This window comes from Billgrantia sulfidoxydans, assembly GCF_017868775.1.
GTDB lineage: Bacteria > Pseudomonadota > Gammaproteobacteria > Pseudomonadales > Halomonadaceae > Halomonas > Halomonas sulfidoxydans.
Window position 1 is genome coordinate 1 of record NZ_CP053381.1, and the last position, 112,312, is coordinate 112,312.

General features: G+C 68.2%; 103 protein-coding genes and 1 other RNA gene (1 of these 104 cut by a window edge). 69 read left to right on the forward strand and 35 right to left on the reverse strand.

All coding sequences use genetic code 11. The annotated features are described in order from the left end of the window. Positions 1-100 precede the first annotated feature (100 nt). From dnaA to gyrB, 4 genes are all read left to right on the forward strand, one after another. Positions 101-1,573 carry a chromosomal replication initiator protein DnaA gene (dnaA, locus tag HNO51_RS00005; protein WP_197449037.1) on the forward strand — a complete coding sequence of 491 codons (1,473 nt, stop codon included), beginning with the start codon at positions 101-103 and terminating at the stop codon, positions 1,571-1,573. A gap of 64 nt (positions 1,574-1,637) precedes the next feature. After that, on the forward strand, positions 1,638-2,741 hold the full coding sequence (gene dnaN, locus HNO51_RS00010) for a DNA polymerase III subunit beta (protein WP_197449038.1): 1,104 nt from the start codon (positions 1,638-1,640) through the stop codon (positions 2,739-2,741). A 75-nt stretch (positions 2,742-2,816) separates the two neighbouring features. Continuing rightward, positions 2,817-3,941, forward strand: coding sequence for a DNA replication/repair protein RecF (gene recF / locus HNO51_RS00015; protein WP_197449039.1), 1,125 nt, complete (start codon positions 2,817-2,819; stop codon positions 3,939-3,941). Between the two features lie 3 nt (positions 3,942-3,944). Continuing rightward, complete coding sequence (gene gyrB / locus HNO51_RS00020) at positions 3,945-6,365, forward strand: DNA topoisomerase (ATP-hydrolyzing) subunit B (protein WP_197449040.1); 2,421 nt, start codon at positions 3,945-3,947, stop codon at positions 6,363-6,365. A gap of 123 nt (positions 6,366-6,488) precedes the next feature. Here the strand turns inward: gyrB and gmhB are convergent, their stop codons facing one another. From gmhB to glyQ, 3 genes are all read right to left on the reverse strand, one after another. Beyond that, a complete protein-coding gene (gmhB, locus tag HNO51_RS00025; RefSeq protein ID WP_197449041.1) occupies positions 6,489-7,043 on the reverse strand; it encodes a D-glycero-beta-D-manno-heptose 1,7-bisphosphate 7-phosphatase in 555 nt (184 codons plus the stop codon). A gap of 159 nt (positions 7,044-7,202) precedes the next feature. Continuing rightward, positions 7,203-9,269: a glycine--tRNA ligase subunit beta gene (gene glyS / locus HNO51_RS00030; RefSeq protein ID WP_197449042.1), complete on the reverse strand. Its 2,067-nt coding sequence runs from the start codon at positions 9,267-9,269 to the stop codon at positions 7,203-7,205. Beyond that, positions 9,269-10,285, reverse strand: a complete 1,017-nt coding sequence (gene glyQ / locus HNO51_RS00035; RefSeq protein ID WP_267956609.1) for a glycine--tRNA ligase subunit alpha — start codon at positions 10,283-10,285, stop codon at positions 9,269-9,271. Before glyQ ends, glyS begins: the two co-directional genes overlap by 1 nt. Positions 10,286-10,384: 99 nt before the next feature. Between glyQ and rfaD the strand changes: the two genes are divergently transcribed. Next, a complete protein-coding gene (gene rfaD, locus HNO51_RS00040; RefSeq protein ID WP_209538215.1) occupies positions 10,385-11,350 on the forward strand; it encodes an ADP-glyceromanno-heptose 6-epimerase in 966 nt (321 codons plus the stop codon). Further along, the gene (gene waaF, locus HNO51_RS00045; RefSeq protein ID WP_209538216.1) at positions 11,347-12,393 is read left to right on the forward strand and encodes a lipopolysaccharide heptosyltransferase II; all 1,047 of its coding nucleotides are present in this window, start codon (positions 11,347-11,349) and stop codon (positions 12,391-12,393) included. The genes rfaD and waaF overlap by 4 nt, the downstream gene beginning before the upstream one ends. 18 nt (positions 12,394-12,411) lie before the next feature. Here the strand turns inward: waaF and HNO51_RS00050 are convergent, their stop codons facing one another. Beyond that, positions 12,412-14,094: a sulfatase-like hydrolase/transferase gene (locus HNO51_RS00050; RefSeq protein WP_197449045.1), complete on the reverse strand. Its 1,683-nt coding sequence runs from the start codon at positions 14,092-14,094 to the stop codon at positions 12,412-12,414. A 154-nt stretch (positions 14,095-14,248) separates the two neighbouring features. On the opposite strand from HNO51_RS00050, the gene HNO51_RS00055 reads away from it, so the two are divergent. Beyond that, positions 14,249-15,028 (forward strand): glycosyltransferase family 2 protein, encoded by a 780-nt coding sequence (locus HNO51_RS00055; protein ID WP_197449046.1) that lies wholly within the window; start codon positions 14,249-14,251, stop codon positions 15,026-15,028. Here HNO51_RS00055 and HNO51_RS00060 read toward each other — a convergent pair. Next, a complete protein-coding gene (locus tag HNO51_RS00060) occupies positions 14,982-16,091 on the reverse strand; it encodes a glycosyltransferase family 9 protein (RefSeq protein ID WP_209538217.1) in 1,110 nt (369 codons plus the stop codon). The two genes, HNO51_RS00055 and HNO51_RS00060, sit on opposite strands and share 47 nt — an antisense overlap. 43 nt (positions 16,092-16,134) lie before the next feature. Here HNO51_RS00060 and HNO51_RS00065 point away from each other — a divergent pair, with 43 nt between their 5' ends. Beyond that, entirely contained in the window at positions 16,135-17,259 is a 1,125-nt protein-coding gene (locus HNO51_RS00065) for a glycosyltransferase family 4 protein (RefSeq protein WP_234283673.1), read from the forward strand. Positions 17,260-17,285: 26 nt separating this feature from the next. Here HNO51_RS00065 and HNO51_RS00070 read toward each other — a convergent pair whose 3' ends face one another. Further along, on the reverse strand, positions 17,286-17,990 hold the full coding sequence (locus HNO51_RS00070) for a 3-deoxy-D-manno-octulosonic acid kinase (RefSeq protein WP_197449048.1): 705 nt from the start codon (positions 17,988-17,990) through the stop codon (positions 17,286-17,288). Between HNO51_RS00070 and HNO51_RS00075 the strand changes: the two genes are divergently transcribed. From HNO51_RS00075 to waaA, 3 genes are read left to right on the forward strand one after another with little or no spacing between them, the layout of a single operon-like run. Continuing rightward, positions 17,989-19,086, forward strand: coding sequence for a glycosyltransferase family 9 protein (locus HNO51_RS00075; RefSeq protein WP_197449049.1), 1,098 nt, complete (start codon positions 17,989-17,991; stop codon positions 19,084-19,086). The genes HNO51_RS00070 and HNO51_RS00075 overlap by 2 nt on opposite strands. Beyond that, positions 19,076-20,506 carry a bifunctional D-glycero-beta-D-manno-heptose-7-phosphate kinase/D-glycero-beta-D-manno-heptose 1-phosphate adenylyltransferase HldE gene (hldE, locus tag HNO51_RS00080; protein ID WP_197449050.1) on the forward strand — a complete coding sequence of 477 codons (1,431 nt, stop codon included), beginning with the start codon at positions 19,076-19,078 and terminating at the stop codon, positions 20,504-20,506. The genes HNO51_RS00075 and hldE overlap by 11 nt, the downstream gene beginning before the upstream one ends. Then, positions 20,506-21,810, forward strand: coding sequence for a lipid IV(A) 3-deoxy-D-manno-octulosonic acid transferase (waaA, locus tag HNO51_RS00085; protein WP_197449051.1), 1,305 nt, complete (start codon positions 20,506-20,508; stop codon positions 21,808-21,810). Before hldE ends, waaA begins: the two co-directional genes overlap by 1 nt. 15 nt (positions 21,811-21,825) lie before the next feature. Here waaA and rpiA read toward each other — a convergent pair whose 3' ends face one another. Then, complete coding sequence (rpiA, locus tag HNO51_RS00090; RefSeq protein ID WP_197449052.1) at positions 21,826-22,500, reverse strand: ribose-5-phosphate isomerase RpiA; 675 nt, start codon at positions 22,498-22,500, stop codon at positions 21,826-21,828. 172 nt (positions 22,501-22,672) lie between these two features. Here rpiA and ilvA point away from each other — a divergent pair, with 172 nt between their 5' ends. Further along, positions 22,673-24,187 carry a threonine ammonia-lyase, biosynthetic gene (gene ilvA / locus HNO51_RS00095; RefSeq protein ID WP_197449053.1) on the forward strand — a complete coding sequence of 505 codons (1,515 nt, stop codon included), beginning with the start codon at positions 22,673-22,675 and terminating at the stop codon, positions 24,185-24,187. Positions 24,188-24,551: 364 nt separating this feature from the next. On the opposite strand, the gene HNO51_RS00100 is transcribed toward ilvA, so the two are convergent. The 3 genes from HNO51_RS00100 to HNO51_RS00110 all read right to left on the reverse strand — a co-directional run bounded on the left by HNO51_RS00100 (position 24,552) and on the right by HNO51_RS00110 (position 25,732). Beyond that, positions 24,552-25,181, reverse strand: coding sequence for a 5-formyltetrahydrofolate cyclo-ligase (locus HNO51_RS00100; protein ID WP_197449054.1), 630 nt, complete (start codon positions 25,179-25,181; stop codon positions 24,552-24,554). Between the two features lie 9 nt (positions 25,182-25,190). Continuing rightward, positions 25,191-25,375: non-coding RNA, 6S RNA (gene ssrS, locus HNO51_RS00105), on the reverse strand. A gap of 36 nt (positions 25,376-25,411) precedes the next feature. After that, positions 25,412-25,732, reverse strand: a complete 321-nt coding sequence (locus tag HNO51_RS00110) for a cell division protein ZapA (RefSeq protein ID WP_197449055.1) — start codon at positions 25,730-25,732, stop codon at positions 25,412-25,414. Between the two features lie 150 nt (positions 25,733-25,882). On the opposite strand from HNO51_RS00110, the gene HNO51_RS00115 reads away from it, so the two are divergent. The 4 genes from HNO51_RS00115 (at position 25,883) to HNO51_RS00130 (ending at position 30,444) form a co-directional block, all read left to right on the forward strand. Further along, the gene (locus HNO51_RS00115; RefSeq protein WP_197449056.1) at positions 25,883-26,458 is read left to right on the forward strand and encodes a UPF0149 family protein; all 576 of its coding nucleotides are present in this window, start codon (positions 25,883-25,885) and stop codon (positions 26,456-26,458) included. 51 nt (positions 26,459-26,509) lie between these two features. Continuing rightward, positions 26,510-27,847, forward strand: a complete 1,338-nt coding sequence (gene pepP, locus HNO51_RS00120; RefSeq protein WP_197449057.1) for a Xaa-Pro aminopeptidase — start codon at positions 26,510-26,512, stop codon at positions 27,845-27,847. A gap of 77 nt (positions 27,848-27,924) precedes the next feature. Beyond that, positions 27,925-29,136 carry a 2-octaprenyl-6-methoxyphenyl hydroxylase gene (gene ubiH, locus HNO51_RS00125; protein ID WP_209538218.1) on the forward strand — a complete coding sequence of 404 codons (1,212 nt, stop codon included), beginning with the start codon at positions 27,925-27,927 and terminating at the stop codon, positions 29,134-29,136. A gap of 63 nt (positions 29,137-29,199) precedes the next feature. Next, positions 29,200-30,444, forward strand: a complete 1,245-nt coding sequence (locus HNO51_RS00130; RefSeq protein WP_209538219.1) for a UbiH/UbiF/VisC/COQ6 family ubiquinone biosynthesis hydroxylase — start codon at positions 29,200-29,202, stop codon at positions 30,442-30,444. Between the two features lie 42 nt (positions 30,445-30,486). On the opposite strand, the gene HNO51_RS00135 is transcribed toward HNO51_RS00130, so the two are convergent. From HNO51_RS00135 to gpmI, 3 genes are all read right to left on the reverse strand, one after another. Beyond that, a complete protein-coding gene (locus tag HNO51_RS00135) occupies positions 30,487-31,788 on the reverse strand; it encodes a S41 family peptidase (RefSeq protein WP_197449060.1) in 1,302 nt (433 codons plus the stop codon). A gap of 71 nt (positions 31,789-31,859) precedes the next feature. Next, positions 31,860-33,023, reverse strand: coding sequence for a murein hydrolase activator EnvC family protein (locus tag HNO51_RS00140; RefSeq protein ID WP_209538220.1), 1,164 nt, complete (start codon positions 33,021-33,023; stop codon positions 31,860-31,862). A gap of 25 nt (positions 33,024-33,048) precedes the next feature. Beyond that, complete coding sequence (gene gpmI, locus HNO51_RS00145) at positions 33,049-34,617, reverse strand: 2,3-bisphosphoglycerate-independent phosphoglycerate mutase (RefSeq protein ID WP_197449062.1); 1,569 nt, start codon at positions 34,615-34,617, stop codon at positions 33,049-33,051. A gap of 323 nt (positions 34,618-34,940) precedes the next feature. On the opposite strand from gpmI, the gene HNO51_RS00150 reads away from it, so the two are divergent. The 13 genes from HNO51_RS00150 to HNO51_RS00210 all read left to right on the forward strand — a co-directional run bounded on the left by HNO51_RS00150 (position 34,941) and on the right by HNO51_RS00210 (position 46,869). Further along, complete coding sequence (locus HNO51_RS00150) at positions 34,941-35,363, forward strand: rhodanese-like domain-containing protein (protein ID WP_197449063.1); 423 nt, start codon at positions 34,941-34,943, stop codon at positions 35,361-35,363. Positions 35,364-35,403: 40 nt separating this feature from the next. Beyond that, positions 35,404-35,931: a protein-export chaperone SecB gene (gene secB, locus HNO51_RS00155; RefSeq protein ID WP_197449064.1), complete on the forward strand. Its 528-nt coding sequence runs from the start codon at positions 35,404-35,406 to the stop codon at positions 35,929-35,931. Positions 35,932-35,942: 11 nt separating this feature from the next. Continuing rightward, on the forward strand, positions 35,943-36,698 hold the full coding sequence (locus tag HNO51_RS00160; protein ID WP_209538221.1) for a 16S rRNA (uracil(1498)-N(3))-methyltransferase: 756 nt from the start codon (positions 35,943-35,945) through the stop codon (positions 36,696-36,698). Between the two features lie 148 nt (positions 36,699-36,846). Then, on the forward strand, positions 36,847-37,764 hold the full coding sequence (gene kdgD / locus HNO51_RS00165) for a 5-dehydro-4-deoxyglucarate dehydratase (protein ID WP_197449066.1): 918 nt from the start codon (positions 36,847-36,849) through the stop codon (positions 37,762-37,764). Positions 37,765-37,814: 50 nt separating this feature from the next. After that, the gene (locus tag HNO51_RS00170; protein ID WP_197449067.1) at positions 37,815-38,807 is read left to right on the forward strand and encodes a TRAP transporter substrate-binding protein; all 993 of its coding nucleotides are present in this window, start codon (positions 37,815-37,817) and stop codon (positions 38,805-38,807) included. Between the two features lie 58 nt (positions 38,808-38,865). Next, entirely contained in the window at positions 38,866-39,405 is a 540-nt protein-coding gene (locus HNO51_RS00175; protein ID WP_197449068.1) for a TRAP transporter small permease, read from the forward strand. Between the two features lies 1 nt (position 39,406). Further along, positions 39,407-40,687, forward strand: coding sequence for a TRAP transporter large permease (locus tag HNO51_RS00180; protein ID WP_197449069.1), 1,281 nt, complete (start codon positions 39,407-39,409; stop codon positions 40,685-40,687). Between the two features lie 34 nt (positions 40,688-40,721). Next, complete coding sequence (locus HNO51_RS00185; protein ID WP_197449070.1) at positions 40,722-41,858, forward strand: mandelate racemase/muconate lactonizing enzyme family protein; 1,137 nt, start codon at positions 40,722-40,724, stop codon at positions 41,856-41,858. 5 nt (positions 41,859-41,863) lie between these two features. Next, on the forward strand, positions 41,864-42,727 hold the full coding sequence (locus HNO51_RS00190) for an amidohydrolase family protein (RefSeq protein WP_209539141.1): 864 nt from the start codon (positions 41,864-41,866) through the stop codon (positions 42,725-42,727). Positions 42,728-42,752: 25 nt separating this feature from the next. Then, positions 42,753-43,550 (forward strand): NAD-dependent epimerase/dehydratase family protein, encoded by a 798-nt coding sequence (locus HNO51_RS00195; protein WP_209538222.1) that lies wholly within the window; start codon positions 42,753-42,755, stop codon positions 43,548-43,550. Between the two features lie 45 nt (positions 43,551-43,595). After that, complete coding sequence (locus HNO51_RS00200) at positions 43,596-44,351, forward strand: FadR/GntR family transcriptional regulator (protein ID WP_242597170.1); 756 nt, start codon at positions 43,596-43,598, stop codon at positions 44,349-44,351. Between the two features lie 95 nt (positions 44,352-44,446). Beyond that, positions 44,447-46,024, forward strand: coding sequence for an aldehyde dehydrogenase (NADP(+)) (locus HNO51_RS00205; protein ID WP_209538224.1), 1,578 nt, complete (start codon positions 44,447-44,449; stop codon positions 46,022-46,024). Between the two features lie 98 nt (positions 46,025-46,122). Beyond that, positions 46,123-46,869 carry a CvfB family protein gene (locus tag HNO51_RS00210; protein WP_242597171.1) on the forward strand — a complete coding sequence of 249 codons (747 nt, stop codon included), beginning with the start codon at positions 46,123-46,125 and terminating at the stop codon, positions 46,867-46,869. 20 nt (positions 46,870-46,889) lie between these two features. On the opposite strand, the gene HNO51_RS00215 is transcribed toward HNO51_RS00210, so the two are convergent. Next, positions 46,890-47,435, reverse strand: a complete 546-nt coding sequence (locus tag HNO51_RS00215) for a VOC family protein (protein WP_209538225.1) — start codon at positions 47,433-47,435, stop codon at positions 46,890-46,892. Between the two features lie 184 nt (positions 47,436-47,619). Here HNO51_RS00215 and gshB point away from each other — a divergent pair, with 184 nt between their 5' ends. From gshB to ruvX, 4 genes are read left to right on the forward strand one after another with little or no spacing between them, the layout of a single operon-like run. Next, positions 47,620-48,597, forward strand: a complete 978-nt coding sequence (gene gshB, locus HNO51_RS00220) for a glutathione synthase (protein WP_197449075.1) — start codon at positions 47,620-47,622, stop codon at positions 48,595-48,597. Positions 48,598-48,631: 34 nt separating this feature from the next. After that, positions 48,632-49,537 (forward strand): energy transducer TonB, encoded by a 906-nt coding sequence (locus HNO51_RS00225; RefSeq protein WP_209538226.1) that lies wholly within the window; start codon positions 48,632-48,634, stop codon positions 49,535-49,537. A gap of 54 nt (positions 49,538-49,591) precedes the next feature. Then, positions 49,592-50,164: a YqgE/AlgH family protein gene (locus HNO51_RS00230; RefSeq protein ID WP_197449077.1), complete on the forward strand. Its 573-nt coding sequence runs from the start codon at positions 49,592-49,594 to the stop codon at positions 50,162-50,164. Next, the gene (gene ruvX / locus HNO51_RS00235) at positions 50,164-50,619 is read left to right on the forward strand and encodes a Holliday junction resolvase RuvX (RefSeq protein ID WP_209538227.1); all 456 of its coding nucleotides are present in this window, start codon (positions 50,164-50,166) and stop codon (positions 50,617-50,619) included. The genes HNO51_RS00230 and ruvX overlap by 1 nt, the downstream gene beginning before the upstream one ends. A gap of 19 nt (positions 50,620-50,638) precedes the next feature. Here ruvX and HNO51_RS00240 read toward each other — a convergent pair whose 3' ends face one another. From HNO51_RS00240 to HNO51_RS00250, 3 genes are all read right to left on the reverse strand, one after another. Then, the gene (locus tag HNO51_RS00240) at positions 50,639-51,286 is read right to left on the reverse strand and encodes a hypothetical protein (RefSeq protein WP_197449079.1); all 648 of its coding nucleotides are present in this window, start codon (positions 51,284-51,286) and stop codon (positions 50,639-50,641) included. 122 nt (positions 51,287-51,408) lie between these two features. Further along, a complete protein-coding gene (locus HNO51_RS00245; RefSeq protein WP_197449080.1) occupies positions 51,409-52,437 on the reverse strand; it encodes an aspartate carbamoyltransferase in 1,029 nt (342 codons plus the stop codon). Positions 52,438-52,522: 85 nt separating this feature from the next. After that, entirely contained in the window at positions 52,523-53,200 is a 678-nt protein-coding gene (locus tag HNO51_RS00250; protein WP_197449081.1) for an IclR family transcriptional regulator, read from the reverse strand. Positions 53,201-53,371: 171 nt separating this feature from the next. Between HNO51_RS00250 and HNO51_RS00255 the strand changes: the two genes are divergently transcribed. The 3 genes from HNO51_RS00255 (at position 53,372) to HNO51_RS00265 (ending at position 57,463) form a co-directional block, all read left to right on the forward strand. Beyond that, positions 53,372-55,723: a cytochrome P450/oxidoreductase gene (locus HNO51_RS00255; protein WP_209538228.1), complete on the forward strand. Its 2,352-nt coding sequence runs from the start codon at positions 53,372-53,374 to the stop codon at positions 55,721-55,723. A gap of 86 nt (positions 55,724-55,809) precedes the next feature. Beyond that, positions 55,810-56,865 (forward strand): TRAP transporter substrate-binding protein, encoded by a 1,056-nt coding sequence (locus HNO51_RS00260; RefSeq protein WP_209539142.1) that lies wholly within the window; start codon positions 55,810-55,812, stop codon positions 56,863-56,865. A gap of 172 nt (positions 56,866-57,037) precedes the next feature. Next, the gene (locus HNO51_RS00265) at positions 57,038-57,463 is read left to right on the forward strand and encodes a hypothetical protein (protein ID WP_209538229.1); all 426 of its coding nucleotides are present in this window, start codon (positions 57,038-57,040) and stop codon (positions 57,461-57,463) included. A gap of 16 nt (positions 57,464-57,479) precedes the next feature. Here the strand turns inward: HNO51_RS00265 and chrA are convergent, their stop codons facing one another. Together chrA and HNO51_RS00275 are read right to left on the reverse strand one after the other, a co-directional pair. Further along, the gene (gene chrA / locus HNO51_RS00270) at positions 57,480-58,844 is read right to left on the reverse strand and encodes a chromate efflux transporter (RefSeq protein ID WP_209538230.1); all 1,365 of its coding nucleotides are present in this window, start codon (positions 58,842-58,844) and stop codon (positions 57,480-57,482) included. A gap of 83 nt (positions 58,845-58,927) precedes the next feature. Continuing rightward, complete coding sequence (locus tag HNO51_RS00275) at positions 58,928-59,710, reverse strand: helix-turn-helix transcriptional regulator (RefSeq protein WP_197449110.1); 783 nt, start codon at positions 59,708-59,710, stop codon at positions 58,928-58,930. A 104-nt stretch (positions 59,711-59,814) separates the two neighbouring features. Between HNO51_RS00275 and HNO51_RS00280 the strand changes: the two genes are divergently transcribed. From HNO51_RS00280 to HNO51_RS00290, 3 genes are all read left to right on the forward strand, one after another. Beyond that, positions 59,815-61,494 (forward strand): FAD-dependent monooxygenase, encoded by a 1,680-nt coding sequence (locus HNO51_RS00280; RefSeq protein ID WP_209538231.1) that lies wholly within the window; start codon positions 59,815-59,817, stop codon positions 61,492-61,494. A 1-nt stretch (position 61,495) separates the two neighbouring features. Further along, positions 61,496-61,702 carry a DUF2783 domain-containing protein gene (locus tag HNO51_RS00285; RefSeq protein WP_197449112.1) on the forward strand — a complete coding sequence of 69 codons (207 nt, stop codon included), beginning with the start codon at positions 61,496-61,498 and terminating at the stop codon, positions 61,700-61,702. A gap of 101 nt (positions 61,703-61,803) precedes the next feature. Further along, positions 61,804-62,259, forward strand: a complete 456-nt coding sequence (locus HNO51_RS00290; RefSeq protein ID WP_209538232.1) for a hypothetical protein — start codon at positions 61,804-61,806, stop codon at positions 62,257-62,259. Between the two features lie 11 nt (positions 62,260-62,270). On the opposite strand, the gene HNO51_RS00295 is transcribed toward HNO51_RS00290, so the two are convergent. After that, entirely contained in the window at positions 62,271-62,624 is a 354-nt protein-coding gene (locus tag HNO51_RS00295) for a MerR family transcriptional regulator (protein WP_197449114.1), read from the reverse strand. A 98-nt stretch (positions 62,625-62,722) separates the two neighbouring features. On the opposite strand from HNO51_RS00295, the gene HNO51_RS00300 reads away from it, so the two are divergent. Further along, positions 62,723-63,619, forward strand: a complete 897-nt coding sequence (locus HNO51_RS00300) for an alpha/beta hydrolase family protein (protein WP_209538233.1) — start codon at positions 62,723-62,725, stop codon at positions 63,617-63,619. A gap of 1 nt (position 63,620) precedes the next feature. On the opposite strand, the gene HNO51_RS00305 is transcribed toward HNO51_RS00300, so the two are convergent. Next, positions 63,621-65,051 carry an aminotransferase-like domain-containing protein gene (locus tag HNO51_RS00305; RefSeq protein WP_209538234.1) on the reverse strand — a complete coding sequence of 477 codons (1,431 nt, stop codon included), beginning with the start codon at positions 65,049-65,051 and terminating at the stop codon, positions 63,621-63,623. A gap of 166 nt (positions 65,052-65,217) precedes the next feature. Between HNO51_RS00305 and HNO51_RS00310 the strand changes: the two genes are divergently transcribed. Next, the gene (locus tag HNO51_RS00310) at positions 65,218-65,382 is read left to right on the forward strand and encodes a DUF1127 domain-containing protein (protein ID WP_197449117.1); all 165 of its coding nucleotides are present in this window, start codon (positions 65,218-65,220) and stop codon (positions 65,380-65,382) included. An 88-nt stretch (positions 65,383-65,470) separates the two neighbouring features. Continuing rightward, complete coding sequence (locus HNO51_RS00315; RefSeq protein WP_197449118.1) at positions 65,471-65,866, forward strand: SpoIIAA family protein; 396 nt, start codon at positions 65,471-65,473, stop codon at positions 65,864-65,866. Here HNO51_RS00315 and HNO51_RS00320 read toward each other — a convergent pair. The 3 genes from HNO51_RS00320 to HNO51_RS00330 form a co-directional block, all read right to left on the reverse strand. After that, the gene (locus HNO51_RS00320) at positions 65,861-67,069 is read right to left on the reverse strand and encodes an MFS transporter (protein WP_197449119.1); all 1,209 of its coding nucleotides are present in this window, start codon (positions 67,067-67,069) and stop codon (positions 65,861-65,863) included. The genes HNO51_RS00315 and HNO51_RS00320 overlap by 6 nt on opposite strands. Beyond that, positions 67,066-68,286 (reverse strand): multidrug effflux MFS transporter, encoded by a 1,221-nt coding sequence (locus HNO51_RS00325; protein ID WP_197449120.1) that lies wholly within the window; start codon positions 68,284-68,286, stop codon positions 67,066-67,068. The genes HNO51_RS00320 and HNO51_RS00325 overlap by 4 nt, the downstream gene beginning before the upstream one ends. A gap of 223 nt (positions 68,287-68,509) precedes the next feature. Beyond that, complete coding sequence (locus HNO51_RS00330) at positions 68,510-69,430, reverse strand: LysR family transcriptional regulator (protein WP_197449121.1); 921 nt, start codon at positions 69,428-69,430, stop codon at positions 68,510-68,512. A gap of 161 nt (positions 69,431-69,591) precedes the next feature. On the opposite strand from HNO51_RS00330, the gene HNO51_RS00335 reads away from it, so the two are divergent. The 3 genes from HNO51_RS00335 (at position 69,592) to HNO51_RS00345 (ending at position 71,954) form a co-directional block, all read left to right on the forward strand. After that, complete coding sequence (locus tag HNO51_RS00335; RefSeq protein ID WP_197449122.1) at positions 69,592-70,068, forward strand: DoxX family protein; 477 nt, start codon at positions 69,592-69,594, stop codon at positions 70,066-70,068. 80 nt (positions 70,069-70,148) lie between these two features. After that, entirely contained in the window at positions 70,149-71,096 is a 948-nt protein-coding gene (locus tag HNO51_RS00340) for a glutathione S-transferase family protein (protein ID WP_197449123.1), read from the forward strand. Between the two features lie 48 nt (positions 71,097-71,144). After that, positions 71,145-71,954 (forward strand): DODA-type extradiol aromatic ring-opening family dioxygenase, encoded by an 810-nt coding sequence (locus HNO51_RS00345; RefSeq protein WP_234283669.1) that lies wholly within the window; start codon positions 71,145-71,147, stop codon positions 71,952-71,954. 81 nt (positions 71,955-72,035) lie between these two features. Here the strand turns inward: HNO51_RS00345 and maiA are convergent, their stop codons facing one another. The 6 genes from maiA to HNO51_RS00375 form a co-directional block, all read right to left on the reverse strand. Continuing rightward, positions 72,036-72,680 (reverse strand): maleylacetoacetate isomerase, encoded by a 645-nt coding sequence (maiA, locus tag HNO51_RS00350; RefSeq protein ID WP_209538235.1) that lies wholly within the window; start codon positions 72,678-72,680, stop codon positions 72,036-72,038. A 20-nt stretch (positions 72,681-72,700) separates the two neighbouring features. After that, the gene (locus tag HNO51_RS00355; RefSeq protein ID WP_209538236.1) at positions 72,701-73,720 is read right to left on the reverse strand and encodes a fumarylacetoacetate hydrolase family protein; all 1,020 of its coding nucleotides are present in this window, start codon (positions 73,718-73,720) and stop codon (positions 72,701-72,703) included. Between the two features lie 92 nt (positions 73,721-73,812). Beyond that, positions 73,813-75,120, reverse strand: coding sequence for a homogentisate 1,2-dioxygenase (gene hmgA / locus HNO51_RS00360; RefSeq protein ID WP_209538237.1), 1,308 nt, complete (start codon positions 75,118-75,120; stop codon positions 73,813-73,815). A 16-nt stretch (positions 75,121-75,136) separates the two neighbouring features. Continuing rightward, positions 75,137-75,358 (reverse strand): DUF2783 domain-containing protein, encoded by a 222-nt coding sequence (locus HNO51_RS00365; protein WP_197449127.1) that lies wholly within the window; start codon positions 75,356-75,358, stop codon positions 75,137-75,139. Further along, complete coding sequence (locus HNO51_RS00370) at positions 75,345-77,057, reverse strand: FAD-dependent oxidoreductase (protein ID WP_209538238.1); 1,713 nt, start codon at positions 77,055-77,057, stop codon at positions 75,345-75,347. The genes HNO51_RS00365 and HNO51_RS00370 overlap by 14 nt, the downstream gene beginning before the upstream one ends. Positions 77,058-77,152: 95 nt before the next feature. After that, a complete protein-coding gene (locus tag HNO51_RS00375; protein WP_197449129.1) occupies positions 77,153-78,121 on the reverse strand; it encodes an MBL fold metallo-hydrolase in 969 nt (322 codons plus the stop codon). Positions 78,122-78,506: 385 nt separating this feature from the next. Here HNO51_RS00375 and HNO51_RS00380 point away from each other — a divergent pair, with 385 nt between their 5' ends. Genes HNO51_RS00380 through HNO51_RS00395 form a run of 4 tightly spaced genes read left to right on the forward strand, consistent with a single transcriptional unit; the run spans position 78,507 to position 81,985 of the window. Then, positions 78,507-79,562, forward strand: a complete 1,056-nt coding sequence (locus HNO51_RS00380) for a TRAP transporter substrate-binding protein (protein ID WP_197449130.1) — start codon at positions 78,507-78,509, stop codon at positions 79,560-79,562. Positions 79,563-79,589: 27 nt separating this feature from the next. Then, on the forward strand, positions 79,590-80,144 hold the full coding sequence (locus tag HNO51_RS00385) for a TRAP transporter small permease (protein WP_197449131.1): 555 nt from the start codon (positions 79,590-79,592) through the stop codon (positions 80,142-80,144). Beyond that, a complete protein-coding gene (locus HNO51_RS00390) occupies positions 80,137-81,432 on the forward strand; it encodes a TRAP transporter large permease (protein ID WP_209538239.1) in 1,296 nt (431 codons plus the stop codon). The genes HNO51_RS00385 and HNO51_RS00390 overlap by 8 nt, the downstream gene beginning before the upstream one ends. 34 nt (positions 81,433-81,466) lie before the next feature. Further along, a complete protein-coding gene (locus tag HNO51_RS00395) occupies positions 81,467-81,985 on the forward strand; it encodes a MarR family winged helix-turn-helix transcriptional regulator (protein WP_234283668.1) in 519 nt (172 codons plus the stop codon). Here the strand turns inward: HNO51_RS00395 and HNO51_RS00400 are convergent. From HNO51_RS00400 to HNO51_RS00410, 3 genes are all read right to left on the reverse strand, one after another. After that, positions 81,982-82,494 (reverse strand): Lcl C-terminal domain-containing protein, encoded by a 513-nt coding sequence (locus tag HNO51_RS00400; protein ID WP_197449132.1) that lies wholly within the window; start codon positions 82,492-82,494, stop codon positions 81,982-81,984. The genes HNO51_RS00395 and HNO51_RS00400 overlap by 4 nt on opposite strands. Next, positions 82,491-83,336, reverse strand: a complete 846-nt coding sequence (locus HNO51_RS00405; protein WP_197449133.1) for an IclR family transcriptional regulator domain-containing protein — start codon at positions 83,334-83,336, stop codon at positions 82,491-82,493. The genes HNO51_RS00400 and HNO51_RS00405 overlap by 4 nt, the downstream gene beginning before the upstream one ends. Before the next feature lie 123 nt (positions 83,337-83,459). Then, entirely contained in the window at positions 83,460-84,251 is a 792-nt protein-coding gene (locus HNO51_RS00410; RefSeq protein WP_197449134.1) for an enoyl-CoA hydratase, read from the reverse strand. Positions 84,252-84,370: 119 nt separating this feature from the next. On the opposite strand from HNO51_RS00410, the gene HNO51_RS00415 reads away from it, so the two are divergent. Further along, positions 84,371-85,609: an amino acid deaminase gene (locus tag HNO51_RS00415; RefSeq protein WP_209538240.1), complete on the forward strand. Its 1,239-nt coding sequence runs from the start codon at positions 84,371-84,373 to the stop codon at positions 85,607-85,609. Here HNO51_RS00415 and HNO51_RS00420 read toward each other — a convergent pair. Next, the gene (locus HNO51_RS00420) at positions 85,606-86,514 is read right to left on the reverse strand and encodes a DMT family transporter (protein WP_209538241.1); all 909 of its coding nucleotides are present in this window, start codon (positions 86,512-86,514) and stop codon (positions 85,606-85,608) included. The genes HNO51_RS00415 and HNO51_RS00420 overlap by 4 nt on opposite strands. 296 nt (positions 86,515-86,810) lie before the next feature. Between HNO51_RS00420 and HNO51_RS00425 the strand changes: the two genes are divergently transcribed. Beyond that, entirely contained in the window at positions 86,811-87,566 is a 756-nt protein-coding gene (locus tag HNO51_RS00425; RefSeq protein ID WP_197449137.1) for an aspartate racemase/maleate isomerase family protein, read from the forward strand. A 122-nt stretch (positions 87,567-87,688) separates the two neighbouring features. Next, on the forward strand, positions 87,689-88,048 hold the full coding sequence (locus HNO51_RS00430; protein ID WP_209538242.1) for a hypothetical protein: 360 nt from the start codon (positions 87,689-87,691) through the stop codon (positions 88,046-88,048). 99 nt (positions 88,049-88,147) lie between these two features. On the opposite strand, the gene serA is transcribed toward HNO51_RS00430, so the two are convergent. Further along, positions 88,148-89,398, reverse strand: a complete 1,251-nt coding sequence (serA, locus tag HNO51_RS00435; RefSeq protein WP_197449139.1) for a phosphoglycerate dehydrogenase — start codon at positions 89,396-89,398, stop codon at positions 88,148-88,150. A gap of 210 nt (positions 89,399-89,608) precedes the next feature. On the opposite strand from serA, the gene HNO51_RS00440 reads away from it, so the two are divergent. The 17 genes from HNO51_RS00440 to tssM form a co-directional block, all read left to right on the forward strand. Beyond that, positions 89,609-89,905: an exodeoxyribonuclease VII small subunit gene (locus HNO51_RS00440; RefSeq protein WP_197449140.1), complete on the forward strand. Its 297-nt coding sequence runs from the start codon at positions 89,609-89,611 to the stop codon at positions 89,903-89,905. Further along, complete coding sequence (ispA, locus tag HNO51_RS00445) at positions 89,895-90,779, forward strand: (2E,6E)-farnesyl diphosphate synthase (RefSeq protein WP_209538243.1); 885 nt, start codon at positions 89,895-89,897, stop codon at positions 90,777-90,779. The genes HNO51_RS00440 and ispA overlap by 11 nt, the downstream gene beginning before the upstream one ends. 36 nt (positions 90,780-90,815) lie before the next feature. Next, positions 90,816-92,741 carry a 1-deoxy-D-xylulose-5-phosphate synthase gene (gene dxs, locus HNO51_RS00450; RefSeq protein WP_197449142.1) on the forward strand — a complete coding sequence of 642 codons (1,926 nt, stop codon included), beginning with the start codon at positions 90,816-90,818 and terminating at the stop codon, positions 92,739-92,741. A gap of 498 nt (positions 92,742-93,239) precedes the next feature. Then, complete coding sequence (gene tssB, locus HNO51_RS00455; protein ID WP_197449143.1) at positions 93,240-93,749, forward strand: type VI secretion system contractile sheath small subunit; 510 nt, start codon at positions 93,240-93,242, stop codon at positions 93,747-93,749. 81 nt (positions 93,750-93,830) lie between these two features. After that, positions 93,831-95,312, forward strand: a complete 1,482-nt coding sequence (gene tssC, locus HNO51_RS00460; RefSeq protein ID WP_197449144.1) for a type VI secretion system contractile sheath large subunit — start codon at positions 93,831-93,833, stop codon at positions 95,310-95,312. Between the two features lie 15 nt (positions 95,313-95,327). Then, positions 95,328-95,759 (forward strand): type VI secretion system baseplate subunit TssE, encoded by a 432-nt coding sequence (tssE, locus tag HNO51_RS00465; RefSeq protein ID WP_197449145.1) that lies wholly within the window; start codon positions 95,328-95,330, stop codon positions 95,757-95,759. 59 nt (positions 95,760-95,818) lie between these two features. Next, on the forward strand, positions 95,819-97,579 hold the full coding sequence (gene tssF / locus HNO51_RS00470; protein WP_197449146.1) for a type VI secretion system baseplate subunit TssF: 1,761 nt from the start codon (positions 95,819-95,821) through the stop codon (positions 97,577-97,579). Continuing rightward, on the forward strand, positions 97,543-98,562 hold the full coding sequence (tssG, locus tag HNO51_RS00475) for a type VI secretion system baseplate subunit TssG (protein WP_197449147.1): 1,020 nt from the start codon (positions 97,543-97,545) through the stop codon (positions 98,560-98,562). Before tssF ends, tssG begins: the two co-directional genes overlap by 37 nt. 5 nt (positions 98,563-98,567) lie before the next feature. Further along, positions 98,568-99,944: a type VI secretion system-associated FHA domain protein TagH gene (gene tagH, locus HNO51_RS00480; RefSeq protein ID WP_197449148.1), complete on the forward strand. Its 1,377-nt coding sequence runs from the start codon at positions 98,568-98,570 to the stop codon at positions 99,942-99,944. 26 nt (positions 99,945-99,970) lie between these two features. Next, positions 99,971-100,537 carry a type VI secretion system lipoprotein TssJ gene (gene tssJ / locus HNO51_RS00485; protein WP_209538244.1) on the forward strand — a complete coding sequence of 189 codons (567 nt, stop codon included), beginning with the start codon at positions 99,971-99,973 and terminating at the stop codon, positions 100,535-100,537. Continuing rightward, positions 100,537-101,871: a type VI secretion system baseplate subunit TssK gene (tssK, locus tag HNO51_RS00490; protein WP_209538245.1), complete on the forward strand. Its 1,335-nt coding sequence runs from the start codon at positions 100,537-100,539 to the stop codon at positions 101,869-101,871. The genes tssJ and tssK overlap by 1 nt, the downstream gene beginning before the upstream one ends. 3 nt (positions 101,872-101,874) lie before the next feature. Then, on the forward strand, positions 101,875-102,717 hold the full coding sequence (gene icmH, locus HNO51_RS00495) for a type IVB secretion system protein IcmH/DotU (protein ID WP_209538246.1): 843 nt from the start codon (positions 101,875-101,877) through the stop codon (positions 102,715-102,717). Between the two features lie 8 nt (positions 102,718-102,725). Continuing rightward, the gene (gene tssH / locus HNO51_RS00500) at positions 102,726-105,455 is read left to right on the forward strand and encodes a type VI secretion system ATPase TssH (protein ID WP_209538247.1); all 2,730 of its coding nucleotides are present in this window, start codon (positions 102,726-102,728) and stop codon (positions 105,453-105,455) included. Positions 105,456-105,458: 3 nt separating this feature from the next. Next, positions 105,459-107,054: a sigma 54-interacting transcriptional regulator gene (locus HNO51_RS00505; RefSeq protein WP_197449152.1), complete on the forward strand. Its 1,596-nt coding sequence runs from the start codon at positions 105,459-105,461 to the stop codon at positions 107,052-107,054. Further along, complete coding sequence (vasI, locus tag HNO51_RS00510) at positions 107,051-107,704, forward strand: type VI secretion system-associated protein VasI (RefSeq protein WP_197449153.1); 654 nt, start codon at positions 107,051-107,053, stop codon at positions 107,702-107,704. Before HNO51_RS00505 ends, vasI begins: the two co-directional genes overlap by 4 nt. A gap of 7 nt (positions 107,705-107,711) precedes the next feature. Further along, the gene (gene tssA, locus HNO51_RS00515) at positions 107,712-109,142 is read left to right on the forward strand and encodes a type VI secretion system protein TssA (protein ID WP_197449154.1); all 1,431 of its coding nucleotides are present in this window, start codon (positions 107,712-107,714) and stop codon (positions 109,140-109,142) included. An 88-nt stretch (positions 109,143-109,230) separates the two neighbouring features. Next, positions 109,231-112,312, forward strand: partial view of a type VI secretion system membrane subunit TssM gene (gene tssM, locus HNO51_RS00520; protein WP_242597172.1) — the 5' portion only. 572 nt of this gene lie beyond the right edge of the window; the window shows 3,082 of its 3,654 coding nt (coding positions 1-3,082); its start codon is at positions 109,231-109,233; the stop codon falls past the right edge of the window.

Below are 112,312 nucleotides of genomic sequence, written 5' to 3' on the forward strand. Positions count from 1 at the left end.
GCCGTTTTCCACAGCACCCCGCAGGCGAGCCGCATGTGGATAACCCGTCGGGCGGAGGATACAATGGCCGGTCATGCATCAACGGGTATGGTGAGGTCGAGTGTCTCTTGCTCTCTGGCAACAGTGTCTGGATTACCTGCAGGACGAGCTGAACGCACAGCAGTTCAATACCTGGATTCGCCCGCTTCAAGCCGAAGAGGGGGAGGCCAACGAGCTGCGCCTGCTGGCACCCAATCGCTTCGTTCGCGACTGGGTTGGCGACAAGTATGCCAAGCGCATCAACGAGCTGCTCCGGGACCTGGCGCCTGCCAAGCCGCCACGGGTGATACTGACGGTCGGCAGCCGCAGGGCGGCCGCCGTCAAGCCGCAGCCCCGTGACCTGGGTGCCCCGGTGTCGGCCAACCCTCACTCGCCCTTGGCGCCGGCCGTGCAGGTGCCGCCGCGAGGCGACATCGGCGACGAGCGCGAAATCGACCAGATGCGCGAGGAGGGGGCCGCCGCCCGCCGTTCCGGTGGCGATCGCGAAGTGCAGGTCGAGGGCAGCCTGAAGCACAGCAGCGGCCTCAATCCCGGCTTCACCTTCGAGACCTTCGTCGAGGGCAAGTCCAACCAGCTGGCCCGCGCCGCCTCGCGCCAGGTTTCCGAGAACCCGGGCGGTGCCTACAACCCGCTGTTCCTGTACGGCGGCGTGGGCCTGGGCAAGACTCACCTGATGCACGCCGTCGGCAACGCGCTGGCGGCCCGGCGCGAGAACGCCCGGGTCGTCTACCTGCACTCCGAGCGCTTCGTGGCCGACATGGTCAAGGCACTGCAGCTCAACGCCATCAACGATTTCAAGCGATTCTACCGCAGCGTCGATGCGCTGCTGATCGACGACATCCAGTTCTTCGCCGGCAAGGAGCGCTCCCAGGAGGAGTTCTTCCACACTTTCAACGCCTTGCTCGAGGGCGGCCAGCAGATGATTCTCACCTCGGACCGCTACCCCAAGGAGATCAGCGGCGTCGAGGAGCGCCTCAAGTCGCGCTTCGGCTGGGGGCTGACCGTGGCCATCGAGCCGCCCGAGCTGGAAACCCGGGTCGCCATCCTGATGAAGAAGGCGGACCAGGCCAAGGTGGACCTGCCGCACGACGCCGCCTTCTTCATTGCCCAGAAGATTCGCTCCAACGTGCGCGAGCTGGAGGGGGCGCTGAAGAAGGTCATTGCCGACTCCCACTTCATGGGCAAGCCGATCACCCAGGACTTCATTCGCGAGTCGCTGAAGGATCTGCTGGCGCTGCAGGACAAGCAGGTGGGCGTGGACAACATCCAGCGCACCGTGGCCGAGTACTACAAGATCAAGCTCGCCGACCTGCTCTCCAAGCGCCGCTCGCGCTCGGTGGCGCGGCCGCGCCAGGTGGCCATGGCGCTGGCCAAGGAGCTGACCAACCATAGCCTGCCGGAAATCGGCGATGCCTTCGGCGGGCGTGACCACACGACGGTCTTGCATGCCTGTCGCAAGGTCCAGGCGCTGCAGGAGGAGAGCGCCGACATCCGCGAGGACTACAAGAACCTGCTGCGGCTGCTGACCAGCTAGCGGCGGGATGCATGACGCCCAGCATTGCCCGACACCCATCTACAGGACGAGACGTGGAGCCGACATGAGATTTTCCATTACCCGCGAAGCGCTGCTCCGGCCGCTGGCACTGGTGGCCGGCGTGGTGGAGCGGCGCCAGACCCTGCCGGTACTCTCCAACGTGCTGATCCAGGTCGACCAGGAGCAGGTGGCTCTGACCGGTACCGACCTCGAAGTCGAACTGATCGGACGCACGGCGGCATCGCAGGTCGAGGTGCCAGGGGCCGTCACCGTGCCGGCCCGCAAGCTGATGGACATCTGCAAATCGCTGCCCGACCAGGCTGAGCTTCAGTTCAGCCTGGAGGAGGGCCGTGCCGTCCTGCGCAGCGGTCGCTCCCGCTTTACCCTGTCGACCCTTCCGGTCGCTGAGTTCCCCAACATCGAGGACAGCGCGGGGGATGTCGAGCTTAGCCTGCCGCGCGGTACGCTGAAGCACCTGATCGATGCCACCTCCTTCGCCATGGCCCAGCAGGACGTGCGCTATTACCTCAACGGCATGCTGCTCGAGCTGCGTGCCAACCTGGTGCGTACCGTCGCCACCGACGGCCACCGTCTGGCCGTCTGCTCGCGCCCGGCGGAGATCCAGGTCGAGCCGGCCCGCAAGTTGATCGTGCCGCGCAAGGGCGTGCTCGAGCTGGTAAGGCTGCTCGACGACAGCGACGAGCCGGTGACGCTGACCCTCAGCGCCAGCCACGTGCGTGCCCATACCGGCGACTTCACCTTCACCTCGAAGCTGGTCGACGGCAAGTTCCCCGACTACGAGCGCGTGGTGCCGCGTGGCGGCGACAAGGTCTTCATTGCCGAGCGTGCCGAGCTGCGCCAGGTGCTCTCGCGTACCTCGATCCTCTCCAACGAGAAGTACCGTGGCGTTCGCCTGCACCTCCAGGAGGGCAATCTGCAGGTCATGGCCAACAACCCCGAGCAGGAAGAGGCCGAGGAGAACGTGGCCGTCGAGTACGGGGGCGACTCACTCGAAATTGGCTTTAATGTCGGCTATCTCATTGATGTTCTTAATGTTATTGGTGAGGATAGAGTGCAGATGACACTCGCCGACTCGAACAGCAGCGCCTTGATGGAGGAGCCCGGCGGGGGTGATGCGTTGTATGTCGTCATGCCGATGCGTCTTTGAGACCGCCAGCTTGTCCCACCATGCCCGGCCGCGCCATGGCGCGGCCGGGTGTCGCCCAGCGCTGCGTCCTGCTGCATGCTGATCGAGCGCCTCGCCTTTACCGGACTGCGTAATCTCGAAGCGTTCGACCTGACGCCGAGCCCCGGTATCAACCTGATCGTTGGACGTAACGGCAGCGGCAAGACCAGCCTGCTCGAAGGGCTGCACATCCTAGCGATGGGGCGCTCCTTTCGCACGCGGCAGCTCCGGCATGTCATCGCCCATGAGGCGGACGAGATGACGCTCTTCGCCCGCCTCGGCGGCGAGCCTCCCCTGCCCATCGGCGTGCGCCGGTCGCGCGATGCAGCCGAGCTGGAGATGCGCATGGGAGGGGAGCGGGTGTCGCGCCTGGCAAAGTTGATCGAGGCACTGCCCTTGCAGCTGGTCAACCCCGATGCCTTCCGCCTGCTCGAGGGGACACCGGCGGGCCGGCGCGAGTTCCTCGATTGGGGCGTGTTTCACGTGAAACACGACTTCTACGACGCCTGGCGCCGCACCAAGCGGGCGCTGAAGCATCGGAATGCACTCCTGAGACATGGTAGAATGGACGCCAATAGCCTGGCTGCCTGGGAGCAGGAGCTGGCCGTCTGGGGCGAGCGAGTCGACCTCCTGCGGCGCGAATGGATGGCCGGGTTCGTTCCCGTCTTCGAGGAGACGCTGGGCAGCCTGATCGACCTGCCCGAGATGCAGTTGCGTTACTCCCGCGGATGGGACAAGCAGCGGCCGCTGCGCGACGTGCTCGAGCAGGGCCGGGCAACGGATCAGCAGATGGGCTTTACCCAGAATGGACCACAGCGTGCCGACCTGCGGATTCGGCTGGGGCGCCGCCCTGCCGTCGAAGTGTTGTCGCGGGGCCAACAGAAGCTGGTGGTAAGTGCACTAAAGCTGGCACAAGGAAGGCTATTGGAACGCGTCACCGGGCATGGCTGTCTCTACTTGATCGACGACCTGCCTGCGGAGCTGGATGCCGAGCATCGCCGTGTGTTCTGCCGGCTGCTCGAATCCATGCGTTGCCAAGCCTTCATTACCAGTGTTGAACACGATGCCTTGGTGGGGTCATGGAACTCCCACACGCCGATGGCGATGTTTCACGTGAAACAAGCCGTCTCTGGCACGGGGCAGCTAGTGCCACAGGCACAGAGAGACTTCACGACGGAGTAGTCAATGAGCGAACAAGCTTACGACTCATCGAGCATCAAGGTTCTCAAAGGACTGGATGCCGTGCGCAAGCGTCCCGGCATGTACATCGGCGATACCGATGACGGGACAGGTCTGCACCATATGGTGTTCGAGCTGGTGGACAACTCCATCGATGAAGCCCTGGCCGGATACTGCAGCGAGATACGCGTCATCATTCACCCGGACGAGTCCATCACCGTCAGCGACAACGGTCGCGGCGTGCCGACCGACATCCATGAGGAAGAGGGCGTGTCGGCAGCGGAGGTGATCATGACGGTACTCCACGCCGGCGGCAAGTTCGATGATAACTCCTACAAGGTGTCGGGAGGCCTGCACGGCGTCGGCGTATCGGTGGTCAATGCGCTTTCCGAAGAGCTCAAGCTGACCATCTGGCGGGCGGGTCAGGTGCATGAACAGATCTATCGCCACGGCGTGCCCGAGGCGCCGCTGGGGGTTGTCGGCAAGACCGAGAAGACCGGTACCCGGGTACACTTCAAGCCATCCGCGGCGACCTTCGCCAATATCGAATTCCACTACGATATCCTGGCCAAGCGGTTGCGCGAACTCTCCTTCCTCAACTCCGGCGTGGCGATTCGCCTGATCGACGAGCGCAGCGGCAAGGAGGAGCTGTTCCACTACGAGGGCGGCCTCAAGGCCTTCGTTGACCACCTCAACAGCAACAAGACCGTGCTCAATCCGGTATTCCACTTCGAATCCGAGCGAGAGGATGGCGTAGTGGTCGAAGTGGCGATGCAGTGGAGCGACTCATTCGCCGAAAATATCTTCTGCTATACCAACAATATACCGCAGCGCGACGGTGGGACTCACTTGGCCGGCTTCCGTGCCGCACTGACGCGTACGCTCAACGGTTACATCGAATCCGAAGGGTTGCTCAAGAAATCCAAGGTGGCGACGTCCGGTGACGATGCCCGGGAGGGCCTGACGGCGATCATTTCGGTGAAGGTGCCGGACCCCAAGTTCTCCTCGCAAACCAAGGACAAGCTGGTCTCCTCCGAGGTGAAGACGGCGGTGGAGCAGGAGATGGGGCGGCTGTTCTCCGACTACCTGATCGAGAACCCCAACGACGCCAGGTCGATCGTCAACAAGATGCTCGATGCTGCCCGCGCCCGCGAAGCTGCGCGCAAGGCCCGCGACATGACCCGCCGCAAGGGGGCGCTGGATATCGCCGGCTTGCCGGGCAAGCTGGCCGACTGCCAGGAGAAGGACCCCAGCCTCTCAGAGCTGTTCCTGGTGGAGGGCGACTCGGCCGGCGGCAGCGCCAAGCAGGGTCGCGACCGCCGTACCCAGGCGATCCTGCCTCTCAAGGGCAAGATCCTCAACGTCGAGAAGGCGCGCTTCGACAAGATGCTCTCATCCGCCGAGGTGGGCACCTTGATCACCGCGCTCGGCTGCGGCATCGGACGCGAGGAGTTCAACCCCGACAAGCTGCGCTATCACTCCATCATCATCATGACCGATGCGGACGTCGACGGCTCGCATATCCGCACCCTGCTGCTGACCTTCTTCTTTCGCCAGATGTCGCAGCTGATCGAGCGGGGCCACGTTTTCATCGCCCAGCCGCCGCTCTACAAGATCAAGCGCGGCAAGCAGGAGACTTACCTCAAGGACGAGCAGGCGTTGGTCGACTACCTGACCACGACGGCGATGGACGGCGCCAGGCTCTACGTCAATCCCGAGGCGCCGCCGGTTACCGGGGCGCAGCTCGAATCCCTGGTCGGGCAGTACCGCGACGTGATGAAGCGTATCGATCGCCTGTCGCGGGTCTATCCCAACGAGGTGCTGCGCAAGGTCGTGCATGCGGCACGCCTCGAGGGGGAGGCAAGCCTCAAGGACCGAGTCACCATGCAGAACTGGATCGCCTACCTGCAGGAGGAGATGGATGCGCTGGTGGCCTACGAGGGCGGTCCGCGCTACACCTTCCGCCTGGAAGAGGACGCCGAGCGTGAACTCTTCCTGCCGGCGGTGACGCTCACGGCACATGGCGTCAGCTCCGACTATGTCTGGGGAATCGACTTCTTTACCAGCGCCGACTATCGGGCCATGGCGGCCCTTGGTGAGACGCTGGAAGGCCTGCTCGACGAGGGCGCCTATATCGCCCGCGGCGAGCGCAAGAAGAACGTCACCACTTTCTACCAGGCTCTCGAGTGGCTGATGGCCGAGGCTCAGCGCGGGCTGTCGGTGCAGCGCTACAAGGGGCTGGGCGAAATGAACCCGGACCAGCTGTGGGAGACCACCATGGATCCCGAGACGCGCCGTCTGCTGCGGGTCTCGATCGAGGACGCGGTCGCCGCCGACATGATGTTCAATACCTTGATGGGCGACGAGGTCGAGCCGCGCCGGGCCTTCATCGAGAGCAATGCGCTGGTGGCCAACCTGGATGTCTGAGCCGCGGCGGTGTTTCACGTGAAACACCGCTGCAAAGGAAAAGGGCCAGTTCACTTTGAACTGGCCCTTTTTTTGTCGCAGCCGGAGGCCCTCTGCACCCGACCGGTTGGTTCGGCTACGCGCTCAGCGGCCTCCGAGCAGCCAGTCGACGAAGGCGGCCAGGTCATCGAAAACCAGCGTCTTGTCGAGCCCCTCGCCCTTGGCCTCGGTCCGGCGCCCCTTGCCGGTGCGTACGAGCACGGGGCGACAGCCCAGGGGTTCCCCGGCCTTCAGGTCGCGCAGGCTGTCGCCCACCATCCAGCTGCCCGCGAGGCTTTCCAGCCCCAAGGCGGCCCGAATCTCCTCGAGCAGGCCCGGCAGCGGCTTGCGGCAGGCGCAGCCGTCGTCGGGACCATGCGGACAATACGCGATGTGCGCAATCTTGCCGCCGGCGGCGGTCACTTGGCGTTCGAGCTCGGCGTGCATTGCGGCCAACGTGGCCTCGTCGTAGTAGCCGCGGGCGATACCGGACTGGTTGGTGGCGATGGCGACATGCCAGCCGGCGTGGGTCAGGCGCGCAATCGCTTCGATGGAAGTAGGGTAGGGAATCCACTCGGCCAGGGACTTGATGTAGGCGTCGGAGTCCACGTTGATGACGCCGTCCCGGTCGAGGATGACGAGTCTGGAGGCATCCAGCATGTTGCGCACCAAAGGCTGAAAGAGGGTCGGAGAGAGGGAAGTGTTTCACGTGAAACACGCCGTGCCAAGTGCGAGATCCGGTGCGACACGTTTCACGTGGAACATGGGCGATAAAAAACCGGCCGGGGGAGTGCCCCGGCCGGCTTCCAGCCCTACGCTTCAGTGCTGCAGCAAGGCGATGTCGGCGACCTCGAGGAACAGCGCCTGGAGTTCGACCAGCAGTGCCAGGCGGTTGCGACGAATGGCCTCGTCGTCGGCCATGACCATGACCTCATCGAAGAAGGCATCCACGGGGGAGCGCAGGCCGGCAAGGACGTCCAGCGCTTCGCGATAGCGTGCCTCGTCGAACAGTGGCATGACGCGTTCGCGGCTCGACGAGACGGCATCGAACAGGGCCAGTTCGGCGGCTTCCTGCAACCGGCCGGCGTCGACCTGGCGGCCGACCTCATTGGCCTGCTTGGCCAGGATGTTGGAGACACGCTTGTTGGCGGCCGCCAGGGCCGCGGCCTCCTCGCGCTGGGTAAAGGCATGCACGGCTCGCAGGCGGCGGGCGAAGTCCAGCGGCTTGGTCACCGGGCGGGCGCGAACCGCCAGGTAGACCTCGGCGGGAATGCCCTCGTCCTGGCCCCAGGCACGGAAGCGGTCGAGCATGTAGCCGAGCACTTCCTCGACCAGGTTCGCGGCGTAAGGCAGCTCCTGATGCTGGGCGGCGGCCAGTTCGAGCAGCTCGCGCAGGTCCAGGTCCAGCTCGCCCTTGATCATGATGTTGAGGACGCCGATGGCCGCACGGCGCAGGGCGAAGGGGTCCTTGGTGCCGCTGGGACGCTGGCCGATGCCGAAGATCCCCGTCAGGGTGTCGAGCCGGTCGGCGAGCGCCAGGGCCTGGCCGGTGGGGCTGGCGGGGATAGCATCGCCGGCGAAGCGCGGGAGGTACTGCTCCTCGAGCGCCTGCGCCACTTCGGCGGACTCGCCGTCGTGGGTGGCGTAGTAGCGCCCCATGATGCCCTGCAGCTCGGGGAACTCGAGCACCATCTCGGTGACGAGGTCGCATTTTGCCAGCTCGGCGGCACGGCGCGCCTGAGCCACGTCGCCGCCGATGCGGCCGGCAATGAAGGCGGCGACCGCGGCGCTGCGGTGCGCCTTGTCGGCCAGCGTGCCGAGCTGCTGCTGGAACACCACGTTGGCGAGCCCGGGGATCCGCGCGGACAGCGGCTGCCTGCGGTCGGTGTCGAAGAAGAAGGCGGCATCGGCCAGGCGCGGGCGAATGACCTTCTCGTTGCCCTCGACGACGCGCTGGGGGTCCTGGCTGTCGATGTTGGCGATGGTGATGAACTGCGGCTTGAGGCGGCCCTGTTCGTCGAGCAGGTGGAAATACTTCTGGTTGGCCTTCATCGACGAGATCAGGCACTCCGCGGGCACCTCGAGGAAGCGCTCGTCGAAGCTGCCGGCCAGCGCCACCGGCCATTCGACCAGGCCGCTCACCTCGGTGAGCAGGTCCTCGTCGATCACCGCCCGAGCCTCCTGAACTTCCGCTTCGGCCAGCACCTGCTCGCGAATACGCTCGCGGCGGCGTCCGCGATCGGCCAGCACCCAGGCCTGTTCGAGGACGTCGAGGTAGTCGTCGGCATGCCCCAGTTCGATGGGCTCGGGCGCATGGAAACGGTGCCCGCGGGTGGTGCGGCCGGCCGTGAGGCCCAGCGCTTCGGCCGCGACCACTCCACCGCCGTAGAGCATCACCAACCAGTGCACCGGTCGCGAGAACTCGACCCGGGAGGCGCCCCAGCGCATGTTCTTGGGTACCGGCAGGGCAGTGATGGCGCGTTCGACGATGGCCGGCAGCAGTCGGGTCGTGGCCTCGCCCTGCTGCCGTTCGCGATAGCCCAGCCAGGTGCCCTTGTCGGTTTCGAGATGGATCAGATCGGCCACCTCGACCCCGCAGGAGCGGGCGAAGCCCTCTGCGGCCTTGGTCGGCTGGCCGTCCTTGAAGGCGGCGGCAAGCGCCGGGCCGCGCCGCTCGACCTCACGGTCGGGCTGCTTGTCGGCCAGCTCGGTCACCTGTACCGCCAGGCGACGCGGCGTGGCGTAGGCCCGCACCTCGCCAAAGTCGACCTCGGCCTCGGTCAGGCCGCGGCGAATGCCCTCGGCCAGCGCGTCCGAGAGCGTGTCGATGGCGCCCGGCGGCAGCTCCTCGACCCCCAGTTCAAGCAGAAAGGTATCGGTAGCCATCACGCGTCTCCCTGTTCGGCGGTCTTGTCCTCGGCCAACAGCTGCCGGCGCAGCTCCTCGGGGGCCAGCGGGAAGCCGGCCGCCTTGCGCGAGGCGTAGTAGGCATGGGCCACGTCGCGAGCCATGGTGCGCACGCGCAGGATGAAGCGCTGGCGTTCGGTCACCGAGATGGCGTGGCGGGCATCGAGCAGGTTGAAGGTGTGCGAGGCCTTGAGCACCTGCTCGTAGGCCGGCAGCGGCAGGTTGGCCGCGAGCAGCTTGGCGCACTCCTGCTCCTGGTGGTCGAAGGCGGCGAACAGGGCCGGCACGTCGGCGTGCTCGAAATTGTAGGCCGACTGCTCGCGCTCGTTCTGCAGGTAGACGTCGCCGTAAGTGACTCGGGAGCCATCCGGAGCGATGGTCCATACCAGGTCGTAGACGCTGTCGACGTTCTGCAGGTACATGGCGATGCGCTCTAGGCCGTAGGTGAGCTCGCCGGTGACCGGGAAACACTCCAGGCCGCCGGCCTGCTGGAAGTAGGTGAACTGGGTCACCTCCATGCCGTTGAGCCACACCTCCCAGCCCAGGCCCCAGGCCCCGAGGGTGGGGGATTCCCAGTTGTCCTCGACGAAGCGAATGTCATGCACCAGCGGGTCGAGGCCGAGGCGTGCGAGCGAGCCCAGGAAGCGCTCCTGCAGGTCGGACGGGGAGGGCTTCATGACGACCTGGAACTGGTAGTAATGCTGCAGGCGGTTGGGGTTCTCGCCGTAGCGGCCGTCGGTCGGGCGACGGGAAGGCTGCACGTAGGCGGCGTTCCAGGTCTCGGGGCCGATGGAGCGCAGGAAGGTGGCGGGATGGAAGGTGCCGGCCCCGACCTCCATGTCCAGCGGTTGGAGCACCACGCAGCCTTGTTCTGCCCAGTACTGCTGCAGGGCGAGTATCAGGCCCTGGAACGTGGTCGCGTCTGGCGTCGACCCTGGAGCCGAGGTCGACGGGGATGTCGAGAGCGTCTGCGACGGGTTTGGCGAGGGAGTCATTGCGGAAGCACCGTTGGCCATGAATTCACTGGGCGTCAAGTATACAATCACAGGCACATCGGTTATAGGCGCAGCGGCTGCGCCCCAGCGAGGTTCACAATGATCGTAGTGACAGGTGGCGCCGGCTTCATCGGCTCGAATCTGGTCAAGGCCCTCAACGCGCGCGGACGGGATGACGTGCTGGTCGTCGACGACCTGCGCGACGGTACCAAGTTCGTCAACCTGGCGGACTGCACCCTGGGCGACTATCTCGACAAGGACGACTTCCGTGGGCGCGTCGAGGCGGCGCTGCGCGGCGAGCCCTCGCGCCTGCCGCCGATCGAGGCGATCTTCCACGAAGGCGCCTGCTCGGATACCACCGAGTGGGACGGCCGCTTCATGCTCGACAACAACTTCGAGTACTCCAAGGTGCTGCTGCACTACTGCCAGCAGCAGGGCATTCCCTTCCTCTATGCTTCCTCGGCGGCCACCTACGGCGGCAGCCAGGTGTTCCGCGAGGAGCCCGAGTACGAGAAGCCACTCAACGTCTACGGCTACTCCAAGCTGCTGTTCGACCAGTACGTGCGTCAGCACTGGGACGACTTCACCAGCCAGGTGGTGGGGTTCCGCTACTTCAACGTCTACGGCCCGCGGGAGCAGCACAAGGGCAAGATGGCGAGTGTCGCCTACCACCACCATACCCAGGTCAGGGCAGGACAGGACCTGCGGCTGTTCGATGCCTGGGACGGCTATGAGGCCGGCATGCAGAGCCGCGACTTCGTCTATGTCGGCGACGTGGTCGACGTCAACCTGTGGTTTTTGGACAACCCCGGCAAGTCGGGCATCTTCAACCTCGGCACCGGCCGCGCCGAGCCGTTCAAGGCCATCGGCGAGGCGGTCATCGATTTCTACGGCCGTGGACGCATCGAGTACATCGACTTTCCCGAGGAGCTCAAGGGGCGCTACCAGAGCTATACCCGGGCCGACATCTCGCACCTGCGGGAGGCGGGCTACGTCCGCGAGTTCCGCACCGTGGCCGAAGGGGTAAAAGCCTATCTCGCGTGGCTGAACGGGGCGCAGGGATGAGCCAGGCGGCGACGCCGGCCCCCCGCATCCTGGTCGTCGGCCCCTCCTGGGTCGGCGACATGGTCATGGCCCAGAGCCTGTTCAAGACCCTGAAACAGCGCCAGCCCGAGTGTCGCATCGGGGTGGTGGCGCCGGGTTGGTCGCAGCCGATCCTCGAACGCATGGAGGAAGTCGACGAAGTGGCCACGCTGGACGTCGGCCACGGCGAGTTCGGCTGGGGCACCCGACGCGCCCTGGCGCGACGGCTGCGCGGCCGCTTCGACAGGGCCATCGTGCTGCCGCGCTCGTGGAAGTCGGCGCTGGTGCCGTTCCTGGCGCGCATTCCCCGGCGTACCGGCTTCACCGGCGAGCAGCGCTATGGCGTGGTCAACGACCGGCGCAGGCTCGACAAGGCCGTACTGGACCAGACCGTCAAGCGTTTCGTGGCGTTGGGCCTGGCGGCGGAAGAGGCGCGAGAAGGCGAATTTGCCGTTCCCCGCCCGCGGCTGCGGGTCGACCCCGACAACCTGGCCGAGCTGTGCCAGCGCCTGGGGCTGAGCGCGCGGCCGGCCATCGGCATGATGCCCGGCGCCGAGTACGGCCCGGCCAAGCAATGGCTGCTGGGACATTTTCGCGAGCTGGCCGGGCGCCTGGTGGCGGAGGGCTACGAGGTACGCGTGCTGGGCGGGCCCAAGGACCTCGCCGCCGGCGAGGCAATCGCCGAGGGGCTGCCTTGGGTGCACAACCTGTGCGGCCAGACCCGTCTGGCCGATGCGGTCGATCTGCTCGCCGACTGCCAGCAGGTGGTAACCAACGATTCGGGGCTGATGCACGTGGCCGCCGCCGTGGAGACCCGGGTGCAGGCCCTGTATGGCTCGTCGTCACCGCGCTATACGCCGCCGCTGACCGACAATGCCGAGATCCACTACCTGGCGCTTTCCTGCTCGCCCTGCTTCGAACGCCGCTGCCCGCTGGGGCATACCAACTGCCTGGTGCAGCTCTCGCCCCAGCGTGTGCTGGCCGCCGTGCTGGCGGCGTCACCGACAGTCATCGCGCGGCGTTGAGGCCCGGTCGGGGAGGCGCTACTGCACCGCGGCGGGCTCTTCGCCTGTGGCATCCTCGGGCGCCTCGACGACCTGCTCCAGAAATTCCGGCTCTGGCTCCGGCTCCTGGCGTGGCGGTGCCAATCCCTCCCAGAGGCGCTCCTGCAGCACGATCTCCTCCCGCAAGCGGGCGTTGAAGAATTCCGCGCCATGCTCCTCGAGCAGGGTGGGCTCGTCGGAGAGCAGCGAGACACCGAGTCCGGCACGATGCCAGTCGATGGTGAAGCCCATCGCCTCGAGGATGGTAGGGAAGGTATCCATCATGGCGGCTTCGCGGCGCAGCCGGCCCTGAGGAATGCCGGGGCCCAGCAGGATGAAGGTATTGTCGCGCTCACCCTCGATCAGCTGCTCCCAGGCCGACACGCGCATGGTCAAGTGGTCGCTGGCGACGACCACCAGGGTGTTGTCGAGCAGGCCCTCGGCCTCGGCCCGGGCGAGGAAGTCCCGGGCCAGCCAGGTCGAACACTCCACCGAGAAGAGAATGTCGACGCCATCGAACTCGCCTTGACGGTCGAGGCAGGCCTGGGCGGGGTAGCCGTAGGGGGCATGGCCCGCGAGGGACAGGGCGACCAGTCCCCAGGGACCCTCCTCCGCGTCCAGGCGGCGCAGCTCCTCCAGGCCGAAGTCATAAAGCGAATCGTCATAGAGCCCCCAGTTATTGACGTACTCCGGGTCGTCGAGCCGGGGCTGCAGCTCCTCGCGGCCGAGCACGGTGTCGAAACCGTGCCCTTCGTAGAACAGGCCCTTGCCGGCGAAGTTGACGCTGGCACCGCCCATGTAGGTGAGCCGGTAGCCCTGTGCCGAGAGCAGGTCGCCGAGGCAGTCGACGCCCGGCACCACCTTCTCCAGCGGCGAGAACTGGCGATCGTGCAGCAGGCCGGCCGGCATGAGCGGCGTGCCGCATTGGCTGGCGATCATGCCGGCCATGGTCCAGCCGGTATTGTCGACCTGGCGGATGCCCTCGAAGACCAGGCCACGCTCACCGAGCTGATCGAGGACGGCATAGGCGTCGCCGAAGCGCTCGCGGTCGGCATAGGTGCGCTCGATGCTCTCCAGGTACAGCAGCAGCAGGTTGGGCGGGTCCCGGGGGGATTCGAGCAGGACCGGCTCGACGTAGTGCCGCTCTAGCCAGGCACCGGGCTTGGTGACGATGGCGGCACCGCGCTGACCCACCCCATACAGCAGGGGATTGCTGACCAGCAGTACGAGGGCCAGCAGCGGTTCGCCGCGCCGCCAGCGGCGGTCATGGCGCACCAGCCAGGTGAAGGACGCCAGCAGCACCCCCATGGAAAGGGTGTAAAGGAATGCCGCCCCGATGCGGCTCACCCCGCCGTGGTCGGCCATGCCGGCCTGCAGATGGAAGAATACCGCGCTCAGATCGACGTTACCGAAGCTCTCGGCGAGATAGAGGTAGAGCCCCCATAGCGCGATGGGAAGCAGGGCCCAGGGCCACCTGCGTGGCGGGGTGGGCCGTGCGGCCGGGCCTGGCGCTCCCCAGTGGAAGGTGGCGCCCAAGCCCAGCCAGGCTACTGCCAGCAGGGGCAGCATCCACTGCGGCACCCGAGTCAGGATGGTAATGGCATAGCCCAGGCAGAGCCCGATGACCAGCAGCGACAGCCAGCGAGGGCGGGCCAACTCGAGAAGCTTGGACGGGATCGTCATGCGGTAGATTCTTCCATTGAATTCGCCCCCCCAGCTTATCAAGCCGGGCACGACGAGTACCACGACTCGTCGCGTGACGGCCAACGCCCGGGTTTGCTGGCCTTGTGGCTGCGGCAGTAAACTGGCCAGCCGCCGAACCGACGAGGAGAGGTCGATGACCCTGGCTGCGGTACTGATCGTCAAGAACGAGGCTGCCCACCTGCGTGCCTGCCTGGAGACGTTACGCTGGGCCGACGAGATCGTGGTGCTGGATGCCGGTAGTCAGGATACGACCAGTGACATCGCCCGCGAGTTCACCGACAAGGTTACGGTGAACGCCGACTGGCAGGGGTTCGGCGTGCAGCGTCAGCGCGCCGAGGCCTTGGTCGAGAGCGACTGGATCCTGATGATCGATGCCGATGAGCGGGTGACCCTCGAGCTGCGCGAGAGCATCCGGGCCGCCGTGGCGCTGGGCGAATCGGCCATCTACACCCTGCCGCGCCTCTCCTGGTGCTTCGGCGATTTCATTCGCCACTCCGGCTGGTATCCCGACCGGGTGGCGCGGCTCTACCCCAAGGGGAAGGCGGGCTACGATGCGGCCCTGGTCCACGAGAAGCTGCACAACCCGAACGGGTTGCCGGTCAGAGCGCTCGAGGGCGACCTGCTGCACTATACCTACCGCGACCTGCGCCATTACCTGGAAAAGTCGGCCCACTACGCCCAGGCATGGGCTGAGCAGCGCGCCGCGCGCGGCAAGCAGGGCAGCCTCTCGGCCGGACTGGTGCACGGGCTGGGCTGCTTCCTGCGCATGTACCTGCTGCGCGCGGGCTTTCTCGACGGCCGCCAGGGCCTGCTGCTGGCGCTGCTCTCGGCACACTCCACCTTCGCCAAGTACGCCGACCTGTGGATCAGGACGCGGACGCCGCCACCGCCCGACGACGCACCAGGGCGCTGATCCCGTCGGCGGCGGCCTCGAGATCGATGGCCGCCATGTCGCTCTCGCCGGCCTCTTGGGGCGGGCTGAAGGCGAGTCGGCGCGTCTCGTCGTTGCAGGTTTGCCAGCGCAGCGGGGTGGCCGAGCGACGGGCCGGGTAGAAGCCCGCTGTGGGGCGGTTGAGACAGCCGGCGATGTGCAGTGGCCCGGTGGAGCCGGCGATGAACAGGTCGGCAGCGGCAAGGGTAAGGGCGAACTCAGCCAGGCTCTCGCGCGCCGGCAGCAGTGCCGCCGACAGGCCCCGTATAGCGAGCGAGTCACGCAGTTCGAGAGCGGCCGGCTCCTCGCCGGGGCCGGCGGTGAGCAACCACTGCGGGCGGATCGCCGCATCTGCCAGCCGCGAGTCGACGGCCGTCGCCAGGTCGGCATACCGGGTCGGTGTCAGGTTGACCGCCGAGCCGCCGCTGCCGGCATGCAGAAACAGCCACGGCCGCCCGGCATCGAAACCGAGCTCGTCGACGAGCGACTGGCGCCGTGACTGCACGACCTCCGGCGCGAGTGGCCAGTAGGGAGGCGTCGGACGCGGCTGGGGCGAGCGACCCAGGACCCTGAGCAGGGCCTCGGCGAGCTCGACGTTGTAGAGGTATTCCGGCTTGGCCGAGCGCGACCTGCGCTGGACGACGCGATGGTTGTAGAATAGCTGCGCCCACTTGGTGGCCGGCGCCAGGCGCTGCGGAATACCGGCACGCCAACCCAGCCAGCCGGTGCGTGGGGTGGAGAAGAGCGTCAGCATGGCCGTGAAGCGCTCGCGGCGCAGGCGTGCGAGCAGCTGGCGCTGCGCGGCCTGTCCGGCGCGGCTGCCGGGGTCGAGGATCACTTCGTCGATCCACGGGCACAGCCGGGCGAGCGGCGCCGTATAGCTTGGCACCAGCACGCTAACCCGTGCCTCGGGGGCCGCGGCCTTGAGGCAGGCGAGGGCCGGCCAGGCGAGCATGAAGTCGCCGAGCTTGTCGTTGCGTACCACCAGGATGTGCGGCGGCGGGTCCGTTGCGTGGCGACCGGCCACGCTGGCTGAAGACGTCATCTAGGCTCCCGAGCCCCGGGTGACCGATACGAAGGAGACAGCCTTGTCGCACAAGGTCATGCACATCTGCCTCTCGGATGGCTGGGGCGGACTCGAAATGTATCCTGCGCGGATTATACCCGAGCTGCAACGCCAGGGGTGGGAGGCCCATGGGCTGGCCCTGGCCGGCTCGCGGGTGGCCGAGAGCCTGGCGGCCGCCGGCTGCGAGCCGCTGACCGTGGTCTCGCGGGGGCGAGCGCTGCTGCAGGTGGGGCGCGTGCTCGCCTACCTGAAACGCCACGGCATCGACGTGCTGCATTGCCACAAGTCCAGCGACCTGCGCCTGGGGGCGCTGCTGGTGACCCTGCAGCCAAGGCTCAAGCTGTTCTACACCGACCACATGGGCGTGACCCGGCCGAAGAAGGACCTCTACCACCGCTGGGCCTACGGTCGTGTCACGCGGCTGTTCGCCATCAGCGAGGCGACGCGCCGGCGCAACCTGAAGGCCTTCCCGCTGCCCGCCGCGCGCATCCACCGGCTCTACCTGGGCATCGACCTGGCACCCTACGCCCCGCAGCTGGATCGCGCCTCTCGCGAGTTGCTGCGCCGCGAGCTGGATGTCGCGCCCGACCAGGTGGCGATCGGCCTGCCGGGGCGGCTGACCGACGGCAAGGGCCACGAGGTGTGGCTGGAGGGGCTGGCCCGGCTGCGCGAGCGCGCTCCTGGCCTGGCTTGGCATGGTGTGCTGATCGGCGGCCTGACGGCCAGTGAGGGCAGTGACGAGGCCTACGTGGCGCAGCTGCGGAAGCGGGTGGCCGCACTGGGACTGGAGGGGCGGGTGACCTTCGCCGGGTATCGTCCCGACCTGCCGCGCCTGTTCGAGGCGCTGGACATCGTCTGCGTGCCGTCGCGCAACGAGGCCTTCGGCCTGACCGTGGTCGAGGCCATGGCCGCCGGCAAGGCGGTCGTCGGCGCCGACAGCGGGGCGATTCCCGAACTGCTCGAGGCCGACTGCGGGCGCCTCGCGGCGCCGGAAGAGCCGCAGGCCTGGGCCGAGGCCATGGCGGAACTCGGGCAGGACGCGGCGCTGCGGCGGCGGCTCGGCCAGGCTGCCAGGTGCCGGGCCGAACGCCACTTCGCTGTGGCGGCACACGTGCGCGCCCTGACCGAGGAGTATGCGGGGGCCTAGCCGCGGCTCGAGCGCGATAGGACGGGTCAGGCCTCGGCGTCGTAGCCGCGGCGAACGGCGGCCATGCCACCGGCGGCGCCGAACTTGGCCAGCGAGCGGCCAAGGCGCTCGAGGTTGGCCTCGCGCCAGGCGCCCGGTGCACGCAGCCTGCAGCGGTCGAGGTCGATCAGCCACACCTTGTCGTCATCGTCGACCAGAAGGTTGCGCGCGTTGAGATCGACGTGGTCGAGGCCGGCGTCGTGGAAGCGGCGTACGGTGGCGCCGACCCGTTCGAGCAGCGACGGCTCGATACCCTCCAAGTGCTCGGCCAGGGCGCGGGCGGCGCGAATGCGCACGGTGATCAGCGCCGCCGTATAGGTCGGCCCATCGCGGGTGACCCCGGCCGCCACCGGGCGTGGCACCGGCAGGCCACGGGCGTGAAGGTGCGCGGTGAGACGCAGCTCGCGGAAGGCGCGGGTGCGCTCGAGGCCCGTCCACAGGTAGCGGCTCTCGCTCACCCTGGCGACCAGCCCGCCGCGGCGATAGGGGCGCAGCACCCACTGCTCGCCCCCGGCGTCGAGAAACAGGCTGCTGCCGCGGCCGGGGGCGGCACCGATGACTCGGCCGGTGCGCTGCCAGTGGTCGGGCTCGAACAGCGCCGGGCCGATTTGTGGCGCCGACTCGGCGTCACATACACTGTCCGCATCATATAGAATGAAAACCTTTCCCGTCCGACATGTTGCCAAGTGCATGAAGCATCCTCTGCCTGCCCAACCGCGCCATATCGCCGTGCTGCGACTCTCCGCCCTCGGCGACGTGTGCAACCTGGTACCCACCGTGCGCGCGCTGCAGCGCCAGTGGCCCGACACTCGCATCACCTGGATCATCGGCAAGGCGGAACACAGTCTACTGGCTGGCCTGTCGGGGGTCGAATTCGTCGTCTACGACAAGGCTACGGGCCTGGCCGGCATGCGTCGGTTGTGGCGCGAGCTCGGCGACACTCGCTTCGACGTGTTGCTGCACATGCAGCAGGCGCTGCGGGCCAGCGTGCTCTCGCTGGGGCTCAAGGCCCAGGTGCGGGTGGGCTACGACAAGGCAAGGGCGAAGGATGCCCAGCACTGGTTCACCCACCGCCAGCTGGCGCCGCATCCGCGTGCCCACGTGCTGGAGTCGTTCCTCGACTTCGCCCGGCTGCTGGGCGTGAAGGACCTGTCGCTGGCGTGGGACCTGGCGGTGCCGCCCGAGGCCTTCGAGGAGGCCAGCGCCCTCACCGGCGATGCGGCCTACCTGCTGATGAGCCCCTGCGCCAACCCGCGGCTGCGCAATTTTCGCAACTGGTCGGCCGAGGGCTACGCCGCCGTCATCGAGCACGCCTGGGCCCAGTATGGTCTGAAGACGGTACTCACCGGCGGGGGCAGCACTCAGGAGCGGGAGATGGGCGAGCGCATCGCCACGCTGTCGCGCCCGGAGGCGGTGATCGACGCCATCGGCGCCACCTCGCTCAAGGGACTGCTGGCCCTGATCGGCCGTGCCCGGGTGGTGATCGCTCCCGACTCCGGGCCGGTGCACATGGCCAATGCCATGGGCACGCCGGTGGTGGGCCTGTTCGCCACCACCAACCCCGATCGCGCCGCCCCCTACCGGTGGCGCGACTTCGTGGTCAACCGCTATCCCGATGCCGTGCGGGCCTATCTGCATCGTGAGCCCGACGAGATCACCTGGGGCCAGCGTGTCCGCCACCCCGACGCCATGACGCTGATTCGCATCGACGACGTGGTCCAGCGGCTCGATGCGCTGCTGGCACGGCCGCCCGAACGCAAGGAAGAGGAACGACCCGATGAAGCTTGACCTGACCGCGCTGGAACAGGCGCACGTGCTGGTGGTGGGCGACGTGATGCTCGACCGTTACTGGCAGGGTGCCACGTCGCGCATCTCCCCGGAGGCCCCGGTGCCGGTGGTGCGGGTGGAAGAGTGCGAGGACCGCCCCGGCGGCGCGGCCAACGTGGCGCTCAACATCGCCTCGCTGGGCGCTCATGCCGCGCTCAGCGGCATGGTCGGCGACGACGACAATGCCCGCCGGCTGGTCGAGCGCATGCATGCCGCCGGTGTCGACACCTACTTCGAGAGCAGCCCCGGGATTCCCACCATCACCAAGCTGCGTGTGATGAGCCGCAACCAGCAGCTGATTCGCCTCGACTTCGAGGAGGGGCTCGAGGAGCTCGACACCCGTGGGCTGCTGGCACGGGTCGAGCAGGGGCTTCCCGACTGCGACCTGGTCATCCTGTCCGATTACGGCAAGGGGACCCTCAACCGGGTCGAGGAGCTGATCGCGCTGGTACGCGGCGCCGGCAAGCGGGTGCTGATCGACCCCAAGGGCAACGACTTCGGCAAGTACCGCGGTGCCAGCGTGATCACCCCCAATCTGGCCGAGTTCGAGGCCGTGGTCGGCCACTGTCGCAGCGACGACGAGCTGGCCGCCAAGGGCGCGGCGCTGTGCGCCGAGCTCGAGCTCGAGGCGCTGCTGATCACCCGTAGCGAGAAGGGCATGACCCTGGTGCGTGGCGACCATGAGCCGCTGCACCTGCCGACCCGGGCGCGCGAGGTGTTCGATGTCACCGGTGCCGGCGACACCGTGATCGGCGTGCTGGGGTTGGCGCTGGCGGCCGGGCACGGCTTCCCGGAGGCGATGACCCTGGCCAACCTGGCGGCCGGCCTGGTGGTGGCCAAGCCCGGCACCGCCACGCTGTCGATCGCCGAACTCTATACCGCGGTACATGGCGACAAGCTGGCCGAATTCGGCGTCATCGGCGAGGCGCCGCTGATCGAGGCGGTGCGCGCTGCCCAGCTGCGCGGCGAGCGGGTGGTGATGACCAACGGCTGCTTCGATATCCTTCACGCCGGCCACGTGGCCTACCTGGAGCATGCTCGTCAGCTCGGCGACCGACTGGTGGTCGCGGTCAACGACGATGCCTCCATCGGCCGGCTCAAGGGCCCCAGGCGCCCGATCAACCCGCTCGCCCGGCGCATGCAGGTGCTGGCCGGCCTCGGCGCGGTGGACTGGGTGGTACCGTTCAGCGAGGACACCCCCCAGCGCCTGATCGAGGCGGTGCTGCCCGACGTGTTGGTCAAGGGGGGGGACTACCGCGTGGAGGAGATCGCCGGCGGCGAGGCGGTGCGCGCCGCCGGGGGCGAGGTGAAGGTGCTGGGCTTCGAAGACGGCGTCTCCACCACCGCCATGATCGCTACCATCCTCGACCGCGAAAGCTGATGCCCGCGGTCTCCCGCCGCTGGCCGCGCTGGCTCTACTCGGCCGCGCTCTACCTGCTTTCGCCCCTGCTCTGGCGGCGGGTATGGCGTGAGCAGGCGCTCACCAACCTGCGCCGGGAGCGGCTCGGGCTGCTGCCGCGCCCGCCCGCCGGGGTGCCCCGGCTGTGGCTGCACTGCGCCTCGGTGGGCGAGGTGCAGGCCGCGCGTCCCTTGATCGAGGCGCTGCTGGCGACGTATCCGCAACATCATCTGGTGGTGACCACCATGACCGCGACCGGCGCCGAACGGGTGCACGCCCTGATCGCCTCTAGGCGCCGGGCTGGCCAGGCCGAACGCCTGCACCACGGCTTCGTCCCGCTCGACTTCCCTGGCGCCGCACGCCGCTTCGTCGCGCGGCTCTCGCCCGCGCTCGCCCTCTTCTTCGAGACCGAGATCTGGCCCAACCTGCTGGCAGCGTGCCAACGCCGCGGCGTACCCACGGCGGTGGTCAATGGCCGACTCTCGCCACGCGCCTACCGCAGCTATCGTCGAGTGCGGCCGCTGATGGCGGCCGCCCTGGGCCGCCTCGACTGGCTGGCCGCCAAGTCGCGCGGCGACGCCGAACGCTTCCGTGCGCTGGGCATGCCGACCACGCGCACCGACGTGGTGGGGTCGCTCAAGTACGACCTGACGCCCGACGATGCGTCATGCGAGGCGAGCAAACGCCTGTGCACACGCTTCGGCTCGCGTCCCGTGTGGGTCGCCGGCTCGACCCACGCCGGCGAGGAAGCGCTGCTGCTGGAGGCCCATGCCCGCCTGCGCCAGTCCTACCCCGATGCCCTGCTGATCCTGGTGCCGCGCCATCCGCAGCGCTTCGAGGCGGTGGCCGGGCTCGTCCAGGAGCGCGGCATGGGGCTGGCACGGCGCTCGCTCGAGGAGTGGCCCGATGGCCGTACCGCCGTCTACCTGGGCGATACCATGGGCGAGCTGCTGATGCTCTACGGCGCCGCCGACCTGGCCTTCGTCGGCGGCAGCCTGGTGCCGGTGGGGGGGCACAACCTGCTCGAGCCGGCGGCCATGGGCGTGCCGGTGCTGACCGGACCGGAGCTGGCCAATTTCGCCGACGTGGCCGAGACCCTGCGCCAAGGCGGTGCGCTGGTCGAGGTGAGTGGCAGCGACATGCTGGCCGACACCCTGGTCACCCTGTTCCTCGACGAGGCCGAGCGCCACCGCCTGGCCGAGGCGGGCCTGGCGGTGGTCGCGGCCAATCGCGGCGCGCTGGCGCGCACCCTGGCGGGGTTGCAGCGCCTGCTGCCCGGTGAGTGAGTGCCAACCCCGGCGTCAGGCCGGCGTCAGCCGCTCCACTCCCCGCTCGGTGCCGAGCAGCAGCACGTCGGCACCGCGCGCGGCGAACAGGCCGTTGGTGACCACCCCGACGATGGCATTGAGGCGTGCCTCCATGGCCACCGGGTCGTCGATCATGAAGTCGTAGCAGTCGATGATCTGGTTGCCGTTGTCGGTGACCACGCCCTCGCGATAGACCGGATCGGCGCCCAGCTTGACCAGCTCGCGTGCGACATAGGAGCGCGCCATGGGGATCACCTCCACCGGCAGCGGGAAGGCGCCGAGGCGCTCGACCTTCTTCGAACCATCGGCGATGCAGATGAAGCGTTCGGCGCAGGCGGCCACGATCTTCTCGCGGGTGAGGGCCGCACCGCCGCCCTTGATCATGTGTAAGTGAGCGTTCACTTCGTCCGCGCCGTCGATGTAAAAGGGCACCGTGCCCACGCTGTTGAGTTCGAACACCTCGATACCATGGCCGCGCAGGCGCTCGGCGCTGGCCTCGGAACTGGCCACGGCGCCCTGGAAGTGGTGGCGCAGCCGCGCCAGACGGTCGATGAACAGATTGGCGGTGGAGCCGGTGCCGATGCCGAGGATGGTGTCGCGCTCGAGCCGCGATTCGATCTCGGCGATGGCGGCGGCGGCCACGGCGTCCTTCAGTTCGTCCTGGGTCATGTCGTGCTCGCTGTCGATGGGTGGCGGATGCCGCGCCATTATAGGCCAGACGACGCCGCCTGCCGACGCGTTCGCTGGACGACAGGGCGACGGAGATGCTACCTATAGGGGTTCTCTGCAGTGCAGCAGGCGCTGCGCCCCTCTGCGCCACTTTTCCTTCCGGGACACCAGGATGCTCGAAGCTACCGTCAAGAAGATCCTCCAGGCTCACGTCTACGAGGCCGCACGTGAAACGCCGATCTCACCGGCTCCCTTCCTGTCGCGACGCTTCAACAACCAGATCCTGATCAAGCGCGAGGACCTGCAGCCGGTCTACTCGTTCAAGATTCGCGGCGCCTACAACAAGATGGCGCAGCTCTCCGAGGAGCAGAAGGCCAGGGGCGTGATCGCCGCCTCGGCCGGCAACCACGCCCAGGGGCTGGCCCTGGCGGCCAGGCAGATGGGCGTCAAGGCGGTCATCGTGATGCCGCGCATCACCCCCGAGATCAAGGTCCAGGCGGTACGTGCGCGAGGGGCCAGGGTGGTGCTCAAGGGCGATGCCTTCGCCGCCGCCGCCGAGCACGCCCAGGAGCTGATGGCCGAGCACGGCTATACCTACATCCCCCCCTTCGACGACATCGACGTCATCGCCGGCCAGGGCACCGTGGCCATGGAGATCCTGCGCCAGCATAGCGGCCCGCTGGATGCCATCTTCGTGCCGGTGGGCGGTGGCGGGCTGATCGCCGGCGTGGCGGCCTACGTCAAGTACCTGCGCCCCGACATCAAGGTGATCGGCGTCGAGGCCGAGGACAGCGCCTGTCTCAAGGCGGCACTCGCGGCCGGCAAGCGCGTGACCCTCGACCAGGTCGGGGTATTCGCCGAGGGCGTGGCGGTGGCGCAGATCGGCAAGGTGCCGTTCAAGATCATGCGCAACCTGGTCGACGACGTCATCACCGTCAATGCCGACGAGATGTGCGCGGCGGTCAAGGATATCTTCGACGACACCCGGGCGGTGTCGGAGACGTCGGGGGCGCTATCGCTGGCCGGGCTCAAGAAGTACGTCCAGCAGACCGGCGTCGAGGGCCAGACCCTGCTGTGCATCAACTCCGGCGCCAACACCAACTTCGACCGCCTGCAGCACATCGCCGAGCGTACCGAGCTCGGCGAGCAGCGCGAGGCGATCCTGGCCGTGACCATTCCCGAGCGGCCCGGCAGCTTCAAGAAGTTCTGCCGCACCATCGGCAAGCGCATGGTGACCGAATTCAACTACCGCTACGCCGACCCCGAGGAGGCGCATATCTTCGTCGGCGTGCAGGTCAAGCCGGGTGGCGAGGACCGGCTGTCGGTGATCGACAAGCTGCGCGAGGCGGGCTATCCGGTGGTCGACCTCACCGACAACGAACTGGCCAAGCTGCACATCCGCCATCTCGGCGGCGGGCGGCCCAAGCAGCACTTCGACGAGGAGGTCTATCGCTTCGAGTTCCCCGAGCGACCCGGCGCGCTGATGAACTTCCTCACCCACCTGCCCCAGGACTGGAACATCTCGCTGTTCCACTATCGCAACCACGGTGCCGCCTTCGGGCGCGTGCTGGTCGGCATGCAGTTGCCCAACGGCGATCGCGCCCACGTCGAGGAGTACTTCGACGAGATCGGCTACCGCTACTGGAAGGAGTCGGACAACGACGCCTATCGCCTATTCATGGCCTGAACGGCCGACGATTCGGTGGGTGAGCGTTGACTTACGCCAAAGCGCCGAATTGGCTTGGGTTTCATTTTGTAATCGCGCCTTGAAGCGGTTGTCATCAAACCGTTACAAGCCCTATAGTCGGCGCTGTCGCGGGCGACTGCGACGCCCTTCACATCATGGGAACGTCAGGGAGCAGGTAATAATGAAGCGTAAGCCCGATCTGGTCATGGCACTGGTGCTGGCGTTTGGCATTGGTGTGGTGGTCACCGGCTATGCCCAGGCGCTGACAGGCGGCTGAGTCGGCGGACAGTGCCATGAGTAGATGATCCCACAACCGGCCGGAGCCCTGCTTCGGCCGGTTTTTCATGGCGACTGGCAACGCCGCTCAGGGGCGCACGACCCGCGCGTCGCTGACGATGGCGTCCAGCGGCACGTCCCACGGCGCCGTCGGCAGGCGATCCACCCGCTGGCAATCGTGGGCCAGACCGATCAGCGTGGGGCGTGGGCCGGGGCGCCGGGTGAAGGCGAGGCTGCGGTCGTAGAAGCCGCCGCCCATGCCCATGCGCTGGCCCTGGTCGTCGAAGCCCACCAGCGGCAGCAGGATCAGGTCCAGCGCCCAGGTCGCCCGCCGCCGGGCACGGTGGGCGCCATGGCGCGTTTGTGGCTCGGGGATGCCGAAGCGGTTGCGCCGCATGGGCGTGCCGGGATGGTAGTGGACGAACCACAGGCTATTGTCCGACAGCGGCTTGAGCACGGGCAGGTAGACGCGAACCCCGCGGCGCGACAGCCAGGGAATCAGCGGCCGGGGGTCGATCTCGCCATCGTTGGGCAGGTAGAGCGCCACGCGCCTGGCGCGTTGCACCTCGGGTAGCTGGCGCAGGCGTCGGCACAGGGTCAGGTCGGCTCGTCGGCGCTGGCGCGGGCTCAGCGCACGGCGGCGATGCCGCAGCGCCTGGCGCAGCTGGCGCCGGGAAGCGAAGTCTTCGCTGACGAGGGGGTCTTGCAGGGCATGCATGATACGGTGGAGTTCCCCAGAGTGCCGCTGTCGTTCTGGCCCTTGAACCCTTGGTTCAAGGTGGGTGGCCGCAGCCGAACCGTCAGGCTTTCCGACGCACGGACATGCACACGGGTCCGGCTAGCCGATGGCCGCCCTGGGTATTGCTCATAGGCTCGAGGGACTTCAACGACTGGCCAACACCCCAGGGAACACCTTCATCCTATCAGAGCTCACGGGCCGGTCCAACGTCATTCGGCAGGAGTTATGTTACCCGGCGCCGCCGCCGCCATGGCCTGCTCCAGACGTTCGCTCAGCCGATCGAGCTGCTGCTCCTCGTGGCGCCGGGTATCCAGCACCTCGAGCAGTTCATGGGTGATGTTGAGCGCGGCCATGAGGGCCACGCGCTCGCTGCCGAGCAGGTTGTTCTGGGAGTGGATGCCCTGCATGGCCCGATCGAGATAGCGGGCGGCCCGCTCCAGCTTGCGCTCTTCGCCGGCGTTGCAGGCGAACACGTAGTGCCGGCCCAGCAGGGTCACCTGTGCGGTGGGGCGATTGGCGTCGTCGCTCATGGCGGGCTCCGGTGTCGGCTTGTCGGCCCGATGCGTTAACATCCGGTGGAACAAGACACATCAATTCAGCCATTCACTATAAGAGAGCCCTTCCCAGGCGGTCAACGCAGCGGAGGCGGCTCAGCGCCATTCGACAAGAGGTTTTCCGCAATGTCACCGATCGACGATCGTCCGGATTTCTCCACCCTGGCCGACCTCTTCCTCTCCCATGGCAGCATGCAGTCGCCGGCCTTTCTCGACGGTCGGCTATGCGCCGAGCTGGCGCTGCACGATCTCGGCGCCGAGGCCTGGCTGGAGGAGGTTTGCCAAGGTCTCGGCGTCGAGCAGCCACGTGATCGCGAGAGCGCCGAAGCGCTGCTGGCCTGGCGTCGCCAGACCCTGGAGGCGCTCGCCGACAGTGGCCTCAACTACGAGCCGCTGCTGCCCGACGATCTCTTCTCTCTGGCCGAGCGTGCCCGCGGCCTGCAGGAGTGGACCCTCGGCTTCCTCGAGGTGATCGAGGCTGCCGGCGACGGGCCGCGGCAGGGCTGGTCGCAGGCGCTGCGCGAGGCGATCGACGACCTCGAGGCGCTGGGCGCCATGGAGACCGACCTCGAGGAGAGCGCCGAGAACGAGAACGATCTCTTCGCGCTGACCGAGCACGCCCGCATGGCGGCGATGCTGCTCTACACCGAGCAGCATCCGGGCCAGCCGCAGGTGGAGAACGGCGAGCCCACTCGCCACTAGGCCGAGAAAATCGGCTCTCCGATTCCCTTCCGTAGCCAGCAAGGAGCCAAGATGCTGCCCGATCCTCTTCCCCGCCCCGCCCCGATCGGCAACGACGAATATCGTGCCCGGCGCGCGGCGCTGATGCAGCGCCTGCCGGCGGACAGCGCCGTGCTGTTGCTCGGCGCTACCCTGACTACCCGCTCGCGCGACAGCGACTACCCCTTCCGCCAGAACAGCGATTTCCACTATCTCACCGGCTTTCCCGAGCCCGACGCCTTGCTGCTGCTGCTGCCGGGGCGCGGCGAGGGCGAAAGCGTGCTGTTCTGCCAGGATCGTGACCCCGCGCTGGAGGCCTGGACCGGTCGCCGGCTGGGGGCCGAAGGTGCCGTACGCGAGCACGGCGTCGACCAGGCCTTCGAGAACGTCGAGCGCGATGAGCGCCTGGAGACGCTGCTCGACGGCCGCCCTGCCCTCTACCTGCTGCTCGAGGACGGCGAGGCCATGGCGCTGGCCGATGACGTCCGCGGGCGCCTGGCGGCCAGGGCGCGCCGCGGCGCCCGGCCGCCGCAGAGCTACGTCGACCTGGCGCCGTTGCTGCACGAGCAGCGCCTGATCAAGAGCGAGAACGAGCTCGCGCTGATGCGGCATGCGGCGCAAATCTCGGCGCTGGCGCACCGACGTGCCATGCGTGCGGCGCGCCCCGGCCTGGCCGAATACCATCTGCAGGCCGAGCTGGAGCACGAGTTCCGCTGGCACGGCGGCAGCGGGCCGGCCTACGCCAGCATCGTGGGTGGCGGTGCCAACGCCTGTGTGCTGCACTACGTCGAGAATAACGCGCCGTTACATGACGGTGCGCTGGTGCTGATCGACGCCGGCGCGGAGTTCGACCTCTACGCCGGCGACATCACCCGCACCTTCCCGGTCGGCGGTCGCTTCGACGAAGCCCAGCGCGCGCTGTACGAGATGGTGCTGGCGGCGCAGGAGCGTGCCGTCGCGGCGGTTCGCCCCGGTGCGACCCTGACCGCGATCCACGACGGCGTGGTGCGCGACCTCACCGCGGGGTTGATTCGGCTTGGCCTGCTCGCCGGCGACGTCGAGGCGCGCATCGAGGACGAGAGCTACAAGCGCTTCTACCTGCACTCGACCTCGCACTGGCTGGGACTCGACGTCCACGACGTGGGGGAGTATCGCCTCGAGGGCCAGCCGCGGCCGCTGGCGCCGGGCATGGTCCTGACGGTGGAGCCCGGGCTGTACATCCCGGCCGACGAGGATATTCCCCGGCAGTTTCGCGGCATCGGCATTCGCATCGAGGACGATGTCGCGGTGACCGCCGAGGGGCACGAGGTATTGACCGCCGAGGTTCCCAAGCAGGTAGCGGAAATCGAGGCCTTGATGGCCAAGGATTGACCAGGGGGAGAGATAGCTTTCATGGAATTACGTAAATTACGTTACGCTATGGACGGCCGTCGCAGCGGCCTGGTGGCATGAGCGTGCGGGTCGATCGCCAGGTGGATATCGCCATCGTCGGTGGCGGCCTGGTGGGGGCCAGCCTGGCCTGTGCCCTGGCGCCGCTGATCGAGCGCCGCGGCCTGTCGGTCGCGGTAATCGAGGCCGCGCCCCTCCTCGACAGCGCCGCGGCGCCCTGGCAGCCCAGCTTCGATGCGCGCGCCAGCGCCATCGCCCAGGGCTCGGCGGAGCGTTTCCGGGCCATGGGGCTGTGGCAGGCGATGGCCGAGCAGGCGTCGGCCATCCTGCGCATTCACGTCAGCGAACGGGGCCGGCTGGGCGTGACCCGCCTCACCGCCGCCGAGCTCGGTCAGCCGGCGCTGGGCTACGTCATCCCCAACGTCTGGATGGGGCGCGTCATGCACCGGCGCCTGGCCGAGCTGCCGATCGAGTGGCACTGCCCGGCCAGCGTGGAGACGATCGAGCCCGAGGCGGAAGGCTATCGACTCGCCCTCTCCGATGGCTGTACGCTGCGGGCCGGCCTGACGGTACTGGCCGACGGCGGCCGCTCGGGGCTCAAGGAGCAACTGGGCATCGCCAGCGACGCGGCGCCCTACGACCAGGTGGCGTTGATCGCCAACGTCGAGATGAGCCGGCCCCACGACGGTGTCGCCTACGAGCGCTTCACCCGCGAGGGGCCGATTGCGCTGCTGCCCCTGCCTGGGCAGCAGATGGCGCTGGTATGGACCCACCGCGCGGGGCGGGAGAAGGACCGGCTGGCGCTCGGCGACGGCGACTTCCTGGCCGAGCTGCAGCAGGCCTTCGGCGATCGCGCAGGCCGCTTCCGCCGCGTCGGCAGCCGCCACGCCTACCCGCTGACGCTGGTCACCGCGCGGGAAACCGTGCGGCCGGGGCTGGCGGTGCTGGGCAACGCCGCCCATTCGCTCCACCCCGTGGCCGGCCAAGGCTTCAATCTGGCGCTGCGCGGCGTGACCGACCTGGTGGCGGCGCTCGAACCGGCGCTGGCCGGCGGCGAGCCGCTCGGCAGCATGCTGGTGTTGCGCGACTTCGAGGCCAGGCGCATCGTCGACCGCCACCAGGTGATCCGCTTCAGCGATGGCCTGGTGCGCCTGTTCGGCATCGACAACGCCCTGCTGGCCCATGCCCGGGCGGCGGGGTTGGTGGGGCTCAACCTGCTCGGCCCGCTGCGCCGCGGCCTGGCTCGCCGGGCCATGGGGTTGGAGCGCTGAAGCGCCGCCGGGACGAGCGGCCGTGCCCCATCTCCGCGGGGGCCGCAAACGAGAGAGGAAGCCATGACGGATACGGCGGGGCCGACAACGCGATACGACGTCATTGTGGTGGGGGGCGGCATGGTAGGCGCCGCGTTGGCGGCGCTGCTGGGCCAGGCGGGGGTCGCCGTGGCCCTGCTCGATCCGCGCCCTGCGCCGCTGGCGGCCGACGAGGTGGGCATCGGCCTGCCGGCGATGCGCGTCAGCGCCCTGACGCCGGTGTCCCAGCGCCTGCTCGAGGGCCTGGGGGCCTGGCCGTGGATGGCGGCACGTCGGGTGACCCCCTATCGCTTCATGCAGGTGTGGGACGGTGAAGGCAGCGGCGAGGTGAGCTTCTCGGCGGAACAGGCCGGCGTGCCGCTGCTTGGTCACATCGTCGAGAACGACGTGATCCTGGCGGCGCTGGAGCGGCGCCTGGGCGCCTTGCCCTCGGTCTCCGTGCTGCTGGGCACGCGGGTGACCGGGCTGGGCGAAGGGAAGGCGGGGCGCGAGGTGGCGCTCGAGGACGGCCGCCGGCTGTCGGCGCCGCTGGTGGTGGCGGCCGATGGGGCGCGCTCGCCGCTGCGCGAGATGGCGGGCATTGCGGTCGAGGCTCGCGATACCGGTCATGTTGCGGTGGTGACCACGGTGCGCACCGAGCGCGAGCACGGCGGCGTGGCGCGGCAGGTGTTCCTGGCGTCGGGACCGCTGGCGTTCCTGCCGCTGACGGTCGCGGGCGATGCGCACTACTGTTCGATCGTCTGGTCGACCTCACCGGAAGAGGCCGCACGCTTGACCGCGCTCCCCCCCGTGGCGTTGGGAAGCGAGCTGGAGGCGGCCTTCGAGGCTCGCCTGGGCGCGGTGGAGGTGGTCGACCGGGCATTGGCGGTGCCCCTGACCCAGCGTCATGCCGAGCGCTACGTGCAGCCGGGTTTCGCGCTGGTGGGCGATGCGGCCCACAGCATCCACCCGCTGGCGGGCCAGGGTGTCAACCTGGGGCTGATGGACGTGGCCGTGCTGGCCGAGGAGCTCCTCGTCGCGCGTCGTCGTGGCATTCCCTTGGGCGAGCCGCGCATGCTCGAGCGCTACGCCCGCCGCCGACGCGGCGACAACGCCGCCATGCTGGCGCTGATGGACGGCTTCCGCCTGCTGTTCGGCACGCGCCACCCGCTGGCCACCCTGACGCGCAACCTCGGCCTTTCCGGCGTCGACCGGCTCACGCCGGTCAAGCGGCTGCTCATGCGCCAGGCGATCGGCGAGCGCGGCCGACTGCCGGCCTCCTGTCGCTGAGAGGTGTCCCGGCCCGAGTCGAGGGCCAGGACACGCTCTGCCTTAACGCGCGCGCCGTTCCAGGACGTTGAGGGCCTTGAGCAGGTTGAGCGCCTCGCCGAGCTGGTAGTCCTCGCGCAGCCGGGCGGACCTCTCGCTGGAGGTGCGCGGCTCGCCGCTCGAGCGCAGGTGGCCCTCCAGGTCGGCCTCGCGCAGCTGGCGGCTGCCCTCGGCCACCTCGATGCGGCCGTGCACCACGGTCACGTCCGGTTCGATGCCGAGCGCCTGGATCGAGCGCCCGTTGGGCGTGTAGTACAGCGCCGTGGTCAGCTTCAGCCCTTCGCCGTTGCCCAGCGGCAGCACCTGCTGCACCGAACCCTTGCCGAAGCTCTCGGTGCCCATGATCACGCCGCGGCGCTGGTCCTGCAGCGCGCCGGCAACGATCTCGGCGGCGGAGGCGCTGCCGCCGTTGATCAGGACCACCAACGGCACGTCGGGGGCCGCGGTCTCGCGGCTGGCGGAGAAGCGCATCTCGGTGTCCGGCAGGCGCCCTTCGGTGTAGACCACCAGGCCGCTGTCGAGGAAGGCATCGGCCACCGCCACGGCGGCCTGCAGGACGCCGCCGGGATTGTTGCGCAGGTCGAGGATCAGGCCCTGCAGCGGTCCGTCACGCTCCATGCGACGAATGGCGTCGTTGACCTGGTCGCCGGTGCGGTTCTGGAACTGGCTGACGCGCAGGTAGCCGTAGCCCGCCTCCAGCATCTCGCTACGCACGCTCTCGGTGCGGATGATCTCTCGGGTCAGGGTGACCTCGATGGGGGCATCCTCGCCGCTACGCTGCAGGGTCAGGTGGATCTCGCTGCCCGGCTCGCCGCGCATCAGGGTGACCGCCTCCTGCAGCGAGAGTCGCTCGGTGGGGGTGTCGTCGATCGCCAGGATGACGTCGCGTGCCTGCACCCCGGCCCGCGATGCGGGGGTGTCGTCGATCGGCGTGATGACGGTCAGGCGGCCCTCCTCGAGGCCCACTTCGATGCCGATGCCGCCGAATTCGCCCTCGGTGGATTCGCGCAGGCTCTGGAACTCGTCGCTGTCGAGATAGGCGGAGTGCGGGTCGAGCTCGCTGAGCATGCCGCGCATGGCGTTGCGCAGCAGGGTGCTGTCGTCGACCTCCTCCACGTAGGCGCGCTTGATGCGCTCGAACACCTCGGCGAAGGTCTGGATGTCCTCCAGCGGCAGCTCGTCCGCCGCCTCGGCCTGGGCATTGGCCGCGGAGGGCGCGAGGGGCAGCGCCAGCAGCGCCGTCGGCAGCAGCGCCGCCAGCAGGCGTCGTGGTGCGGGCAGTAGGCGGGCAAGGCGTGAGGACATGCGAACTCCGCTGTTGCGAGGCGAGGCTGTCCAGCATATCCCGTGGTCCGGGGCTTGTGAAATCTCTCTCGTCATCTTCGTGCGATCCATGCCTGGGGGTCGATGGGGTCGCCGTTGCGGCGAACCTCGAAGTAGAGCGCCGAGGTGGTATGGCCGCCACTGTTGCCTACCGTGCCGATGGCGTCGCCGCGCGAGACGGCCTCGCCGACCTCGACGCTGAAGTGCTGCAGGTGGGCGTAGAGGGTCATGATGTTGTCGCCATGGTCGAGGATCAACAGGTTGCCGAAGCCGCGCATCCAGTCGGAGAAGACCACGCGCCCGGCGTGAACGGCCTCGACGGGGGTGCCCTCGCGGGCCTCGATCAGGATGCCGTTGTAGTGCACGCCATCGTCTCGGCGGTAGCCCGAGGCGACGTTGCCCTGGACCGGCCAGGGCAGGTCGCCGCGGGTGCGCTCGATGGCGGTGGAGGGCGGCGGACGCTCGAGCCGGGCGAGCTCCTCGCGTACGCGCTCGAGCACCTGCTCCGCCTCGGTGCGGTCGCGATCGAGTCGCGCCAGGCGCGACTGCTCGTCGCTGTAGCGGGCATCCAGCTCGGCCACCAGGCGTTCGCGTTCGGCCATGCGCTCGGTCAGTTCGCTGCTGCGTGTGGCCAGCTCGTCGGCCAGGGCGTCCATTCGCTCGCCGCGCGCCTGCAGCTCGCGGCGGTTCTCGCTCAGCTCGACATCGAGCCGGGCGATCTCGTCGAGCCGCTCGTTGCGCGCCCGGGCCAGGTGGTTGAGATAGGTCTGCAGCCGGTCGAGCCGCGCCGGGTCGTCCTGGTTGAGCAGCAGCTTGAGCTGCGGGGTGAGTCCCAGGCGGTAGAGCGCGTCGAGCTGGACATCGAGCGCCTCGACCTGTTCGGCCCGCTCTTCCCGCAGTGCGTCGCGGGCGGACTCGAGTGCGGCGATCTCGTCGGCGAGGCGGCGCCGGTCGGCCTGGATGGCGTCCAGCCGACGGTGGGTTTCGGCCAGCGCGGTCTCCACCTCGCGCAGTTCACGGCTGGCCTCGTCCTGGGCCTGGCGCGTCTGGCCCAGGCGTCGGCTGAGCGCCTGGATTTCGCTGCCGATGGCATCGAGGCGCTCGCGCGCCTCGCGTTCGCTGGGCTGGGCTTGCGCACTGTCCCCGATCAGCCCCGGCAGCATGGCGAGAGCCACCAGCAGGGCTCTCGATGGGTGGCGCCACCAGGGCCGACTCATGGTTGCACGGGCTCGCAGGCGCTGGTCATGCCGGCTCGATCAGCACCCGGCCGGTCATCTCCTCGGGAATCGGCTGCTCCATCATCGTCAGTAGCGTCGGCGCGATGTCACACAGGCGGCCATCGTCGAGCAGCGTGACCGACTGCGGGCCGACGTAGATGAGCGGCACCTCGAAGGTGGTGTGGGCGGTCTGCGCCACGCCGGTGTCGGGGTTGACCATCTGCTCGGCGTTGCCGTGGTCGGCGGTGATCAGGCAGGCGCCGCCGGCACGCTCGATCGCCTCCACCACGCGGCCGACGCAGGCGTCCACCGCCTCGATGGCCTTGACCGCGGCGCCGAAGTCGCCGGTATGGCCGACCATGTCGCCGTTGGCGTAGTTGCAGACGATCAGGTCGTAGTGGCCCGAATCGATCGCCTCGACCAGGCGATCAGTGACCTCTTCGGCGCTCATCTCGGGTTTTTCGTCATAGGTCTTGACGTCCTGGGGCGAGGGCACCAGCACGCGGGTCTCACCCTCGAACTCGGCCTCGCGACCGCCGGAGAAGAAGAAGGTGACGTGGGCGTACTTCTCGGTCTCGGCGATGCGCAGCTGGGTCAGGCCGCGCTTTTCCATCACCTCGCCCAGGGTGTTGTGCAGGTCGGCCGGCGGGAAGGCGGCCGGGGCGGGGATATCGGCGGCGTACTGGGTCAGGGTGACCAGGCTGCCGCCGGCAAGCCGCGGGCGCAGGCGACGCGAAAAGCCGTCGAAAGCATCCTCGACGAAGGCGCGGGTCAGCTCGCGGGCGCGGTCGGCGCGGAAGTTCATGAAGATGGCGGCGTCGCCGTCGGCGATGGCCGCCGGCCCCTCGCCGTTGCGCACCACGGTGGCGGTAACGAACTCGTCGTTCTCGCCGCGCTCGTAGGCGTCACGCAGGCCCTGTTCGGCGCTGGTGGCCTCGAATTCGCCGACGCCCTCGGTGAGCAGCCGGTAGGCCTTCTCGACGCGATCCCAGCGGTTGTCGCGGTCCATTGCGAAGTAGCGGCCCACGATCGAGGCGACGAAGCCGTTGTCGGCGCCGACCAGCTCGGCGAGGCGGGCGTTGGTGCGCTCGATGGAGGCCAGCGCGCTGCGCGGTGCGGTGTCGCGGCCGTCGAGGAAGCCATGCACGTAGATGCGCTGGGCGCCGCGCCGGGCGGCCAGCTCGGCCATGGCCAGGATGTGGTCCTCGTGGCTGTGCACGCCGCCGGGCGAGAGCAGGCCGAGCAGGTGTACGGCGTGGCCGGCAGCCACGGCGGCGTCGATGGCGTCGGTCAGCGCGGCGATGGTGTCGAGATCGCCGTCCTCGATGGCCTTGGAGATGCGAGTGAGCTCCTGGTACACCACCCGGCCAGCCCCAAGGTTCATGTGGCCGACCTCGGAGTTGCCCATCTGCCCCTCGGGCAGGCCGACGTACTTGCCGTCGGTGTGCAGCAGCGCATGGGGGTGCTCCTGCCACAGCCGGTCCATGTTCGGCGTGCGTGCCGCGGCCACGGCGTTGTCGGTGGGGTCGGGGTTGTGGCCATAGCCGTCGAGGATGATCAGGGCAACGGGGCGTGGGGCGATCTGGGGCGTCATGGGGGATGCGGGCCTCTTGAACGTGGTGGGCGCGACGTCGGCCGTCCGGGAGGCTGTCCGCGCCCTGTCCGGCGGTCTGGGAATGCCGCGGAGGCGGGCCTGGTATCGGCTGCGGGCCGCACGAGACAGGCGCCTGGACGACGGGGGTCGCGACTTGTATCGGCTTGCGGCATCATAACGCACGGCCAGGCGAGCGTCATGGTCCCGGCGCATCGCCGGCGGGTCATGCCGCGGGGGCTGCCGCATGGTGTATACTCTCGCCTTCCGGGTGCCCTGCCCGACCGTTATTCTCGCTATTTCCGCAACAAGAGTGTGCCGGATCCATGATCGATCAGCTGTTCGAATTCGTGCAGAACCACCCGCTCCTGGTGGGCGCCTTCCTCCTGGTGCTGACCGCCTGGATCGCCTACGAGGTCCGCAACAGCGCCTCCAGCGGCGTCTCGTCCAGCCAGGCCACCCAGCTGATCAACCGCGAGGACGCGGTGATCGTGGACACCCGCGAGGCGGGGGACTTCAAGGCCGGCCACATCGCCGGGGCGCGCAACATTCCCCAGAGCCGCATCGACGAGCGCATCGGCGAACTCGAGAAGGTCAAGGACAAGCCGATCGTGGTGGTCTGCAAGAGTGGCCAGGCCTCCGGCACCACCGTGGCCAAGCTGGTCAAGGCTGGCTTCTCGCGGGTCTACAAGCTCAAGGGCGGCATGATGCAGTGGCAGGCCGACGGCCTGCCGGTGGTCAAGAAATAGCCAATACACAAGACGCAAGCACGCAAAAGGAACCTTTCCCATGGCCGAAGAGAACAGCCAGAACGCCGCCGGCGGCAACCAGGCCGCTGCCGATCCGCAGAACCGGCAGCAGCTCCAGTTCGCCGTGCAGCGTATCTATGTCAAGGACATCTCCTTCGAGGCCCCCAACTCGCCGGCGGTCTTCCAGCAGCCGTTCAAGCCCAAGGTCGGCCTGGACCTGAACACCAGCAGCCAGAAGGTCGGCGAGGATCTCTACGAGGTGTCGATCAAGGTCACCGCCCAGGTGCGCCACAGCGAGGAGGGGACCACCTCCTTCCTGGCCGAGATCGAGCAAGCCGGCCTGTTCCGCATCAGCGGCATCGAGGGCGCGCAGCTCGAACACACCCTGGGCGCCTTCTGCCCCAACGTGCTGTTCCCCTACGCGCGTGAGTGCATCGACAACCTGGTCAATCGCGGCGGCTTCCCGCCCCTGATGCTGGCGCCGGTCAACTTCGAGGCGATCTACGCCCAGAAGAAGAAGCGCGAGGCCGAGCAGGCCCGGCAGCAGGGCGAGCAGACCACCCAGTAGGGTTGCGCTGCATGTCATCAGCACCGCGCATTCACGTCGCCGCCGACTTCCCCGTCGGCGGCGACGTCGTTCTGCCCGAAGGTCCCGCGCGCCACGTGGCCCGGGTGCTGCGCCTGGGCGAAGGCGCACCGCTGCGGCTCTTCGACGGTGCCGGCCTGGAGGCCCGGGCGGTGCTCGTCGAGGCCGGACGCAAGCGGGTGGTGGCACGCATCGAGGCCGTCGAGGCGGGGCGCGGCGAGTCGCCGCTGGCGGTGCACCTGGGCCAGGCGATCTCCAAGGGCGACCGCATGGACTACGCCATCCAGAAGGCCGTCGAGCTGGGTGTTGCCGCCATCACGCCGCTCTACACCGAGCACGGCGACGTGCGACTCAAGGGCGAGCGCGAGGCGAAGAAGCTGGCCCACTGGCAGGCAGTGGCCGCCAGCGCCTGCGAGCAGTGCGGTCGTGCCGTGGTGCCCACCGTTCATGCCCCCCTGCTACTAACCGAGTGGTTGGGCCAGCGCAGCGAGTCCCTTCGCCTGGTGCTGCACCCCGGCACGGCAGGCGCCCTCGAGCGCAGCGACCCTCCCGCTACTGTGGCCCTGCTGATCGGCCCCGAGGGCGGGCTCTCCTCCGCCGACGTCGCGGCCGCCATGGCCGCCGGCTTCTCCCCGCTCTCCCTCGGGCCGCGCATTCTGCGCACCGAGACCGCACCGGTGGTGGCACTCTCCCTGCTGCAGTACCGCTTCGGGGACCTGGACGGCTCCCTTCCTTACGAAACGGATTGAACTTTAGTCGCTGTTGGCGATGACCGACTTGTGCGCTTCTGCGTTCCTGTTTAGGTTGTATGATGTATGACAACTGAAGGCGATAGGACTCCAGACCGGACCGAAGTTGCCTTCCAACGGGCCGATGCATGAACAAGAGGATGTCTCCGTGAAGTTTTCCAGAGCAGCCGTGATGGAAGCCTTGGGCGATGGATTGCTGTCTTTCCCCATTACCGATTTCGATAAGGAGGGGCGGTTCGATGCGGACAGTTACCGTCGTCGTCTGGAGTGGTTCATCAGCCATGACATCTCGGCCGTATTCGTCGCCGGCGGCACGGGGGAGTTCTTCAATCTCACGCTCGACGAGTACCGCGATGTGGTTCGTGTGGCCGTCGAAACCGTCGCCGGCAGACTGCCGGTCATCGCCAGCTCGGGCCTGAGCGTTGCCAGCGGCAAGGCCTTCGCCAAGGCGGCCGAAGAGGCGGGCGCCGACGGCATCCTGCTGATGCCGCCCTACCTGACCGAATGCCCCCAAGACGGCTTGGTGGAGTATGCCCGAGCGATATGTGACTGGACCGATCTCAGCATCATTTACTACAACCGCGGCAACGGCGTGCTCGGCGCCGAGGCGGTGCGCGAGCTGGCCGATGCCTGCCCCAACCTGATCGGGCTGAAGGATGGCAAGGGCGACATCCAGGCACTGAACAGGATCATCAAGACCATTGGCGATCGGCTGGTTTACGTGGGAGGTGTGCCCACCGCCGAGATCTTCGCCGAGGCGTACCTTGCCATCGGTGTGAATACCTATTCATCCGCCGTATTCAATTTCGTGCCGGACATGGCGGTGAAGTTCTACCAGGAACTCCGCGCGGGCAATGCCGAGGTCGTGAAGCGCATCACCCACGACTTCTTCATTCCCTTCGTGGATCTCAGGGACCGAAAGCCAGGCTATGCCGTCAGCCTGATCAAGGCCGGGGCCGAGATCATCGGCCGTCCGGCCGGTAGTGTCAGGGCACCTTTGGTCATGCCCACTTCGGAGGAGCGTCATCGGCTGGAAAGACTCGTCGGCATCGCTCAGCAGTTGTAACGCCAATCCACACAAGCTCGTACCCTAGAGCAACAAGCGAGGAGCACGTCATGAAAACAATCTCAACAAACAAGACGTTCTGTGCCATTGCCGTTTCCGCCGCCCTGGCGGCCATGGCGCTGCCGGTGCAGGCCGATACCTGGCGCGGCTGGAACATCCACCCGCCGGGCTACCCCAACACCGTGGCGCTGGAAGCCTTTGCCGAGAACGTGACCGAGCGCACCGAGGGGCGCATCACCGCGCAGGTCTACAACAACGGCGTGCTTGGCGACCAGCCCGATGCCATCGAGCAGACCCGCAGCGGGGTGCTGAATTTCGCCAACTTCAACATGGGACCGATGGGACCCATCGTGCCGGAGACCAACGTCCTCTCGTTGCCCTTCATCTTCCGCAGCGTCGAGCACATGCACGAAGTCATGGATGGCGAGATCGGCCAGCAGTTTGCCGACGCCCTCGCCGAGAAGAATCTGGTGGCCCTCTCCTGGTTCGACTCCGGCGAGCGCAGCCTCTACAACACCAAGCGCCCGGTCCATATGCCCGAAGACATGCAGGGGCTCAAGATCCGGGTCATGAACAACGACCTCTACGTCGACATGATCGAGGCGCTGGGCGGCAACGCGACGCCGATGGCCTATGGTGAGGTATACCAGTCGTTGAAGACCGGCGTGCTCGACGGGGCGGAGAACAACTACCCCTCCTTCCAATCCAGCAACCACTACGAGGCCGCCGAGTACTACTCCCTCACGGAACACCTGATCATTCCCGAGTGCCTGTGCATCGCCAAGGCGAGCTGGGAGGCGCTCTCCGCCGAGGACCAGGAGATCGTGCGCGAGGAGGCGATCAAGGCTTCGCAGATGCAGCGCGAGCTGTGGGTCGAGGGCTCCGAGGCGAGCCGCCAGGTCGTGCTGAACGCCGGCGTTCAGATCAACGAGGTGGAGGACAAGGCCGCCTTCCAGCAGCGGATGGAGCCGGTCTACGCGGGTTTCATCGAGGAAAATCCCGACCTCGAGAGCCTGGTCGACGCCATCCGGAACTCGAACTGAGCTTCGCTGCGATGCCCCCTTGGCGCCCTGGCGCCAAGGGGGAAGGAGGCATACGCCCATGAGAACCCATGTCGATGTCGAGGCTGCCGTGACGTTCCCCCGCCTGAAGCACATTGCCGGCAAGGTACTGGATGGCCTGGCCAGCCTCTGCCTGGCGGCGGCGGGCGTCATGCTCGTCTTTCTCATCGCCATCTTCGGCTGGCTGGTGTTCGGCCGCTACGTGCTCAACAACACGCCGACCTGGGTCGAGCAGGCTGCCCTGCTGCTGGTGGTCTACATCACCTGCCTGGGGGCCGCGGCCGGGGTCAGGGGAAATTCCCACTTGAGCATCGACTTCGTGCGCGAAGGCATGCCCGAGCCCTTCAGGACGCTCTTTCGCTACGTCGCCGATCTCTTCGTCATCGCCTTCGGCGCCTTCATGGCCTACCAGGGCTGGGGCCTGGTGATGGCCAACCTCGAGCGGGCGATTCCGATGATCCGCCTCGCCGAGAGCTGGCGCGCCGCGCCCCTGGTGATCTGCGGCGTGCTGATCGTGCTGTTCTCCGTGGCCAACATCGTGTCGCGCATTACCGCTTACGAATCCAACGAGGGTAACTGACATGGGCCTGGCCATTCTGTTCGGTGTCTTCTTTCTCGGCCTGGTGGCAGGCGCCCCCGTGGCATTCGCCGTGGGGCTGGCCGCCGTGGCCACCTTCCTCTACGAGGGGCTACCGCTGTTCGTGGCGTTCCAGCGCATCCTGTCGGGGATCTCGGTCTTCTCGCTGCTGGCCATTCCATTCTTCATCTTTGCCGGCGAGCTGATGCTGCACGGCGGGATCTCCGCCCGCCTGGTGCGCCTGGCGTCCGCTGCGGTAGGCAGGATGCGCGGCGGACTGGGCATCGTCAACGTCAGCTCCTCGATGCTGTTCGGCGGCATTTCTGGCTCGGCCGTGGCCGATACCTCGGCGCTCGGTTCGATCCTGGTGCCGGTAATGAAGGAGAAGGGCTACGATGCCGACTATGCCGTCAACGTCACGGTGACCTCCTCGGTCGCCGGCGTGGTGATCCCCCCGAGCCACAACATGATTCTCTATGCCGTGGCGGCCGGCGGTGGCATTTCGGTCACCCAGCTGTTCATCGCCGGTATCGTGCCGGGCATCCTGATGTGTCTGACGCTGGCCGTGGCGGCCTACCTGGTGGCGGTGAAACGCGGCTACCGGGGCGAGACCTTTCCCGGCTGGGACGTGCTGATCATCAGCCTGGCCGCGGCCCTGCCGGGGCTGCTCACGGCGGTGATCATCGTCGGCGGGGTGCTGTCGGGCATTCTCACCGTGACCGAATCCGGGGCCTTCGGCGCCATCTATGCCATCGTCGTCACCGCGCTGGTCTACCGCGAGCTGCGCTGGGCCTCGTTCAAGGCGGCGGTGCTGCAGTCGGTGAAGACCACCGCGCTGGTGATGATCCTGGTCGGCTGCGCCTCGGCGTTCTCCTACCTGCTGGCGCTCTACAACGTGCCGCTGCTGCTGACCGACGTGCTGATGGCGCTGTCCGACAAGCCCATCGTCATCTTCCTGCTGCTCAACCTGCTGTTGCTGGGGCTCGGCATGATCATGGACATGGCGGCGCTGATCCTGATCTGTACGCCAATCTTCCTGCCGGTGGCGATGCAGTTCGGCATGGATCCGATCCAGTTCGGCATCATCATGATGATGAACCTGGGGCTGGGGCTGTGCACGCCGCCGGTGGGGGCCTGCCTGTTCGTCGGCTGCGTGATCGGCAAGATCAAGATCGAAGAGGCCGTGCGCACCATCTGGCCCTTCTACCTGGCGCTGTTCGTCGCCCTGATGCTGGTGACCTACGTGCCGGCCGTCTCGCTGTCGCTGCCGGTGCTGTTCCGCTGAGCCTCCCTTCGACCGAACCGTAACGGACTCGATGATGAAAATTGCAGCCGTACACACCCATATCCTCGACCACGTGCTCGACACCGCCTTCGAGAGCGCTTCGATGCACTTCGCCCGGCGCCAGCACTGCCTGGTCGAGATCGTCTGCGACGACGGCACCACCGGCTGGGGCGAGTGCCTGGGGCCGGCCCAGCCCAACGCGGCGGTGGTCAAGGCCTACAGTGCCGCGCTGATCGGTCAGGACCCGCTGCAGACCGAGAAGCTCTGGCTCGAGCTCTACAATCGACTGCGCGACCAGGGCCAGCGCGGCCTGACCGTGACCGCCCTGAGCGGCATCGACATCGCCCTGTGGGACATCAAGGGCAAGCACTTCGGCGTGCCGATCTCGACCCTGCTCGGCGGCCGCTTCCGCGACAGCGTGCGGGCCTACGCCACCGGCTCGTTCCGCCGGGAAGGCGTCGACCGGGTCGAGGACATCGCCCGCGAGGTGGCGGGCTACCGCCGCGAAGGCTTCCACGCGGTGAAGATCAAGATCGGTTTCGACGTCGAGGAGGACCTGCGCGTCATCGAGGCGGTGCGCGAATCGATCGGGCCCGACATGCGCCTGATGATCGACGCCAATCACGGCTACGACACTCTGGAAGCCGTCGAAGTGGGCCGGCGGGCGGCGAAGTTCGGCATCGACTGGTTCGAGGAGCCGGTGCTGCCCGAGCATGTCTCGGCCTACCGGGCGGTGCGTGCCGATCAGCCGATCCCGGTGGCCGGCGGCGAGACCTGGCACGGCCGTTATGCCATGCACGAGCCGCTGGCGACCCGCGCCGTGGACATCGTCCAGCCCGACATCTGCGGCGTCGGTGGCTTCACCGAGATTCGCCGGGTGGCGGACATGGCGGCGCTGCACGGCGTGCGCCTGGTGCCGCACGTATGGGGCACCGCGGTATGCCTGGCCGCCAGCCTGCAGTTCATGGCCGCCCTGCTGCCCAACCCGCCGCGGCGCGACCCGATCGAGCCGATTCTCGAGTTCGATCGCACCGAGAACCCCTTCCGCCAGGCGGTGGTGACGACGCCCATCGAACACCACCGGGGCGTGGTGGCGATACCGGACGGGCCCGGGCTCGGCATCGAGATCGACCGCGAGGCCCTCGCCCGCTTCGCCCTCGAGGAGGCATGACGAACGTGACCGCGATACCTGCCAATACCCGGCCGCTGGACGGTCCGCCGCCGCGGCTGGCCGCACCGCCGGGTGCCACCGACTGCCACATGCACCTCTACCTGCCGGGCTTCGCGGCCCAGCCCGGCGGGCCCGGCATCGTCGAGCTGGCCACGGTCGAGGATTACCGCCGGGTGCAGGCGCGTCTGGGGCTGGAGCGGGTGGTGGTCACCCAATCCAACGCCTATCAGCTCGACAACGGTGCGCTGCTCGAAGCCCTCGGCCAATTGGGCACTGAAACGGCGCGCGGTGTGGCGGCGGTGGCCCCCGGCACCGCTGAGACGACGCTGCGCGACTGGCATGCCAAAGGCGTGCGCGGCGCGCGCATCATGAACCTGCCCGGCGGCGCCGTGACCCATGCCGACATGCCCGCGGTCGAGCGCCTGGTCCGTCCGCTGGGCTGGCACCTGATGGTGCAGTTCAACGGCCAGCACCTGGACGATTACCTCGACGGCCTGCAGCGCCTCGAGGGCGACTACATCATCGACCATATCGGCAAGTTCATGCCGCCGGTGCCGGCGAACGATCGCCGCGTCGACGCCATCCTGCGGCTGCTCGATCGCGGCAACGCCTGGTTCAAGCTGTGTGGCGGCTACGAGACCAGCACAATCGGGGGGCCGCGCTACGAGGACGTCGGCGCCATCGCCTGGCGTGTCGTTGCCCATGCCCCCGAGCGGGTGATCTGGGGCTCGAACTGGCCCCATGTCGGCGTGCCGCGCGAGCGCTATCCCGATGATGCCGAGCAGCTCGACGTGCTGCTCGGCTGGGCCGGACCCGAGACACGCCGCCGGATCCTGGTCGACAACCCTGCCGCCCTGTACGGCTTCTGAACCCTTGTCCGAAGGAGGAAAGTGCATGATCGATCGACTGTTGGTAACGGGCGCCGCCGGCGGCATGGGCCGCATCATCCGGCCGCACCTGGCGCAGCTGGCGCGTACGGTGCGGCTGTCGGACATCGCCGAGCTGGGCGAGGCGGCCAGCCACGAGGAACTCGTGCCGTGCGACCTCGCCGACGCCGGGGCGGTGGGTAAGCTGGTGCAGGGCTGCGACGCCATCATCCACCTGGGCGGCGTCTCGGTGGAGAAGCCTTGGGCGAGCCTGCTGCAGGCCAACATCGTCGGTACCTACAACCTCTACGAGGCGGTGCGCCGACACGGCAAGCCGCGGGTGATCTTCGCCAGCTCCAACCACACCACCGGCTACTACGAGCGGTCGCGGCGCATCGACACCGAGGTGCCGCACCGGCCCGACTCGCTCTACGGCGTGACCAAGTGTTTCGGCGAAGACCTGGCCAGCCTGTATCATGACAAGTTCGGCGTCGAGACGCTCAGCGTGCGCATCGGCTGGTGCCACCCCAAGCCGACCGACACGCGCAAGCTGGCGATCTGGCTCAGCGCCGAGGATTTCATCAGCCTGGTGCAGCGGGCCATCGTCACCCCGCGCCTGGGCTGCACGGTGGTCTACGGCTTCTCGAACAATGCCGAACGCTGGTGGGACAACAGCAAGGCGGCCTTTCTCGGCTGGGTGCCGAAGGACAGCTCGGCGGCCTGGCGCGAGGAGATGGAAGCGCTCGACGCGAATCTCGATCCCACGGATCCGGCGGTCGTCTACCAGGGCGGATCCTTTGCCAGCTCCGGGCACCCCGACGATTGAGGGGCCGTCTACCCTTACCACGAACCATGACCGATGGATGGCGATATGGCAGGTAAATCCGATATCACGGCCGACTTCAAGCAACTGAAAGTCCAGAAGCTTTCACGCGAAGGCAGCCTCTCCCTGCATGTCGCCGACCAGCTCGAGGCGCTGATCGTCAACGGCGGGATCGGCGTGGGCGAGAAGCTGCCGACTGAGAACGGACTGTGCGACGTCTTCGGCGTCAGCCGCACGGTGATCCGCGAAGCCATCACCCATCTCAAGTCGCTGGGGCTGGTGGAGACCCGCCGCGGCGTCGGCACCACCGTGCTGCGCTCGACCAGCGTCGAGGCGATGCCGGCGAAACGCATCAGCCCGACAACCGTGGAGGACATCCTGCACGTGCTCGAGCTGCGGCTCAACCTGGAACCGGCGGCGGCGGCGCTGGCCGCCGAGCGGCACGACGAGGAGGACGAACACACCCTCGTGGAGAAGCATGCGGCCTTCATCGAGGCGCGTGCGGCGAAGTCCCAGGCGCGCGAAGAGGACTACGAGTTCCACTATGCGATCGCCGCCGCCACCAAGAATCCTTTCTTCAAGATGTTCTACGAGCAGCTCAGCCAGGGTGTGATTCCCCGCGCCAAGCTGATGAGCATCGAGATCAACACCGCGGCCACCGACAAGTACCTCGCCCGGGTCGAGGAAGAACATACCTACATTCTCGAGGCGATCCTGGCCCGTGACCCCGAGGCAGCGCGTGAGATGATGTACCAGCATCTCAACCGCGCGCGGACCATGTACGCCAAGTACCAGGAAGCCTAAGTACCGGAAGCCCAAGTACCGGAAGCCCAAGTACCGGAAGCCCAAGTACCGAAGCCCAAGTACCGAAGCCCAAGTACCGGAAGACAGGAGCCATCATGACCCCGCAAGGCAAGATGCTGATCGGCCGCGAGGCCGCAAGCGGCAGTTCAAAGCCCATCCACGCCGTCAATCCCGCCACCGGCGAGCAGCTCGCGCCTACCTATGCCGGCGGCACCCAGGCCGAGGTCGAGCGCGCCTGTGAGCTGGCCGAGGCGGCCTTCGCCACCTACCGCGAGACCACGCTGGAGCAGCGTGCGGCGTTTCTCGACACCGTGGCCAGCGAGATCGAGGCCATCGGCGACGAGCTGATCGAACGCGCCATCGCCGAGACCGGCCTGCCCCGGGCGCGCCTGGAGGGCGAGCGCGGCCGCACCTGCGGCCAGCTGCGCCTGTTCGCCAGCGTGGTGCGCGCCGGCGAGTGGCTTGACCTGCGCCTCGACCCGGCGCTGCCCGAGCGCGAGCCGATGCCCCGCGCCGACCTGCGCCAGCGTCATATTCCGCTCGGCCCCGTCGCCGTGTTCGGCGCCAGTAACTTCCCGCTGGCCTTCTCCGTGGCCGGTGGCGACACCGCCTCGGCGCTGGCCGCCGGCTGCCCGGTGATCGTCAAGGGTCACTCGGCCCACCCCGGCACCTCCGAGCTGGTCGGTCGTGCCGTGCAGCGCGCGGTCGAGAAGCGCGACCTGCCGGAAGGCACCTTCTCGCTGCTGTTCGGTTCGGGCAGCGAGATCGGCCAGGCGCTGGTCGCTGATCCGCGCATCCAGGCGGTGGGCTTCACCGGCTCCCGCGGCGGCGGCACGGCCTTGATGAAGACCGCCCAGGCCCGCCCCCAGCCGATCCCGGTCTACGCCGAGATGAGTTCGATCAACCCGGTGTTCCTGCTGCCCGAGGCATTGCGTGCCCGTGGGGCGAAGATCGCCGAGGGCTTCGTCGCCTCGCTCAACATGGGCGCCGGGCAGTTCTGCACCAACCCGGGCTTGGTCATCGCGGTGAAGGGCCCCGAGCTTTCCGCCTTCGTCGAGGCCGCGGCTGACGCGGTGAAGGCCAGCGCCGCCCAGACCATGCTCACTCCGGGCATCCACGCGGCCTACGAGCAGGGCGTGGGCTGGCTTTCGAGCAACGACAAGGTCAGGGAAGTCGCCCGCGGCCAGGTGGGCGAATCGGCCCACCCGTGCCAGGCGGGGCTTTACGTCACCGCGGCCGGGGACTTCCTCGCGGATACCGAGCTGCAGGAGGAGGTGTTCGGCGCAACCTCGCTGGTGATCGAGTGCGCCGATCAGCACGAGATGCGCCAGGTCGCCTCGCAGCTCGAAGGCCAGCTCACCGCCACGCTGCAGATGGACGACGCCGACCTGGACGCGGCGAAAGCGCTGCTGCCGATCCTCGAGCGCAAGGCGGGACGGATCCTGGCCAACGGCTGGCCCACCGGGGTCGAGGTCTGCCACGCCATGGTCCACGGCGGGCCCTACCCGGCGACCTCCGACTCGCGCACCACCTCGGTGGGCAGCGCGGCGATCTTCCGCTTCCTGCGCCCGGTGTGCTACCAGGCGCTGCCGCAGGGCCTGCTGCCCGAGGCGCTCAAGGACGGCAATCCGTGGAAGGTCTCACGACTGGTGGATGGCAAGCGCGAGGCGTAGCACCGGCACTGGAACGATTGGAACTCTTGGCGGCCTTCGGGCCGCCTTTTTTTCCCGCATTTGCCATAATGGCTCCCTACCCACCTGCGGAGCTATGCATGGCCTCTCTTCCCAACGACCGTCGCCAGGGTCGCCCCAATTCTCCAAGGCCCCCATCGGAACGTCAGCGCGAACGCGCCTCGCGCACGCCCAAGGCCCAGGTGGGCGAAGTGGCCTACCTGGAGGTGGTCACGGTCAACGAGACCGGTGCCTTTCTCGACTGGGGCCATACGCGCGACGTGCTGCTGCCCTTCGGCGAGCAGCGCTTCCGGCCCACGCCGGGCAAGCGGGTGCTGGTGCGGCTCTACGAGGACCAGCAGGGGCGGCCGGTGGCGTCGCAGAAGCTCGATCGCTTCGTGCTGGACGAGGCGATGGGGCTGGCGCCGGGCGACGAGGTGGAACTGATCGTCGCCGACGCCACCGACCTCGGCTACAAGGCGGTGGTCAATCATCGCTTCTGGGGGCTGCTCTATCGCGACGATGCCACCCGGCCACTGCGCCGGGGGCAGCGGGCCAAGGGCTACGTCAAGCGCGTGCGCGACGACGGCCGGCTCGATCTCTCGCTGCTGCCGCCGGGGCCGGCACGTCTCGACGTGGTGGGCGAGCAGGTGCTCAAGGCGCTGCGCGAGAGCGGCGGCTACCTGCCGCTCTCGGACAGCAGCGATGCCGCGGCGATCAAGGCGCGCCTGGGGGTGAGCAAGAACGCCTTCAAGCAGGCCATCGGGCGGCTCTACAAGCGACGCCTGATCGTCATCGAGGCCCACGGTATCCGCCTGGTGCCGGGGGCTACCACCGAGCCGGGCTAGCCGGCCGCCGGTCGGGGCGATCAGTCGAGCGCTTGGAACTCCTCCTCGTGCAGCCAGGCGGCATGCTTGGGCGCGCGCTTGGTCTTCGACCACTCCTCGACCATCGCCGGCGCCACCTCCTTGAGCTGGCGCATCTGCTCCGGCGTGCCCTTCACGTAGGTCAGCTCCAGGCGATGGCCGTTGGGGTCGAAGAAGTAGATCGAGCGGATGATGCCGTGCTCGGTGGGGCCGATCACCTCCACGCCCTTGCTCTCGAGCTGCGCCTTCGCCGACAGCAGGGCCGCTTCGTCGGCCACCCGGAAGGCGATATGCTGGACCCACTCCGGGGTGTTGGGGTCGCGGCCCATCTCGGGCGAGTTGGGCAGCTCGAAGAAGGCCAGAATGTTGCCGTTGCCGGCGTCCAGGAACAGGTGCATGTAGGGATCGGGCGCCTTGGTGGAGGGCACGCGGTCCTCGGCGATGGCGACCAGGAACTCCATGTTGAGCTTGTCCTGGTACCACTCGACGGTTTCCTTGGCATCGCGGCAGCGATAGGCGACGTGGTGGATCTGCTGGATATCGATCATGACGGGTCTCGCAATGGTGGGCTGGGGAGCGCCAGGGACCTGCGTGGGCTTTTTCAGCCTCTATTTTAGTTTCATTTGAAACTAAAATAGAGGGGCTCGGCGTGCCCTGTCAAGCCGTCTTGGTGTTGCCCGGAGCCCTGGGTCATACTGCGCTCACTTCCCGCATCACGATGGAACGCTGCCGATGAGCCGACAGACGAGCGAACGATCCCTGCGGGTGGGCGTGGTGATGGACTCCATCGCCCACCTCACCTACAAGAAGGACACCACCCTGGCCATGCTGTGGGCGGCCCAGGAGCGCGGCTGGTCGCTGCACTACATGGAGCAGGAGGATCTCTACCTGCGCGATGGCCGGGCCCACGCGCGCATGCGTGACCTGGCCGCCTTCCGCAACCCCGACGACTGGTACGCGCTGGGGGCGCCGGAGGCGCGTCCGCTGGCCGAGCTCGATGTGATCCTGATGCGCAAGGACCCGCCGGTCGATGCGCACTTCCTCAATGCCGTGCACCTGCTGGGCTTCGCGGAACGCGAGGGCGTGCTGGTGGTCAATCCCACGCGGGCCTTGCTGGAGTGCAACGAGAAGCTGTTCGCCCAGCAGTTCCCGCAGTGCTGCACGCCGACGGTAGTGTCGTGCAGCGAAGCGGTATTGCGCGCCTTCCATGCCGAGCACCAGGACGTGATCTTCAAGCCGCTGGACGGCATGGGCGGCAGCGGGATCTTCCATGTCCGCCCCGAAGGGCGGAACCTAGGGGCCATCATCGAGACGCTGAGCGAACGCGGCCAGCGCCAGATCATGGCCCAGCGCTACATTCCCGAGATCAAGGACGGCGATACCCGTATCCTGCTGGTGGACGGCGAGCCGGTACCCTACGGCCTGGCCCGGGTGCCCATGGCCGGCGAGACCCGCGGCAACCTGGCCGCCGGCGGCACCGGCGTCAGCCGCGAGCTGACCGCCCGCGACCACTGGCTGATCGGGCAGGTGCAGCCGATGATCCGCGAGAAGGGGCTGATGTTCGTCGGGCTCGACGTGATCGGCGACTACATCACCGAGATCAACGTGACGAGCCCCACCTGCGTGCGCGAGATCGACGACCAGCGCGGTACCGACATCGCCGGCCTGCTGATGGATGCCATCGAGCGGCGCCTGGCGCAGCGGTCGTAACGCAGATAAGGCAAGGGGAGGTTGGGCTCCATCCATGGCGGCCTCGATCAGCGACTCCATCCACTACGCGCCGGTCACGCGACCCTATCGTCGCTGGTTGGCGCTGTCCGCCGCGCTGCTGCTGCACCTGCTGCTGTTCGGGATAGTGGCGAGCCGGCAGTTCGCCCCGGCGCCGTTGGAGCGCACCAGCCTGGATGTGGTACTGGTGACCCGCCCGGCCGAGGCGCCGGTGGACGCCGATGCCATCGCCGAGGCGGAGCAGGCGGCGGCCGGTGAGCAAGCCGAGGAGGCACCCGCCGAGCAGCGAGCGGCACCGCTGGAGGAGTTGCCGGTGCCGGAGGCACCGCAGCGTACGGTGGAGCCGGCCACGTCAAGCGAGGCCGAGCGCCCCGACGCCGAGCCCGCCGACGAAGCGCCAGCCGAAGCCACCGAGGAGAGCGAAGCCCCGCCACGGACGGAGCCGCAGAGCGCCCCCCCGCCGGAGGCATTATCCGCGGAGCCGACCGCCGCGGCGCCTTCTGCGTCGGGGCGCGACCTGCTCGCTCAGGCCACCAGCAGCATTCGCCAGCAGGGGCTCGACGCCAACCTCGCGGGGCCGGCCGACGACCCGCCGCGATCCGCCGCCCGGCGCGCCGCCGAGGCGCGCTACATCGACGACTGGACCCGCCGCGTCGAGGACTACGGCAACCGGGTGCATCCGGCACCAAGCCACCTGCACGGCCAGCTGCGCATCCGCGTGGTGATCGGACGCGATGGTCAGCTTCGCCAGGCGGAGGTGATACAATCTTCAGGACATACCGAACTCGATCAGGCGGCACTCGATACCGTGCGCGGTGCCGGGCCCTACCGGCCCTTCGACAGCACCATGGGTGAGCGGGACAGCCTCTCCATCACCCGCGTCTGGCGGTTCGGGCAAGGCAATCATTTTGGCGTGCGCTAACAGGAACGATTCGTACCGCGTTTCCTCGGCCCATCATCGCCGCCCGGGAGTCCCATGCAATCCGTGCAAAACCTAGGCTTGAGACATCATTTTCTGCTGGCGATGCCGCACCTGGAAGATCCCAACTTTACCGGCACCCTCAGCTATCTCTGCGACCACGACGAGAACGGCACCATGGGCGTGATCGTCAACCGGCCGCTGGAGATCACCCTCGATGCGCTGTTCGAGCAGCTCGAGCTCGACGGCGAGGAGAGCCCGCATCGCAATGCGCCGGTCTACTACGGCGGCCCAACCCACAAGGACCGCGGCTTCATCCTGCACCGCGGCTCCAGCGAGCCCTGGGACTCCAGTATCCAGGTCGATGACGACATCGCTCTCACCACCTCCATGGACATCCTGCTGGCGCTGGCCGCGGGGAACGGTCCCGAGGAGTTTCTGGTGTGCCTCGGCTGTGCCGGCTGGGAGGCGGGCCAGCTCGAACAGGAGCTCAAGGACAACGCCTGGCTCACCGTCGAGGCGCAGCCCGACATTCTGTTCAAGGTGCCGGCGGAGCAGCGCCTCGGTGCCGCCGCCGGCATTCTCGGCGTGGACCTCAACCTGATGTCGCGGGAGGCCGGGCACTCGTAATGGCCGATGCGGGAGCGCGCCTGATCCTGGCCTTCGACTTCGGCAGCCGCCGCATCGGCGTGGCGGTGGGCAACGAGCTGCTCGCCAGCGCCCGCCAGCTCGAGCCGCTGCCGGCCCGCGACGGCATCCCCGACTGGAACGTCGTCACGCGGCTGGTCGAGGAGTGGCGGCCGGACCTGTTCGTGGTGGGGTTGCCGCTCAACATGGACGGCAGCGAATCGCAGATGAGCCTGCGTGCGCGCAAGTTCGGCAAGCGCCTCTACGGCCGCTACGGCAAGCCCTGCGAGATGGTCGACGAGCGCGGTTCCACCCGCGAGGCCAAGGCCATCGCGCGCGAGTCGGGGCGGCTGCGCAACCCCGCCAAGAGCTACCGCGACGAGGGCGTCGACGGCATCGCGGCAGTGCTGATCCTCGAGAGCTGGTTCGCCCGCCGGGAAGGCCTGCCGCCGCGCTGACGACAGGCCGGGGCAGGGCTCAGGTGGTCAGCACCCGCTCCTCGTCGTACTGCGCGGCGATGTCGTTCACCGAGATGCAGGTGTACTTGAGCACGAAGAAGGCCAGCGTGGCGGGGCAGGTGAAGCTCTCCTCGAAGCGTTCCACCTGGCCACCGTAGCCGCGGGTGACGCTGGCGCGATAGGCGTTGCCTGCCTTGGTCAGCTTGACCGTGGCCTGGCGGTCGGCCTCCTGCTTCTCCAGCACCAGCTCGCGCTGCCTGGCCAGCAGCTCGTCGAGCATCTTGCCGCCTTCGCGCTCCTCGGGCGTGGCCCACACCTCCTGGTCCCGCTTGCCGTACTGGAACAGCAGGATTGCCGGCATCACGGAGAAGATGGCGCCGGTCAAGAGCCAGGTCAGCTCGGCCCCGGGGGGATGCAGCGCGAACACGGCGAACAGTTGCACCAGGAAGGCGGCGGCGAGGATGCCCGCCAGCGGGCGCCACATGCGCGGGTTCATCACCGGCTTGCCCATGGTGTGGCCCCACAGGCCGGCTGCGACCAGGGCGCCCAGCCCTACCGTGACCACGCCCCACGGCGGGCCTCCGCCCACCAGCAGGGCGATGACGCCGATCGCCACCAGCACGCTGTAGAACACCGCCAGCAATATGTACGCTCGTTCCAGGTTCATGCGTCACCTCTCCTTTCTCCGGTTGCCTCGGCGGGCAACGCCATTGTTCTTCAAGAGTGTTCTTCGAGTTCGTCAGGTTCCGTTCGTCCTCAGCATAGCGATGCCCGGCGTTGGCTGCACCGTTACAGTGAGGGATCGTCGACGCCGACCCGTTCGGGCACGAACCAGCGCACCGGGCGCAGGTCCTTCTCGATCAGCGCCTCCACCTGCAGCAGGGTGGCGAAGATCGCCATGCGCACCGGAATGCCGTTGTCGGTCTGGCGGAAGATCGCCAGGCGCGGGTCGCCGTTGAGGTCCACGTCGAGGTCGTTGGCGTCCGGGCGGCTGTCGCGGGGCAGCGGGTGCATGACGATGGTGTCGCGGCCGCAGCGCTGGTCCATGAAGGCGCGGTCGACGGTGAAGTCGCGCGACAGGCTGAAGCCCTCGCTCATCTCGGCGGTGAAGCGCTCCTTCTGGATGCGGGTCGTGTAGACCACGTCCACGTCGGCATAGTCGTCGGCCAGGCTTCCGCGCTGTTCGACGCGGTGGCCGCGGGAGGCGACCAGATCGATGAGGTAATCGGGCATCTCCAGCCCCGGCGGTGCCACCAGCGTGATGCGCATGGGATCGTAGAGCGACAGCAGCTTGATCAGCGAGTGCACCGTGCGGCCGTACTTGAGGTCGCCGGTGAGCAGTACGTGGGCGCCGGCGAGCGGCTTGCCCAGCCGGGTGAACTCCTTGTCGATGGTATAGAAGTCGAGCAGCGCCTGGCTGGGGTGTTCACCGGGGCCGTCGCCGCCGTTGATCACCGGCACGTGGGTGGCGGCGGCAAACTCCGCCACCGAGCCCTGGTCGGGGTGGCGCATGACGATGGCGTCGCAGTAGCCGCTCATCACCCGGCTGGTGTCGTAGAGCGACTCACCCTTGGCCATGGAGGAGAAGGTGAAGCCGGTGGTGTCGCACACGCTGCCGCCCAGGCGACAGAAGGCGGCGTGGAAGCTGACCCGGGTCCGCGTGCTGGCCTCGAAGAACAGGTTGCCGAGCACGGCGCCCTCCAGCACCCGGGTGACCTGGCGGCGCTGTGCGATGGGCTCCATGCGGGCGGCGACGCGCATCAGGTGGTCGACGCTTTCGCGGGTCAGGGAATCGACGGAGAGAAGGTGGCGACTCATCGAGGGCCTCGAAGATGGCAGCGAAGGATGGCCCGTAGTGTAACGCCACCGGGGCCGCGCTTCACAGCGCGCGACGGCGTGGCGCTCAACGGCCGAGCTGTTCGGCCAATTCCTGTGCGTAAGCCTTCACTTCGCGTATCGCCCGCCCGGTGTCGAGGTCATCCATCGCCACCACGCCCACGCAGGCCTCGAGGCCGGGGCGCAGCTGCGGCGTGGCCACGGAGCTGGCCACGCCCACTGCGCCGCGCTGCAGCTGGCCGCGGGTCAGGCTGTAGCCGTCAGCACGGGCCTGGCGCACCGCCTCGCTGTCGTCTGCGCGCGGTGGGCGTCCGGCGAGAATGGCGATGCCCGCGGCGCCGAGCGTCAGCGGGTGGCGGCTGCCGACCCGATAGCCCACCCGCAGCAGGCCCTCCTCCGGTTCCGCCACCAGCAGCACCACGCACTCCTCGCCCTGGGCCACCGAGACGAAGGCGGTGGCCCGGGTCGCCTTGGCCAGGGCCTGCAGCAGCGGCTGGGCTACGGCGCGCAGCTGGGGCTCGAAGCGCGAGGCCAGCAGCGAGATGCCGGCGCCCAGGCGCAGCGCGCCCTCGCTGGTACGTGCCACCAGGCCGTGCTGCTCGAGGGTGGTAACGATGCGATAGGCGATGGCGCGGTGCACATCCAGCCGCTCGGCGAGTTCGGCGACGCTGATGCCCTCGGCGTGCTCGGCGACGACCTCCAGCGCACGCAGGCCGCGATCCAGGGTTTGCAGGGTGGTGGCCATCGACGGTGTCCCTTGACTTGATGGTGGCAGAGCATGGTAGCGCAGCCGGCAGGGATTGACGGCTTTGCTGGAACTGCCTATGGTCAGCCATATGTTCGTTGAACGATACCAAGTGTGCGATAAAAGTAAAACAGCATGGCGATTCAGGACGACAACCCCGCGGGAGGCTCCATGACATCTGCAACTCGCCGGAACGAGACCGATACCGGCGCGGGCGTCTGCCCCTTCCACGGCGCCGGTGCACCGTCGATGGCGCCCAACGGCTGCCCCGTGTCGCCCCGTGCGGCGGCCTTCGACCCCTTCGACCGCCCCTACCAGCTCGACCCCGCCGAGGCGCTGCGCTGGTCCCGCGAGCAGGAGCCGGTGTTCTACAGCCCCCGGCTCGGCTATTGGGTGGTCAGCCGCTACGACGACATCAAGGCGATCTTCCGCGACAACCTCACCTTTTCGCCGTCGATCGCGCTGGAGAAGATCACCCCGGCGAGCGACGAGGCCCTGGCGGTGCTCGAGCGCTACGACTACGGCATGAACCGTACCCTGGTGAACGAGGACGAGCCGGCCCACATGGCGCGGCGCCGCGAGCTGCTGGACGCCTTCACGCCCGAGGCGCTGGAGGCCCATGCGCCGATGGTGCGCCGCCTGGTGCGCGAGAAGCTCGACGCCATCATCGACCGCGGCCGTGCCGACCTGGTCGCCGAGATGTTCTGGGAGGTGCCGCTCACCGTGGCGCTGCACTTCCTCGGCGTGCCCGAGGAGGACATGGAGCAGCTGCGCCGCTTCTCCGTCGCCCATACGCTGAATACCTGGGGGCGCCCCTCGCCGGAGCAGCAGGTCGAGGTGGCCGAGGGCGTCGGCAAGTTCTGGCAGTACTCCGGCGAGGTGTTGAGGAAGATGCAGGCCCGGCCGGAGGGTCACGGCTGGATGTACGACATGATCGAGAAGAACCGGCACAAGCCGGACATCGTTACCGACAACTACCTGCACTCGATGATGATGGCGATCATCGTCGCCGCCCACGAGACCACGGCGCTGGCCACCGCCAACGCCTTCCGCCAGCTGCTCTCGCGCCCCGCGGTGTGGGCCGATCTGTGCGACAACCCGGCGCTGATCCCCGCCGCGGCCGAGGAGTGCCTGCGCCACTCCGGCTCGGTGGTGGCCTGGCGGCGCATCGCCACTCGCGAGGTGGAAGTCGGCGGCGTGACCATCCCAGAGGGCGGCAGGATCCTGATGGTCACCGCTTCGGGCAATCACGATCCGGCCCACTTCGAGAACCCCGACGAGCTCGACATCTACCGCGACAACGCCGTCGACCATCTCACCTTCGGCTACGGCAGCCACCAGTGCATGGGCAAGAACCTAGGACGCATGGAGATGCGCATCTTCCTCGAGGAGTTCACCCGGCGCCTGCCGCACCTGGAACTCGAGGAGCAGGAATTCACCTTCCTGCCCAACACCTCCTTCCGCGGTCCCGAGGCGCTGTGGGTGCGCTGGGACCCGGTGCAGAATCCGGAGCGCCGCGACCCGGCGGTGCGCAGTGCCCAGCGCGACTTCCCCGTCGGGGCGCCGTCGCGTCAGGACATCGCCCGGGAAATGGTGGTTGCCAAGGTGCAGACGGCGGCCAAAGGCGTATTGCAGATCGCCCTGGAGGATCCGCATGGGCGTCGCGTGCCGGCGTGGAGCCCCGGCTCTCACGTCGACCTGATCGTCGGCGACTACGTGCGCAAGTATTCGCTGTGCGGCGAGGTGGACGATCCCTACTGGCTGCAGATCGCCGTGCTGCGCGAGGAGGCCGGGCGCGGCGGCTCGGCCTGGATCCACGAGCACCTGAAACCGGGCATGCCCCTGCGGCTGCGCGGGCCCAAGAACCACTTCCGCCTCGACGAATCGGCCGGCCGCTACGTGCTCATCGCCGGCGGCATCGGCATCACCCCGATCATCGCCATGGCCGACCGCTTGAAGCGGCTGGGCAAGTCGTACGAGCTGCACTATGCCGGTCGCTCGCGCGCCAGCATGGCCTTCGTCGAACGGCTCGAGCGCGACCACGGCGAAACGCTGCGGCTCTACCGCAAGGATCGAGGCGAGCGGCTCGACCTCGCCGCCCTGCTTGCCGAACCTAGCGAGAACACGCTGCTCTACGCCTGCGGCCCCGAGCGCCTGCTCGCGGCGCTCGAGGCCGGCACCCACCATTGGCCGGAAGGCAGCCTGCACGTCGAGCACTTCACCGCCGAGGGGGCACTGCTGGACCCGGAGCACGAGCACGCCTTCGAGGTCGAACTCACCGACTCCGAACTCGTCGTCGAGGTGGCCGCGGATCGCACCCTGCTGCAGGCCCTGCGCGCCGCCGGTGTCGACGTGCCCAGCGACTGCGAGGAGGGGCTGTGCGGCTCCTGCCAGGTCGAGGTGGTGGAGGGCGAGATCGACCATCGCGACAAGGTGCTCACCGCCGCCGAGCGCGCCGGCCAGGACCGGCTGATGAGCTGCTGCTCCCGGGCGAAAGGCAAAAGGCTGAAGCTTGCCCTCTGAGGCCGGCCATCGACCGTCCACCACAAGAGCAAATGACAAGAGCACGCAACCCTGACCATCGGGACTCACGAGGAACGACAATGAAAATGCACAAGCTCGCGACACTGACGACACTGACCGCACTCTCCCTGGGCGCCTTCCAGGGCGCCGCGGCCACCGAACTCACGGTGAGCACCTGGGCGGGACCCAACCACGGCGTCAACACCATCGTCTGGCCGACCTGGGGCAAGTGGGTGGAAGACGCCACCGAGGGGCGCGTGACCGTCAACGTGGTGCACGACATGGGGCCGCCCAACGCCCAGATGGAGCTGATCGCCGACGGCGTGGCAGACGTCACCTGGCTGTTCCACGGCCTGATGCCGGGGCGCTTCGAGCTGACCAAGCTCCCCGAGTTGCCGACCTTCGAGGAGTTCTCCTCCGAGGCCGCCTCGGTAGCCTACTGGCGCACCCACAACGAGCACTTCGCCGAGGCCGGCGAACACCGCGGCGTCGAGGTGATCGGCGTGGGCGTGCACGGCCCGGGCTCGCTGTTCCTCAACGAATCGATCGATAGCCTCGACGACCTCGACGGCAAGCGTGTACGAATCGGCGGCGGCGTGATGGGCGACATCTCCAATGCGCTGGCGCTTACCGGCGTGGCGCTGCCGCCGGCCAGCACCTACGAAGCGGCGACCCAGGGCGTGATCGACGGCGCCATGCTGACCCTGGAGGGGCTCAAGAGCTTCCGCCTGGCCGAGGTGCTGCCCTACACGGTGCAGATGCCGGGCGGCTTCTACCGCGGCAGCTTCTCGCTGGTGATCAATCCGGACACCTGGGCGTCGCTCTCCGACGAGGATCGCGAGGCGATCGAGGAAGTTTCCGGCGAGAAGCTTTCGCGGCTGTTCGGCTACATGATGGATGTGGTCGACGTGCGCGGCATCGAATTCGCCAAGGAGCAGGGCAATACCTTCGTCGAGCTGCCGGCCGGGGAGATCGAGCGCTTCCAGCAGATGGCGGCCGAGCTGCCCGATGCCTGGAAGGCGGCGGCGGCGGAGAAGGGCGTCGACGGCGAAGCCGCCGAGGGTTACTTCTACGAGCAGCTCGAGGCCGCCGAGGGCGAAGCGGGGCTCTCCGCCGACGAGGTGATCGATCCCGAAGCGTAACCGCGCCCTTTCCCTCACGCTTGTCCAACGCTTGCGAGCACGGCCCGGCCGTGCTCGCAGCGCTCTGGCAGGTACGACTTAAGTTTCAAATGAAACTATTTTGACCTCCGTCAATGCCGCCGAGCGTTCGTGGACCGATACTGGGACAAACGCACACAAAGGGAGAATCGTCATGTCCCAGGCAGCCAAGAGCACGTGGTGGAACCGTCTCTGCGAAGGCAGCTACCGCGCCTCCACCCGGCGGCTGGTACGCGATATCGAGGCGGAATCGCCCGGGGTCTACAGCGAGATGCTCAAGGATCTCGACACGCCGCTGGAGCCCGCCTTCGAACGCGAGATGGTACGCCACCTCGACCGCGGCGGCTTTCGCGCCTTCGCGCCGGCCGAGACCCTGATGCCGGTCATGCTGCAGCGCTTCGGCCTCGAGCCGGGCAGCGTCGCCGGGCACGCCAGCTACCCGAGCCTGCGCGGCAACTGCAACGCCTGCCCGGTGGCCGGCCACTGCTGGGGTGCCTTGCGCCGCAATGCGGGTGTCGACGAATGCCGTGCCTTCTGCCCCAACGCCGCCGCCTTCGAGCGGCTGGCCGAGACCGCCTGACGTCGCCCGTCGGCGATCACCACAGCGATAGCAGCACGCCGGCCAGGGCGCAGGCGCCCAGCACCTTGAGCATGCCCACGCCGAAGCGGAAGATCGCCAGCAGGGCTGCCACCGAGAGAACCAGGGCGGCCAGGTCCAGGCTGGCGACGTCGGGTATCAGCAGGCGCAGCCCCGCGCCGCGCCACTCGCCCACCTCGGCGAACACCACGTGCAGGCCGAACCACACCGCCAGGTTGAGCACGACGCCCACGACGGCCGCGGTGATGGCCGTCATGGCGCCGCTCAGCGCGGCGTTGTCGCGCAGGCGCTCCACGTAGGGGGCGCCGAGGAAGATCCACAGAAAGCAGGGCACGAAGGTGACCCAGGTGGTGAGGATCGCCGCCAGGGTGGCGGCCAGCCACGGATCGAGGGGGGCGGCGTCGCGAAACGCACCCATGAAACCGACGAACTGCACCACCTGGATCAGCGGGCCGGGGGTGGTCTCGGCCATGCCCAGGCCGTCGAGCATCTCACCCGGCGCCAGCCAGCCGTAGTGCTGCACCGCGGCCTGGGCCACGTAGCTCAGCACCGCGTAGGCGCCGCCGAAGGTTACCACCGCCATCCGGCTGAAGAAGGTGGCGATCTGGCTGAAGACGTTGTCCGGTCCCAGCGCCAGCAGCAGCAGGGCCACCGGCGTCAGCCAAAGCGTCAGACAGATCGCCGATATCTTGAGCGACCAGGCACGGTCGGGCCGCGCGTGGTCGGGCAGCTCGGCGCCCAGCAGGGAGGCGCCGTCGGCCAGGCCGCTCGCCCCCTCCGCGCCAGGGCCGCCGCCGACACGAAACAGGGGGGAGCCGGCCTTGCCGCCGACGAAACCGATCAGCGCCGCGCCCAGGATGATCAGCGGAAAGGCGATATCGAGAAAGAAGATCGCCACGAAGGCGGCTGCGGCAATGCCCAGCATCACATTGTTGCGCAGGGCGCGCTTGCCGATGCGCACCACTGCATTGACGACGATGGCCAGCACCGCCGCTTTCAGCCCGAAGAACAGCCCCTCCACCATGCCCACGTTGCCCAGCGCGGCATACAGGTAACTCAGCGCCAGGATAGCAATGAAACCGGGCAGCACGAACAGCGTGCCGGCCACTAGCCCGCCCTTGGTGCGATGCATCAGCCAGCCGATATAGATCGCCAGCTGCTGCGCCTCTGGCCCCGGCAGCAGCATGCAGTAGTTGAGCGCGTGCAGGAAGCGATGCTCGCCGATCCAGCGCTGCTCCTCGACCAGGATGCGATGCATCACCGCGATCTGACCGGCCGGGCCGCCGAAGCTGAGCAGGGCGATGCGCAGCCAGACGCGGACAGCCTCGCGGAAGGGAACGTCGTGCGGCAGGGGCGGTGGCATGCGGTCTCCCGTCAGGTCAGGGGCGAAGCGAAAGAACGCCTATCCTAACCGCGACAGATGATGGCGTCGTGTGGCTACGGTATTCACTGCCGCCGACACAGCGCCACCAGCCGCGCCTTGGAGGGCACGCCGAGCTTGGCGTAGGCGCGCTTGCGGTAGGTTTCGGCAGTGGAGAGGGCGATATCGAGTTCGGCGGCGGCGGTCTTGAGGGTATGGCCGCGCAGCAGGTAGAGGCACAGCTGGCGCTCGCGTTCGGAGAGCGGCGCGAGGATGGCCGCCTCCTCGGGGCTCGCCCGCTGCGACGAGACGGGCCTGGCCTGGGCGTAGTGGCGGCGCATCAAGCTGGCCAGCAGCGGCGCCAGGGCATCCAGCCGCGACAGGTCGTGGGGCGCGAAGGGGCCGGCCTTACTGCCACGGTAGAGGTTGAGATAATAGACGCTCTGCTCGCCGGGCAGGGTCAGCGAGACCTTGTCGACCAGATCGGGGAAGGCGAACAGGTGGCTGCGATAGGCTTCCGGCATGGCGTCAACCTGCATCGGCGTGATTTCGGCGTCGCTCTGCTCGCCCTCGTCAGCCATCAGCTGGCGCAGGCGCTGGTAGTTGGGGTCCTGGCGGAACAGGCCGCCGGTGTAGAGCTCCGCCAGGCGATCGGCCATGCGCGGCGCGCGCCGGTTGTCCGCCAGCAGGCAGTCGACCTCGTCGCGACCGTCGAAGGCGAACACCATGCACTGCTCGATGCCCACCGCCTGGCGCAGCAGGGCCAGCAGCGCCTCGTCGAAGCCCGCCTCGCCCAGCCGCGCCACGCACTCGGCCATGGCCGGCATCAGCCCCGGCCAGTCGGTGGTTTGCTCGTTGCTGGTTTCCATTCGTCGCTGCCTCTCGCCGCGTGCTGTCCCGGCTTTTGCGGGACACCGGTCGGGTCGCTCCCGGGGTAGTCTGTCGCTAGATACCACGCCAACAGGAGCCGCCCATGCGACCCGCCGGACGCGCCGAGACCGACTCGCTCTATTTCGATTATCCCCACTTTCCCTTCGTTCGTCCCCCCGAGCTGGAGGGTCGGGCGGTGCGTCATCGGGTGGCCATCGTCGGTGCCGGTCCGGTGGGCGTCACCGCCGCGCTGGAGCTGGCGCGCCACGGCATCGCGTCGGTAGTGCTCGACGACAAGGCCACCGTCAATGACGGCTCGCGGGCGATCTGCCTCTCCCGCCACAGCCTGGAGATCCTGCAGCAGCTCGGCGTCGAGGCCCCCTTCGTGGCCAAGGGCCTGGGCTGGACCCGGGGCCGCACCTACTTTCGCGACCGCGAGATCTTCCGCTTCGAGATGCCCCACTCCGAGCAGGAGCGCTTCCTGCCGATGATCAACCTGCAGCAGCAGTACATCGAGAAGTTCCTGATCGACAAGGCCGCCGAGAGCGAGCCTGTCGAGCTGCGCTGGCAGAGCGCGGTGACCGGCGTGAGCCAGGATGCGAGCGGCGTGAGCCTGGAGGTGAGTACCCCCGAGGGCGACTATCGCCTCGCCTGCGACTACCTGCTGGCCGCCGACGGCGCCCGCAGCGTGGCGCGCAAGGCACTGGGCCTCGCCCTGCACGGCGAGGCCTACGAGGGCCGCTACGTGATCGCCGACATTCGCCTGCGCTCCGACTTTCCCACCGAGCGGCGCGCCTTCTTTCACTCCCACGCCCTGCCTGGTACCACTATCCTGGTGCACAAGCAGCCCGATGACATCTGGCGCATCGACTACCAGCTCGGCCCCGAGGAAGACCCGGACCAAGCGGTGGAGGAGGCCAGCATCCGCGAGCGGGTGAGCCTGATCGTGCGCGAGGTACTGGGCGAGGGCGACGCCTGGGAGCTCGAGTGGTGGAGCCTCTACAAGGCGCACACCCTGGCGCTGGACGACTATCGCCACGGCCGCGTGCTGTTCATCGGCGACAGCGCCCACCTGGTGCCGATCTTCGGCGTGCGCGGCCTCAACAACGGCCTGGCCGACGCCGCCAACGCCGGCTGGAAGCTGGCCTGGGTGCTCCAGGGGCGGGCGCCCGAGCGGCTGCTCGACAGCTACAGCCCCGAGCGGCGCGGCGCCACGCTGGACGTCTTCGCCAATGCCGGCAAGAGCACCCGCTTCATGACGCCGCCGAGCCGGGGCTACCGGCTGATGCGCGACGCCGCCCTGACGCTGGCGCTCGACAACGACTACGCCAGCGGCTTCGCCAACCCACGCCAGGTCACGCCCTACACCTACGCCGAGAGCCGGCTGACCCTGCCCGACGACGCCGATTTCGAGGCCGGGCCGATCCCCGGCGCGCCGCTGCCTAACCGCCGGCTGGGCGAGGACGACTACCTGCTCGATCATCTAGGCAGCGGCTTCACCCTGCTGCACTTCAGTCGAAATGGCGATGTTGATTCGGCACTGGCCGAGCGGTTGGCCGCGTTGCAGGCTCGGGGCCAGGCCGTCGAGCTGCTGCGCGTGGCCCGCGAGCCGGGCGACGAGGGCGCACTGGTGGATCGCGACGGTGGCCTGTTCGCCGCCTATGGCGCCGAGTCCGGCAGCGCCTACCTGGTGCGCCCCGACCGCCACGTGGCGGCGCGCTGGAAGCGCCTCGCCCCCGCCGACCTCGAACCCGCCCTCGTCACCGCTTTGGGAGGTAAATGAGATGACCGCTACCACACTGCCCTTCGCCGAACTGGAGCGGGTCTACGAAACGCTGGCCGAGACCCTGGACTCGCTCCCCGAGAATCAGGAACGGCTGTTCCTCGCCCAACTGGCGCTGGCGCTGGCCCATCGCGTCGGCGACGTCGAGCGGGTGATGGTCGCCATCGAGGAAGCGCGCCGCGGTGTGGAGGAGGCTGGCGCGGGCTAGCGGGGATGGCCCCGCCGGGAAGTGCTCGCGACTTGAGCGTGGTCAAGGCGAGATCCGGCAGGGGCGCTATCGTCAAAGGTGGGCTGCAGAGGAATGCCTCGATGAGTTCACCTCGACCCTCCGGCAAGACGCGGTCGCCGTCGGGCGGCACGCTGCCGCTGCGCGACTATCTCGAAGGCGAGCGAGCGCTGCTCGAGCTGCGCTGCTGCGAGCCCAGGGCGTTGAGCATGATGATCCACGACCTGGCCCATCCCATGAGCCCCTCGCTGGAACAGGCCATCGCGCGCTGCCTGGTCGACAGGGAGCTGGAGTTCGCTCCTGCCGAAACCCTGCTGCCCGTGATGATGCGGCGCTTCGGCCTCGACCCGGTTGCCTGCGGCCGCGACCCGGCCATCCATGCCCTGCGTACCGTGTGCAGCGCCTGCTCGAAAGTCGCGACCTGCTGGCTGGCGCTGCGCCAGAATGCGCCTGCGCAAGCGTGCCGGGCCATGTGTCCCAACGCCGAGGCGCTCGAAGGGCTGGCGGCCCGCTCGCAGGACGACGGAACGATTCGGTAAGCCTGCCTGGCTCAGACAGTAGCCGCGCCCAGCCGCGTCAGCAGGTCGTCGATCATGGCGATCTTGGCCTCGGCCTCGCGAATCTGGGCGCGGAACGTCTCGCGCTTGTCCCTCAGTCGGCTTTCCAGCTCGTCGCAGAAGGGGGGCTCGGGGCGGAAGCGCGGCATTGCCTCGCGGATCTCGTCGAGGCTGAACTCCAGCTCGCGGGCGCGGCGCACGAAACGCAGCTCCGCCAGGGTCTGCTCCGTGTACTCGCGATAGCCGTTGTCGCGCCTGAGCGGCGGCGTGATCACGCCGCGCTTCTCGTAGAATCGTATGGTGTCGCGGCCGAGCCCGCTGGCCTTCTCCAGTTCACCGATCCGCATGGGGAAAAACGCCTTGACTATGGAGTTGGCTCCACACCTTACCATGGTTTGATGTGCCCGCATGGGGCGATCACGAGACATGGTGAGGAGGCAACGAGATGGCACCCAAGCTCGAGGAGCGCCAGGTAGAGACCGGTGACGGCGTGGCCATTGCCGCGCGTTTCGTCACCCCGGCAAATCCCACGGCGGCGGTGCTGATCGCTCCGGCCATGGGCGTGCCCCAGCGCTTCTATGCCCCGCTGGCGCAGTGGCTGGCGAGGCAAGGGATGGCCGTGGCCACCTTCGACTATCGCGGCATGGGGGCCTCGCGTCCGTCGCATCTCAGAGGCTTCGAAGCCACCATCCTCGACTGGGCGCGCTTTGATGCCGCGGCGATGCTCGAGGCGCTGGAGCGACAGGCGCCGGGGCTGCCGCGCTACTGGATCGGCCACAGCCTTGGCGGGCAGATTCCGCCGCTGGTGCCGGGGCACGAGCGGCTCGAGCGCATCGTTACCGTGGCCTGCGGCAGCGGCTACTGGCGCGAGAACGCACCGGCGCTGAAGCGGCGTGTGTGGCTGTTCTGGTTCGGTGCCGTGCCCCTGCTCACGCCGCTGCTGGGCTATTTTCCCGGCCAGCGGCTCAACATGGTGGGCGACCTGCCCCGCGGCGTGGTCGAGCAGTGGCGGCGCTGGTGCCTCGACCCGGAATACGCGGTGGGGGCGGAGTCCGGCGTGCGCGAACGCTTCGCCGCCGTGCGTACGCCGGTGGTCTCGCTCTCCTTCAGCGACGACGACTTCATGTCGGCGCGCAACACCGAGTCACTGCACGGTTTCTACGCCAACGCGCCGCGCATCCTGCTGCGCATCCGACCCCGGGAGGCGGGCCTGGCCCGTATCGGCCACTTCGGCTTCTTCCGCGCCGAGCACGAGCAGGCGCTGTGGCAGCGTTACCTGCTGCCGGCACTGCAGGGCCGCCTGGCGCAAACCGCGGCAACGGACACGTTCGTGCGGCCGTGAGTCAGGCCGGCACTTCCTGCTCCAGCAGCGCTGCCACCGCCTCGCCGACGTGCCTGAGGCCGGCTTCGACGGCGGGCGTCATCGCCGCGGCATAATTCAGGCGCAGGCAGTGGCGAAACTTGCCCGAGGCCGAGAACAGCGAGCCCGGCGTGATGTGCAGCCCCTCGCCCATCAGTTGCTCGTTGAGGCGCACGCAGTCGACGGCGCCCGGCAGCTCCAGCCACAGCAGGAAGCCGCCCTGGGGATAGCTGACCCCGGTACCGGGCGGGAAGTAGCGCAGCACCCAGTCGATCATGATGTCGCGATGCCGGCGGTACTGGCGCACCATCTCGCGCAGGTGGCGTTCGTAGTGGCCGTGCTGGACGAACTCGGCCACGGCGAGCTGCGGCAGCGTGGCCGAGGCGCCGGTGGAGACGTACTTCATGTGCAGCGCCTGGTCGCGGTAGCGCCCCGGCGCCATCCAGCCCACCCTTAGCCCGGGCACCAGCGTCTTGGAGAAGGCGCTGCACAGCAGCACCCGGCCGTCGTCGTCGAAGCTCTTGAGCGTGCGCGGCCGGGGCGTATCGAAGGCGAGGTCGCCATAGATGTCGTCCTCGACGATGGCCACGTCGAAGCGCTGTGCCAGCGCCACCAGGGCCTGCTTGCGCGCCTCGGGCATGGTGTAGCCGAGCGGGTTGTTGCAGGTGGGCGTGACCTGGATCGCCTTGATCGGCCACTGTTCCAGCGCCAGCTCCAGCGCTTCGAGGCTGATGCCCGTGCGCGGGTCGGTGGGGATCTCCAGCGCCTTGAGCTTGTGGGCCTTGAGGATCTGCATGGTGCCGTAGAAGCTCGGCGAATCCACGGCCACCACGTCGCCGGGCTCGGTCAGGGTGCGCAGGGCCAGCGACAGCGCCTCCTGGCAGCCGGTGGTGATGAGCACGTCGTCGGGATGCAGCAGGCAGCCCGACTTGTCGGCCAGGCGCACGATCTGGCGGCGCAGCTCGAGGCTGCCCGGCAGGCTGTCGTAGTTGAGCCCATGAGCCGCCACGTGCCGGTGCAGGGTGGCCAGCTGGCTCTGCAGCGGGCGCAGGCTGGCGGCCGCGAGATCCGGAATGCCGCGCCCCAGCATCAGCAGGCGGTCCTCCTCGGGAGCGCGCGCCACCAGCTCCAGTACCTGGTCCCACTGGGAGACGTCGAGCGGGCGCTGGGCCGGGCGCGACACCTTCGGTAGCACGCTCGGGGTCGGCCGCGGCAGCACATAGTAGCCCGAGCGGGGACGGGCTTCGGCCAGGCCGGACGCCTCGAGTCGCCGGTAGGCCTCCTGCGCCGTGGAGACACTGACGCCAAGCTCGCGGCAGAGCGCGCGCACGGAGGGTAGCCGGTCGCCGACGCGATACTGCCCCTGCTCGATGCGCTGGGCCAGGGCCTGTGCCACCTGATCGTAACGTTTCATGACAGAGTCGCCAAACTGTTCCTGCGTACGGTACAGAAGAGGAAATTGCGGACGATACAGAGCCAGAATAGCCCCAACTGTATCGTAAAACTAATTTTATATTGAATCTGTATTGGTTTTTTGCACGCACGTAGCCTGTCAGAACCCACCGACAGGAGACGCCGCCATGTTTCTCGAACGCTTCATTCAACTGTCCCGCTGGATCAGGAGCCGGCAACGGCGCCACCGTACCCGCTGCGACCTGCGCCATCTCGACGACCATCTGCTGGCCGATATCGGGCTCGACCGGGCCACGGTCGAGCGTGAGGTGCGCAAGCCGTTCTGGCGTTGAGGTCCAGGGCGTGACGGGAACCCCCGACGCTGCGCGATGCCCTAAGAAGGAGGAGGCGAGCCACCAGGCAGCCAAGGAGGAGCCAGCCATGATAGAGACGCTACCGGCCCCCGAATACGTGGCGGCGTTTCGCATCTCGGGCACGCTGCACAGCGCGGACTACGACGTACTGATCCCTGCCATCGAGTCGAAGCTCGAGCACAACGAGCATATCGGCGTGCTGGCCGACATGACCGACTTCGACCACATGACGGCCGGCGCCCTGCTGCGCGACCTGGCCTACGCCATGAGCAAGCTGGGCGAATATCACCGCTTCAAGCGTGCCGCGGTGATCGCCGACAAGCGCTGGATCGAGACGACCACCAAGCTGGCCGCCAAGCTGTTCCCCAATACCGAAGCGCGCCTGTTCCATGCCGGTGAGCTGGAGGAGGCCATGCGCTGGGTCGCCGGCTTTCGCCGCGACCTGATCAACGGCGGGTTATGAAGGCGCGGTAGCGGCGGCCCGCTCGCCGTGCCACTGGCGCAGCAGCCAGGCGAAGGCCAGCCCCAGCGCGAGCAGCCACAGCCCGGCGCCGGCCAGCAGCCAGCCGCTGTCGGCCAGGCGTAGCACCAGCCCGCCGAGGCTGACGCCTACCGACTGACCGAGGAACAGGCAGCCGGCGAACACCGCCATGGCGGTGCCGCGCATGGTCGGGGCCATCTGAGTGGCGTTGATCTGCAGCGTGCTGTGCATCATGTAGAAACCCAGCCCGGCGGCGAAGGCGCCAGCGGTGGCCAGGGCCGGCAGCGGGGATAGCGCCAGCCCGACGAAGCCGAGCCCCATCAGCACGCCGCCGCCCGCGGCCAGGCCCGGCTCTCCCAGTCGGGCGACCAGCGTTCGCGCCAGGGCCGCGAAAATCAGCCCGCCCACGCCGAACAGTGCCACCATCAGTCCCGCCTGGGTCAACGAGACCTCCAGGCTGTTGTAGAGGTGGCTGGCGACGAAGGCCAGCGCGCCGAAGGCGGCGATCCCCTCGAGAAATACCAGTGCCAGGATGCGCCGGGCGCGGGCGATCAGCAGCACCTCGCGAATGCGCGAGAAGAAGGCGATGCGGCCCTGCTCGGCCTTGGGTGGCGACAGGGCCGGCTGGCGCCGCAGGGCTTCGAGCAGCAGCCCGCCTGCGGCGACGAACAGCAGCGTGAGCAGCATGAATGCCGCCTGCCAGCCCAGCGTGTCGGCCAGGAAACCGCCCGCCACCTGCCCCGAGATCAGTCCCAATACCGCGCCCGATAGCATGTGAGCCAGGGTGACCTGGCGCCGCTCGTAGGGCACGTTGTCGCCCACCCAGGCCATGGAGAGCGGGATGATCGCCGCGGCGGTGGCGCCGTTCAGGGTGCGGAACAGCAGCAACATGGGCAGCGACTCGGCCAGCGCCGAGCCCAGCGCGCCCACGGCACAGGCCAGGGTGGCCAGGCCGATCACCCGCAGGGTGCCGTGGCGGTCGCCCAGCGGGCCGTAGGCGAGCTGCATCACGCCGTAGGCGATGGCGAACAGGGTGATGTTCTGCGCCACATCGGCCACCGGCCGGGCGAAGGCCTGCGACAGTGCCGGCAGCATGGCGTCGGTGACGCGCATCGAGGCCATGCTGGCGAAGCCGGCCAATGCCAGCAGCAGGATGACGAGGCGGGGCGCTGCGCTGCCGCTCATCGCGACGAACCTGCCTGGCCGGCGGCCGCCGCCTGACTGGCAGGCCGCACCAGCAGCAGATAGGCCAACAGGGAGAGTACACCGCCCAGGCCGATGGAGACGGCCATGGTCAGCGAGGTGCCGTCGTGGAAGCGGCCGACCAGCGCCCCGCCGAGGGCGGCGAGGGTCATCTGCAGGAAGCCGAACAGCGAGGAGGCCGAGCCGGCGCACTGCGGGTTCGGCGCCAGTGCCCCGGACATGCTCTGCGGCATGACGATGCCGAAACCGACCAGAAACAGGATGTGCGGCCCGATCACCGCCCACGGCGTGTAGATCGCCGCCGCCGCCAGACCGGCCATGGTGAGACCGGCCAGCGCGCAGATCGAGGTGGCCAGCAGCAGCAGTCGGTCACGGCCCAGGCGGTGGCTGAAGCGCCCGCTGATCAGGGTACCGCTGAAGAAACCGGCGACGATCAACGTGAAGCCGATCCCATAGCCGAAGGGCGACATGCCCATGAACTCGATCAGCACGAAGGAGGAGCCGGAGAGAAACGCGAACAGGCCGGTGAAGCCGCTGGCGTTGACCAGCGTATAGCCCATGAATGCACGCTGACCGAGCAGCATGCGGTAATTCTGCAGGATGGTGGCGGGATGCACCGACTGGCGATTCTCCCGCGCCAGCGGTTCCGGCATGAGAAAGGCGAGCACCAGCAGCATCGCCGCGGCGTAGATCGTCAACAGCACGAAGATCGATTCCCAGCCGAAGAACAGCAGCAGCCCCGCGCCGACGATGGGGGCCAGGGCGGGGGCGAGCGCCATGGTGCTGGCCATGTAGGAGAGCACGCGTCCGGCCTCGATGGGGCCATGGATGTCGCGCACCGCGGCACGGCCCAGCACCGGGCCGGCGGCGCCGCCCAGCGCCTGCAGGAAGCGCCCGGCCAGCAGCCACTCGATGCTCGGTGCGAAGGCGCACAGCAGGCTGGCCAGTAGGAACAGGCCGAAGCCGGCGATCATCACCGGCCTGCGCCCGAAGCGGTCGGAGATCGGGCCGCAGAACAGCTGGGCCACGGCGAAGCCGGCCATGTACAGGCTCAGCGTCAGCTGGATCTGGTCGGGACCGGTGTCGAGCGCCGCGGCCATCGCCGGCATCGCCGGCAGGTACATGTCGGTGGCCAGCGGACCCAGCGCGGTCAGCGCCGCCAGCGTGATCACCATGGCGGGGGACTTCAGCCTCAGCACGTCGCATTCTCCTGAAGTGGCAAACAACGATCGGCGGGCGCCGCTTCCCCGCTCGGTGTGGAGCCTGAGGTTGCGGTGCCCGCCAGTCGTTAGCCTGCTTATTGTAGCCGAAATCGCTCGCGATATCCTGCGCCAGGAGCCGACCTTTTCGTTTCATTTGAAACTATATAAGGGGGCGGCCTCGACCGCAACGGCTTGGCGATCGGTCAAATCCGACAGACGGCTAGTCGAAACGATCCCAGTGGGGGGGATCGCCGAAGTAGCCGTCAAGGAAGTCGACGAAGCAGCGTACCTTGCTCGCCAGCAGTTGGCGATGGGCATACACCGCATAGAGCGACATCGGCTCGGGCTCGTGCTCCGCCAGGATGACCTGCAGTTTTCCTTCCTTGATCGCGGAACCCGAGATGAAGGTGGGCTGCAGGGCGAGGCCGCCACCGGCGATGGCCGCTTCGACCAGTACATCGCCATTGTTGCTGATGAAGTCGCTGTTGACCTGGTCGCCGCGCTGCGGGTCGTGCCCCGGCAGCCAGCGCAGCAGCGACTCACCGGCCTCCTGCTCCATGTAGCTGTAGCGCAGGTAGCGATGCGCCTCGAGGTCTTCCGGGCACCGGGGCGTACCGTACCGCTTCAGATACTCGGGTGAGGCGCACAGCACCAGGCGGATCGGTGCGATCCGCTTGGCGATCAACGAGGAACTCTTCAGGTGGCCGATGCGCAGGGCGACGTCGAATCCCTCCTCGACGATGTCGACCTTGCGGTCGTTCAGCTGCAGGTCGATGCCGACGGCGGGATGGGCGCGCTGAAAGTCGCTCAGCAACGGGGCCAGGTGGCGGATGGCGAAGGAGACCGGGGCGCTGATACGCAGCCGGCCCCGGGCCTGGGTCTGCAGGTCGCCAAGCTGATGCTCCATGTCGTCCACGTCGTTGAGCAGTTGCTGGGCGCGCGGGTAGAGGCGTGCGCCGGCCTCGGTCAGGTGGCTCTTGCGGGTGGTGCGGTTGAGCAGTCGCACCCCCAGACGCTGCTCGAGCTGCGAGACGTACTTGCTGACGAGCTGGGGGGAGAGCTCCAGCCGCTCGGCGGCACGGGTGAAGCTGCCTTCGCTGACGACCGTGACGAAGGCGCGCATGGCATCGATACGATCCATCGGTTCCTCACAGAGAATGGATGCCTACATTATCAACGTAACGTTGCTAATGATCCAACGAATGCCCTCTTAGTTTCGCTATTTGGCGATAGTAAAGTGGCGTCATCCCCTCGGGGCGAGCCCCGTGACACGACCACAGAAACCGATTCGAGGTAACCATCATGAACACACGATTCGTCCAGGCCCTGTTTTCCTCCCGCAGTGGCGTGGCCGCCCTGGTCCTGCGGGTCCCGGTGGGGCTGATCCTGGCCGCCCACGGCGCGCAGAAGCTGTTCGGCTGGTTCGGCGGCTACGGCCTGGAAGGCACCGGCCAGTGGCTGGCGAGCATCGGCCTGGCGCCGGGCTATCTGATGGCGCTGCTGGCCGGTGGCGCCGAGTTCTTCGGCGGGCTGGCGCTGGTGCTGGGCCTGCTGACCCGCCCGGCGGCGCTGGTATCGGCCTTTACCATGCTGGTGGCGATTTTCGCCGTGCATATCGGCAACGGTCTGTTCATGGCCAACAACGGCTACGAATACGCCTTGACCCTGTTCGTCGCCACCCTGGCCCTGGCCATTCAGGGCGGCGGACGGTTCGCACTGGACAGCCTGCTGGCACAGCGCTTCGTGGGTGCCCAGCGGCGCGCCGCCACCGGGCGGTGAGCGGCGGATCGCCGCGCGAGTGTCATCGACCCTTCGCTCCTTCCTCCCTGAGGGGAAGGGGCTCGTCACAGGAGAAGAGCATGCTGGTCAACGGTGTCTGGCAAGAGAACTGGCAGCCGGTACAGGCGAAGGATGAGCAGGGGCGCTTCCTCCGCCAGACTTCGTCGTTTCGCCACTGGGTCACCCCCGACGGGGCGCCGGGCCCCACCGGGGCGGGAGGCTTCAAGGCCGAGAAGGGGCGCTATCGGCTCTATGTCGCCTATATCTGCCCCTGGGCGTCACGCACGCTGATGGCACGGACGCTGAAGGGGCTCGAGGAGGTGATCGAGGTCACCGTCGTCAACCCCCGGCTGACCGACCAGGGCTGGCGGTTCGGCGGCTACCCCGGCGCCGATGAGGACACGCTCCACGGCGTGCGCTACCTGCACGAGCTCTATACTCGCGCCGATCCGCAGATCTCCGGGCGCGCCACCGTGCCGGTACTGTGGGACAAGCAGACCGGGACCATCGTCAACAACGAGTCCGCCGATATCGTGCGGATGCTGAACGGCGCCTTCGTCGGGATCGTGGACCAGGGGCCGGACCTCTACCCGGCCGACCTGGCCGCCGAGATCGAGGCCCTGAACGCCTATCTGTACACCGACCTGAACAATGGCGTGTACCAGGCCGGTTTCGCCTCCAGCCAGCAGGCCTACGAGGAGGCCTACGGCAAGGTCTTCGCCGCGCTGGACGAACTGGAGTCGCGGCTCGCCGACGGGCGTGCCTATCTGTTCGGCGAACGCCTGACCGAGAGCGACCTGCGCCTGTTCGTGACCCTGGTGCGCTTCGATGCCGCCTATCACGGCCTGTTCAAGTGCAACCGCAACACGCTACGCGCCATGCCGGGCCTGCACGCCTACATGCACCGCATCCTGGCCCTCGACGGCATCGCCGCCACCGTGCGCCTCGATCATATCAAGGCGGGCTATTATTCCATCAAGGCGCTGAATCCCGGCGGAATCGTGCCGGCAGGGCCCGGCAAGCTCTGATGAGGGCCGGTCCGTCATCACCATGAGCGACCAGGAGGAGCGTCAGCCGTGAGCCATACCACCGATGTGCTGTTCATTTCCCACGGCGGCGGCCCGCTGCCGCTGCTGGGCGACCCGGGCCACCGCGAGATGGTGGCCCGGCTCACCGAGATCGCCGGCCAGCTGCGCCGGCCCTCGGCCATTCTGGTCATCAGCGCCCACTGGGAAGCGGCGGTGCCGACCATCACCGCGGGGGCCAACCCGGCGCTCATCTACGACTATTACGGCTTTCCGCCCGAGTCCTACGAGATCGAATACCCCTGCCCCGGCGAGCCGGCGCTGGCGCGGCAGATCCACCAGGCGCTGAGGCAGGCCGGGTTGCCGGCACGGCTCGACGAGCACCGGGGCTTCGACCATGGGCTGTTCGTGCCGCTCAAGCTGATGTATCCGGAGGCGGACATCCCCTGCGTGCAGCTGTCGCTGGTCGACAGCCTGGATGCCGCGACGCACCTGGCCATCGGCAGGGCGCTACGGGCGCTGGAGGTCGACGACCTGCTGGTGATCGGGTCGGGATTCTCCTTCCACAACATGCAGGCGTTCTTCGCACCCGCCACGCCGGAGCTCGATGCCCGCAACCAGGCCTTCGAGGCGTGGCTCGAGGAGACCTGCAGCGACGCACGCCTCACCGAAGCGCAGCGCACCGAACGCCTGCTGCAGTGGGAACGCGCGCCCCACGCCCGGTTCTGTCACCCCCGCGAGGAGCACCTGTTGCCGCTGCACGTGTGCTACGGCCTGGCGGGCCAGCCCAGCGAGACCCACGTCTCGGCCACGATCCTCGGCAAGCGATCGGGAATGTTCTACTGGCGGCTCGAACACTGAGCGCCGGGGCGCAAGGGCGCCCGGAACGGGAGCGGGCACGCTGCCTGGAGAGCCGCGTGCCCGCTTTCGTCGGCTGCGCCTTCAACCGGCGTCCGGCTGCTCGCCCGGGGCGGCCTTGGCGAAGGCGTCCAGCGCTCGGCAGCGCTCGGTGATGCGCCGGAGCGTCGGATATGCGGAGAGGTCGCACTCGAAGCGCTCGGCGTTGAACACCTGCGGCACCAGGCAGACATCCGCCAGGCTCGGGCTGTCGCCGTGGCAGAACGCGCCGGTGGCGGCTTCGCTGGCCAGCCTTGCCTCCAGCGCGGTGAAACCCTCGGCGATCCAGTGGCGGTACCAGGCCAGCTTGGCCTCGTCGTCCAGCTTCAGCTCGTGCACCAGGTACTTGAGCACCTTGAGGTTGTTGAGCGGATGGATCTCGCAGGCGACGAGCTGGGCCAGCGAGCGCACCCGGGCACGGCCCTCGGCATCCGACGGCAGCAGCGGCGGCTCGGGGTGGCGCTCCTCCAGGTACTCGCAGATCGCCAGCGACTGGGTCAGTTGGGTGCCGTCGTCGGTCTCGAGCACCGGCACCAGCCCCTGGGGGTTGTGAGTGCGGAAGTCGTCGCTCTTCTGCTCGCCCTTGACCAGGTTGATCGCTACCTGCTCGTACGCCAGCCCCTTGAGGTTGAGCGCGATGCGCACCCGGTAGGCCGCCGAGGAGCGGAAATAGCCATATAGCGTGGTCATACGTGGCTCCTTGTGTCGCGTCACTTCGGCTGGTACTTGACCACCTGCTGGTCGATGGCGCCGAAGATGCTGTTGCCCTGGCGGTCGAACATCTCGATGCGCACCCGGTCGCCGAAGCGCAGGAAGGGCGTCCTGGCCGCGCCGTGCAGGATCTGCTCCACCATGCGCACCTCGGCCAGGCAGCTGTAGCCCACGCCGCCGTCGGCGACCGGCTTGCCGGGGCCGCCGTCGGGGTCGGGGTTGGAGACGGTGCCCGAGCCGACGATGGCCCCGGCGCCCAGGTAGCGGGTCCTGGCCGCATGCGCGACCAGCTGCGGGAAGCTGAAGATCATGTCCGGGCCGGCCTCGGGCTCGCCGAACTTCTCGCCGTTGAGGTGCACCGTCAGCGGCAGGTGGACCTTACCCTCCTGCCAGGCGTCGCCCAGCTCGTCGGGAGTGACGCAGATCGGCGAGAAGCTCGAGGCCGGCTTGGCCTGGAAGAAGCCGAAGCCCTTGGCCAGCTCGCCCGGGATCAAGCCGCGCAGGCTGACGTCGTTGACCAGCATGATCAGCTTGATGTGGCCGGCGGCCTGCTCCGGGGTGACTGCCATGGGCACGTCGTCGGTGATCACCGCGATCTCGCCCTCGAAGTCGATGCCGTGCTCCTCGCTGACCGCCTCGATGTCCTCGGTGGGGGCCAGGAACTTGTCGCCGCCGCCCTGGTACATCAGCGGGTCGGTCCAGAAGGTCTCGGGCATCTCGGCGTTGCGCGCCTGGCGCACCAGCTTGACGTGGTTGAGGTAGGCGGAACCGTCAGCCCAGTGGTAGCTGCGCGGCAGCGGCGAGTGGAGCTTGCTCTGGTCAAGGTCGAAGGCGCCATTGGCGCTGCCGTCGTTGAGTTCGGCGTAGCGCGCCTCCAGCCTGGGGCTCACGGTGTTCCAGCTCTCGATCGCCTGCTGCAGGGTGGCGGCGATGTCGGTGGCGGAGACGGCGCGGGTCAGGTCGCGGGAGACCACCAGCAGTTCGCCGTCGCGGCCGTTTTTCAAAGTGGCGAGTTTCATCTTGGCTCCATCCTTTCGTCAGGGGCGGGGCGCGTCGGCCCCGTCCGGTTCGGCGTTTCGTCTCTCGGGCTATTCAGGATCGCTCAAGGCTGTCAGGGCTGCTTGGGATCGAAGTGCGAGCGCAGCGTCGACCACACGTCGACATAGTCGCGCTGGCGAATGTCCGCGTTCAGCGCCGCTTCGGTGGGATGGTAGACGTAGCGGCTCTCGAACATGAAGGCCAGGGTCGCATCCAGGCGCTGCGGTGTCAGCTCGGCGTTGGAGGCCTTCTCGAAGGTCTCGGCGTCGGGGCCGTGGGGCGACATGCAGTTGTGCAGGCTGGCGCCGCCGGGCAGGAAGCCCTCGGCCTTGGCGTCGTACTCGCCGTGGATCAGGCCCATGAACTCGCTCATCAGGTTGCGATGGAAGTAGGGCGGGCGGAAGGTGTTCTCGGCCACCATCCAGCGCGGCGGGAAGATCACGAAGTCGATGTTGGCCATCCCCGGGGTGTCGGAGGCCGAGGTCAGCACGGTGAAGATCGAGGGGTCGGGGTGGTCGAAGCTCACCGTGTTGATGGTGTTGAAGCGCGCCAGGTCGTACTTGTAGGGCGCGTAGTTGCCGTGCCAGGCCACCACGTCGAGCGGCGAATGGCCGAGCCTGGTCACCCAGAAGCGGCCGGAGAACTTGGCCACCAGCTCGAAGTCGCCCTCCATGTCTTCAAAAGCGGCCACGGGGCTCTCGAAATCGCGCGGGTTGGCCAGGCCGTTGGCACCGATGGGGCCGAGGCCGGGCAGTTCCAGCGGGCTGCCGTAGTTCTCGCAGACATAGCCGCGGGCGGCGTCGCTTCCCTCGGCCAGGCGTACCTGGAACTTCATGCCGCGGGGGATCACCGCGATCTCGCCGCCGGCGACCTCGAGTTCGCCGAGTTCGGTACGCAGGCGCAGGCTGCCCTGCTGCGGCACGAGCAACAGCTCGCCGTCGGCGTCGTAGAAGAAGCGCTCGGTCATGTCGCGGTTGAAGGCGTAGACGTGCACGCCGCAGCCGGCCTGGGTGCCGGCATCGCCGTTGACGGCAATCGTCAGCAGGCCGTCGACGAAGTCGGTGGGCTCGGCGGGCATCGGCAGCGGGTCCCAGCGCATCTGGTTGGGATCGGCGGCGGGCCTGGCCAGCGGCGAGGTGGCCACCCGGCCGTTCTCCAGCGGCGTATAGGCGCTCTGCACCACCGAGGGGCGGATGCGGTAGAGCCAGCTGCGCAGGTTCTCGTGGCGCGGCGCGGTGAAGGCCGAGCCGGTCAGCTGCTCGGCGTAGAGGCCGTAGGCGCACTTCTGGGGCGAGTTCTGGCCCACCGGCAGGGCGCCGGGCAGCGCCTCGCTGGCGAAGTGGTTGCGAAAGCCGCTCTGGTACTCGAGTGTCGTCGTCATGGGAGGATCCCTCTCGTTATTGGCCTGGTTGACCTTCTGATGCGCTGGCGTCCTGGCCGGCGATGGCCAGGGCCTCCTCGAGCACCTGCTGGTCGCCGATATGGTTGGCCAGCAGCAGGATCAGCCGGGCGTTGATGCGTTCGCTCTCGGCCTCGCTGCGCTCACGGTGCAGTTCGGTCAGCGCGGCATAGAAGGCGTCCGGGTCGGTGAAGTTGGGGTTGAGTTCAAGCCGTGGCATGGCGCACCTCCTCGGCATCAAGGTGACGGCCCAGCGCGTGATCGATCGCCGCCTCGACCTCGGCGGCGCTGACTTGGCGCCAGCGGGCGCTGACGTGCTGGTCGGGGCGGATCAGGTAGGCGACACCGCCGGTCAGGCCGTAGCGTTCGCCGACCAGGGTCTCCACGTCCTCGATCTGGCGGCTGCGCGGCAGCTCGGTCAGGGCATGCGGCGCAGGCCCGACGACCAGCAGATCGAGATCGGCCTGGCGTGCGAGCAGCGGCTCGAGTTCGGTCCTGAGCGCCTCGGCCCGGGCGCTGTCGACGCGGCCATCGAGCAGCAGCGTGAAACGATCGCCCAGCTGGTTGAGCAGCCAGGCGCGCCGCCCGGCCAGGCCGATCGGGGCATCCTTGGCCGGGCTGCCGGGGCGCAGCACGAGGGGCAGGCCCTCGGTCTCGGGGCCGTTGAGCGGCGAGTCGTCGTAGTGGCACGGCATGGAGAGGCGGCCACTGTTGACCAGGCGCCGGGCGAAGGGGTAGTGCTCGGCCAGCTCCAGCACGCTGTCGCGGAACAGCCGGCTGACGCGGCTCTTGGGCGTGATGAAGTCGGTGGCGCGGGTCGAGTTGAGGATGTTCTCGGCGGCGCCGTGCTGTCGCTCGTCGTTGTAGGTGGCGAGCAGCGCCGCGGGGGCCTGACCCTTGAGTACGCGGGCCAGTTTCCAGGCCAGGTTCTCGGTGCTCTGGATGGCACCGTTGGCGCCGCGGGCGCCGAAGGGCGAGACCTGATGGGCGGCGTCGCCCATGAAGAACACCCGGTTGTGAATGTAGTCATCCATCTTGCGGCAGCGGAAGGTGTAGACGCTGGCCCACTCCAGTTCGAACTCGACGTCTTCGCCGAGCATCGCCTGTACCCGCGGGCGGATGTTCTCCTCCTTCTTCTCCTCTTCCGGGTCGGCGTCCCAGCCCAGTTGGAAGTCGATGCGCCAGACGTTGTCCGGCTGGCGGTGCAGAAGCACCGACTGGTTGGGGTGGAAGGGCGGGTCGAACCAAAACCAGCGCTCGGTGGGGAAATCCGCCTTCATGATCACGTCGGCGATCAGGAAGCGATCCTGGAAGATCTGGCCGCGGCTCTCCAGGCCCAGCATGTCGCGGATCTTGCTGTTGGCGCCGTCGGCCACCAGCAGGTAGTCGCAGGCGAGGCGGTAGTCGCCGTCCTCGGTGCTGACCGTCACCTCGCTGCGTTCGGGGTGACTCGCGACCTCGGTGACCTTGTGTTTCCAGCGCAGGTCGATCAGGTCGCTGAGCGCGTCGGCGCGATCGACCAGGTACTCCTCGAAGTAGTACTGCTGCAGGTTGATGAAGGCCGGCATGCGGTGGCCTTCTTCCGGCAGCAGGTCGAAGTCGTAGACCTCGCGCTCCTGGAAGAACACGCGACCGCGCTGCCAGGTCACGCCCTTGTCGACCATGGGCTGGGCGCAGCCCAGGCGGTCGAGGATCTCCAGCGTGCGCTTGGCGAAGCAGATCGCCCGCGAGCCGACGCTGACGGTGTTGTTGTCGTCGAGCACCACGCTCGCGATGCCCTGCTGGGCCAGGTCGATGGCCATGGCCAGGCCGGTGGGGCCGGCGCCGACGATCACCACCGGGCAGTGGCGCACGCTTTCGCGGTCGAGCTCGGGCGGGCGTCGATACGGGTAGACGGGATTGTTGTAGGTAGTGGGCATGCTTCCTCCGACTGCGGCTGCTGCGGGGCAGGCCAGCGTCAGAATGCGGCGACCTGCCCCGGCACCACGCGCCAGGATTATTGTGAAAACAGCGCTTACTGGTTCTCGACCACTTCCTGCAGCGAGTGCCACATGGCCGTGTCGCGCTCGGCGGTCCAGATGCGCGGGTCGGGGTATTCGCCGCCGGCCTCGTCATAGCAGCGGGTGATGTCGAACGGCAGGCAGTGGTCGAAGATCACCCAGTGGCCGTACTTCGGCTTGAGCTTGGCGTAGGTCTCGGCGTAGCACTCGGAGAGCGACTTGCCGGCGGCCTTGCCCGCCTTGACGCTGTCGTACATGTCGGCGAGGAAGTCGCGGGTGCCCTGGATCGCCTCCTGGCACTGCTCGGGGGTGGTGAGCGCCTCGCCGCGGCCCGGCACCAGCTTCTGAGGAGCCATCGCCTGCAGGCGATCGAGAGTGGAAGGCCAGTCCTCGTGGTAGGCGTCGCCGGTGTAAGGGGTGGCGCCGTACTCGACCAGGTCGCCGGAGAACATCACCTTCTCTTCCGGTAGCCAGACGACGGTGTCGCCCTTGGTGTGGCCGCGGCCGAGGTGAATGATGCGCACCTCGCGCTTGCCCATGAAGACGGTGAGTTCCTTCTGGAACACGATGTTGGGCCAGGTCAGGCCGGGCACCGAGTCGACGCCCTTGAACAGGCGCGGGAAGCGACCGACTTCGGATTCGTAGTCCTGCTGGCCGCGCTCGACGATCAGGTCATAGGTGTTCTGGCTGGCGTAGATGTTCTCGGCCTCATAGGCCGAGGCGCCGAGCACGCGCACGGCGTGGTAGTGGCTCATCACCACGTGCTTGATCGGCAGGTCGGTGACCTCGCGGATACGGCGGATCACGTCCTGGGCCATGATCGGCGTGGCCTGGGTGTCGATCACCATCACGCTGTCGTCGCCGATCACCACGCCGGTGTTGGGGTCGCCCTCGGCGGTGTAGGCATAGAGGCCCTCGGCCAGCTTGGTGAAGCTGACCTGCTTCTCTTCGGTGTCGGCGTGGGAAGCGAATTTCTTGCTCATGGTTCCTCCAGTGTCGTCGGGGGCGTCACGGTGGGCGACGTCAAGGGGCCGCTGTTGGCCGCGTTCGATGGGCTGATTGCAGCGAGCATAGTTGCTATTGAAACTATATGTCCAGCAAGTCGCGGACCAGAAGCGTAGGGCAGGCGCCAGGGTTTGGGAAAAAGTTGCCTTGTATCATGGATTTTTGGCATTTCTGAGACCTAAGTCTAATGTATTATCGCCTCAAATTAGTTGCAGAGGAGAGTATCTGGCGGCAAGGTGACTGCATGTGGGAAACGGGCTGTCTCGCCCTTGCGGCCTCTGCCGACGAGCGCCAGCCCGAGAGACAACAACGAGACAAGCAACGTGGCGCGAGCACGCCTCCCGTGACGACCAGGAGCACGCAATGAAAAACACAAATCGCCTCATGATCGGCGCCCTGGCGGCGTTCGGTCTCAGCCTCACCGCGCCCGTGCTGGCCCAGGAAACCATTACCGTCAGCACCTGGGGCGGCCCCAACCACGGCATCAACACCCTCGTCTGGCCCACCTGGAAGGCGTGGATCGAGGAGGCCACCGAAGGGCGCGTGACCGTCGAGGTGGTGCACGACATGGGCCCGCCGGCCGCGCAGATGGAGATTGTCGCCGACGGCATCGCCGACGCCACCTGGATCTTTCACGGCCACATGTCGGGACGCTTCGAGCTGACCCAACTGCCGGAGTTCCCCACCTTCGAGGCGTTCACGTCGGAAGCGGCATCCGCCGCCTACTGGCGCACCTACCAGGAGTACCTGGCACAGGCGGAGGAACATCGCGGCGTCGACGTCATGGCCATGGGCGTGCATGGGCCGGGGCAGATATTCACCCGTGATCAGGTTGATTCCCTCGACCAGCTCTCCGGCAAGCGCGTGCGCGTCGGCGGCGGGGTAATGAGCGACCTGGCCAGCGCCATGAATGTCTCCGGCGTGGCGCTACCGCCGACCGGGGTCTACGAAGCGGCCTCCCAGGGCGTCATCGACGGCGCCATGCTGACGCTCGAGGGGCTGCGCAGCTTCCGCGTGGCCGAGGTGCTGCCGCATACCCTGACGGTGGATGGCGGTTTCTACCGCGGCAGCTTCGCCATCGTCATGAACCCGATGTTCTGGGATCAGGTCTCGCCCGAGGATCGCGAGGCGATCGAGGCCGTCTCCGGCGAGGATCTCTCGCGCCTGTTCGGCTACATGATGGATGCCATGGACGAGCGCGGCGTGGCTTTCGCCGAGGAGCAGGGCAATACGTTCACCGAAGCGTCGGATGAGGACATCGAGCGCCTGAGCGAGGTGACCGACGAGCTGATCGCCGAGTGGCATGATGCGGTGCAGGGCCGTGGTGTCGATACCGAGGCAGCTCTCGAGCACTTCCGCGAACAGCTCGCCCTGGCCACCGAAGGCGAGAGCATCGCCGATCGTGTCGTACGCCAGTAAACCCTTTCGACCCGCGGAGGCTTGATCATGCCGACCTCGTCGCCGTTCCTGTTGCGGGTCGGCCGTGTCATGCAGCTGACGCTGGAGGGGGTGGCGGGCGCCACCCTCTTCGCCATGATGCTGCTGACCACGGCGGACGTGACCGGACGCTACTTCTTCAATTCGCCGATCCTCGGTACCGTCGAGCTGACCCAGCTGATGCTGGCCGCGCTGGTGTTCCTGTCGCTGCCGGTGGTGTGCTGGCGCGAGGAGCACGTCAGCGTCGACCTGCTCGACAGCGTGTTTCCCGCGCGCCTGATCTGGATTCGCCAGGTGCTGGTCAACCTGATCGTCACCGGCGCGCTGTGGCTCATGGCCCGGCGGGTGTGGGCCCTGGGCGAGCGCGCCATGCAGTGGGGTGACGTGACCGAGTTCCTGCGCATCCCCAACGGTTACCTGATCTACCTGATGGCGATCATGCTGGCCGCTTCGGCCGCGCTGACCCTGCTGCGCGCGCTGTTCTATCTGCTCGAAGGCGTGGGTGTGATCGAGCGCGGCGGCCCGCTCAGTCCAGTGACCGAGCAGGGGGGACGCCATGACTGAGGCGTTGTACGGCTTCGCCGCCCTGCTGCTGCTGGCGTTTTTGCGCGTGCCGCTGGCGTTTGCCATGGGCATCGTCGGCTTCGCCGGCTTCTACTATCTGACCGGCAACTGGAACGCCGCCGAGTCGATGGCCGCGCGGCGGGTGATCGACACCGCCATGGACTACGGCCTGTCGGTGATCCCGCTGTTCATCCTGATGGGCAACCTGGTCTCCCATGCCGGCCTGTCGGACGCGCTGTTCCGCGCCTCCAACGGCTTCCTCGGCCACCGCAAGGGCGGCCAGGCCATGGCCACCATCGTCGCCTGCGGCGGCTTCAGCGCCATCTGCGGCTCGAGCCTCGCCACCTGCGCCACCATGGGCCGGGTAGCGATGCCGCAGATGCGCAAGTACGGCTACAAGGACACCCTGGCCTCGGCGTCGATCGCCGCCGGCGGCACGCTGGGGATCCTGATCCCGCCCAGCGTGATGCTGGTGATCTACGGCATCCTCACCGAGACCAGCATCCGCGAGCTGTTCGCCGCCGGCTTCATCCCCGGTATCCTCGGTATCGTGCTCTACCTTGGGTCGGTGAAGTGGGTGCTGTGGCGCGACCCCGACGCCGGCCCCGCCGGTGAGCGCGTGGCCTGGCCCGAACGCATGAGGGCACTCAAGAGCGTCGGCAGCACCCTGGCGCTGTTCGTGCTGGTGATCGGCGGCATCTACCTCGGCGTGTTCACCCCCACCGAAGCGGCCGGCATCGGCGCCATGGGCGCCTTCCTCATCGCCCTGTGGCGTCGCGCACTGACGCCCCAGGTGCTGATGAACGTACTGATGGACACCGTGCGCACCACCGCCATGCTGTTCGCCGTGGTACTCACCGCGCTGATCTTCGCCAACTTCATCAACCGCGCGGGGCTGCCGAGCGACCTGCTGGCGTTCGTCAACGGGCTCGACATGGCGCCGTTCCTGGTGATCCTGGTGATACTGGCCATCTACGTGCTGCTCGGCTGCGTGTTCGAGAGCATGTCGATGCTGCTCTTGACGGTGCCGGTGTTCTTCCCGGTGGTGGCGGGGCTCGGCTTCGACCTGGTGTGGTTCGGCATCCTGGTGGTGATCGTGATCGAGATCAGCCTGATCACGCCGCCGGTGGGGATGAACGTGTTCGTGCTGCGGGCGGTGCTGCCGGACGTGAGTACGGGGACGATCTTCCGCGGGGTGACGCCGTTCTGGGTGGCGGGGATGGCACGCGCGTTGCTGGTGCTGGTGTTCCCGGGTATCGTGCTGTTCCTGCCGCAACTGCTCTATTGAACGCTGCCCAGCGTAGGGTGAGGAGTCTCGAGAGATGAACACGGAAGAGCGCCAGGCCGGCCTCGCCAGGGAGGGTGACGAGGGCCTGGCCGAACCTTCGACCAAGCCGGAGCTGGATCTCAACCAGTTCCTGCCCTACCGGCTCAACAGCCTCGCCGATCGCATCAGCCAGGCGTTGGCCGAGCTCTACGAGGAGCGCTACCAGCTCAACATCGCGCAGTGGCGAGTGCTGGCGTGGCTCAGCCACTGCGACGAGCTGACGGCGAAAAAAGTCTGCAGCTACACCAACATGGACAAGGCCCGCGTGTCACGGGCGATCCAGGCGCTGGAGGAGCGGGGGCTGATCCGCCGCACCCCCGCCCCCGAGGACCAGCGCCAGCAGGATCTCCATCTCACCGCCGCCGGCCAGGCTCTGCTGGTCAAGTTGATTCCCGAGGCCCAGGCCTGGGAGGCGGAGCTGGTGGCAACCCTCACTGCCGGGGAGTATCGCGACCTGCTCAACGTGATGCGCAAGCTCGAACGCCAACTGGAGCGGATCGGGGAGCGCGGCTAGCTGCCCGGGCCAGGGCTCAGGCAAACTGGCGCGGCGCTTTCGAGCGACATCACCGGTCGCACGTGAAACCGGCCGGCCATGTTGCAGCGCGTGCGGCCCCGGCCGGCGAAGTCGACGAAGCAGTCCTGCTGGGAGTGGCCGCCGGCGCTGACCTGGGTCCAGTACCAGCCTGCCGGCGTATCGGGGAAGGCTTCGCCTTCGATGGCCGTGTTCCCGTCGCCCGCCTGCACCAGGCCGCGCAGCTCGAAGAAGCGCGGCAGACGCCACGGGCACTCGGCCGTGGCCATGGCGCCCAGGCGGGCCTCGGCCTCGGCCAGCGTGAGGCGCGCCGCCTCGCCGCGGCAGCGCCCCTCGTGGAATACCTGGCCCAGGCTGCAGCGCTCCCACACCAGCCCTCTGGCCGTGTCCTCGACGAGAGAGGCGATGGGAAAGCGGAAGCGGTCATCGGCGTGGCCGAGGGGGAGCGACGCCAGGAACAGCGCCAGCCCGACGGCGCCCGTGCGCGTCACGCCTCCGCGACCTGATCCTGGGCGGTGGGCACGCGCCCGCCGAGGCGGGCGGTGATCTCGGCGGCGGTCTCGCGCACCAGCGCACCCAGCTCCGGCAGCCGCGCTTCGGGAATCCGTGCCACCGGTCCCGAGACGGAGATCGCCGCCAGCGGGATGCCGTGCTCGTCGTGCAGGCAGGCAGCCACGCAGTGCAGGCCGATGGCATGCTCCTCGCGATCGCACGCATAGCCCTGCCGGCGCACCTGCGCCAGGTTGGCGCGCAGCGACTCGGCCGTGTACAGGGTGTTGGTGGTGACCCGATCGAGCCCCCGCTCGGCCAGCACCCGTTCGAACTCATCGTCCGGCAGCCAGGCCATCAGCGCCTTGCCCACGCCCGAGGCGTGCAGCGGCGCGCGCGAGCCGAGCCGGGTGATCATGCGCATCATCTGCGGCGACTCGCTCTGGGCCAAAAACACGGCAGTGGCGCCGTCGCGGATACCCAGGTTGGCGGTTTCGCCGGTCTGGGCCGTCAGGCGGCGCAGGAAGGGCCGGCTGGTGGCGACGAAGTCGCGCGCCTCGAGGAAGCTGTTGCCGATGCGGAAGGTCTTGACGTCGATCCTCCACACCCCGAGCTCGGTGTCCTGGGCGATGAAGCCCTGGCCCTGCAGGGCCTGCAGCAGGCGGTGGGTGGTGGAGGGGGCCAGGTCGACCATCTCGGCCAGTTCCGACAGCGCCAGGCCGCCCGGCGTGGCCGCCAGCCGCTCGAGCAGATTGAGCCCGCGCACCAGCGACTGGCTGTGGCCGCTGGCGCTCTTGCCGGGGCCGGGCGGGCGCCCCGCCGTTCTGCGTTTGACTTCACTCACCTGCGTATCCTTCCCCAATGATCTGGCTGGCCTGCCCTGCAGGCCAGCTACAGGATACCCCCTCGGCGCTGGCTTGTCTCGATTGCGGAAATGCCTTCCATACTACTTGTGCAGACGGGATGGCTAGCGATGGCGCCACTGGGGCTCCCGCTTGGCGATGAAGGCATCGATACCCTCGGCGGTATCCTCGGCCAGCATGTTGCAGGCCATGGTCTCGCCGGCCAGGGCGTAGGCTTCGTTCAACGGCATTTGCAGCTGGCGCTGGAACAGCGCCTTGCCGGTGCGCAGGGCCACGCGGCTCTTGGCGCAGAGGCTGGCGGTAAGTTCGCCGAGCACCTCGTCCAGCGCCTCGTCGTCGGCGACGCGGTTGATCAGCCCCCAGTCGAGCGCCTGCTCGGCATCGATGAACTCGCCGGTGAAAAGCATCTCCATGGCGCGCTTGCGGCCGATGTTGCGCGACAGCGCCACCGCCGGCGTGGAGCAGAACAGCCCCACGCCGATGCCCGATACCGCGAAGCGGGCCGACCTGGCCGCCACCGCCAGGTCGCAGCTGGCCACCAGCTGGCAGCCGGCGGCGGTGGCCAGCCCCTGGACCCGGGCGATGACCGGTACCGGCAGATGGACGATGCGCTGCATGACCTCGCCGCAGCGGGCGAACAGCTCTTGATAATAGGCCTTGTCGGGGTTGGCGCGCATCTCCTTGAGATCGTGTCCGGCACAGAAGGCGCGCCCCTCGGCGGCGACGACCACGCAGTGCACAGAGTCGTCGTGGGCCAGGCGGGAGAGTTCGCCGCCCAGCGCCTTGAGAACTTCTTCCGACAGCGCATTGAACTGGCGCGGCCGGTTCAGGGTAAGGGTCGCGACGCCGCGCTGGTCGCGACGAATCACCGGTCGCTCGTCGACAGTCGTATTCATTGTCGTATCCTGTAGAAACGTGCCCGTCACCAGCCTAGCCTGTCGTGCACGCTTTTCGTCAGTCCTGCGACCAAAGAGGGTGTGGCTTACCGCCAGGTGTGCACCCGCGAGAGCGAAGCATGAACGATTCCAACCACAATCATGACGAGTTGCACAAGGGCACGCCGCAAACGGGCAACCGGCTGCTGGCCGACGTCAGCCTGCCCGCGGCCGTGATCCACGAGCCGGCGCTGGCCCACAACCTGGCCTGGATGCAGCGCTTCTGCGATGCCCACGGCGCGCGTCTGGCTCCCCACGGCAAGACCACCATGTGTCCCGAGCTGTTCCAGCGCCAGCTCGCCGCCGGCGCCTGGGGCATCACCCTGGCCACGGCTGTCCAGTGCCGGGCGGCCTTCCGCCACGGCGTCAATCGCCTGCTGATGGCCAACCAGCTCGTCGGCGAGGCCAACATGGCGATCGTCGCCGGGCTGCTGGAGGCCGGGGCCGACTTCTACTGCGTGGTCGACAGCATCGCCAACGTCGAGCAATTGGCGCGCTATTTCACCGCCCGAGGCCTGCGCCTCAAGGTATTGATCGAGCTGGGGGTGCCCGGCGGACGCTGCGGCTGTCGCGACACCGACGAGGTGATGGCCCTGGCCGAGCGCATCGACAGCGAGCAGTCGCTGGTGCTTTCGGGCCTCGAGGGCTACGAGGGGGTAGTGCATGGCAGCGACCCCGAGCGCGCCGTGCGCGCCTATGCCTGGCAGCTGGTCGAGGCGGCCCAGGGTCTGGTGCGCGATGCCCTGTTCGAAACCTCGCAGCCGCTGATCACCGCGTCCGGCTCGGCCTGGTACGACATGATCGCGGGGGTGTTCCACGAGGCGCACCTGGGCAAACAGTTCGTGCCGGTGCTGCGCCCCGGCTGCTATGTGGTGCACGACCACGGCATCTATCGCCAGGCCCAGCGCGAGGTCCTCGCGCGTCGTCCGGAGCTTGAGCGGGGGCTCAAACCGGCGCTCGAAGTCTATGCCCAGGTGGTCTCGCTGCCCGAGCCAGGACTCGCCGTCATCGGCATGGGCAAGCGCGACATCGGTCACGACCAGCTGCCCGAGCCGCTGCGGCGCTATCGGGAAGGTGACGAACGACAGCGCCCGCTGCCGGTGGAGGGCTGGCAATTGACCAAGCTGATGGACCAGCACGCCTTCATCACCCTCCCCCCGGACGAGGGCGAGGCCGGCGCTGCCAACGGACGGACACGGGTAGGCGACATCGTCGCCTTCGGCGTTTCCCACCCCTGCCTGACCTTCGACAAGTGGCGACGCATCTGTCGCGTCGATGAGCGGCTCGAGGTGATCGAGGTGATGCAGACCTGCTTCTAGCTGCCTCGGGGACGTTGCAGCTCCCGCTCCACTTTCAGACGCGCCAGCCGGTCGCCGAACAGGTAGGCGCCGAGCGCTACCAGGATCAGGACCGCCCCCGTCAGCATCGAGGACGATGGCTGTTCCTGATTGAAGGTCATGCCCAGGCCCAGGGCCAGCACCGGCGTGATCAGCGTGACCAATGCCACGGTAGCCGCCGAGAGACGTGAAAGAATCAGGAAGTAACAAAGGAAGCCGAGCAGCGAACCGAATAGCGCCAGGTAGATGACCGACCACAGGCCACGTGAGCTCAGCGGTACCGTCAAGGGCTCGCCGCTGGCCAGCCACAGCACGAGGAAGCACGGCAGGCTCAGGGCCAGGGCGCCCAGGGTCTGCTCCAGCGGGCCGAGACCGGCGGCCACACGCTGCACGGCGATGCCGCTGGCGCTGAACAGGGTCACGGCGAGCAGCATCATCAGCAGGGCCGGCAGCTGGTCGCTACCCAGTACCAGGCTGTCGGCGAATACCACGGCCAGCCCCAGCACGCCGAGCGTGCAACCGAACCAGTGCCAGCGGCGCAGCTTCACGGCGCCGGGCAGCAGTTGCAGGATCAGCCCCGAGACCAGCGGTGCCATGCCGAACATCACCGACATCATGCCGGAGGGTAGCGTCATCGAGGCGTGATAACTCAATGCCATGGCGCCAAACACCCCGGGAACCGCCGCTGCGTAGCTTTTCATGGCTTGCTTGTCCCTACGCAGGCCACGGCGCATTGCCATCAGCACCACGAGCCCCGCCAGGAAGGCGAATGCCATGCGCAACAGCACGCTGCCCACGGGGGCTCCCGCTTCGGCGCTCCACTTGATGGCCAGTGGCGTGGTGGCCCATACCAGCACTACGATCACGTAGGCGGCGGCAGTTGGCATGCGGTCTTCCTTGGCATAGGGAATGCGCGAGTGCGCTTCGAAGCATAATCATTAGCACAGCAATGGCTTCTGCGTCGAACCGGCAGGAGGGAATCGAGGCTCTGCTGTGCCTGAACGAGCCATCACACGGGACGGTCGTGAACCGGGGCGTCATATCTGGCATCTTGCTTAGGGGCGCGCGGCCGTGCGCCTCCCCTTTTCTGCACGCAAGTTCTGAACGCAAGTGTTCTGCCGGGCGCGGGGGATAGCATCCCTGCCGCTCTGCCATGTCAGGCATGATCGACCGCGAGGTATCGATGAAAGACGCACAGTGTCTGGGTATCCTGCTACCCGAGGATGGTCCGCCCGATTACGAATGGTACGGTTTGGACCAGCGGAGCAAACCTGACGCCGATGAGTTGCCGACCATCGCCGTTGGCAAGGTCCTCAGCGATGGCCACCATGAACACACCGCCCTGATGGCGCTCGGCGCTACCGATCGCCTCGCTGCGGTGGGTGAGTCGCTGGTCAGGGACGCCGGGGCCCGGGCGGTCGTCTGGGCCTGCACCAGCGGCAGCTTCATCGGCGGGCTGGAGTGGTCTATTGGCCAGTCCCGCGAGCTTTCGCACTGGCTCGGTGTGCCCGTCACCAGTACCGCCATGGCGTTTCGCGCTGCCCTGGCCGCGCTCGATCAGCGCCGGGTCGACCTGCTGAGCCCCTACCCACCGGAGGTCACGGAACAGCTGGTGCAGTTCCTGCACGACAGCGATGTGAAGGTGGACAACCTGCAGGCGCTGAACTGTCCCTACGCGGCCGACTCCCACCGGCTCGACATCGTCACGACGGTACGCGACTTCGCCAACGAACACGGGGCGTCGCGCAACCCCCTGCTGGTGCCCGATACGGCAATCAATACCCTCGAGCTGGTCGAGGCGATGCAGCGTGAGGCTGGCCGAATGGTGCTGACGGCGAACCAGGTGAGCCTGTGGGCGGGCCTGCGGTTGCTGGAGCGTCGCGGTGGTCCGGCCCGCTATCTACAGGCGCTCACCGAGACCAACTTGCCGCACGCCTGACATCCCCATCGACGGCACCGAGGCGTGGCGCTGTCTGTAGGCCATAACCTGGGTTAGGAAGTCATGAGAAGCGGTTCTGATATGTTCCAAACAGGGCGCGAAGATCTGTCATTGGAGGATGAATGAGCGACGAACTGAGCGAGTTCGAGCGGAGCATCAAGCGCGAGATCGATGCCTTCATGAAGCCCGGCCACGAGCCGTCGCCGGCGCGCGACCTGCTGGGCGATAAGAAGGACGAGCAACAAAGTCGCGGCAAGAAGAAGAGTGCCGGCACGGAAGCGGCCGGGAAGTCTGCCCAGTCCTACAAGACCGGACACCTGGTTCGGCTCGCGGTGAGAACGCGCAAGCTGGAAGTCGACACCGTGTTCGAGCATCGCTCCACCAGCATTTCCAAGCTGGAAGCCCAGCTCGAGGCCGAGAAGGCCGCCCGCAAAGCCGGCTACCCGATCGTCGGCTATGTGATCGATATCCAGAGCCTCTAGCAACCCGGAGCGGGTGCCGGCACGCGCGAACGCGGCCGGGTGCGGCGAAGCAAGAAGCCGCCGCGCCGGGAGCGCGACGGCTTGAGGTGTAACCGGCCCTTACTCCTCGAAGTTGGTCTCGGAGTAGAGTACCCGCACGCGCAGGGTGTGCTCGACCTGGCGCAGCGCCTCGAGCGCCTGTGGCCCGTAGGCCTTGTCGACGTCGATGACCACGTAACCGACCTTCTCGTTGGTCTGCAGGTACTGGCCGGAGATGTTGATGTCGTTCTCGGAGAGCACCCGGTTGATTTCGGAGAGCACGCCCGGCACGTTGTCGTGGATGTGCAGCACGCGGTGCTTGTCCGGGTGAGCGGGCAGTGCCACCTCGGGGAAGTTGACCGAGGTGACGGTGGTGCCGTTGTCCGAGTAGGTGATCATCTTCTCGGAGACCTCGATGCCGATGTTCTCCTGGGCCTCGAGGGTGGAGCCGCCGATGTGCGGGGTGAGGATCACGTTGGGCAGGCCGCGCAGCGGGCTGACGAACTCCTCGTCGTTGCCCTTGGGCTCCACCGGGAAGACGTCGATGGCGGCGCCGTAGAGGCGGCCGGCCTGAAGCGCCTCGGCCAGGTCCTCGATCACCACCACGCTGCCGCGGGAGGCGTTGATCAGGATGCCGCTGGGCTTCATCAGCGCCAGCTGGTCCTTGGCGATCATCCACTTGGTGGAGGGCAGCTCGGGCACGTGCAGGCTGACCACGTCGGCACGCGCCAGGAGTTCCTCGAGGCTCGCCACCTGGCTGGCGTTGCCCATGCCGAGCTTGGTCACCACGTCATAGAAGATGACGTTGAAGCCGAGCGACTCGGCCAGCACCGAGAGCTGGGCGCCGATGTTGCCGTAACCGACGATGCCCAAGGTCTTGCCACGCGCCTCGTGGGAGGCCTTGGCGCTCTTCAGCCAGCCGCCCTGGTGGGCGCGGGCGTTCTTCTCGGGGATGCCGCGAAGCAGCATGATGGCCTCGGCCAGCACCAGTTCGGCCACCGAGCGGGTGTTGGAGTAGGGCGCGTTGAATACCGGGATGCCGCGCGAGAGCGCCGCCTTGAGATCGACCTGGTTGGTGCCGATGCAGAAGCAGCCCACGGCGTTGAGCTTCTCGGCGGCGGCGAACACGCGCTCGTTGAGCTGGGTGCGCGAGCGGATGCCGAGGAAGTGGACGTCGCGGATCTTGTCGATCAGCGTGGCTTCGTCGAGCGAGGTGGGCAGATGCTCGATGTTGGTGTAACCGGCATTCAGGAAATTGTCCACCGCGCTCTGGTGGACGCCCTCGAGCAGCAGGATCTTGATCTTGCTCTTGTCCAGGGACGTTTTGGCCATGGTCGAATCAACCCCTTCTTGGTGCGCCGCGTGCTGGAAACAGGGCGCTCATGGTAACACAACCGCTACGCGCGAAGATGAAAATGCTGCGTCGCGAAGATGAGCACGCTGCACGTTGCGGGGGGCGGTCAGGCCTTCCTGGGCAGTGCGTACAAGGCAGGGCGTGTATACTGTGCCTCCTGTGATCAGCGGCGACGAGCTAGAGGTGTCATGGCCGAGCGTGACAAGCAAGCGTCAAGCGAGATGGCGGCAGGCGAGGAGGCCGAGGCCGATTTCGCCACTACCGTGGAGCGACTGGAACAGCTGGTGGAGCGGCTGGAGTCCGGCGAGCTGTCGCTGGAGGGCTCGCTCGCCGCGTTCGAGCAGGGCGTGCGCCTGACCCGTGACGCCCAGCGCCGGCTGGACGAAGCCGAGCTGCGGGTGCGCACCCTGATCGAGCGCCCCGACGGCAGCATCGATTTTGCCCCCTTCGACGCCCCAGCGGGGGAGGACGAGAGTGAACGCTGACTCGTTCGCGGCCCACCTGGCCGCCGACCGGGCACGTGTCGACGCCTGCCTGGCGCAGCTGTTCGACGCCCGCCAGGCCGCGGCGCCGCGGCTGGAGGCGGCGATGCGCCACGGGCTGCTGGTGGGCGGCAAGCGCCTGCGGCCGCTGCTGGTCTACCTGGCCGGGCGCGCGCTGGGGGCGAGCGACGAGGCGCTCGATGCCCCGGCCGCCGCCATCGAGCTGGTCCATGCCTACTCGCTGGTTCACGACGACCTGCCGGCCATGGACGACGACGACCTGCGCCGCGGCCAGCCCACGGTGCACCGCGCCTTCGACGAGGCCACGGCGATACTCGCCGGCGATGCGCTGCAGACGCTGGCCTTCGAAGTGCTCGCTCGTGCCGCCCACCCGCGCCTGCCGGCCCTGATGCTGGCGCTGGCCAGCGCCGCCGGGCGCGACGGCATGGTCGGCGGCCAGGCGCTGGACCTGGCCGCCGTTGGCGGCCACCCTGACGTGGAGGCGCTGGCCACCATGCACGCCCACAAGACCGGTGCGCTGATTCGCGCCGCCGTGCGTATGGGGGCGCTGACCGCCGTGGCCGAACACGACCCCCGCGTCGGGGCGCTGGATCGCTACGCCACGGCACTCGGCTTGGCCTTCCAGATTCACGACGACGTTCTCGACGTCACCGGCGATACCCGGACCCTGGGCAAGACCTCGGGGGCCGACGCCGCGCGCGACAAGCCGACCTATCCGGCACTGCTGGGCCTCGAGAGGGCCCGGCGCAAGGCCAGCGAGCTCACCGACGAGGCCCTGCTGGCCCTGGCGCCACTGGGCGAAGCGGGTGAGCCGCTCGCGCAGCTGGCCCGCTACATGATCGAGCGCGACCACTAGCCACACGGCATGACAGCCAGGACGACCGAACCGTACATGAAGCTCTACGATGTAATTCCAGTCGAGCGCCCGCTGACCCCGCTGCTCGATTCGCTGGACACGCCGGCGGCACTGCGGGCCATGACGAATGCCCAACTGCTGCAGGTGGCCGACGAGCTGCGCGCCTACTTGCTCTACAGCGTGGGCCGCAGCGGCGGCCACTTCGGTGCCGGCCTGGGCGTGGTGGAACTCAGCGTGGCGCTGCACCACGCGCTGGAGACGCCTCACGACCGGCTGGTGTGGGATGTCGGTCATCAGGCCTATCCGCACAAGATCCTCACCGGGCGGCGCGAGGCGATGCCCAGCATTCGCCAATACGGCGGCCTGGCCGCCTTCCCGCGGCGCGCCGAGTCGCCCTACGACACCTTCGGCGTGGGCCACTCCAGCACCTCGATCTCGGCAGCGTTGGGCATGGCCCTGGCCAGCGCCACCCGGGGCGACCGGCGCCGGGTATGCGCGGTGATCGGCGACGGCGCGCTGACCGCCGGCATGGCCTTCGAGGCATTGGCCCATGCCGGCCACCTGGACGCCAACCTGCTGGTGGTGCTCAACGACAACGAGATGTCGATCTCCGAGAACGTCGGCGGTATCGCCAGCTACCTGGCGGGCATCCTGTCGAGCAAGCCCTATCTTACCTTCCGCGAAGAGGGCAAGCGGGTGCTCTCTCGCCTACCGGGCGCGCTGGAGCTGGCGCGGCGCACCGAGGAGCACATGAAGGGCATGGTCAGCCCGGCCACGCTGTTCGAGGAGATGGGCTTCAACTACATCGGCCCGCTCGACGGCCATGACCTGCCCACCCTGATCCAGACCCTGCGCAACATCCGCGACCTCGACGGCCCGCAGTTCCTCCACGTAAAGACCCGCAAGGGGCGCGGCTTCCTGCCCGCCGAGGCCGACCCCATCGGCTACCACGCCATCACCAAGCTGGAAAAGAGTGAGCCGGAGAAGAACGGCAATGCGCCGACGAGCCGGCCCGTCGCACCGGCCAAGAAGAAGTCCCCCAAGTACTGCAACGTTTTCGGCGAGTGGCTGTGCGACATGGCCGCCGTCGACGAGCGCCTGATCGGTATCACCCCGGCGATGCGCGAAGGCTCCGACCTGATCCGCTTCTCCAAGGAGTACCCGGAGCGCTACTACGACGTCGCCATCGCCGAGCAGCATGCGGTGACGCTGGCGGCCGGCATGGCCTGCGAGGCGATGAAGCCGGTGGTGGCGATCTACTCCACCTTCCTGCAGCGCGGCTACGATCAGCTGATCCACGACGTGGCGGTGCAGGGGCTCGATGTCACCTTCGCCATCGACCGCGCCGGCCTGGTGGGCGAGGATGGCCCCACCCACCACGGCAGCCTGGACCTCTCCTACCTGCGCTGCGTGCCGGGCATGGTGATCCTGGCGCCGGCCGACGAGGCGGAGTGCCGCGCCATGCTCAGCGCCGCCTACCACTATCCTGGCCCCGCCGCGGTGCGCTACCCCCGCGGCACGGGCCCGGGGGTGGCGATACCCGCGCACCTCGAGCCGCTGGAGATCGGCAAGGCCGAGCGGCGCCGCGAGAGCGGCGTCGAGACGGGCAAGCGTATTGCCCTGCTTGCGTTCGGCAGCCTCAACGGCCCGGCCGCAGAGGTGGCCGAGGCTCTCGACGCCACGCACCTCAACATGCGCTCGGTCAAGCCGCTGGACCGCGAGGCGATCCTGGCCGCCGCCGCCGATCATGAGCTGCTGGTCACCCTCGAGGAGAACGTAGTGGCCGGCGGCGCCGGCAGCGGCGTGAACGAGCTGCTCGCTGCCGAGGGCGTACCGGCCGCCCTGCTCAACCTGGGCCTGCCCGACGCCTTCGTCGAGCACGGCAAGCCCGCCGAGCTGCTGGCCGAGTGCGGCCTGGACGCCGCCGGTATCGAGGCGGCGATACGCGCTCGCCTCGGCTGACCCCCTCTCGCCGCCAAGTCGCCGCAATCGGCCGGGTATCGCCCGGCCGAGTTCTTTCCACTCTGCGGTGCAATTTCTTCATCTCGCCAACCCCATCGGCATGAGGTTGGCCGAGGTAATTGGCGCATCGGCTTGCCCTATATTTCTTATATTGTTGTAGCTAATTTCCTACAGGGTTTGTAAGACATTGCCGCTTCGGCATGTCGTCCTGTGCCTGCGCGGGTCTAGCGACCCGCACCGCTTCGCTGATGGCAGCGGAATCGTGTAAGCCAGTACGTCCTCGCGTTAAGGCTCTGTAACCCTCGGCGCCGCCAAAGCGCCATTTGGCAAGCGCCGGCTGCCTGATTACCCTCACGCCTCACGAGCAAGGGGATAACGCTTCTCACCTACCGTCGACCGCATCCGCCCGGGGCCACCGGGCCGATGCGAGTGGGTCGTGGGGCGTTGCCGACCAAGCGAAGCGATTCCAAACAGAGCGGCTCACCAGGGAGCTTCAACATGGCGAAGGAAGGAACCGTTGCGCCGAAAGAGCGCATCAACATCAAGTACGTGCCGGCCACCGGCGATCAGCAGGCGGAAACCGAACTGCCGCTCAAGCTGTTGGTGGTGGGTGACTTCAAGGGAGGCGCCGAGGCCACGCCGATCGAGGCGCGGGAAAAGGTCTCGGTGGACAAGAACAACTTCCAGTCGGTGATGCGCGAAGCCGGCCTGGGGCTGACGGCGAGCGTGCCCAATCGCCTCGAGGAGGGCGAGGACGCCGGCGACCTGGCGGTCAACCTCCAGTTCAAGTCGCTCGAGGACTTCACTCCCGACAGCGTGGCACGCCAGGTGCCGGAGCTGCGCAAGCTGGTCGAGCTGCGCGAGGCGCTGGTCGCCCTCAAGGGACCGCTGGGCAACGTACCCAACTTCCGCGACCGCCTGCAAAAGCTGATGGAGAGCGAGGAGGCGAGGGCGCAGCTGCTCGCCGAGCTCGAATTGCTGGATTCGCGGGACGACACCCGCGACTGACGCACCCATCACAACGCATCCATGGCGACGCCGAGCCATAGGGCGGCGCGCCGGGCAGGCAAAGGATTCGAGGCACCAACAATGAGCGACATGGCACAAGCGCAGGGGCAGGCCGCCGAGGCCCAGGCCGAAGGTTCCCTTCTCGATCAGGTGATGGCACAGACCCGCATGGCGCCGACCGAGGAAGGCTACGATATCGCCAAGCAGGGCGTGGCCGCCTTCATCGCCGAGCTGCTGCAGAGCAAGGACGATGCGCCGCAGGTCAACAAGGCGGTGGTCGACCGCATGATCGTCGAGCTCGACCGCAAGATCGGCAGCCAGGTCGACGCGATTCTCCACGACCGCGGCTTCCAGCAGATCGAATCGGCCTGGCGCGGCCTCAAGCTGCTGGTCGATCGCACCGACTTCCGTCAGAACATCAAGCTCGACCTGCTGCACGCCACGAAGGAGGAGCTGCTGGAGGATTTCGAGTTCGCCCCCGAGCTCAGCCAGAGCGGGCTCTACCAGCACGTCTACGCGGCCGAGTACGGCCAGTTCGGCGGCGAGCCGGTAGGCGCGATCATCGGCAACTACGACTTCACGCCCTCGACGCCCGACATCAAGCTGCTGCAGTTCACCGCCGCGGTGGGCGCCATGGCCCACGCGCCGTTCCTCTCCTCGGTGGCGCCGAGTTTCTTCGGCATCGACAGCTTCCAGGAGCTGCCCAACATCAAGGACTTCAAGGCGATCTTCGAGGGACCGAAGTACGCCCGCTGGCGCAGCCTGCGCGAGTCCGAGGACGCCCGCTACCTGGGCCTGACGGCGCCGCGCTTCCTGCTGCGCATGCCCTACGACCCGGTGGAGAACCCGGTCAAGACCTTCCACTACCGCGAAACGGTCAGCGAGGACCACGAGCACTACCTGTGGGGCAACACCGCCTACCTGCTTGCCGAGCGCCTCACCGACAGCTTCGCCAAGTACCGCTGGTGCCCCAACATCATCGGGCCGCAGAGCGGCGGCGCGGTGGAGAACCTGCCGGTGCATACCTACGAGGCGCTGGGCCAGCTGCAGGCCAAGATCCCCACCGAAGTGCTGGTCACCGACCGCCGCGAGTTCGAGATGTCCGAAGAGGGCTTCATCTCGCTGACCATGCGCAAGGGTAGCGACAACGCCGCCTTCTTCTCCGCCAACTCGGTGCAGAAGCCCAAGGTCTTCCCCAACACGCCCGAGGGCAAGGCCGCCGAGACCAACTACAAGCTCGGCACCCAGCTGCCCTACATGTTCATCGTCAACCGCCTGGCGCACTACATCAAGGTGCTGCAGCGCGAGCAGATCGGCTCCTGGAAGGAGCGCCAGGACCTCGAGCGCGAGCTCAACGTGTGGATCCGCCAGTACGTCGCCGACCAGGAGAACCCGCCGGCCGAGGTGCGCAGCCGCCGTCCGCTGCGGGCCGCCTCGATCCAGGTCTCCGACGTCGAGGGCGACCCGGGCTGGTACCAGGTGTCCTTGGCCGTGCGTCCGCACTTCAAGTACATGGGCGCCAACTTCGAGCTGTCGCTGGTGGGGCGCCTGGACAAGGAGTAAGGGGAGGACGCGGCCATGACGCTTCACCGTGGCGGCGTGCTCGGCGGCCGGCTGTTCGAGCGCCTGGCGGCGCCCGGGCGGCCGGAGGAGGTCGTCGCCGAGGCCAGCCTTGCCGAGATCGTCGAGTCCATCAAGCGCCACCTGGTCGACCTGCTCAACAGCCACCCGGGGCACAGCGAGTGCGCCCCGGAGCTGGGGCTACTCGACTTCAACGACGCGACCATCGGCGTGCTCGACCTGGAGCGCAACATCCAGCGCGCCATTCGCCAGTGCATCGAACGCTTCGAGCCGCGGGTGCGGCAGGTGGAAGTGGAGTCGCTGCCGCGTGGCAGCGACCCGCTGCAGCTGCGTTTCCAGGTACATGCCACGGTGGAGCTGGGCCGCGACCAGGGCCCGGCCACCATCGATCTGCTGCTCAACGACAAACGCTATCAATGCCTGAACTGAGCGCCTGAGCGCAGCGACGCAACCACACAAGAACACCAGCACCAGGGAATGAGGCGCGCATGCTCAATCGATACTACCGGGACGAGCTCGACTACCTGAAGCTGCAGGGGCGGGAATTCGCCGAGGCCAACCCCGGCCTCAGCCGCTTTCTCTCCGAGCGCAGCACCGACCCGGACGTCGAGCGCCTGCTGGAGGGCTTCGCCTTCCTCACCGGGCGCATGCGCGAGAAGGTCGAGGACGAGTTTCCCGAGCTGACCCACTCGTTGATCGCCATGCTGTGGCCCAACTACCTGCGTCCGGTGCCGAGCATGACGATCATGCAGTTCACGCCCAAGCAGGGGGCACTGAGCGGTCGCCAGGACGTGGCCACCGGCACCACGCTGGCGGCACGGCCGATCGACGGCACCGCCTGTCGATTCCGCACCTGCCACGACGTGACCCTCTACCCGTTGCTGCATGGTGGCGTCGAGGCGCGCCACTCCCGCGAGTCCTCGATCGTCGAGCTCACCCTCGACGTGGACGGCGACCAGCCGCTCGACGCGTTGGGCATCGACCACCTGCGCCTGCATCTCGGCGCCGGCTATACCGCGCGCACTCTCTACCTGTGGCTGGGTCACTACCTGTCGCGCCTGGAACTGGAGATCGACGGTACCGTGGTGCCGCTGCCGCGCGACATGCTGGTGCCGGTGGGCTTCGAATCCGGCCATGCGCTGCTGCCCTATCCGCGCAACGTGCACCAGGGCTATCGCATCCTGCAGGAGTACCTTTGCTTCCCCGAGGCCTTCCATTTCGTCGACCTGGTCGGGCTGGGCCGTCTGCTGCCCGCGCGGCAGGTGCCGCGGATCGTGCTGCGCTTCGCCTTCGCTCGCACGCTGCCGGCCGACGCCAAGGTGCGCGACGAGCACCTGGCGCTCTACTGCGCGCCGGCGATCAACCTATTCAGTCATGACGCCGACCCCATCGATCTCAACGGCGAGCGCAGCGAATACCGCATTCGCCCCAGCAGCCGGGCGCCGGAGCACTTCGAAGTGTTCAGCGTCGATGCGGTGCAGGGCTGGCTCGAGAGCGACAGCGGCAAGCTGCGCGGCGAGCCGCGCCAGTACGTCCCGTTCGAGAGCTTCCAGCACCAGATCGAGCGCGATCGCGGCCGCGAGGCGCGCTACTTCCGGGTACGGGTGCGCGACAGCCTGCGCGGTGACGGCTTCGATCACGACATCGCCTTCGTGCGTGGCGACGAGCAGGCCTGCCTGGGCATGCGCGAAACCATCTCGCTGCGCCTGACCTGCAGCAACCGCACCCTGCCCGAACGCCTGGCGGTAGGGGACATCTGCGCCTCCACCGACACCAGCCCGGTATTCGCCGACTATCGCAACATCACTCGGCCCACGCCGGCGCTGCGCCCGACCCTGGACGGCAGCCTGCTGTGGACGCTGATCTCCAACCTGTCGCTCAACTACCTGTCGTTGCTCGAGCGTGATGCGCTGTGCTCGGTGCTGCGCGCCTACGACTTCCGCGCGCTGGTCGATCGCCAGGCCGAGCGCATGTCGCAGAAGCGCCTGGCCGGGGTGGTCGACATCGAGACCCGCTCCATCGACCGGCTCAAGCGCGGGCTGCCGGTGCGCGGGCTGCGCTCGGTGATGACCCTGGAGCAGGAGGCCTTCGGTGACGAAGGCGGCCTGTACCTGTTCGGCAGCGTGCTGGCGCGCTTCTTTTCGCTCTACGCCAGCATCAACTCGTTCCACGAGCTGCATGTGGTCAATCGTCACAACCAGGAACGTTACGCATGGACCTTGCAGTCGGGCCAACAACCCCTGATCTAGCCCCGGCGGCCCTGATCGAGGGGGCCCGGCGCTACGACTTCTACCAGCTCGTCGAGCTGCTGCACCGGCATCACGACGACGATCTCGAGCGTGCCGCCAACGGGCACCCGGGCCGCGAGCGGGTGCGCTACAGCGCCTCGGCGTCGCTGGGCTTTCCGGGCAGCGATGTGGTGGCGCTCGAACCTCGGGCCAGCGGCGAGTACGCGCTGGAAGTCAGCTTCTTCGGCCTGCAGGGGGCCCAGTCGCCGTTGCCCGGCTACTACCTGGAGTCGCTGGCCCACGAGGCGGCCCATCACGAAGGTGTCGCCCGCGACTTCCTCGACTTCTTCAACCACCGCCTGCTGACCCTGGTACATCGCAGCTGGCGCAAATACCGCCACTACGTGCGCTATCAGGACGGTGCCAGCGACGGCTTCTCCGCCGCGGTATTCGCCCTGGTGGGACTGGCCGACGAGGAGCTGCGCGGCGAGACGCCGATCAACTGGGGCAAGATGCTCGCCTATGCCGGCCTGCTGGCGGGGCGCTCGCGCTCCCCGGAAGTGGTCGAGAGCGTGGTCGGCCACTGCTTCGATCTCGACGAGGTGGGCGTCGAACAGTGGGTGCACCGCTGGGTCGAGATCCCCGAGGACCAGCGCAGCCGCACCGGTCGCAGCGCCATGACCCTGGGCCAGGACATGGTGGCCGGCGAGCGGGTCGCCGACGTCGGCGGCAAGTTCGCCCTGTGCCTCAAGGGGCTCAGCCTTGCCCGCTTCCGCGACTTCCTGCCCGACGGCCGTGAGCACGCCCCGCTCAAGACGCTGGTCAGCTTCGTGCTGCGCGAGCCGCTGGCCTACGACCTGGAGCTGGAGCTGCTGGAGAGCGCGGTGCAGCCGATGCGGCTCGGCGACCACGGCTGCTGCCAGCTCGGCTGGACCACTTTCGTCAATCCCGAATCCGGTGCCGCCTCGCGGCGGCGCCGGGTACGCATCCAGATGACAGGGTAAACGCGATGTCCTACCTCACCCGGCCTCGAGTCACCGCCAGTGCCGTCACCCTGGTCGTGCTCAACAGCGAGCGGCTCGAGGGGCGCTCCACCAGCAGCCACGTCTTTCCGGCCAGCGGCGGCACCCTGGGCAGCGCCGGCAGCGACGACTGGCTGCTGCAGGATCATGCCGGGCGCATTCGCCCGGCGCATGCCGAGATCCGCCTGCTCGACGGGCAGTTCTGCCTGATCGATCGCAGCGGCCAGACCCTCATCAACCACGCCACGCTGCCGCTGGGCCGCGACCGCCGGGTCGCCCTGCGCGACGGCGACGAGCTGGGGGTCGGCGAGTATCGCGTGCGCGTGCACCTGGGTGACCGCCAGGCCGGGCTGCCCGGCGCCCAGCCGCTCAGCGCCCTGATCGATGAAGAGCAGGAAGCGCTGGCAGGGCAGGGGGTGGTGCCCTATCGCGTCACGCCGGCGGTGGCTCCGCCGCCGCGCCGCGACGACCCCCTCGAGGCGCTGGGCGAGGCCACGCCGGGCGCCAGCCAGCGCGATCCGCTCACGGCACTGGCTCACGAGAGTGAGGCGGAAAGCGACGATGGAACGCTGCTCGACACCCTGGAGGCGCCGGGCCGGGGCGGTGCCATGCCCCATGAAACGCAGGTACGGCGCGTGGCGCCGATGAATCGACGACACGAGGACGACACAGAGATGAACCGGGAAATGGATGAAGGGCTGTTGAACGATCTGGAACGCTCGGTCGGCGAGCAGCTCGAGGAGCGCTGGCAGGATGCCGTGCCGGCGAGCGCCGGCACGGCCGGCCCCGACCCGCTGCTGCGCGCCCTGGGCGCCGAGCTGCGCTTCGCCGACAGCGAGGAGCAGCTCAATTTTCTCGCCGAGGCCGGTCACACCCTGCGCGCCGCGATCGAGGGGCTGCAGGCGCTGCATCGGGCCCAGGACGACAGCCGCTACCCGCTGCGCGACCGCCGCCTGCAGCCGATCGAGGACAACCCGCTGCGCCTGGGTCAGCCCTACCGCAGCACGGTGGAGACGCTGTTCTCCGCGCGCCGCAGCCCGGTGCACCTGTCGGCGCCGGCCGCGGTGGCCGAATGCCTGAGCCACCAGGGCCAGCATCAGGCGGCGGTGGAGGAGGCCATCGGCGAGGCGCTGCAGGCCATTCTCGACGCCTTTGCCCCCGATGCGCTGCTCAAGCGCTTCCACGCCTACCGCGGTGCCGGCAACCGCCTCGATGACGAGGGCAACTGGGCTTGGGAGATGTACCGCCACTACTACGAGGAGCTCAACTCCGGCCGCCAGCAGGGCTTCGCCAAGCTGTTCTGGGAGGTGTTCGAGCAGGCCTACGACCAGTCGGTGCGTCGCCAGCAGCGCGAAGCCAAGTGAACGCAACAGTACGGGACGCAGGAAACATGAGCACAAGACATTCGAGCGCAAGTTATGTGACCAGCCAGGTCTTGCAATGGGCTGTAGTGGCGCTGCTGGCGCTGGTTCTCAGCGGCTGCGCCTCGACCCGCGAGGCCGCCGGCAAGACCTGGCAGGTGATGCGCGATCCCTCGATCCCGGTGGGCTATCCGGAGGATCGCCCGAGCCGGGTCGATCTCGCCATGCTCGCTGCGTACGACGTCAATCCCAACCTCGAGGGCGACGGCACGCCGCTGCGCTTCCAGGTGCTGCAGCTCAAGGACGACTCGATGCTGATGGCGGCCGACCATCACCAGCTGCGTGACGACCTCGAAGGCGCCCTGGGCACCAACTACCTGACCCACGATGACTTCACCCTGCTGCCGGGGCAGTGGAAGTTCTACGAGCCGTTCGAGGTCGACGAGCAGGCCCGCTACATCGGCGTGATCGCTTTCTACAGCGACCCCGAGCAGGCGCAGTGGAAGAAGGTGGTGAAGGTATCCGCACGCGGCGAGGACTACCACCTGCTGGTGCACCTGCGTGCCGACGAAGCCGAGCTGAGGAAGGAAGACTGATGGCCAGTCGCAATCGAGTGGTATGGAGCGAAGGGCTGTTCATCAAGCCGCAGCACTTCCAGCAGCAGCAGCGCAGCCTCGAGGGCCTGCTCGAGGCGCGGTTGCGCGGCGTCAGCCATGCGCTGTATGGCTTTCAGGTCCTGGAACTCAATGCCGAATACCTGAGCTTCGGACGCATCGCCGTCAGCCGCGCCAGCGGCGTGATGCCCGACGGCACGGCCTTCCAGTTGCCCGACGACGACATCGAGCCGCAGCCGCTGGAGATCGACGACGCCGGTATCGCCAACCAGCTCGTCTACCTGTGCCTGCCGCTGGCCACCGATGCGGTGGGTGAGGTGCGCTGGCCCGACGACGACCTGCCGACTCGCTATCGCCTGGCCCAGCGCAGCGTGCGCGACCTGCACTCCCGCGACGGGGATACCGCCATGCTCGACGTTGCCCGGGTCGCTCCCCGGCTGCTGCTCGAGCGCGACGACCGCAGCGCCTATACCTGCCTGGCGGTGGCGCGGATCCACGAGCGGCGTCCCGGCGGCAGCCTGGTGCTTGACGAGCAGTTCATCCCCACCCTGCTCAACGTCCAGGCGGCGCCGGTATTGCAGCGCTTCGTCGGCGAGATGGCGGGGCTGATGCGCGAGCGCGCGCGCAACATCGCTCATCGCCTCGCCTCGCCGCACCAGGCCGGCGTGGCCGACGTCTCCGACTTCATGCTGCTGCAGCTGCTCAACCGCGCCCAGCCACGCTTCCAGCACCTGGCCCGCCTGGGCCACCTGCACCCGGAGCGGCTGTTCGCCACCATGCTCGAAACCGCCAGTGAGCTGGTGACCTTCACCGACGAAGCGCGACTGCCGCCGGAGTACCCGGCCTACGACCATGACCATCCCGAGCGTGCCTTTCGCCAGCTGATGCAGAGCCTGCGTCAGGCGCTCTCCACGGTGCTCGAGCCGCGTGCCCTGGCGATCCAGCTGCAGTCGCGGCGCTATGGGCTGCTGGTGGCGCCGCTGGCCGACCCGGCCCTGCTCGACAGCGCCGACTTCATCCTCGCGGTGCGCGCCGACATGCCCCACGAGCGGCTGCGCAAGCTGTTCCTGCAGCAGACCAAGGTGGCCAGCGTCGAGCGCATCCGCGACCTCATCAGCCTGCAGCTGCCCGGTGTGCCGCTCGAGCCGCTGCCGGTGGCGCCGCGCGAGTTGCCCTACCACGCCGGCTACAGCTACTTCCGGCTGGACCGGCAGAGCCAGGCCTGGAGCCTGCTCGACGGCGCCAGCGGCTTCGCCTTCCACGTGGCGGGGGAGTTCCCCGGGCTTGAAATGCAATTCTGGGCGATCAGGAGCTAAGCCATGCAAGAACTTGCCACGCACTACGAATCGAACCCCGGCGCGGTGGCGCGCTTCACTCCCAGCCGGCACGAAGACCGCATCGACGAACGCGGGCTGGAGCAGCTGATCCACAGCCACGCCGAGCATCTCGATGCCGACGAGGACTACTGGTTCCGCCTGCGCGGGTACAACCTCAATCCGCTGGTGGACGCTGCCAGCTCGCTGCTGGGCATGGTGGTGCGGGTGCGTCAGCTCGATGGCATGAGCGATCTCGATCGGCTCTATCGCCAGGTGGTCGACGAGATCTCGGCGATCGAGGTCGAGCTCACCGAACAGGGCTACGACCGGCCCACGCTGCTGGCCTTCCGCTACGTACTCTGCTCGTTCATCGACGAGGCGGTGATGGGCACGCCCTGGGGTCAGCAGAGCCGCTGGGCCGAGCATTCGCTGCTCACGCGTTTCCACAACGAGACCTGGGGCGGCGAGAAGGTCTTCACGATCCTCTCGCGGCTGCAGCAGGAGCCGCAGTGCTACCGCGACATGCTGGCGTTCATCTACCTCTGCCTGTGCCTCGGCTTCGAGGGGCGCTACCGGGTCATGGATGACGGGCGAGAGGAGTACGAGCACATCGTGCGCACCCTCGGCGACCAGTTGGCGGCACTCGGCGACACCCCCGAGGACAGCCTGACCCGACCGCTCGACAACGTCATGCCGGGTCGTCGCCACCGCGGCCGCGGCCTGCCGGTGTGGGGCGTGTTCGCGCTGTTCGCCGTCGCCATGGCCGCTACCTACCTCGGCTTCGCCTGGACGCTAGACGAGCAGGCGGCTCAGGTCGGCACCCTTCTCGATCGGATTTACCGTTAGGAGTCCCCATGCTCAGGGTAGAGCTTCCCGCGCTCATCGGTCGCCTCAACGCCGTCTCCCGTCAAGGCCTGGAACAGGCCGCCGTGCTGTGCGCCGAGCAGCAGGCACCCGAGGTCACCGCCGGCCACCTGCTGCTGGCGCTGATCGATCAGCCGCTGTGCGACCTGCGCTGCCTGCTCGACGGGCAGGGCATCGATGTCCATGAGCTGCGTGCGAGACTGGCCGAGGAGACACGGCCGCCGCGCGACCTGGCCGTGACCACGCCGAGCTTCTCGCCGCTGCTGGTCGAGCTGCTGCAGGACGCCTGGCTGCTGGCCACGACCGAATTCGCCTACGACAGCCTGCGCAGCGGCCTGATCTTCACTGCCCTGCTGCACAACGTCGGACGCTACCTGGGGCCGAGGAGCGCCGCGCTGCTGGCCGAGATCAACCGCGAGGGGCTGCGTCGCGGCTTCGAGCGGCTGGCCGCCGACTCCGCCGAGGCTCCCCGCGCCGAGCCGAACGAGGGCGGGCGCCGCCAGGACCAGGCCACCCAGGGCGACAGCGCCCTGGCGCGCTTCGCCACCTCGCTCACCGAGCAGGCCCGGCGCGGCGAGCTCGACCCGGTGCTGTGCCGCGACCCCGAGATCGATCAGATGCTCGACATCCTCGGGCGGCGGCGCAAGAACAACCCCATCGTCATCGGCGATGCCGGGGTGGGCAAGAGCGCCGTGGTGGAAGGGCTTGCCGCACGCATCGTCGAGGGCCGCGTGCCGGCGGCGCTGGCCGACGTCGAACTGATGAGCCTCGACCTCGGCGCACTGCAGGCCGGCGCCGCAGTGAAGGGCGAGTTCGAGAAGCGCCTCAAGGCGGTGATCGAGGAGGTCAAGGCCGCGCCCCGGCCGATCCTGCTGTTCATCGACGAGGCCCACACCCTGATCGGTGCCGGCAACCAGGAGGGCGGCGGCGATGCCGCCAACCTGCTCAAGCCGGCCCTGGCGCGCGGCGAGCTGCGCACCATCGCCGCCACCACCTGGCGCGAGTACAAGAAGTACTTCGAGAAGGACCCGGCGCTGTCGCGGCGCTTCCAGCCGGTGGCCCTGGCCGAGCCCAGCATCGATCATGCGCTGGTGATCCTGCGCGGCCTGCGCGACACCTACGAGACCGCCCACGGCGTGCTGGTCGGCGACAGCGGCCTGCGCGCCGCCGCCGAACTCTCGGCGCGCTACCTGGCCGGCCGCAAGCTGCCCGACAAGGCGATCGACGTGCTCGACACCGCCTGCGCGCGGCTCTCCCAGGCGCTGGACACCCCGCCGCGCCGGCTCAGCCATCTCCAGAGCGAACACCTGGCCGCGCGCCGCGAGCGCGACCAGCTCGACCGCGAGCGCCTGCTGGGGCGCAGCCCCGATGCGACCCGCGAGGCCGAGCTCGACGTCCGTCTGGCGCGGCTGGAAGCAGAGGTCGAACGGCTCGAGGCGGCCTGGGCCGACCAGCGCGAGTGCGTCGATGCCATCATCGCCCTGCATCGCCAGCTGCTGGCCGCGGGCCAGGTTGAGGCCAACCCCGAGCAGCCGGTAGTCGAGACTGCAATCGACGATGAAACCGGCGGGGAGAACGACGCTGACAGCGAAATCGACGGCGAAGCGGCGGCTGACGCGGTTGAGTCGGATGACTCTGCCGCTGATGTCGATCTGCATGCCCAACTGGCCGCCCACGAGGCGCGCCTGGCCGAGTTGCAGCAGGAGTACGCCCTGGTCAATGCCAGCGTCGAGGAGGCGCAGATCGCCCAGGTCATCGGCGACTGGACCGGCGTGCCGGTGGAGCGCATGACCAGCGACGAGCTGACCCGGCTCACCGAGCTGCCCGAGCATCTCGGCCGGCTGGTGCAGGGCCAGGACACGGCCATCGAGCGCGTGCATCGCCACCTGCTCACCGCCCGCGCCGACCTGCGGCGCCCCGGCCGCCCGCTGGGCGCCTTCCTGCTGGTCGGTCCCAGCGGCGTGGGCAAGACCGAGACCGTGGTGCAGATCGCGGAACGGCTCTACGGCGGGCGCCAGTTCCTCACCACCATCAACATGTCGGAGTACCAGGAGAAGCACACCGTGTCGCGGCTGATCGGTTCGCCGCCGGGCTACGTGGGCTTCGGCGAAGGGGGCCTGTTGACCGAGGCGATTCGCCAGCGCCCCTACTCGGTGGTGCTGCTCGACGAGGTCGAGAAGGCCCACCCGGACGTGCTCAACCTGTTCTACCAGGCCTTCGACAAGGGCGAGTTGGCCGACGGTGAGGGGCGCCTGATCGACTGCAAGAACGTGGTGTTCTTCCTCACCTCGAACCTGGGCTATGAGGCCATCGTGGCCCACGTCGACGACCCCGCGGCGCTGGACGACGCGCTCTACCCGGTGCTGGCCGGCTTCTTCAAGCCGGCGTTGCTGGCGCGCATGGAGGTAGTGCCCTACTTCCCGCTGGGCGCCGACACCCTGCGCGACATCGTGGTAGCCAAGCTCGACACCTTGGCCGAGCGCATCCGCACGCGCCACCGCCAGGCCGAGGTGGTGCTCGACGAGGCCCTGCGCGATGCCATCTGTGTGCGCGCCACGCGCAGCGAGAACGGCGCGCGCATGCTCGAGTCGGTGATCGACGGCGAGCTGCTGCCGCCGGTGTCGAGGGCGCTGCTCGACCGCCTGGCGCGGCGCGAGCCGGTCACCCGGGTGGCGCTGGGCGTCGATGCGGCGGGCGCCTTCACCGCGGAGGTGGTATAGGCGATGACGGCGAAGGCGATCGACATGCGCTGGTGCGAGGGCGTGCCGATGGGGCCTGGCCTCGACGGCATGGCGCGCGCGCTGGCGCTGGTCGAGAGCGCCACGCCCGCCGAGCTGCGCGCTTGCGCGGGCGGCATTCTCCTGGCCGGGCACGGCCTGGCCTGGGTCGGCTGCCTCTACCTCGACGGTAGCGGTCGCTGGCTGGGCAGCGACGGCGACGATGTTCGCTTCGACTGCGACGACTTCCGTCACCCCTACGCCCACGCCATTCGCCAGGGCAAGCCGCTGCGCCTCGGCCTCGCGGAGGCTCGCTCGCGGCTCGACCATCCGGGCTTCCAGCGCCAGGTGGCCGAGCTGTCCGGGAGCCTGCGGCTGGTGGTGCGGCCGTTGCGCGCCCTCGACGGCGGGCGCGAATGGCTCGGTGCGCTGGCCATGGCCGGCGAGGCGGAGGCCTTCTCCCGGCTCGAAGCCGACCCCGAGTTCACCGCCTTCGTGGCGCTGCTGTGCCGGCTGTGGGCGGGGTTGGCCCGGCACCAGGGCGAACGCCAGCGCGAGGCTGACCTGCGTCAGTCGCTGGCCCAGCTCAGCGATGGCGCCCGGCGTCAGACGCTGGCCGAGCGGCTGGCGGACGACCTGCTGGGGGGCTCCGTGGCGATGCAGGCGCTGCGCAGCCAGGTGGTGCGTGCGGCGGAGACCAGCCTGGCGGTACTGCTGCAGGGCGAGACCGGCACCGGCAAGGACCGCGTGGCACGCGCCATTCATCGCCTATCGGCGCGCAGCACGGGGCCCTTCATGGCGATCAACTGCGCGGCGATTCCCGAGTCGCTGCTCGAATCGGAGCTGTTCGGCCACGCCAGGGGCGCCTTCTCCGGCGCCGACCGGGCGCGCGAGGGCCTGATCAGCCAGGCCGACGGCGGCACCCTGTTCCTCGACGAGATCGGTGACATGCCGTTGCCACTGCAGGCCAAGCTGCTGCGCGTCCTGGAGAACGGCCGCTATCGGCCGCTGGGGTCGAACGAAGAGCGCCGCGCCGACCTGCGCCTGGTGGCGGCGACCCACCAGCCGCTGCGCGAGCGGATTCGCGACCAGCGCTTTCGCGCCGACCTCTACTACCGGCTGGGGCAGTTCCCGCTGACCCTGCCACCGCTGCGCGAGCGCAGCGGGGACATCGCCGAACTGGCCGAGGCCTTCGTCGCCGACTTCTGCCTCCGCGAGGGCCGCGACGAGATGGGCATCACCCCGGCCGCACTGCGCCTGCTGCGCGAGCGCGACTATCCAGGCAACGTGCGCGAGCTGAAGAACCTGATCGACTACGCCTGCGCCATGACGCGCCCGGGCGAGGACGTCGCCCCCGCCGCCTTGCCTGGCCTCGGCGTCGCCGAGCCGAGCGACTCCGTCGTCGCCACACCGGCATCGCGCGGCGGACGCGCCGACGACGTTCAGGACCTCAGGCGTGCCCTGCGCGACTACGAGGCGGAGCTGATTCGCCAGCGCCTGCTGCTGTTCGACGGCAACCGCGCCCTGGCGGCCGAGAGCCTCGGCCTGCCCAAGCGCACCCTGGCACACAAGTGCCGACAGTTGGAACTGGATGCCAAATGAGTTCGATCCCGACCTTTCGCCGGGCGCCGTGGTTGGCGCTGGCCGCAAGCCTGACCCTGGGCGACGCCTGGGGAGCGACCACCGAGGAGGCGTTGGTGGCACAGGCCCGTGAGTGCGCCGTCGAGCCCTCGCGTCTTGAGCGGCTGGGCTGCTATGACGCCCTGTTCATGTCCCGCGACGAGCCGACGGCGAGCGAGGACCCGCGCCCTGCGCTGTGGCACACCATCAATGCCCAGGAGGCCGAGCGTGACGGCGACGACATGGGCCTGCTGGTGCGCGAGCGCAGCGACAGCGTGCTGATCAGCGTGCCGGCGCTGGGCAGCGTGCCGCCGCGCCCGCAGTTGGTCATTGCCTGCGAAAAGACCATCACTCGCTTCCAGCTCCACCTGCCCCAGGCGCTGGACGCGCCGCGGGTTCAGGTGCGCCTGCGTGCAGGGGGACGCGAACTGGAGCAGGTCTGGCAGGCCCGCGACGGTGGCTACGTGGTCAGCGGCGGTCGCGGGCTTCCGGCCATCGCCACGCTGCAGCAGCTGCTGGATGCCGACGAGCTGACATTCGACAGCGACCAGGCCGCACTCGACGGCCTGCGCTTCGAGATCGCCGGGCTGCGCCAAGCGGTTCAGCCGCTTCGCGACGCCTGTCGCTGGTGAGGTGAGCATGCGCATCGTCAACCAGACACAACTGACGGAAGTGCTGGCCGCGCTCCCCCCGGAGGGGGTCGGCAGGCCCCTCGACGACAGCGCCGACTACGCCTGGCTCGACGAGCAGATGATGAAGATCGGCTCGCTGCAGCACGGTGGAGTCGACTGGGAGGGCGCCGAGACCCGGGCCGTGCGTCTGCTGAGCACCACTGGCAAGGACCTCAAGGTGCTCGGCCACCTGCTGCACTGCCTGCAGCGAGGCGGCGACGGCGTGCGTTTTGCCCTCTCGCTGCGCCTGCTGGCAGGGAGCCTCGAGCAGTGGTGGGACCAGGCCTATCCCTATGGCGGCGCCCAGGGCGAGCGGCTGCGCCCGCGGCTGTTCCGCCAGTTCACCCAGCGCGCCCTGGGCTTGGCCGAGACGCTCGATTTCGACAATGCCGCCGATGAGCACCAAGCCTGCGAGGTCGCCCTGGAGGCGCTGCTGGAGGCGGCCAGGACTCGCGAACTGCCGGACGAGGCGCTGATCGATCTGCAGCGCCAGCTGCGCCAGGCCCGCCCCAGCCGGGACGCGGCACACGCCTCGCCCGCGACGTGCAGTGCGCCAGCGCAAGAGTGCCAGACGGACAGCGCGACTTCGCCGCCAGCCAAGCTGCCCGAGATGCGCCTGGAGGCCGGCAACGAGCGCGGCAATCGCCAGGCGCTGCTGAAAATGGCCGACTTCCTCGGCGAGCAGAACCCTGGCGACCCGCTCGGCTATCGCCTCCGGCGCCATGCCATCTGGCACGTCATCCAGGTGCTGCCGGCCACCCGCGACGGCGTGCGCTCCGAACTGGCGCCGCCTTCCGCCGATCGGGTGGCGGAGTATCGCGAGGCGCTGTCCCGCGGCGGTGACGCCGCGCTGTGGCAGCGCATCGAGAACAGCCTGGCGGTGAGTCCCTACTGGCTCGAGGGGCATCGTATTAGCGCCGGCGTCGCCGAGCGGCTCGGGCACCCACGCTGCGCCGCCGCCATTCGCGACGAGGCGAGCCGCTTCGTGGAGCGTCTGCCCGGCATCGAGGCGCTGACCTTCAACGACGGCAGCCCCTTCGTCGACGACGAAACCCGTCATTGGCTGCAGGCCGTGCGGGCCGGTGCCACGGCAGGGGGGCAGGCGGGCGGCGGCGACCCCTGGCAGGAAGGCCTGGACGAAGCCCGTGAACGCCTGGCCGCGGAAGGACTGGAAGCGGCCCTGGCGGGCCTCGACCGCGGCCTGGCCGAGGCGCGTTCGCCGCGCGAGGTCGCCTACTGGCGGCTGGCCAGCGCCGACCTGCTGGGTGATGCCGGGCTGGCGGCGCTGGCCGCCCAGCACTATCGCGCGGTGCGGGCGTCGCTGGCGGGCCTGGGCCTCGAGCAGTGGGAGCCGGCGCTGCTCGAGCGCCTCGAGCGCACGGTGGAGAAGGGCAAATGAATACGAACCGAATGCGACATCACCGACACCGCAGTGTGTCCGACAACGTTATCAACAGGGACGAGGGCCAAGCCTCATGTGGAAAAGTGTGAAGTCCGGTCTGAGTCGCTGGGTACCCGGCGTCTCACGGGCACAAAGCAACGCCAACCTGGCCAAGGCGCACGGCAACAAGGCCCAGGGCCTCGGCAAGCAGGCGAGCAAGCTCACCGCGGTGCTCTGGTGGCTGCTGCTGGCGGCGCTGGTGGCCGCCATCTGGTGGCTGGGCCCGATGTGGCAGGTGCGCGACAGCTATCCGCTGGCGCCCTGGCTCAACCGGCTGCTCGCCACCCTGGCGCTGGCCACCTTGGCCGCCCTGGTCTGGGGTATCCGCCTGGCTCGCCGGCTGCGCGAAGTGAACGACGAACGACGCCAGAACGAGCGGCGGCAGCTCGACCCGACGCTGGTCCAGGTGGAGCAGCAGGAGGCGAGGCTGAACGCCACCCTTCACGAACTGCTCGACAACCTCGGTGCCGGCCCCGGCGCGCGCTACAAGCTGCCCTGGTACCTGGTGATGGGCGTGGAGAACGCCGGCAAGACCAGCCTGATCAACCGTTCCGGCCAGAATTTCTCGCTGACCCACGTGATGAAGGCGTCGGGCCAGGGCAAGAAGGGCAACCAGTTCGGCTTCGACTGGTGGATCGGCGACAAGGCGGTACTGATCGACCCCGACGGCGAGCTGCTGACCCAGGGGGCGCTGGAGGGCGGGGAGCCCCAGGAAGTGCAGAGCCGGTTGTGGGATCACTTCGTCGGCTGGCTGGAGCGCAACCGTGCCCAGCGTCCGCTCGACGGCGTGGTGCTGGTGCTCGACCTGGCGCGGCTCAGCGATGCCCGGGTGGCGGTGCGCAAGGCCTATGCCTCGCTGCTGCGCGCTCGCCTGCGTGAGCTGATGGAACGCCACGGCGCCCGCCTGCCGGTCTACGTCACCTTCAGCAAGATGGACCTGCTGCATGGGTTCGATGACTTCTTCCGCCACTACTCCCGGGCCGCCCGGCGTGCACCGCTCGGCTTCACCTTCAGCGCCGAGAGCCTGGAGCACGTCGATCAGTGGGTCGACGAGTTTGCAGACGCCTACGACGCCATGCTCGAGCGGCTCAACCGCAGCCTGCCCACGCTGCTGGCCGAGTGTCGCGACCGCGAGGAGCGCGAGTCGGTATTCCGCTTCGTGCGTCAGCTCGCCGGCCTGCGCGACGTGCTGCATGGTTTCCTGCACGAGGCGCTCTCCAGCGACCGCTACTCCACCGCCGCCATGGTGCGCGGCACCTACTTCACCTCGGTCTACCAGCAGGGCGTGCCGGAGGATCCCTTCGTCGACGCCGCCGCGCGCCGCTACGGCATGGCCGACACCACCCAGCCGGCCCACCGTGCCGCACGCAGCGCGCTCTACTTCACCGAGGAACTGTTCGACAAGGTGATATACCCCGAGGCGGGGTTGGCGGGTGACAACGCCCGCGCCGCCCGGCGTCGGCGCCGTGTGCGGCGTGCCAGCGCCTTCGCCTGCCTGCTGGCCGGGCTGGGGCTGGTGGGCGGCTGGAGCCACTTCTATCAGAAGAACACCCAGGCCTTGGCGGCGGTCGAGGAGAAGGCCCAGGACTTCCTGGCCGCCCAGCCCGACGAGCTGCGCAGCGACGACCCCACCGGCTATGCGCTGCTGGAGCCCCTCGACCGCCTGCGTGCCGCCACCCTGGAGTTCGGCGACTACCGCGAGCATCTGCCGTGGCTGGCCGACATGGGACTCTACCAGGGCCATGCAGTGGGACGTGAGGTGGAGGACGCCTATCTGGCGATGCTGAGCTACCATTTTCTGCCCTCGCTGATGATCGGCATCATGGACGACATGAATCGTGCCGAGGCGGGCAGCAACGACAAGCTCGCCCTGCTGCGCGTGCTGCGCATGATGTCCGATGCCAGCGGCCGCCAGCCGGAGCGGGTCCAGGATTTTATGGCGCGGCGCTGGCAGCGCGCCTTCCCCCAGCGCGGCAGCGTCCAGGAGCGCCTGCTCGAACATCTCGCCTATGCCATGGCGCATACCGATCTCGAAGGGCGCGTGGCGGCCGGCGATCGTCATGCCGAACAGGCCATGGCGGCGCTGCGCGGCAGCCTGCAGGCCGCCCAGGAGGAACTCTCGCGCCAGCCGATGGACGAGCGCGTCTATGCCACCCTCAAGGCCAACAGCGGCAGCCGCAGCGGTGCGGCGCTCGACCTGCACCAGGGCGTCGGCCCGTCGTTCAATGCCGTGTTCATGGCCCGCGACGACGAGCTGGAGCGCCTGCGGCTGCCGACCCTGCTGACTCGCGACGGCTTCGAGGGCTATTTCCTCAAGGAGATCGAGCAGGCCACCGAGCTGGCATTGATCGACCTCTGGGTGCTGGGCCAGCGCGACGACATCGTCTTCAGTGCCGCCGACGAGCGCCAGCTGCGCGATGCCCTGCACGAACGCTACGTCAGCGACTATCACGTGATCTGGCGCCAGGCACTCGACGACCTTTACCTGGTGCCGCTGCCCGACATCGACCAGGCCGTAGTGGTGGCCGACACCCTGCTCGGCGCCAGCCGGCCGTTGGACCGTCTGCTCGGTGAAGTGGCCCATCACACGCAGCTCTATCCCGAGCTGCCGGTGGACGACGAAGTCGCACGCCAGGCGCTGGAGCGCTCGCCGCGCTATCGCCTTGCCGGTGAGATCGAGCGTAACTTCCGCGACCTCAACGGCCTGCTCGAGGCCCGCGGCGACAACCCGGCCGACATCGCCGAGATCAAGGTCGCCATCGGCGAGCTGCGCGACTACCTGCGCGAGGTGCAGGGCGCCAGCGACCCGGGCCGTGCGGCCTTCGTCAGTGCCCGCGACCGCCTGGCGCTGCGCGGCGGCGACCCCATCCACAACCTCAAGCGCATTGCCGAGAACACCCCGGCCCCGGTGGACCGCATGCTCGAGAGCCTGGCCGACCAGAGCTGGCAGCTACTGATGGCCAGTGCCATTCGCCATCTCGAGCATCAGTGGCTCGACGAGGTGGTGGCGCCCTACCAGGAGCGCCTGGCAGGCCGCTACCCGCTGGTACCCAGCGCCTCGCGTGAGGTGGCCCTGAACGACTTCGAGGCCTTCTTCGCCGCCGGCGGCATTCTCGACCGCTTCTACC

Bases quoted from the DNA above. Each gene is read 5' to 3' on its own strand.
- rpiA (WP_197449052.1), bottom strand. From the start codon at position 22,500: ATGACCCAGGACGAACTGAAGGACGCCGTGGCCGCCGCCGCCATCGCC.
- tssJ (WP_209538244.1), top strand. From the start codon at position 99,971: ATGAGCACAAGACATTCGAGCGCAAGTTATGTGACCAGCCAGGTCTTG.
- gmhB (WP_197449041.1), bottom strand. From the start codon at position 7,043: ATGCTGGATGCCTCCAGACTCGTCATCCTCGACCGGGACGGCGTCATC.
- HNO51_RS00505 (WP_197449152.1), top strand. From the start codon at position 105,459: ATGACGGCGAAGGCGATCGACATGCGCTGGTGCGAGGGCGTGCCGATG.
- HNO51_RS00430 (WP_209538242.1), top strand. From the start codon at position 87,689: ATGAGCGACGAACTGAGCGAGTTCGAGCGGAGCATCAAGCGCGAGATC.
- HNO51_RS00150 (WP_197449063.1), top strand. From the start codon at position 34,941: ATGATCGATCAGCTGTTCGAATTCGTGCAGAACCACCCGCTCCTGGTG.
- HNO51_RS00370 (WP_209538238.1), bottom strand. From the start codon at position 77,057: ATGCCCACTACCTACAACAATCCCGTCTACCCGTATCGACGCCCGCCC.
- HNO51_RS00355 (WP_209538236.1), bottom strand. From the start codon at position 73,720: ATGAAACTCGCCACTTTGAAAAACGGCCGCGACGGCGAACTGCTGGTG.
- HNO51_RS00115 (WP_197449056.1), top strand. From the start codon at position 25,883: ATGTCACCGATCGACGATCGTCCGGATTTCTCCACCCTGGCCGACCTC.
- HNO51_RS00285 (WP_197449112.1), top strand. From the start codon at position 61,496: ATGACCGCTACCACACTGCCCTTCGCCGAACTGGAGCGGGTCTACGAA.
- HNO51_RS00070 (WP_197449048.1), bottom strand. From the start codon at position 17,990: ATGCACTTGGCAACATGTCGGACGGGAAAGGTTTTCATTCTATATGAT.
- tssC (WP_197449144.1), top strand. From the start codon at position 93,831: ATGAGCGACATGGCACAAGCGCAGGGGCAGGCCGCCGAGGCCCAGGCC.
- HNO51_RS00390 (WP_209538239.1), top strand. From the start codon at position 80,137: ATGACTGAGGCGTTGTACGGCTTCGCCGCCCTGCTGCTGCTGGCGTTT.
- HNO51_RS00180 (WP_197449069.1), top strand. From the start codon at position 39,407: ATGGGCCTGGCCATTCTGTTCGGTGTCTTCTTTCTCGGCCTGGTGGCA.
- HNO51_RS00415 (WP_209538240.1), top strand. From the start codon at position 84,371: ATGAACGATTCCAACCACAATCATGACGAGTTGCACAAGGGCACGCCG.
- HNO51_RS00295 (WP_197449114.1), bottom strand. From the start codon at position 62,624: ATGCGGATCGGTGAACTGGAGAAGGCCAGCGGGCTCGGCCGCGACACC.
- HNO51_RS00075 (WP_197449049.1), top strand. From the start codon at position 17,989: ATGAAGCATCCTCTGCCTGCCCAACCGCGCCATATCGCCGTGCTGCGA.
- glyS (WP_197449042.1), bottom strand. From the start codon at position 9,269: ATGGCTACCGATACCTTTCTGCTTGAACTGGGGGTCGAGGAGCTGCCG.
- HNO51_RS00365 (WP_197449127.1), bottom strand. From the start codon at position 75,358: ATGCCACGGCTTGAACTCAACCCCAACTTCACCGACCCGGACGCCTTC.
- rfaD (WP_209538215.1), top strand. From the start codon at position 10,385: ATGATCGTAGTGACAGGTGGCGCCGGCTTCATCGGCTCGAATCTGGTC.
- HNO51_RS00060 (WP_209538217.1), bottom strand. From the start codon at position 16,091: ATGACGTCTTCAGCCAGCGTGGCCGGTCGCCACGCAACGGACCCGCCG.
- HNO51_RS00110 (WP_197449055.1), bottom strand. From the start codon at position 25,732: ATGAGCGACGACGCCAATCGCCCCACCGCACAGGTGACCCTGCTGGGC.
- recF (WP_197449039.1), top strand. From the start codon at position 2,817: ATGCTGATCGAGCGCCTCGCCTTTACCGGACTGCGTAATCTCGAAGCG.
- tssK (WP_209538245.1), top strand. From the start codon at position 100,537: ATGGCCAGTCGCAATCGAGTGGTATGGAGCGAAGGGCTGTTCATCAAG.
- HNO51_RS00395 (WP_234283668.1), top strand. From the start codon at position 81,467: ATGAACACGGAAGAGCGCCAGGCCGGCCTCGCCAGGGAGGGTGACGAG.
- HNO51_RS00230 (WP_197449077.1), top strand. From the start codon at position 49,592: ATGCAATCCGTGCAAAACCTAGGCTTGAGACATCATTTTCTGCTGGCG.
- HNO51_RS00290 (WP_209538232.1), top strand. From the start codon at position 61,804: ATGAGTTCACCTCGACCCTCCGGCAAGACGCGGTCGCCGTCGGGCGGC.
- HNO51_RS00300 (WP_209538233.1), top strand. From the start codon at position 62,723: ATGGCACCCAAGCTCGAGGAGCGCCAGGTAGAGACCGGTGACGGCGTG.
- icmH (WP_209538246.1), top strand. From the start codon at position 101,875: ATGCAAGAACTTGCCACGCACTACGAATCGAACCCCGGCGCGGTGGCG.
- HNO51_RS00135 (WP_197449060.1), bottom strand. From the start codon at position 31,788: ATGTCCTCACGCCTTGCCCGCCTACTGCCCGCACCACGACGCCTGCTG.
- HNO51_RS00330 (WP_197449121.1), bottom strand. From the start codon at position 69,430: ATGGATCGTATCGATGCCATGCGCGCCTTCGTCACGGTCGTCAGCGAA.
- HNO51_RS00245 (WP_197449080.1), bottom strand. From the start codon at position 52,437: ATGAGTCGCCACCTTCTCTCCGTCGATTCCCTGACCCGCGAAAGCGTC.
- HNO51_RS00320 (WP_197449119.1), bottom strand. From the start codon at position 67,069: ATGAGCGGCAGCGCAGCGCCCCGCCTCGTCATCCTGCTGCTGGCATTG.
- serA (WP_197449139.1), bottom strand. From the start codon at position 89,398: ATGGCCAAAACGTCCCTGGACAAGAGCAAGATCAAGATCCTGCTGCTC.
- ilvA (WP_197449053.1), top strand. From the start codon at position 22,673: ATGCTCGAAGCTACCGTCAAGAAGATCCTCCAGGCTCACGTCTACGAG.
- chrA (WP_209538230.1), bottom strand. From the start codon at position 58,844: ATGCCACCGCCCCTGCCGCACGACGTTCCCTTCCGCGAGGCTGTCCGC.
- HNO51_RS00185 (WP_197449070.1), top strand. From the start codon at position 40,722: ATGAAAATTGCAGCCGTACACACCCATATCCTCGACCACGTGCTCGAC.
- HNO51_RS00425 (WP_197449137.1), top strand. From the start codon at position 86,811: ATGAAAGACGCACAGTGTCTGGGTATCCTGCTACCCGAGGATGGTCCG.
- HNO51_RS00335 (WP_197449122.1), top strand. From the start codon at position 69,592: ATGAACACACGATTCGTCCAGGCCCTGTTTTCCTCCCGCAGTGGCGTG.
- HNO51_RS00255 (WP_209538228.1), top strand. From the start codon at position 53,372: ATGACATCTGCAACTCGCCGGAACGAGACCGATACCGGCGCGGGCGTC.
- gyrB (WP_197449040.1), top strand. From the start codon at position 3,945: ATGAGCGAACAAGCTTACGACTCATCGAGCATCAAGGTTCTCAAAGGA.
- HNO51_RS00195 (WP_209538222.1), top strand. From the start codon at position 42,753: ATGATCGATCGACTGTTGGTAACGGGCGCCGCCGGCGGCATGGGCCGC.
- HNO51_RS00315 (WP_197449118.1), top strand. From the start codon at position 65,471: ATGATAGAGACGCTACCGGCCCCCGAATACGTGGCGGCGTTTCGCATC.
- tssF (WP_197449146.1), top strand. From the start codon at position 95,819: ATGCTCAATCGATACTACCGGGACGAGCTCGACTACCTGAAGCTGCAG.
- HNO51_RS00140 (WP_209538220.1), bottom strand. From the start codon at position 33,023: ATGAGTCGGCCCTGGTGGCGCCACCCATCGAGAGCCCTGCTGGTGGCT.
- HNO51_RS00205 (WP_209538224.1), top strand. From the start codon at position 44,447: ATGACCCCGCAAGGCAAGATGCTGATCGGCCGCGAGGCCGCAAGCGGC.
- HNO51_RS00055 (WP_197449046.1), top strand. From the start codon at position 14,249: ATGACCCTGGCTGCGGTACTGATCGTCAAGAACGAGGCTGCCCACCTG.
- waaA (WP_197449051.1), top strand. From the start codon at position 20,506: ATGCCCGCGGTCTCCCGCCGCTGGCCGCGCTGGCTCTACTCGGCCGCG.
- hldE (WP_197449050.1), top strand. From the start codon at position 19,076: ATGAAGCTTGACCTGACCGCGCTGGAACAGGCGCACGTGCTGGTGGTG.
- HNO51_RS00050 (WP_197449045.1), bottom strand. From the start codon at position 14,094: ATGACGATCCCGTCCAAGCTTCTCGAGTTGGCCCGCCCTCGCTGGCTG.
- HNO51_RS00160 (WP_209538221.1), top strand. From the start codon at position 35,943: ATGTCATCAGCACCGCGCATTCACGTCGCCGCCGACTTCCCCGTCGGC.
- secB (WP_197449064.1), top strand. From the start codon at position 35,404: ATGGCCGAAGAGAACAGCCAGAACGCCGCCGGCGGCAACCAGGCCGCT.
- pepP (WP_197449057.1), top strand. From the start codon at position 26,510: ATGCTGCCCGATCCTCTTCCCCGCCCCGCCCCGATCGGCAACGACGAA.
- glyQ (WP_267956609.1), bottom strand. From the start codon at position 10,285: ATGACTCCCTCGCCAAACCCGTCGCAGACGCTCTCGACATCCCCGTCG.
- HNO51_RS00420 (WP_209538241.1), bottom strand. From the start codon at position 86,514: ATGCCAACTGCCGCCGCCTACGTGATCGTAGTGCTGGTATGGGCCACC.
- vasI (WP_197449153.1), top strand. From the start codon at position 107,051: ATGAGTTCGATCCCGACCTTTCGCCGGGCGCCGTGGTTGGCGCTGGCC.
- HNO51_RS00250 (WP_197449081.1), bottom strand. From the start codon at position 53,200: ATGGCCACCACCCTGCAAACCCTGGATCGCGGCCTGCGTGCGCTGGAG.
- HNO51_RS00100 (WP_197449054.1), bottom strand. From the start codon at position 25,181: ATGCATGCCCTGCAAGACCCCCTCGTCAGCGAAGACTTCGCTTCCCGG.
- HNO51_RS00210 (WP_242597171.1), top strand. From the start codon at position 46,123: ATGGCCTCTCTTCCCAACGACCGTCGCCAGGGTCGCCCCAATTCTCCA.
- HNO51_RS00375 (WP_197449129.1), bottom strand. From the start codon at position 78,121: ATGAGCAAGAAATTCGCTTCCCACGCCGACACCGAAGAGAAGCAGGTC.
- tssG (WP_197449147.1), top strand. From the start codon at position 97,543: ATGGACCTTGCAGTCGGGCCAACAACCCCTGATCTAGCCCCGGCGGCC.
- gpmI (WP_197449062.1), bottom strand. From the start codon at position 34,617: ATGACGCCCCAGATCGCCCCACGCCCCGTTGCCCTGATCATCCTCGAC.
- waaF (WP_209538216.1), top strand. From the start codon at position 11,347: ATGAGCCAGGCGGCGACGCCGGCCCCCCGCATCCTGGTCGTCGGCCCC.
- HNO51_RS00310 (WP_197449117.1), top strand. From the start codon at position 65,218: ATGTTTCTCGAACGCTTCATTCAACTGTCCCGCTGGATCAGGAGCCGG.
- ubiH (WP_209538218.1), top strand. From the start codon at position 27,925: ATGAGCGTGCGGGTCGATCGCCAGGTGGATATCGCCATCGTCGGTGGC.
- HNO51_RS00175 (WP_197449068.1), top strand. From the start codon at position 38,866: ATGAGAACCCATGTCGATGTCGAGGCTGCCGTGACGTTCCCCCGCCTG.
- HNO51_RS00215 (WP_209538225.1), bottom strand. From the start codon at position 47,435: ATGATCGATATCCAGCAGATCCACCACGTCGCCTATCGCTGCCGCGAT.
- HNO51_RS00170 (WP_197449067.1), top strand. From the start codon at position 37,815: ATGAAAACAATCTCAACAAACAAGACGTTCTGTGCCATTGCCGTTTCC.
- dnaN (WP_197449038.1), top strand. From the start codon at position 1,638: ATGAGATTTTCCATTACCCGCGAAGCGCTGCTCCGGCCGCTGGCACTG.
- dxs (WP_197449142.1), top strand. From the start codon at position 90,816: ATGAAGCTCTACGATGTAATTCCAGTCGAGCGCCCGCTGACCCCGCTG.
- tssH (WP_209538247.1), top strand. From the start codon at position 102,726: ATGCTCAGGGTAGAGCTTCCCGCGCTCATCGGTCGCCTCAACGCCGTC.
- ruvX (WP_209538227.1), top strand. From the start codon at position 50,164: ATGGCCGATGCGGGAGCGCGCCTGATCCTGGCCTTCGACTTCGGCAGC.
- HNO51_RS00410 (WP_197449134.1), bottom strand. From the start codon at position 84,251: ATGAATACGACTGTCGACGAGCGACCGGTGATTCGTCGCGACCAGCGC.
- HNO51_RS00440 (WP_197449140.1), top strand. From the start codon at position 89,609: ATGGCCGAGCGTGACAAGCAAGCGTCAAGCGAGATGGCGGCAGGCGAG.
- tssE (WP_197449145.1), top strand. From the start codon at position 95,328: ATGACGCTTCACCGTGGCGGCGTGCTCGGCGGCCGGCTGTTCGAGCGC.
- HNO51_RS00385 (WP_197449131.1), top strand. From the start codon at position 79,590: ATGCCGACCTCGTCGCCGTTCCTGTTGCGGGTCGGCCGTGTCATGCAG.
- HNO51_RS00240 (WP_197449079.1), bottom strand. From the start codon at position 51,286: ATGAACCTGGAACGAGCGTACATATTGCTGGCGGTGTTCTACAGCGTG.
- HNO51_RS00280 (WP_209538231.1), top strand. From the start codon at position 59,815: ATGCGACCCGCCGGACGCGCCGAGACCGACTCGCTCTATTTCGATTAT.
- HNO51_RS00275 (WP_197449110.1), bottom strand. From the start codon at position 59,710: ATGGAAACCAGCAACGAGCAAACCACCGACTGGCCGGGGCTGATGCCG.
- HNO51_RS00380 (WP_197449130.1), top strand. From the start codon at position 78,507: ATGAAAAACACAAATCGCCTCATGATCGGCGCCCTGGCGGCGTTCGGT.
- tssA (WP_197449154.1), top strand. From the start codon at position 107,712: ATGCGCATCGTCAACCAGACACAACTGACGGAAGTGCTGGCCGCGCTC.
- tagH (WP_197449148.1), top strand. From the start codon at position 98,568: ATGTCCTACCTCACCCGGCCTCGAGTCACCGCCAGTGCCGTCACCCTG.
- gshB (WP_197449075.1), top strand. From the start codon at position 47,620: ATGAGCCGACAGACGAGCGAACGATCCCTGCGGGTGGGCGTGGTGATG.
- HNO51_RS00260 (WP_209539142.1), top strand. From the start codon at position 55,810: ATGCACAAGCTCGCGACACTGACGACACTGACCGCACTCTCCCTGGGC.
- tssB (WP_197449143.1), top strand. From the start codon at position 93,240: ATGGCGAAGGAAGGAACCGTTGCGCCGAAAGAGCGCATCAACATCAAG.
- HNO51_RS00200 (WP_242597170.1), top strand. From the start codon at position 43,596: ATGGCAGGTAAATCCGATATCACGGCCGACTTCAAGCAACTGAAAGTC.
- hmgA (WP_209538237.1), bottom strand. From the start codon at position 75,120: ATGACGACGACACTCGAGTACCAGAGCGGCTTTCGCAACCACTTCGCC.
- maiA (WP_209538235.1), bottom strand. From the start codon at position 72,680: ATGACCACGCTATATGGCTATTTCCGCTCCTCGGCGGCCTACCGGGTG.
- HNO51_RS00265 (WP_209538229.1), top strand. From the start codon at position 57,038: ATGTCCCAGGCAGCCAAGAGCACGTGGTGGAACCGTCTCTGCGAAGGC.
- HNO51_RS00305 (WP_209538234.1), bottom strand. From the start codon at position 65,051: ATGAAACGTTACGATCAGGTGGCACAGGCCCTGGCCCAGCGCATCGAG.
- HNO51_RS00130 (WP_209538219.1), top strand. From the start codon at position 29,200: ATGACGGATACGGCGGGGCCGACAACGCGATACGACGTCATTGTGGTG.
- HNO51_RS00340 (WP_197449123.1), top strand. From the start codon at position 70,149: ATGCTGGTCAACGGTGTCTGGCAAGAGAACTGGCAGCCGGTACAGGCG.
- HNO51_RS00225 (WP_209538226.1), top strand. From the start codon at position 48,632: ATGGCGGCCTCGATCAGCGACTCCATCCACTACGCGCCGGTCACGCGA.